The 115,055-nt window shown below is 55.0% G+C and carries 106 protein-coding genes, 1 pseudogene and 1 other annotated feature (2 of these 108 running past the window's edge); of the genes and pseudogenes, 59 read left to right on the top strand and 48 right to left on the bottom strand.

Annotated elements, in window-relative coordinates; translation table 11 throughout:
• From yedE to trpL, 7 genes are all read right to left on the bottom strand, one after another.
• On the bottom strand, positions 1–1,103 hold the 5' portion of the coding sequence (gene yedE, locus ACERY3_RS08920; RefSeq protein WP_058841302.1) for a selenium metabolism membrane protein YedE/FdhT. The gene continues 109 nt to the left of window position 1, outside the view; only the first 1,103 of its 1,212 coding nucleotides appear in the window; it begins with the start codon at positions 1,101–1,103; its stop codon lies off the left edge, out of view.
• A gap of 180 nt (positions 1,104–1,283) precedes the next feature.
• Positions 1,284–2,093: a tryptophan synthase subunit alpha gene (gene trpA, locus ACERY3_RS08915; protein ID WP_373225492.1), complete on the bottom strand. Its 810-nt coding sequence runs from the start codon at positions 2,091–2,093 to the stop codon at positions 1,284–1,286.
• Complete coding sequence (gene trpB, locus ACERY3_RS08910) at positions 2,093–3,286, bottom strand: tryptophan synthase subunit beta (protein WP_373225491.1); 1,194 nt, start codon at positions 3,284–3,286, stop codon at positions 2,093–2,095. Before trpB ends, trpA begins: the two co-directional genes overlap by 1 nt.
• 10 nt (positions 3,287–3,296) lie before the next feature.
• Entirely contained in the window at positions 3,297–4,655 is a 1,359-nt protein-coding gene (gene trpCF / locus ACERY3_RS08905; RefSeq protein WP_373225490.1) for a bifunctional indole-3-glycerol-phosphate synthase TrpC/phosphoribosylanthranilate isomerase TrpF, read from the bottom strand.
• 3 nt (positions 4,656–4,658) lie between these two features.
• Positions 4,659–6,254 carry a bifunctional anthranilate synthase glutamate amidotransferase component TrpG/anthranilate phosphoribosyltransferase TrpD gene (gene trpD, locus ACERY3_RS08900; protein WP_373225489.1) on the bottom strand — a complete coding sequence of 532 codons (1,596 nt, stop codon included), beginning with the start codon at positions 6,252–6,254 and terminating at the stop codon, positions 4,659–4,661.
• Positions 6,254–7,816: an anthranilate synthase component 1 gene (locus tag ACERY3_RS08895; RefSeq protein WP_063441935.1), complete on the bottom strand. Its 1,563-nt coding sequence runs from the start codon at positions 7,814–7,816 to the stop codon at positions 6,254–6,256. The genes trpD and ACERY3_RS08895 overlap by 1 nt, the downstream gene beginning before the upstream one ends.
• A 23-nt stretch (positions 7,817–7,839) precedes the next feature.
• Positions 7,840–7,933, bottom strand: a sequence feature (Trp leader region).
• Positions 7,910–7,954, bottom strand: a complete 45-nt coding sequence (trpL, locus tag ACERY3_RS08890; protein WP_106993556.1) for a trp operon leader peptide — start codon at positions 7,952–7,954, stop codon at positions 7,910–7,912. (Overlaps the previous feature by 24 nt.)
• A gap of 139 nt (positions 7,955–8,093) precedes the next feature.
• Between trpL and rnm the strand changes: the two genes are divergently transcribed.
• From rnm to rluB, 3 genes are all read left to right on the top strand, one after another.
• A complete protein-coding gene (gene rnm, locus ACERY3_RS08885) occupies positions 8,094–8,975 on the top strand; it encodes an RNase AM (protein WP_373225488.1) in 882 nt (293 codons plus the stop codon).
• Positions 8,972–9,592 carry an L-threonylcarbamoyladenylate synthase gene (locus ACERY3_RS08880; protein ID WP_373225487.1) on the top strand — a complete coding sequence of 207 codons (621 nt, stop codon included), beginning with the start codon at positions 8,972–8,974 and terminating at the stop codon, positions 9,590–9,592. The genes rnm and ACERY3_RS08880 overlap by 4 nt, the downstream gene beginning before the upstream one ends.
• Positions 9,593–9,688: 96 nt before the next feature.
• On the top strand, positions 9,689–10,564 hold the full coding sequence (gene rluB, locus ACERY3_RS08875; protein WP_023312076.1) for a 23S rRNA pseudouridine(2605) synthase RluB: 876 nt from the start codon (positions 9,689–9,691) through the stop codon (positions 10,562–10,564).
• A gap of 35 nt (positions 10,565–10,599) precedes the next feature.
• Here the strand turns inward: rluB and cobO are convergent, their stop codons facing one another.
• Both cobO and ACERY3_RS08865 read right to left on the bottom strand, forming a co-directional pair.
• Positions 10,600–11,190 carry a cob(I)yrinic acid a,c-diamide adenosyltransferase gene (gene cobO, locus ACERY3_RS08870; RefSeq protein ID WP_023312075.1) on the bottom strand — a complete coding sequence of 197 codons (591 nt, stop codon included), beginning with the start codon at positions 11,188–11,190 and terminating at the stop codon, positions 10,600–10,602.
• Positions 11,187–11,948, bottom strand: a complete 762-nt coding sequence (locus tag ACERY3_RS08865) for a YciK family oxidoreductase (protein ID WP_058841296.1) — start codon at positions 11,946–11,948, stop codon at positions 11,187–11,189. The genes cobO and ACERY3_RS08865 overlap by 4 nt, the downstream gene beginning before the upstream one ends.
• 251 nt (positions 11,949–12,199) lie before the next feature.
• Between ACERY3_RS08865 and sohB the strand changes: the two genes are divergently transcribed.
• Positions 12,200–13,246 (top strand): protease SohB, encoded by a 1,047-nt coding sequence (gene sohB, locus ACERY3_RS08860; RefSeq protein ID WP_048975113.1) that lies wholly within the window; start codon positions 12,200–12,202, stop codon positions 13,244–13,246.
• Between the two features lie 34 nt (positions 13,247–13,280).
• Here sohB and ACERY3_RS08855 read toward each other — a convergent pair whose 3' ends face one another.
• Positions 13,281–13,532, bottom strand: a complete 252-nt coding sequence (locus ACERY3_RS08855) for a YciN family protein (protein WP_023312072.1) — start codon at positions 13,530–13,532, stop codon at positions 13,281–13,283.
• Positions 13,533–13,931: 399 nt separating this feature from the next.
• Between ACERY3_RS08855 and topA the strand changes: the two genes are divergently transcribed.
• The 6 genes from topA (at position 13,932) to acnA (ending at position 21,417) form a co-directional block, all read left to right on the top strand.
• The gene (topA, locus tag ACERY3_RS08850; protein ID WP_373225486.1) at positions 13,932–16,529 is read left to right on the top strand and encodes a type I DNA topoisomerase; all 2,598 of its coding nucleotides are present in this window, start codon (positions 13,932–13,934) and stop codon (positions 16,527–16,529) included.
• Between the two features lie 187 nt (positions 16,530–16,716).
• On the top strand, positions 16,717–17,691 hold the full coding sequence (cysB, locus tag ACERY3_RS08845; RefSeq protein WP_008502814.1) for an HTH-type transcriptional regulator CysB: 975 nt from the start codon (positions 16,717–16,719) through the stop codon (positions 17,689–17,691).
• A 338-nt stretch (positions 17,692–18,029) separates the two neighbouring features.
• Complete coding sequence (locus ACERY3_RS08840) at positions 18,030–18,170, top strand: YmiA family putative membrane protein (RefSeq protein WP_213327741.1); 141 nt, start codon at positions 18,030–18,032, stop codon at positions 18,168–18,170.
• A 2-nt stretch (positions 18,171–18,172) separates the two neighbouring features.
• Complete coding sequence (locus ACERY3_RS08835) at positions 18,173–18,343, top strand: hypothetical protein (protein WP_032656727.1); 171 nt, start codon at positions 18,173–18,175, stop codon at positions 18,341–18,343.
• 138 nt (positions 18,344–18,481) lie between these two features.
• Positions 18,482–18,580 carry a small membrane protein YmiC gene (gene ymiC, locus ACERY3_RS08830; protein WP_032623144.1) on the top strand — a complete coding sequence of 33 codons (99 nt, stop codon included), beginning with the start codon at positions 18,482–18,484 and terminating at the stop codon, positions 18,578–18,580.
• Positions 18,581–18,741: 161 nt separating this feature from the next.
• A complete protein-coding gene (acnA, locus tag ACERY3_RS08825) occupies positions 18,742–21,417 on the top strand; it encodes an aconitate hydratase AcnA (protein ID WP_373225485.1) in 2,676 nt (891 codons plus the stop codon).
• Positions 21,418–21,454: 37 nt separating this feature from the next.
• On the opposite strand, the gene ribA is transcribed toward acnA, so the two are convergent.
• Entirely contained in the window at positions 21,455–22,045 is a 591-nt protein-coding gene (gene ribA, locus ACERY3_RS08820; protein WP_008501210.1) for a GTP cyclohydrolase II, read from the bottom strand.
• Positions 22,046–22,242: 197 nt separating this feature from the next.
• On the opposite strand from ribA, the gene pgpB reads away from it, so the two are divergent.
• The 5 genes from pgpB to yciH all read left to right on the top strand — a co-directional run bounded on the left by pgpB (position 22,243) and on the right by yciH (position 25,893).
• Positions 22,243–23,010, top strand: coding sequence for a phosphatidylglycerophosphatase B (gene pgpB, locus ACERY3_RS08815; RefSeq protein ID WP_047061013.1), 768 nt, complete (start codon positions 22,243–22,245; stop codon positions 23,008–23,010).
• Positions 23,011–23,158: 148 nt separating this feature from the next.
• Positions 23,159–23,467: a LapA family protein gene (locus ACERY3_RS08810; RefSeq protein WP_023312067.1), complete on the top strand. Its 309-nt coding sequence runs from the start codon at positions 23,159–23,161 to the stop codon at positions 23,465–23,467.
• Positions 23,468–23,473: 6 nt separating this feature from the next.
• Entirely contained in the window at positions 23,474–24,643 is a 1,170-nt protein-coding gene (gene lapB, locus ACERY3_RS08805) for a lipopolysaccharide assembly protein LapB (protein ID WP_023335944.1), read from the top strand.
• A gap of 186 nt (positions 24,644–24,829) precedes the next feature.
• Positions 24,830–25,567 carry an orotidine-5'-phosphate decarboxylase gene (pyrF, locus tag ACERY3_RS08800; RefSeq protein ID WP_045355906.1) on the top strand — a complete coding sequence of 246 codons (738 nt, stop codon included), beginning with the start codon at positions 24,830–24,832 and terminating at the stop codon, positions 25,565–25,567.
• Positions 25,567–25,893, top strand: coding sequence for a stress response translation initiation inhibitor YciH (yciH, locus tag ACERY3_RS08795; RefSeq protein ID WP_058841295.1), 327 nt, complete (start codon positions 25,567–25,569; stop codon positions 25,891–25,893). The genes pyrF and yciH overlap by 1 nt, the downstream gene beginning before the upstream one ends.
• Before the next feature lie 105 nt (positions 25,894–25,998).
• Here yciH and osmB read toward each other — a convergent pair whose 3' ends face one another.
• From osmB to ACERY3_RS08780, 3 genes are all read right to left on the bottom strand, one after another.
• Positions 25,999–26,217 (bottom strand): osmotically-inducible lipoprotein OsmB, encoded by a 219-nt coding sequence (osmB, locus tag ACERY3_RS08790; RefSeq protein ID WP_008501216.1) that lies wholly within the window; start codon positions 26,215–26,217, stop codon positions 25,999–26,001.
• Between the two features lie 263 nt (positions 26,218–26,480).
• A complete protein-coding gene (locus ACERY3_RS08785) occupies positions 26,481–27,233 on the bottom strand; it encodes a DNA-binding transcriptional regulator YciT (RefSeq protein WP_063145057.1) in 753 nt (250 codons plus the stop codon).
• 43 nt (positions 27,234–27,276) lie between these two features.
• The gene (locus ACERY3_RS08780; protein ID WP_024907126.1) at positions 27,277–27,459 is read right to left on the bottom strand and encodes a hypothetical protein; all 183 of its coding nucleotides are present in this window, start codon (positions 27,457–27,459) and stop codon (positions 27,277–27,279) included.
• A 193-nt stretch (positions 27,460–27,652) separates the two neighbouring features.
• On the opposite strand from ACERY3_RS08780, the gene ACERY3_RS08775 reads away from it, so the two are divergent.
• Entirely contained in the window at positions 27,653–28,522 is an 870-nt protein-coding gene (locus ACERY3_RS08775; RefSeq protein WP_058841294.1) for a crotonase/enoyl-CoA hydratase family protein, read from the top strand.
• Here the strand turns inward: ACERY3_RS08775 and pdeR are convergent.
• From pdeR to ACERY3_RS08740, 7 genes are all read right to left on the bottom strand, one after another.
• Positions 28,519–30,510, bottom strand: coding sequence for a cyclic di-GMP phosphodiesterase (gene pdeR / locus ACERY3_RS08770; RefSeq protein ID WP_029740520.1), 1,992 nt, complete (start codon positions 30,508–30,510; stop codon positions 28,519–28,521). The genes ACERY3_RS08775 and pdeR overlap by 4 nt on opposite strands.
• A gap of 322 nt (positions 30,511–30,832) precedes the next feature.
• A complete protein-coding gene (locus ACERY3_RS08765; RefSeq protein WP_096151365.1) occupies positions 30,833–32,767 on the bottom strand; it encodes an exoribonuclease II in 1,935 nt (644 codons plus the stop codon).
• 88 nt (positions 32,768–32,855) lie between these two features.
• Positions 32,856–33,842, bottom strand: coding sequence for a CMD domain-containing protein (locus ACERY3_RS08760; RefSeq protein ID WP_373225484.1), 987 nt, complete (start codon positions 33,840–33,842; stop codon positions 32,856–32,858).
• A 153-nt stretch (positions 33,843–33,995) separates the two neighbouring features.
• The gene (gene fabI / locus ACERY3_RS08755; RefSeq protein ID WP_003856831.1) at positions 33,996–34,784 is read right to left on the bottom strand and encodes an enoyl-ACP reductase FabI; all 789 of its coding nucleotides are present in this window, start codon (positions 34,782–34,784) and stop codon (positions 33,996–33,998) included.
• 270 nt (positions 34,785–35,054) lie between these two features.
• Positions 35,055–38,147 carry a multidrug efflux RND transporter permease subunit gene (locus tag ACERY3_RS08750; RefSeq protein WP_373225483.1) on the bottom strand — a complete coding sequence of 1,031 codons (3,093 nt, stop codon included), beginning with the start codon at positions 38,145–38,147 and terminating at the stop codon, positions 35,055–35,057.
• A 4-nt stretch (positions 38,148–38,151) separates the two neighbouring features.
• A complete protein-coding gene (locus ACERY3_RS08745) occupies positions 38,152–39,060 on the bottom strand; it encodes an ABC transporter six-transmembrane domain-containing protein (protein ID WP_063441951.1) in 909 nt (302 codons plus the stop codon).
• Positions 39,061–39,184: 124 nt separating this feature from the next.
• The gene (locus tag ACERY3_RS08740) at positions 39,185–39,595 is read right to left on the bottom strand and encodes a transporter (protein WP_139153168.1); all 411 of its coding nucleotides are present in this window, start codon (positions 39,593–39,595) and stop codon (positions 39,185–39,187) included.
• 247 nt (positions 39,596–39,842) lie between these two features.
• On the opposite strand from ACERY3_RS08740, the gene ACERY3_RS08735 reads away from it, so the two are divergent.
• Positions 39,843–40,547, top strand: a complete 705-nt coding sequence (locus tag ACERY3_RS08735) for a response regulator (protein WP_373225482.1) — start codon at positions 39,843–39,845, stop codon at positions 40,545–40,547.
• The gene (locus ACERY3_RS08730) at positions 40,544–41,617 is read left to right on the top strand and encodes an ATP-binding protein (protein WP_373225481.1); all 1,074 of its coding nucleotides are present in this window, start codon (positions 40,544–40,546) and stop codon (positions 41,615–41,617) included. The genes ACERY3_RS08735 and ACERY3_RS08730 overlap by 4 nt, the downstream gene beginning before the upstream one ends.
• On the opposite strand, the gene ACERY3_RS08725 is transcribed toward ACERY3_RS08730, so the two are convergent.
• The 7 genes from ACERY3_RS08725 to pspF form a co-directional block, all read right to left on the bottom strand.
• On the bottom strand, positions 41,598–42,539 hold the full coding sequence (locus ACERY3_RS08725) for an ATP-grasp fold amidoligase family protein (protein ID WP_373225480.1): 942 nt from the start codon (positions 42,537–42,539) through the stop codon (positions 41,598–41,600). The genes ACERY3_RS08730 and ACERY3_RS08725 overlap by 20 nt on opposite strands.
• A gap of 160 nt (positions 42,540–42,699) precedes the next feature.
• A complete protein-coding gene (gene sapF / locus ACERY3_RS08720) occupies positions 42,700–43,506 on the bottom strand; it encodes a putrescine export ABC transporter ATP-binding protein SapF (RefSeq protein ID WP_023312051.1) in 807 nt (268 codons plus the stop codon).
• Position 43,507: 1 nt separating this feature from the next.
• The gene (gene sapD, locus ACERY3_RS08715; protein WP_373225479.1) at positions 43,508–44,500 is read right to left on the bottom strand and encodes a putrescine export ABC transporter ATP-binding protein SapD; all 993 of its coding nucleotides are present in this window, start codon (positions 44,498–44,500) and stop codon (positions 43,508–43,510) included.
• Complete coding sequence (gene sapC, locus ACERY3_RS08710; RefSeq protein ID WP_032656751.1) at positions 44,500–45,390, bottom strand: putrescine export ABC transporter permease SapC; 891 nt, start codon at positions 45,388–45,390, stop codon at positions 44,500–44,502. The genes sapD and sapC overlap by 1 nt, the downstream gene beginning before the upstream one ends.
• Positions 45,377–46,342 (bottom strand): putrescine export ABC transporter permease SapB, encoded by a 966-nt coding sequence (gene sapB / locus ACERY3_RS08705; protein WP_023312049.1) that lies wholly within the window; start codon positions 46,340–46,342, stop codon positions 45,377–45,379. The genes sapC and sapB overlap by 14 nt, the downstream gene beginning before the upstream one ends.
• Positions 46,339–47,979, bottom strand: coding sequence for an ABC transporter substrate-binding protein SapA (gene sapA, locus ACERY3_RS08700; protein ID WP_033145731.1), 1,641 nt, complete (start codon positions 47,977–47,979; stop codon positions 46,339–46,341). Before sapA ends, sapB begins: the two co-directional genes overlap by 4 nt.
• An 88-nt stretch (positions 47,980–48,067) precedes the next feature.
• A complete protein-coding gene (pspF, locus tag ACERY3_RS08695; RefSeq protein ID WP_373225478.1) occupies positions 48,068–49,045 on the bottom strand; it encodes a phage shock protein operon transcriptional activator in 978 nt (325 codons plus the stop codon).
• A gap of 166 nt (positions 49,046–49,211) precedes the next feature.
• Between pspF and pspA the strand changes: the two genes are divergently transcribed.
• The 15 genes from pspA to ACERY3_RS08620 all read left to right on the top strand — a co-directional run bounded on the left by pspA (position 49,212) and on the right by ACERY3_RS08620 (position 63,646).
• Positions 49,212–49,880, top strand: coding sequence for a phage shock protein PspA (gene pspA / locus ACERY3_RS08690; protein ID WP_373225477.1), 669 nt, complete (start codon positions 49,212–49,214; stop codon positions 49,878–49,880).
• Positions 49,881–49,929: 49 nt separating this feature from the next.
• The gene (pspB, locus tag ACERY3_RS08685) at positions 49,930–50,154 is read left to right on the top strand and encodes an envelope stress response membrane protein PspB (RefSeq protein ID WP_023312045.1); all 225 of its coding nucleotides are present in this window, start codon (positions 49,930–49,932) and stop codon (positions 50,152–50,154) included.
• Positions 50,154–50,513: an envelope stress response membrane protein PspC gene (gene pspC / locus ACERY3_RS08680; RefSeq protein ID WP_373225476.1), complete on the top strand. Its 360-nt coding sequence runs from the start codon at positions 50,154–50,156 to the stop codon at positions 50,511–50,513. Before pspB ends, pspC begins: the two co-directional genes overlap by 1 nt.
• 12 nt (positions 50,514–50,525) lie before the next feature.
• Entirely contained in the window at positions 50,526–50,750 is a 225-nt protein-coding gene (gene pspD, locus ACERY3_RS08675) for a phage shock protein PspD (RefSeq protein ID WP_023312043.1), read from the top strand.
• A gap of 197 nt (positions 50,751–50,947) precedes the next feature.
• On the top strand, positions 50,948–52,645 hold the full coding sequence (locus ACERY3_RS08670) for a sugar phosphorylase (protein ID WP_373225475.1): 1,698 nt from the start codon (positions 50,948–50,950) through the stop codon (positions 52,643–52,645).
• 14 nt (positions 52,646–52,659) lie between these two features.
• Entirely contained in the window at positions 52,660–53,952 is a 1,293-nt protein-coding gene (locus ACERY3_RS08665) for an ABC transporter substrate-binding protein (protein ID WP_373225474.1), read from the top strand.
• Positions 53,953–53,974: 22 nt separating this feature from the next.
• A complete protein-coding gene (locus ACERY3_RS08660) occupies positions 53,975–54,856 on the top strand; it encodes a carbohydrate ABC transporter permease (protein ID WP_023312040.1) in 882 nt (293 codons plus the stop codon).
• Positions 54,843–55,685: a carbohydrate ABC transporter permease gene (locus ACERY3_RS08655; RefSeq protein ID WP_373225473.1), complete on the top strand. Its 843-nt coding sequence runs from the start codon at positions 54,843–54,845 to the stop codon at positions 55,683–55,685. Before ACERY3_RS08660 ends, ACERY3_RS08655 begins: the two co-directional genes overlap by 14 nt.
• A 27-nt stretch (positions 55,686–55,712) precedes the next feature.
• A complete protein-coding gene (locus tag ACERY3_RS08650) occupies positions 55,713–56,765 on the top strand; it encodes a zinc-binding alcohol dehydrogenase (RefSeq protein ID WP_039262906.1) in 1,053 nt (350 codons plus the stop codon).
• Positions 56,766–56,782: 17 nt separating this feature from the next.
• Entirely contained in the window at positions 56,783–57,571 is a 789-nt protein-coding gene (locus ACERY3_RS08645; protein ID WP_373225472.1) for a sugar phosphate isomerase/epimerase family protein, read from the top strand.
• Between the two features lie 11 nt (positions 57,572–57,582).
• The gene (locus ACERY3_RS08640; RefSeq protein ID WP_373225471.1) at positions 57,583–58,641 is read left to right on the top strand and encodes a Gfo/Idh/MocA family protein; all 1,059 of its coding nucleotides are present in this window, start codon (positions 57,583–57,585) and stop codon (positions 58,639–58,641) included.
• Positions 58,635–60,914 (top strand): glycoside hydrolase family 65 protein, encoded by a 2,280-nt coding sequence (locus ACERY3_RS08635; protein ID WP_373225470.1) that lies wholly within the window; start codon positions 58,635–58,637, stop codon positions 60,912–60,914. Before ACERY3_RS08640 ends, ACERY3_RS08635 begins: the two co-directional genes overlap by 7 nt.
• The gene (gene pgmB, locus ACERY3_RS08630) at positions 60,904–61,569 is read left to right on the top strand and encodes a beta-phosphoglucomutase (protein ID WP_373225469.1); all 666 of its coding nucleotides are present in this window, start codon (positions 60,904–60,906) and stop codon (positions 61,567–61,569) included. Before ACERY3_RS08635 ends, pgmB begins: the two co-directional genes overlap by 11 nt.
• Positions 61,570–61,582: 13 nt before the next feature.
• Positions 61,583–62,665, top strand: a complete 1,083-nt coding sequence (locus ACERY3_RS08625) for an ABC transporter ATP-binding protein (protein WP_039262901.1) — start codon at positions 61,583–61,585, stop codon at positions 62,663–62,665.
• 66 nt (positions 62,666–62,731) lie between these two features.
• Positions 62,732–63,646 carry an OmpG family monomeric porin gene (locus tag ACERY3_RS08620; RefSeq protein ID WP_373225468.1) on the top strand — a complete coding sequence of 305 codons (915 nt, stop codon included), beginning with the start codon at positions 62,732–62,734 and terminating at the stop codon, positions 63,644–63,646.
• Positions 63,647–63,680: 34 nt separating this feature from the next.
• On the opposite strand, the gene ACERY3_RS08615 is transcribed toward ACERY3_RS08620, so the two are convergent.
• Positions 63,681–64,691: a LacI family DNA-binding transcriptional regulator gene (locus ACERY3_RS08615; protein WP_194399373.1), complete on the bottom strand. Its 1,011-nt coding sequence runs from the start codon at positions 64,689–64,691 to the stop codon at positions 63,681–63,683.
• A 155-nt stretch (positions 64,692–64,846) separates the two neighbouring features.
• Between ACERY3_RS08615 and ACERY3_RS08610 the strand changes: the two genes are divergently transcribed.
• From ACERY3_RS08610 to tyrR, 3 genes are all read left to right on the top strand, one after another.
• Positions 64,847–66,244 (top strand): YcjX family protein, encoded by a 1,398-nt coding sequence (locus ACERY3_RS08610; RefSeq protein ID WP_373225467.1) that lies wholly within the window; start codon positions 64,847–64,849, stop codon positions 66,242–66,244.
• Positions 66,241–67,293, top strand: coding sequence for a TIGR01620 family protein (locus tag ACERY3_RS08605; protein ID WP_373225466.1), 1,053 nt, complete (start codon positions 66,241–66,243; stop codon positions 67,291–67,293). Before ACERY3_RS08610 ends, ACERY3_RS08605 begins: the two co-directional genes overlap by 4 nt.
• 112 nt (positions 67,294–67,405) lie before the next feature.
• Complete coding sequence (gene tyrR / locus ACERY3_RS08600; RefSeq protein ID WP_373225465.1) at positions 67,406–68,947, top strand: transcriptional regulator TyrR; 1,542 nt, start codon at positions 67,406–67,408, stop codon at positions 68,945–68,947.
• 36 nt (positions 68,948–68,983) lie between these two features.
• Here the strand turns inward: tyrR and ACERY3_RS08595 are convergent, their stop codons facing one another.
• Both ACERY3_RS08595 and tpx read right to left on the bottom strand, forming a co-directional pair.
• Positions 68,984–70,192 carry an aldose 1-epimerase family protein gene (locus tag ACERY3_RS08595; protein WP_373225464.1) on the bottom strand — a complete coding sequence of 403 codons (1,209 nt, stop codon included), beginning with the start codon at positions 70,190–70,192 and terminating at the stop codon, positions 68,984–68,986.
• Between the two features lie 275 nt (positions 70,193–70,467).
• A complete protein-coding gene (gene tpx / locus ACERY3_RS08590; RefSeq protein ID WP_023335907.1) occupies positions 70,468–70,974 on the bottom strand; it encodes a thiol peroxidase in 507 nt (168 codons plus the stop codon).
• Positions 70,975–71,081: 107 nt separating this feature from the next.
• On the opposite strand from tpx, the gene ycjG reads away from it, so the two are divergent.
• Positions 71,082–72,047, top strand: coding sequence for an L-Ala-D/L-Glu epimerase (gene ycjG, locus ACERY3_RS08585; RefSeq protein ID WP_373225463.1), 966 nt, complete (start codon positions 71,082–71,084; stop codon positions 72,045–72,047).
• Here the strand turns inward: ycjG and mpaA are convergent.
• Positions 72,038–72,751 carry a murein tripeptide amidase MpaA gene (mpaA, locus tag ACERY3_RS08580; protein ID WP_045355868.1) on the bottom strand — a complete coding sequence of 238 codons (714 nt, stop codon included), beginning with the start codon at positions 72,749–72,751 and terminating at the stop codon, positions 72,038–72,040. The two genes, ycjG and mpaA, sit on opposite strands and share 10 nt — an antisense overlap.
• Before the next feature lie 185 nt (positions 72,752–72,936).
• Between mpaA and ACERY3_RS08575 the strand changes: the two genes are divergently transcribed.
• Entirely contained in the window at positions 72,937–74,553 is a 1,617-nt protein-coding gene (locus ACERY3_RS08575) for an ABC transporter substrate-binding protein (RefSeq protein ID WP_373225462.1), read from the top strand.
• 90 nt (positions 74,554–74,643) lie between these two features.
• Here ACERY3_RS08575 and ACERY3_RS08570 read toward each other — a convergent pair whose 3' ends face one another.
• The 4 genes from ACERY3_RS08570 to ACERY3_RS08555 all read right to left on the bottom strand — a co-directional run bounded on the left by ACERY3_RS08570 (position 74,644) and on the right by ACERY3_RS08555 (position 79,094).
• Entirely contained in the window at positions 74,644–75,207 is a 564-nt protein-coding gene (locus ACERY3_RS08570; RefSeq protein WP_033145709.1) for a DJ-1/PfpI family protein, read from the bottom strand.
• Between the two features lie 217 nt (positions 75,208–75,424).
• Positions 75,425–75,565 (bottom strand): Ecr family regulatory small membrane protein, encoded by a 141-nt coding sequence (locus ACERY3_RS08565; RefSeq protein WP_021240268.1) that lies wholly within the window; start codon positions 75,563–75,565, stop codon positions 75,425–75,427.
• Positions 75,566–75,639: 74 nt separating this feature from the next.
• On the bottom strand, positions 75,640–76,872 hold the full coding sequence (locus ACERY3_RS08560) for a diguanylate cyclase domain-containing protein (protein ID WP_373225461.1): 1,233 nt from the start codon (positions 76,870–76,872) through the stop codon (positions 75,640–75,642).
• Between the two features lie 92 nt (positions 76,873–76,964).
• A complete protein-coding gene (locus ACERY3_RS08555) occupies positions 76,965–79,094 on the bottom strand; it encodes a putative bifunctional diguanylate cyclase/phosphodiesterase (protein ID WP_373225459.1) in 2,130 nt (709 codons plus the stop codon).
• 456 nt (positions 79,095–79,550) lie between these two features.
• On the opposite strand from ACERY3_RS08555, the gene ACERY3_RS08550 reads away from it, so the two are divergent.
• The 4 genes from ACERY3_RS08550 (at position 79,551) to dbpA (ending at position 83,688) form a co-directional block, all read left to right on the top strand.
• On the top strand, positions 79,551–80,693 hold the full coding sequence (locus ACERY3_RS08550; protein ID WP_059346848.1) for a methyl-accepting chemotaxis protein: 1,143 nt from the start codon (positions 79,551–79,553) through the stop codon (positions 80,691–80,693).
• 154 nt (positions 80,694–80,847) lie between these two features.
• Complete coding sequence (gene zntB, locus ACERY3_RS08545) at positions 80,848–81,831, top strand: zinc transporter ZntB (protein WP_182383658.1); 984 nt, start codon at positions 80,848–80,850, stop codon at positions 81,829–81,831.
• Between the two features lie 282 nt (positions 81,832–82,113).
• A complete protein-coding gene (locus tag ACERY3_RS08540; RefSeq protein ID WP_305089335.1) occupies positions 82,114–82,287 on the top strand; it encodes a hypothetical protein in 174 nt (57 codons plus the stop codon).
• 27 nt (positions 82,288–82,314) lie between these two features.
• Positions 82,315–83,688, top strand: a complete 1,374-nt coding sequence (gene dbpA / locus ACERY3_RS08535; protein WP_196354303.1) for an ATP-dependent RNA helicase DbpA — start codon at positions 82,315–82,317, stop codon at positions 83,686–83,688.
• Between the two features lie 42 nt (positions 83,689–83,730).
• Here dbpA and ttcA read toward each other — a convergent pair whose 3' ends face one another.
• The 3 genes and pseudogenes from ttcA to ACERY3_RS08520 form a co-directional block, all read right to left on the bottom strand.
• Positions 83,731–84,666: a tRNA 2-thiocytidine(32) synthetase TtcA gene (ttcA, locus tag ACERY3_RS08530; protein WP_033145703.1), complete on the bottom strand. Its 936-nt coding sequence runs from the start codon at positions 84,664–84,666 to the stop codon at positions 83,731–83,733.
• A gap of 35 nt (positions 84,667–84,701) precedes the next feature.
• A pseudogene (locus ACERY3_RS08525) lies at positions 84,702–84,773 on the bottom strand (hypothetical protein); the annotation flags it as partial.
• A 156-nt stretch (positions 84,774–84,929) separates the two neighbouring features.
• Positions 84,930–85,340: an ASCH domain-containing protein gene (locus ACERY3_RS08520; protein ID WP_039262890.1), complete on the bottom strand. Its 411-nt coding sequence runs from the start codon at positions 85,338–85,340 to the stop codon at positions 84,930–84,932.
• A gap of 675 nt (positions 85,341–86,015) precedes the next feature.
• Here ACERY3_RS08520 and ACERY3_RS08515 point away from each other — a divergent pair.
• The 7 genes from ACERY3_RS08515 (at position 86,016) to ACERY3_RS08485 (ending at position 91,128) form a co-directional block, all read left to right on the top strand.
• Positions 86,016–87,539, top strand: coding sequence for an EAL domain-containing protein (locus ACERY3_RS08515; protein WP_373225456.1), 1,524 nt, complete (start codon positions 86,016–86,018; stop codon positions 87,537–87,539).
• A 496-nt stretch (positions 87,540–88,035) separates the two neighbouring features.
• Positions 88,036–88,380 (top strand): DUF1294 domain-containing protein, encoded by a 345-nt coding sequence (locus tag ACERY3_RS08510; protein ID WP_373225454.1) that lies wholly within the window; start codon positions 88,036–88,038, stop codon positions 88,378–88,380.
• 143 nt (positions 88,381–88,523) lie between these two features.
• A complete protein-coding gene (locus tag ACERY3_RS08505) occupies positions 88,524–88,973 on the top strand; it encodes a hypothetical protein (RefSeq protein WP_047060986.1) in 450 nt (149 codons plus the stop codon).
• Positions 88,974–89,236: 263 nt separating this feature from the next.
• Positions 89,237–90,268, top strand: coding sequence for a methyltransferase (locus ACERY3_RS08500; protein WP_048979168.1), 1,032 nt, complete (start codon positions 89,237–89,239; stop codon positions 90,266–90,268).
• A 90-nt stretch (positions 90,269–90,358) separates the two neighbouring features.
• Positions 90,359–90,556 carry a hypothetical protein gene (locus tag ACERY3_RS08495; RefSeq protein WP_023312007.1) on the top strand — a complete coding sequence of 66 codons (198 nt, stop codon included), beginning with the start codon at positions 90,359–90,361 and terminating at the stop codon, positions 90,554–90,556.
• A 3-nt stretch (positions 90,557–90,559) separates the two neighbouring features.
• Entirely contained in the window at positions 90,560–90,982 is a 423-nt protein-coding gene (locus tag ACERY3_RS08490) for a GFA family protein (RefSeq protein ID WP_094934972.1), read from the top strand.
• A 68-nt stretch (positions 90,983–91,050) separates the two neighbouring features.
• Positions 91,051–91,128 (top strand): hypothetical protein, encoded by a 78-nt coding sequence (locus ACERY3_RS08485; RefSeq protein ID WP_223239581.1) that lies wholly within the window; start codon positions 91,051–91,053, stop codon positions 91,126–91,128.
• A gap of 337 nt (positions 91,129–91,465) precedes the next feature.
• Here ACERY3_RS08485 and ompC read toward each other — a convergent pair whose 3' ends face one another.
• The gene (gene ompC, locus ACERY3_RS08480) at positions 91,466–92,575 is read right to left on the bottom strand and encodes a porin OmpC (protein ID WP_373225451.1); all 1,110 of its coding nucleotides are present in this window, start codon (positions 92,573–92,575) and stop codon (positions 91,466–91,468) included.
• A gap of 389 nt (positions 92,576–92,964) precedes the next feature.
• A complete protein-coding gene (gene nifJ, locus ACERY3_RS08475) occupies positions 92,965–96,489 on the bottom strand; it encodes a pyruvate:ferredoxin (flavodoxin) oxidoreductase (RefSeq protein ID WP_373225450.1) in 3,525 nt (1,174 codons plus the stop codon).
• A 272-nt stretch (positions 96,490–96,761) separates the two neighbouring features.
• Between nifJ and ACERY3_RS08470 the strand changes: the two genes are divergently transcribed.
• Positions 96,762–97,028, top strand: coding sequence for a DUF333 domain-containing protein (locus tag ACERY3_RS08470; protein ID WP_023312003.1), 267 nt, complete (start codon positions 96,762–96,764; stop codon positions 97,026–97,028).
• Here the strand turns inward: ACERY3_RS08470 and hslJ are convergent, their stop codons facing one another.
• The 4 genes from hslJ to ACERY3_RS08450 form a co-directional block, all read right to left on the bottom strand.
• Positions 97,029–97,466, bottom strand: a complete 438-nt coding sequence (hslJ, locus tag ACERY3_RS08465) for a heat shock protein HslJ (RefSeq protein WP_033145695.1) — start codon at positions 97,464–97,466, stop codon at positions 97,029–97,031. It abuts the gene before it with no gap.
• A 128-nt stretch (positions 97,467–97,594) separates the two neighbouring features.
• A complete protein-coding gene (locus tag ACERY3_RS08460; RefSeq protein ID WP_008501283.1) occupies positions 97,595–97,723 on the bottom strand; it encodes a DUF2474 domain-containing protein in 129 nt (42 codons plus the stop codon).
• Positions 97,723–98,733: a cytochrome d ubiquinol oxidase subunit II gene (gene cydB, locus ACERY3_RS08455; protein WP_373225449.1), complete on the bottom strand. Its 1,011-nt coding sequence runs from the start codon at positions 98,731–98,733 to the stop codon at positions 97,723–97,725. Before cydB ends, ACERY3_RS08460 begins: the two co-directional genes overlap by 1 nt.
• The gene (locus ACERY3_RS08450; RefSeq protein WP_373225448.1) at positions 98,733–100,133 is read right to left on the bottom strand and encodes a cytochrome ubiquinol oxidase subunit I; all 1,401 of its coding nucleotides are present in this window, start codon (positions 100,131–100,133) and stop codon (positions 98,733–98,735) included. The genes cydB and ACERY3_RS08450 overlap by 1 nt, the downstream gene beginning before the upstream one ends.
• A gap of 391 nt (positions 100,134–100,524) precedes the next feature.
• On the opposite strand from ACERY3_RS08450, the gene ACERY3_RS08445 reads away from it, so the two are divergent.
• The 9 genes from ACERY3_RS08445 to ACERY3_RS08405 all read left to right on the top strand — a co-directional run bounded on the left by ACERY3_RS08445 (position 100,525) and on the right by ACERY3_RS08405 (position 109,043).
• A complete protein-coding gene (locus ACERY3_RS08445) occupies positions 100,525–100,713 on the top strand; it encodes a hypothetical protein (RefSeq protein ID WP_023335881.1) in 189 nt (62 codons plus the stop codon).
• An 82-nt stretch (positions 100,714–100,795) separates the two neighbouring features.
• Positions 100,796–102,205, top strand: coding sequence for a PLP-dependent aminotransferase family protein (locus ACERY3_RS08440; protein WP_039262881.1), 1,410 nt, complete (start codon positions 100,796–100,798; stop codon positions 102,203–102,205).
• 271 nt (positions 102,206–102,476) lie between these two features.
• Positions 102,477–103,622: a putative ABC transporter substrate-binding protein YdcS gene (gene ydcS / locus ACERY3_RS08435; RefSeq protein WP_029741508.1), complete on the top strand. Its 1,146-nt coding sequence runs from the start codon at positions 102,477–102,479 to the stop codon at positions 103,620–103,622.
• Positions 103,623–103,639: 17 nt separating this feature from the next.
• Positions 103,640–104,653, top strand: a complete 1,014-nt coding sequence (locus ACERY3_RS08430) for an ABC transporter ATP-binding protein (RefSeq protein ID WP_319876164.1) — start codon at positions 103,640–103,642, stop codon at positions 104,651–104,653.
• Position 104,654: 1 nt separating this feature from the next.
• The gene (locus ACERY3_RS08425) at positions 104,655–105,599 is read left to right on the top strand and encodes an ABC transporter permease (RefSeq protein WP_193806823.1); all 945 of its coding nucleotides are present in this window, start codon (positions 104,655–104,657) and stop codon (positions 105,597–105,599) included.
• Positions 105,589–106,395 (top strand): ABC transporter permease, encoded by an 807-nt coding sequence (locus ACERY3_RS08420; RefSeq protein ID WP_029741505.1) that lies wholly within the window; start codon positions 105,589–105,591, stop codon positions 106,393–106,395. The genes ACERY3_RS08425 and ACERY3_RS08420 overlap by 11 nt, the downstream gene beginning before the upstream one ends.
• Before the next feature lie 24 nt (positions 106,396–106,419).
• Positions 106,420–107,844: an aminobutyraldehyde dehydrogenase gene (gene patD, locus ACERY3_RS08415; protein WP_032656831.1), complete on the top strand. Its 1,425-nt coding sequence runs from the start codon at positions 106,420–106,422 to the stop codon at positions 107,842–107,844.
• Positions 107,845–108,027: 183 nt separating this feature from the next.
• Complete coding sequence (locus ACERY3_RS08410) at positions 108,028–108,201, top strand: GhoT/OrtT family toxin (RefSeq protein WP_013096478.1); 174 nt, start codon at positions 108,028–108,030, stop codon at positions 108,199–108,201.
• A gap of 86 nt (positions 108,202–108,287) precedes the next feature.
• Positions 108,288–109,043: an alpha/beta fold hydrolase gene (locus ACERY3_RS08405; protein ID WP_058841007.1), complete on the top strand. Its 756-nt coding sequence runs from the start codon at positions 108,288–108,290 to the stop codon at positions 109,041–109,043.
• Positions 109,044–109,165: 122 nt separating this feature from the next.
• Here the strand turns inward: ACERY3_RS08405 and ACERY3_RS08400 are convergent, their stop codons facing one another.
• The 3 genes in view from ACERY3_RS08400 to ACERY3_RS08390 are tightly spaced (at most 4 nt apart) and all read right to left on the bottom strand, a layout consistent with a single transcriptional unit that may run on beyond the window.
• Positions 109,166–111,343, bottom strand: coding sequence for a virulence factor SrfC family protein (locus ACERY3_RS08400; RefSeq protein ID WP_058841006.1), 2,178 nt, complete (start codon positions 111,341–111,343; stop codon positions 109,166–109,168).
• The gene (locus ACERY3_RS08395) at positions 111,340–114,321 is read right to left on the bottom strand and encodes a virulence factor SrfB (RefSeq protein WP_058841005.1); all 2,982 of its coding nucleotides are present in this window, start codon (positions 114,319–114,321) and stop codon (positions 111,340–111,342) included. Before ACERY3_RS08395 ends, ACERY3_RS08400 begins: the two co-directional genes overlap by 4 nt.
• Before the next feature lie 4 nt (positions 114,322–114,325).
• A protein-coding gene (locus ACERY3_RS08390; protein ID WP_058841004.1) for an SrfA family protein crosses the window boundary here: on the bottom strand, positions 114,326–115,055 show its 3' portion. The gene runs 617 nt beyond the window's last position; 730 of the gene's 1,347 nt are visible here — the last part of the coding sequence; its start codon lies beyond the right edge, outside the window; the stop codon is at positions 114,326–114,328.

Here is a 115,055-nt window from a genome sequence, read left to right as displayed (position 1 = left end):
AGCAGGCCGCCGAGAGGGCCGAAGGTGCTCAGCAGGTTGACCTTGTCCCAGCTCGTGGCAAGCGCCGGGGACAGATCGTCCCAGAAGTACGCCAGGATCGTCGAGCCGATAACATTTCCCAGGCCCACCCACCAGTAATGCACCTGACCTTCAACGGCGCGGTACATCCAGCCGGTTTCACACCCGCCAGCCAGCACTATACCGAAGCCGAACAGCAGGCCGCCAATGAACGCGTTAGGACCGGCCCACATGATTTTCGGTTCAACGCCTAGCTGAACATAGCTGAAGATACCGATGGCGCTGACCGCCATCCCGGCGATAATCGCCTTCGCCATCATTGTGCGGCCGGTGATCCACATATCGCGAAACGCAGAGGTAAAGCAGATCTGCGCGCGTTCAATGAGCAGACCAAAACCCACGCCGAACAGCATCGCCAGGCCGAGTTTGGGCTGATTCATCGCAGTGCAAAGCGCCCAGGCGACCATAGCCATAAAGACCAGCATACCGAGGCGGAAACGACGACGCGCCTGGTCCGGCTTCTGGGTTAACGGAGACGCCGCGCTGACTTTTGTCATTTTCACCGGAATGCGGAACAGCGGCAGCAGGGTAAATTTGGCACCGAAGTAAGAGCCGATGGCCGTGGCGACAGCAAAGAACCAGGCGTGAAGCGAAAACTGAGGAATACCCGTAAAGAAAGCGGCCAGGTTACAGCCCATCGCCAGACGGGCGCCAAATCCGGCAATGATACCGCCGACCACCGCCTGCATTATACGAATACGGCTTTTGGGCATCCGCAACTTAACGTTGTTTGCCCACAGCGCAGCCGCGAAACAGCCGCCGAACATGCCGACGATCATCATCCCGTCGATGCGGGTAAGCGGCGTGCCGTCCAGATGGATGAGTTTAAAGTAACCCCACTCTTCGGTATGCACGCCAGCGAGCTGTAGCAATTGACCACCCCAGCGGGTGAACTCGCCGGTCACGGCCCAGAAGGTGCCGGTAATACCGAAATAGTAGGTAGAGAGAATGCCTGCCGCGATAACGGCCGGAACAGGTGACCAGAACTTAACCAGGTAAGCCTGTTTAAAGGATTGCCATGACATGAATAAGCCTCTGAACTCAGAAGGATTAAAGATAAAAAAGAGTCCAGATCATACGCTTGCACGCCAGAATGGAAAGCCATTCACGCCGAAAATATCGACGGGATCAATTTTGAGGTAATCCGTTGTAGAAGGTGGGGAAGGAAGGGTAACCGTCTGGCAGGAAGCCAGACGGTAGAGAGGTTATGCTTTGCGCGTCGCCGCTTTCATTGCGGTCACAAACGCTTTCAGCTCGGCCAGCATCTGCTCTGGCTTGTCCACGTCCTTCTCGATGATCTTCACAATCGCGGAGCCGGAGATGGCACCAGCCGCCTTCGCGTCAATCGCTGCGGTGACCTGATCCGGGGATGAAATCCCGAACCCCTGCAGCGGAGGCGCGGCATGGTACTCGGCCAGCTTCTCCACCAGATGATGCAGAGGCAACGCCGCTTTATTCTCGGCACCGGTCACGCCCGCGCGGGAGAGCAGGTAGGTATACCCGCGTCCGTAAGAGGCAATCTGGCGCAGCAGTACGTCATCAGCGTTCGGCGGGCAGATGAAAATCGGGGCGACGTTATGACGCATCGCCGCCTGACGGAATGGCGCAGACTCCTCAACCGGCACGTCTGCCACCAGAACGGAGTCGACGCCTACGCGCGCGCACTCGGCATAGAACTCATCAATACCGCGGTTAAAGACCAGGTTGGCGTACATCAGCAGGCCGATCGGAATGGTCGGGTGCTTCTGGCGAATCGCCGCCAGCATCTCGAAGCATTGGGTTGGCGTCACGCCGGAGGCAAATGCGCGCAGCGTTGCGTTCTGGATGGTTGGGCCATCCGCCAGCGGATCAGAGAACGGAATACCCAGCTCCAGCGCGTCGGCGCCGGCTTCAATCAGGGTGTCGATAATCTTCAGCGACTGTTCCGGACCCGGATCGCCCAGGGTGACGAAGGGAACGAACGCGCCTTCCTGGCGGGATTTCAGCTCTGCAAATACGTTATCGTAGCGTTCCATCAGATTTCCCCTCGTGCTTTCAGAATATCGTGAACGGTGAAGATATCTTTGTCACCGCGTCCGGAAAGGTTCACCACCAGCAGCTGCTCTTTTTCCGGGGTTTCTTTCATCATTTTCAGCGCGTGCGCCAGGGCGTGGGAAGACTCCAGCGCCGGGATGATCCCTTCGCTGCGGCACAGCGTTTTAAAGGCTTCCAGCGCTTCGTCATCGGTAATGGAGACATAGTCCGCGCGGCCGGTACTGTTCAGGAACGCATGCTGCGGCCCGACGGACGGGAAGTCGAGGCCGGCAGAAATAGAGTAAGACTCTTCAATCTGGCCCTCATCGGTTTGCATCATCGGGGATTTCATCCCGAAGTAGATCCCCACGCGGCCATGCTTCAGCGGCGCGCCGTGTTCACCCGATTCAATGCCGTGCCCGGCTGGCTCGACGCCAATCAGACCGACGCTGGCGTCGTCGATAAAGTCTGCGAACATGCCGATGGCGTTAGATCCGCCGCCAACGCAGGCGATCACCGCATCCGGCAGACGCCCCTCTTTTTCGAGGATCTGCGCTTTGGTCTCTTCACCGATCATGCGCTGGAATTCGCGCACGATAGTCGGGAACGGGTGCGGGCCCGCCGCGGTACCGAGCATATAGTGCGCGGTTTCATAGCTGCCAGACCAGTCGCGAAGCGCTTCGTTACAGGCATCCTTCAGCGTCGCGGAGCCGCTGTGCACCGGGATCACTTCCGCTCCCATCAGACGCATACGGAAGACGTTCGGAGACTGACGCTCAACGTCTTTCGCTCCCATATAGATGCGGCATTTCAGGCCGAGCAGGGCGCTGGCAAGCGCAGAGGCCACGCCGTGCTGACCTGCACCGGTTTCGGCGATGATTTCGGTTTTGCCCATACGTTTCGCGAGCAGCGCCTGGCCCAGCACCTGGTTAGTTTTATGCGCGCCGCCGTGCAGCAGGTCTTCACGCTTCAGATACAGCGTGGTTTTGGTGCCTTCCGTCAGGTTGCGGCATTTGGTCAGCGCGGTCGGACGACCGGCGTAATTTTTCAGCAGGTCGGTAAATTCCGCCTGAAACGCCGGATCTTTCTGCGCGCTGACAAACGCTTCTTCCAGCTGGCGCAGCGCGGGCATCAGGATTTGCGGGACGTACATCCCGCCGAACTCACCAAAATACGGGTTAAGTAATGTCGTCATCTTCTCTTCCTTAATATGCACGCAGAGTTTTAAATACCGAGGCCAGCTTGCTGGCATCTTTGATACCCGGTTGGGACTCTACGCCTGAATTGAAATCGAGGCCTGCGCAGCCGGTTTTAGCGGCTTCTACGCAGTTATCCGGGCTTAATCCGCCCGCCAGCAGGACGTTGTCCAGCTTTTCGGCGTTCAGCAGCGACCAGTCAAAACGCTGGCCGGTACCGCCCTGGCCGTTATCGAGGACGTATTTATCCACATGGTTCAGGTTACGCGAGGGCAAAATATCGCCTACGCTTTGCGCTTTCCAGATTTGCACCTGTGGTGCCAGCGCGGCGCGCAGGGCATCGATGTAGCTCTGGTCTTCATCGCCGTGGAGCTGCACCGCGCTCAGGGATAACGCGTCGGCTTTTGCCGCAACGTCTGCAATATCTGCATTGCGGAAAACGCCCACGTAGCCGAGCGGAGCCGCTGCGATGACCTTACGCGCCTGCTCTTCACTGACCGCGCGAGGAGATGAATCCACAAAGATCAGCCCGCCATAAATCGCCCCGGCTTCATACGCGGCCTGGGCATCCTGTTCGCGGGTTAAGCCGCAGACTTTGTTTTCACCCAGCAGCACGCGACGTACCGCCGCATTGAGATCGTCATGTTCCATCATGGCGGAGCCAATCAGGAATCCGTTGGCGAAGTGGCTCAGCTCGCGCACCTGGGCGTAGCTGTTAATGCCGGATTCGCTGATCACCGTAACGCCAGACCCCAGACGCGGCGCCAGCTGGCGGGTACGGTTAAGGTCAATGGACAGGTCACGCAGATCGCGGTTGTTAATGCCGACCACTTTGGCTTCCAGCGCAATCGCGCGCTCCAGCTCCTCTTCGTTGCTCACTTCGGTCAGCACGCCCATGTTCAGGCTGTGCGCCACGGCGGAAAGCTGGCGATACTGCTCGTCGTCGAGCACCGAGAGCATCAGCAGGCAGGCATCGGCCTGGTAAAAGCGCGCCAGCCAGATCTGATACGGGTCGATAATAAAGTCTTTGCACAGGATCGGCTGCGGCGCGATGCCGCTGACGATCGGCAGAAAGTCGAAGCTGCCCTGAAAATATTTCTCATCCGTCAGCACGGAGATGGCTGACGCGTGATGCTTATAAATGCCGGCAATACGCGCCGGGTCGAAATCGTCACGAATAACGCCTTTGGACGGGGACGCTTTTTTGCACTCAAGAATAAACGCGGTGCGCGTACCCCGCAGGGCGTCATAGAAACGACGGCTGCTCGGGACGACGTCATTCTGGAAACTGGCAAGCGGCTGCTGTTGCTTGCGGGCTTCCACCCAGATGGCCTTATCGGCAACGATTTTCGCTAAAACGGTCTGCATTCTTTACCCTCTTGCCGCAAGTGCGGTAACGCGATCGTAAGCTGCACCGGAGCGCAGTACATCCAGAACTTTTTGAACGTTGGCCTTCAGGTCTTCCTCACCGTGCAAACGCATCAGCATGGCGACGTTGGCAGCAACGGCGGCCTCATGGGCGACCTCTCCTTTACCTTGTAATAAGCGCGTCAGAATGTCACGGTTTTCTTCCGGCGTACCGCCTGCCAGCGCTTCCTGATGGTATGGCGCAAGGCCGAAGTCGGCAGCCTCCAGCTGATAGCTCAGAATTTCGCCGTCGCGCAGTTCGGCCACCAGCGTTGGTGCATGAAGAGAAACCTCATCCATACCGCCGCTGTGCACCACGGCGGCACGCTGATAACCCAGCACGCGCAGCGTCTCGGCAATCGGCAGAACCAGCTCAGGGCTGTAAACGCCAATCAGCGCCAGCGGCGGGTGGGCCGGGTTGATCAGCGGGCCGAGCACGTTAAACAGCGTGCGGGTTTTGAGCTGCTGACGAACCGGCATCGCGTGGCGGAAACCGGTGTGGTACTTCGGCGCAAACAGGAAGCAGACGCCCAGGTCATCCAGCGCTTCACGGGAACGCTCGGCGTTCATATCGAGGTTAATACCGAATGCGGCGAGCAGATCGGAAGAACCTGACCGGCTGGAAACGCTGCGGTTACCGTGCTTCGCGACCTTCAAACCGCACGCCGCCGCCACGAAGGCGCTGGCGGTGGAGATATTGATGCTGTTACTGCCGTCACCGCCGGTACCGACGATATCCGCAAACTGATAGTCCGGGCGCGGGAACGGGGCGGCATTTTCCAGCAGGGCCGTAGCGGCACCGGCGATCTCCTGGGGGCTTTCGCCGCGCACCTTCATGCTCACCAGCGCGGCTGCCAGCTGCTCAGGCTTCAGCTCACCGCGAACCACGGCGGAGAAGAGCTGATGGCTCTCCTGCTGGCTCAGGGTCTGCGCCTGGTACAGTTTTTCCAGAATCGGCTGCAGGGTATTGGTCTGCTCCAGCTTCTGTAACGCCCAGTCGAGCGTCTGCTCCAGCAGGCGGGCGCCATGGGAGGTCAGGATTGATTCCGGGTGGAACTGCAGGCCGCAGACCCGGTCCGCGTCGTGGCGCACTGCCATCACCATGCCTTCATACGAGGCGTTGATCGTCAGCCCGGCGGGAATATTGCTGCCAACCAGCGAGTGATAGCGCGCGACCGGGAGCGGGTTCGGCAGCCCGGCAAACATCGCCTGGCCGTCATGTTCAATGCTGGACGCTTTACCGTGCAGGATCTCACCCGCCTGGCCAACGTAGCCGCCATAGGCTTCAACAATCGCCTGATGGCCGAGGCAGATGCCGACGATCGGCAGTTTGCCGCGCATGCGGGTCAGCAGCTCCGGCATACAGCCCGCTTCGCTCGGCGCGCCTGGCCCTGGGGATAGCATCAGCACCGGGTTTTGCATAGTGGACAGACGGTCAATCAGGGTCTGCGCCGGAACGTGGTTGCGGTAGATAACGACGTTGTGGCCATTCGCACGCAGCTGATCTGCCAGGTTATAGGTAAAGGAGTCGATATTATCGAGCAGCAGAATGTCAGCCATCAGAAAATCTCCTGTGCATGGTGTGCGGTAGCAATGGCGCGAAGGACCGCACGGGCTTTACTGCGCGTTTCGTCAGCTTCAGACTGCGGAACAGAATCAAGAACAATCCCGGCACCCGCCTGAACGGTGGCAATACCGTCTTCAACGTAGGCGGAGCGGATTACGATGCAGGTATCGAGATCGCCGTGGGCGGTGAAGTAACCCACCGCGCCGCCGTAGCTGCCGCGACGGCGTCCTTCGGCGGCGGCAATCAGCTGCATGGCGCGTACTTTCGGCGCGCCGCTCAGGGTGCCCATGTTCATGCAGGCGCGGTAGGCGTGCAGCACGTCGAGATCGTGGCGCAGCTCGCCGACCACGCGGGAGACCAGGTGCATCACGAACGAATAGCGGTCAACTTTGGTCAGGTCCGCCACGTAGCGGCTGCCGGGAGTACAAATGCGTGCCAGATCGTTACGCGCCAGGTCAACCAGCATCAGGTGCTCGGAGAGTTCTTTGTGGTCGGTACGCATCTCCAGCTCGATGCGGCTGTCCAGATCGCGATCCAGCGAGCCATCGGCGCGACGACCTCGCGGACGGGTACCGGCAATCGGGTAGATCTCAATCTGACGGCTGGTGGCGTCGTATTTCAGCGAGCTTTCCGGCGAGGCGCCGAACAGCGTGAATTCGTTGTCCTGCATGAAGAACATGTACGGGCTTGGGTTACTCTTTTTCAGCACGTCGTAGGCTGCGAGCGGCGACGGGCAGGGCAGCGAGAAGCGACGGGACGGCACGACCTGGAAAATTTCCCCGGCGCGAATCGCTTTTTGCATCTGGCGAACCACGGCGCCGTACTGATCGTCAGTCTGGTTAACGTCGCAGGTCATTTTCTCCACGCGCTGCACCGGCAGCGCGGGCGGCGCTTCCGTCATCTGATGCTGCAGCTGAGCGATGCGGTGTTCGAGACGGTTTTTCTCAGCGGCAGACGGCGTGAACAGGCTTGCCTGGATGCGGGTGTATTGCTTCTGGTGGTCGATCACCAGCAGCGTTTCAGCCAGATAGAAGCAATAGTCCGGGCAGCGATTACCCTGCTCGGTTTCCGGCAAATCTTCAAAACCGGCGACCAGGTCGTAGGCAAACAGCCCGCCGAAGAACATCGCCTCACGCTCGTCTTCCGGCACGGTGACCAGATTCTGCAGCAGGCGGAAGGCATCGAAAACGGACAGGGAGCAGAGGCGCGCGTCTTCGTCCAGCAGCTGGCTCACCGGCGGGAAATGCAGAATGCGCATTTCTGGATGGCGTTCATTTTCAATGCCTGACGGCAGGGCGGCATCCAGCAGCGGCAGCAGCGATGCGCCATTGTCTGATAATGCTTTGATGGTGACAGTGTCACCTAAAGCGGTAATGCGCAGCGCGCTATCGACCAGCAGCAGGCTTTTGAGATCGTCCTTGCTGTCGATATCCGCCGATTCCAGCAGCAGCGTCGCCGGACGTGCCCCGCACACCTGATGAAACAGCGCGGTCGGGTTGTGGCGATAGGCCGCCTCGCAGGTCAGCAGTTCGAGATGAGGTTTGGCTGTTTGCATGTTGTTGTTCTCATATTTTGTTCAAAAAAAAGCCCGCTGGGTAGCGGGCGGGTATCTGTTTGCATTTCGCAGACGCGTGACACTGCCCGAAGATCAGGAAGTGCGCCACCAGCCGTGCAGAGTGAAATGTGCGGTCATTTTCAGATACCTTTCTCGTGTGAACTTGCGTACTAGTTAACTAGTTCGATGGCAAGTTGTCAACCCTTGATTTCAGAATTTCGCGTTAAGTCGGTATCATGGTGTTTTCGGATGTCTCCAACCTGTTATGGGAAGTGCTTTGAGCGATACCACCTACGCCATTATTTATGATTTACACAGCCATACTCAGGCCTCTGACGGCCTGCTGACACCCGAAGCCCTGGTTCATCGCGCCGTTGAAATGCGAGTCGGCACGCTGGCGATAACCGATCACGATACCACTGATGCCATTCCGGCGGCGCGCGCCGAGATTGCCCGCAGCGGGCTGGCGCTGAATCTGGTGTCCGGCGTCGAGATCTCGACCGTCTGGGAAAACCATGAGATTCATATTGTTGGCCTGAATATCGATATAGACCATCCGGCACTTACGGTATTTTTGCAAGAACAAAAAACGCGCCGCAATCAGCGCGCAGAGATGATCGGCGAGCGTCTGGAAAAGGCGCATATTCCGGGCGCGCTGGAAGGCGCGCAAAAGATGGCGAACGGCGGGGCGGTCACCCGCGGTCATTTCGCCCGTTTTCTGGTCGACGCGGGCAAAGCGACGACCATGGCGGACGTCTTTAAAAAGTATCTGGCGCGCGGTAAAACCGGATACGTTCCGCCACAGTGGTGTACAATAAAACAAGCTATTGATGTGATTCATCATTCTGGCGGTAAGGCCGTGCTGGCCCATCCTGGGCGGTATAATCTTTCTGCTAAATGGCTGAAAAGGCTGCTGGCACACTTTGCCGAATGCGGTGGCGAGGCGATGGAAGTCGCCCAGTGTCAGCAGGCGCCCAACGAGCGCGCGCAGCTCGCGACCTATGCCCGCCAGTTCGGCCTGCTTGGGTCACAGGGCTCTGATTTCCATCAGCCCTGCGCGTGGATCGAACTGGGGCGCAAGCTCTGGCTGCCCGCTGGCGTTGAGCCGGTCTGGCAGCTCTGGGAACAGCCGCAGCAAATTGAAGAGAGGGAAGTATGAGTCAGTTTTTCTATATCCATCCGGATAACCCGCAGCCACGTCTGATCAACCAGGCCGTGGAGATCGTCCGCAAAGGCGGCGTGATTGTCTACCCGACCGATTCAGGCTACGCGCTGGGCTGCAAAATCGAAGATAAAGGGGCAATGGAACGCATTTGCCGTATTCGCCAGCTGCCGGACGGCCACAACTTTACCCTGATGTGCCGCGATCTCTCTGAGCTGTCGACCTATGCGTATGTTGATAACGTGGCGTTTCGCCTGATTAAGAACAACACGCCGGGCAACTACACCTTCATCCTGAAGGGCACGAAGGAAGTACCGCGTTGTCTGCTGCAGGAGAAACGCAAAACCATCGGCATGCGCGTGCCGTCGAACCCGATTGCCCAGGCGCTGCTGGAAACTCTCGGCGAACCGATGCTTTCTACCTCGCTGATGCTGCCGGGAAGCGAGTTTACCGAGTCCGACCCGGAAGAGATCAAAGATCGTCTGGAGAAGGTGGTCGAGCTGATTATTCACGGCGGCTATCTCGGCCAGCAGCCGACAACCGTGGTCGACCTAACCGAAGATGCACCGGAAGTGATTCGTGAAGGCGTGGGTGACGTAAAGCCTTTCTTGTAAAGGTATAAGCAGATATACTACGCGGCCATCAAAGCAGGGCTCAGCCCTCTTTTGACCTGATTCGACGCCTGTGAAGGCGACACCTGAGGAAGCTCAATGAGCGAGAAGTTACAGAAAGTGCTGGCGCGTGCCGGCCACGGTTCACGCCGTGAAATCGAAGCCATTATTGAAGCGGGCCGCGTGAGTGTGGACGGTAAAATCGCCACGCTGGGTGACCGCGTAGAAATCGTACCGGGGCTGAAGATCCGCATCGACGGTCATCTTATCTCCGTTAAAGAGTCCGCGGAACAGATCTGCCGCGTGCTGGCTTACTACAAGCCGGAAGGCGAGCTGTGCACCCGCAACGACCCGGAAGGTCGTCCGACGGTGTTTGACCGTCTGCCTAAACTGCGTGGCGCTCGCTGGATTGCCGTCGGCCGTCTGGACGTGAACACCTGCGGTCTGCTGCTGTTCACCACCGATGGTGAGCTGGCAAACCGTCTGATGCACCCAAGCCGTGAAGTGGAACGTGAATACGCGGTGCGCGTATTTGGCCAGGTTGACGAAAATAAACTGCGCGATCTGTCGCGTGGCGTTCAGCTGGAAGACGGTCCTGCGGCGTTCAAAACCATCAAGTTTACCGGTGGGGAAGGCATTAACCAGTGGTACAACGTGACCCTGACCGAAGGCCGTAACCGCGAGGTGCGTCGTCTCTGGGAAGCGGTAGGCGTGCAGGTTAGCCGCCTGATCCGCGTCCGTTACGGCGACATTCTGCTGCCGAAAGGTCTGCCGCGCGGTGGGTATACCGAACTGGATCTGACCCAAACCAACTACCTGCGCGAGCTGGTCGGCCTGACGCCGGAAACCACCTCAAAAGTGGCGGTGGAAAAAGATCGTCGTCGCATGAAGGCGAATCAGATCCGTCGCGCGGTGAAGCGACACAGCCAGGTGAGCAGCAGTCGCCGTTCCGGCAGCCGTAACAACAACGGTTAATATAAAAGCCCGGTCAACGAACCGGGCTTTTTTCTTTAGTAATCAATTCCAATTTGCGCTTTGATGCCTGCATCAAACGCATGTTTGACCGGACGCAGCTCGCTGACGGTATCGGCCATCTCCAGAATATCCCGATGACATCCGCGCCCCGTGACGATAACCGTCTGGTGTACAGGACGATTCTTCAGAGCATCCAGCACGGCTTCCAGCGGCAGGTAGTCGTAGGCGACCATATAGGTGATCTCATCCAGCAGAACCATATTCAGCGAGGGATCGGCCAGCATTCTCTTTGCATGCTCCCAGACGGCGAGACAGGCGGCGGTGTCGGTTTCCCGGTTCTGGGTATCCCACGTAAACCCGGTCGCCATCACCTGAAACTCAACGCCGTGAGGCTCAAGTAAATTCCGCTCGCCGTTGGGCCATTCGCCTTTGATAAACTGGATCACGCCCACTTTTTGCCCGTGTCCAACGGCGCGTGTCGCCGTGCCGAATGCGGCGGTGGTTTTCCCTTTTCCGTTGCCGGTAAAAACGATGACGATCCCACGTTCGTCCTGGGCTGCCGCGACGCGCGCATCGACCTGTTCTTTCAGACGCTGCTGGCGCTGCTGATGACGTTCTTCACTCATTGCGAAATTCCTGGTTTACGTCCCGGCTGGGCGTCAAAGGTCATCCCGGTTTTGCGGCGGCTGTCGTCGCCCATCAGCCAGAGATAGAGCGGCATAATGTCTGCCGGGGTTTTCAGCTTCTGCGGATCTTCGCTCGGGAACGCGCTGGCGCGCATTTTGGTGCGCGTACCGCCCGGGTTAATGCAGTTTACGCGCAGATGGCGGCTCTGGTACTCCTCCGCCAGCACCTGCATCATGCCTTCAGTCGCGAATTTTGATACAGCATAGGCTCCCCAGTTTGCGCGTCCTTCACGGCCAACGCTGGACGAGGTAAAGACCAGGGACCCGGACTCGGATTTGAGTAATAAAGGAAGCAATGCCTGTGTGAGGAAAAACGTGCCGTTGACGTTGACCTGCATCACCTGCTGCCAGATATCTGGATCCTGTTCATCCATCGGACGCACTTCACCTAGCAAACCGGCGTTATGCAGCACGCCGTCGAGTCTCGGATAGTGAGCGCTGATGCGCTGGGCTAATTCCTGGCACACCGCAGGCGTGCAGGTCAGTAAATCGAGCGTATACCACGGGGCCGGCGTGCCGCATACGGCCTCAATCTCCTGAGCGACGTTTTTCAGTTTTTCTTCGTTGCGCCCGATCAGAATGACGTGCGCGCCATATTCGGCGTATGTCAGGGCTGCCTCGCGGCCAATCCCGTCGCTGGCACCGGTGACAAGAATAATCCGGTTTTGCAGCAGATTTTTTTGCGGTTGATAATGCACGGTGACTCCTCAGGCGACCGGTGACGCAATGGCGCCTTTATAATGACTTTTCGGCTTTATGCCCGAATTAGCCTAATAATTCAATCAGTCTACAGGACGCATTACTGTAAAATTAACAATTTGCAAATATTTAAACTCCAGCCCGGGGATTCCTGAAGGCGGCTCGCAGAGGTAATGTCACGAGCGAGACGCATGGGCAGGGCTGTTGTACACTGCCGTGAAAGATTCGTGGTTAAATCAAGGTGGAACGCGTGGAATTACTTTCTCAATATGGGTTGTTTTTGGCCAAAATCGCGACGGTGGTGGTTGCCATTGCGGTGGTTGCCGTTCTGATTGCCAACCTGACGCAGCGCAAGCGTCAGCGTGGGGAGTTACGCATCACCCGCCTGAGCGAGCAGTATAAAGAGATGCAGGAAGAGATGTCTCTGGCGCTGCTTGATAGTCATCAACAGAAGCTCTGGCAGAAAGCGCAGAAGAAAAAGCATAAACAGGAAGCCAAAGCGGCAAAGGCAAAAGCAAAGCTCAATGCGCCGCAGGATAAGGCCACGCCACGCGTCTATGTGCTCGATTTTAAAGGCAGTATGGATGCGCATGAAGTGTCTTCTCTGCGGGAAGAAGTGACTGCCGTTCTGGCCGTGGCGACACCGCAGGATCAGGTTGTCGTGCGTCTTGAAAGCCCGGGCGGGGTGGTTCACGGTTACGGACTGGCCGCCTCACAGCTGCAGCGCCTGCGTGAAAAACAGATCCCGCTGACCGTTGCCGTGGATAAAGTGGCCGCGAGCGGTGGCTACATGATGGCCTGCGTGGCGGACAAAATTGTTGCCGCGCCGTTCTCCATTATTGGCTCGATCGGCGTGGTCGCACAAATTCCGAACTTTAACCGCTTCCTGAAAAATAAAGAGATTGATATCGAACTTCACACGGCGGGTCAGTACAAACGTACCCTGACGCTGCTGGGGGAAAACACGGAAGAAGGGCGTCAAAAATTCCGCGAAGATCTCAACGAAACGCATCATCTCTTTAAAGATTTTGTACACCGTATGCGCCCAACGCTCGATATTGAACAGGTCGCGACGGGCGAGCACTGGTACGGCGTCCAGGCGCAGGAGAAAGGGCTGGTGGATGAAGTCGGAACCAGCGACGATCTGCTGCTCAATCTGATGGAAGGCCGGGAACTGGTGGGTGTGCGCTTTACCCAGCGTAAGCGACTCCTTGACCGCTTTACCAACAGTGCGGCAGAAAGCGCGGACCGTCTGCTGCTGCGCTGGCTACAGCGCGGACAGAAACCGCTGCTGTAAACAAAAACGCGAGGCATATGCCTCGCGTTTTGCATTAATCGACCAGGTGATATTTCTCTGAAAGCGTATGCGCCAGGTATTTGAACATGTTAAACACGGCGGTGCTTTTCGGGGTCGGTAAACCCTGTTCGTCAAGGAAGTATTCGCCGCTGAAAATCAGCACGCCATTACGCTGCTCTACGCCGGTGGCTTCAATGCCCGCCAGCGTATCTTCATGGTCACGGATAAGCTTGTTTGCTTCGATAAGCAGAGAGGCTCGGTCAATAGGTTGGGTCGTATTCTGCATAATCCACTCCTTAAACAGTGACAATAGTCTACGCCGAGGGCGCTTTGGGGGCAAATTTTCCCTGTAATGTGAGGGGATAAGGTGCAGGGTCCTGGCTGGCGGGATCTGCTTTTGCATGCTAATAAAGTTGCGTAACGAATTTTATCAGGTAGAGTGTGCGCTTTCGTCATTCTGGCAACAGAATTGCTTGACATTCAACCGGGAATTCGTCACGAATTACACGAGATGTGAGAAAAATACCCGAAAACTCAATCACCTGGGCGTCTTCTCATTAACGTCCGGTAAGTCAAAGGGGTTGATATCTCCTGACGCAGTCGCAATATCATTGGCTCGTCGTCAGCGGAAGGGAAATCAACGTGCGGCGTATTCCTGGAAGAATTAAATTAGGTAAAGGTGAATATGGGTAAAGCTCTCGTCATCGTTGAGTCCCCGGCAAAAGCCAAAACGATCAATAAGTATCTGGGTAATGACTACGTGGTTAAGTCCAGCGTCGGTCATATCCGCGATTTGCCGACCAGTGGCTCAGCCAGCAAAAAGAGCGCAGACTCTACCTCCACCAAAGGGGCTAAAAAGCCTAAAAAGGATGAACGTAGCGCGCTTGTCAACCGCATGGGTGTTAACCCATGGCATAACTGGGATGCACAATATGAAGTGCTGCCCGGGAAAGAAAAAGTCGTTAACGAGCTGAAGCAGCTTGCTGAAAAAGCAGACCACATCTATCTCGCAACCGACCTTGACCGCGAAGGGGAAGCCATTGCGTGGCACCTGCGGGAAGTGATTGGTGGTGATGACGAACGCTACAGCCGTGTAGTGTTTAACGAAATTACGAAGAATGCGATTCGTCAGGCGTTTGAGAAGCCGGGCGAACTGAATATTGACCGCGTAAACGCACAGCAGGCACGTCGCTTTATGGACCGCGTTGTGGGCTACATGGTCTCTCCACTGCTGTGGAAGAAGATTGCCCGTGGCCTGTCCGCAGGGCGTGTGCAATCCGTCGCCGTGCGTCTGGTCGTTGAGCGTGAGCGCGAAATTAAAGCCTTCGTGCCGGAAGAGTTCTGGGAAGTCGATGCCAATGTGACCACGCCGGGCGGTGACGCTCTGCCGCTGCAGGTGAGCCATCACAACGACAAGCCTTTCCGTCCAGAAAACCGCGACCAGACTATGGCCGCCGTAGCGCTGCTGGAAAAAGCACGCTATCAGGTGCTGGAACGTGAAGACAAACCGACCAGCAGCAAGCCGGGGGCACCGTTTATTACCTCCACGCTGCAACAGGCTGCAAGCACGCGTCTGGGCTATGGCGTGAAGAAAACCATGATGATGGCCCAGCGCTTGTACGAAGCGGGTTACATCACCTACATGCGTACCGACTCAACCAACCTGAGCCAGGACGCGGTCAGCATGGTGCGCGGCTACATCAGTGACAATTTCGGTAAGAAATACCTGCCGGAAAGCGCTAACCAGTTCGCCAGCAAAGAGAACTCTCAGGAAGCACACGAAGCGATTCGTCCTTCTGACGTCTCGGTGTTAGCGGAATCGCTGAAAGACATGGAAGCCGACGCGCAGAAGCTGTATCAGCTGATCTGGCGTCAGTTCGTGGCGTGCCAGATGACGCCAGCGCAGTATGACTCCACCACGCTGACCGTTGGCGCGGGCGAGTTCCGCCTCAAAGCGCGCGGTCGTATCCTGCGTTTCGACGGCTGGACGAAAGTGATGCCTGCGCTGCGTAAAGGTGATGAAGACCGGACGCTGCCGGCGGTGAACAAAGGTGACGAGTTGTCGCTTGTCGATCTGGTTCCGGCACAGCACTTTACCAAGCCGCCTGCACGCTTCAGTGAGGCGTCCCTGGTGAAAGAGCTGGAAAAACGCGGTATTGGTCGTCCTTCGACCTACGCGTCCATCATCTCGACGATTCAGGACCGCGGCTATGTGCGCGTTGAAAACCGTCGTTTCTATGCGGAAAAAATGGGTGAGATCGTCACTGACCGTCTGGAAGCAAACTTCCGTGAGTTGATGAACTACGATTTCACCGCGCAAATGGAAGACAGCCTCGACCAGGTTGCCAGCCATCAGGCGGAATGGAAAAAGGTACTCGACAGCTTCTTCAGCGACTTTACCGACCAGCTTGAAAAAGCGGAGAAAGACCCTGAAGAGGGCGGCATGCTGCCTAACCAGATGGTTCTGACCAGCATCGACTGTCCAACCTGCGGCCGCAAGATGGGGATCCGCACCGCAACCACGGGCGTATTCCTTGGCTGCTCCGGCTATGCGCTGTCACCAAAAGAGCGCTGCAAAACCACCATCAACCTGGTGCCTGAGAACGAAGTGCTCAACGTGCTGGAGGGTGATGATGCGGAAACTAACGCTCTGCGTGCCAAACGCCGCTGCAAGAAATGCGGCACGGCAATGGACAGCTATCTGATCGATCCAAAACGTAAGCTGCACGTCTGCGGTAATAACCCAACGTGTGACGGGTATGAGATCGAAGAGGGCGAGTTCCGCATTAAAGGCTATGACGGCCCGATTGTGGAATGCGAGAAGTGCGGCTCTGAAATGCACCTGAAAATGGGGCGTTTCGGTAAGTACATGGCCTGTACCAACGACGAGTGTAAAAACACGCGCAAAATTCTGCGTAACGGCGAAGTGGCTCCTCCGAAGGAAGATCCGGTTCCGCTGCCAGAAGTGCCGTGCGAGAAATCCGACGCGTACTTCGTGCTGCGTGATGGTGCCGCAGGTGTCTTCCTGGCCGCCAACACCTTCCCGAAATCGCGTGAAACGCGCGCGCCGCTGGTGGAAGAGTTGCATCGCTTCCGCGATCGTCTGCCTGAGAAACTGCGTTATCTGGCCGATGCGCCACAGCAGGATCCGGAAGGCAACAAAACCGTGGTACGGTTTAGCCGTAAAACTAAGCAGCAGTATGTTGCGGCCGAGAAAGAGGGTAAAGCGACCGGATGGTCAGCCTTCTTTGTCGATGGCAAATGGGTCGAAGGCAAGAAATAATCTTCCCTTACCGTAACTTACCTGTAAAAGGGCCGGATTTCCGGCCCTTTTTTATTGCCTTGTTATTATTTTTTGTTCCGTACTATACAGTCAGGCTATAAATGATATAGTGGTTATAGTTAACCTGTTTCTTATTATTAAATCGTCTTAAGCGATTGACCGCATGCGCTAAATCGGATGGTCTGGCATGAAATTACAGCAGCTTCGTTATATCGTTGAGGTGGTGAATCATAACCTTAACGTCTCTTCTACCGCCGAGGGGTTGTATACCTCGCAACCGGGCATCAGCAAACAAGTTCGTATGCTGGAGGACGAGTTAGGTATCCAGATATTTGCCCGCAGCGGTAAGCATCTCACCCAGGTGACGCCTGCGGGGCAGGAAATCATCCGCATTGCGCGTGAAGTCCTCTCCAAAGTCGATGCGATTAAGTCTGTGGCGGGAGAACACACCTGGCCGGATAAAGGTTCGCTGTATATTGCCACGACGCATACCCAGGCGCGCTATGCGCTACCCGGCGTTATCAAAGGCTTTATCGAGCGTTATCCTCGCGTCTCTTTGCATATGCATCAGGGTTCGCCAACGCAAATTGCTGAAGCCGTTTCCAAGGGGAATGCAGATTTTGCCATCGCCACCGAAGCGCTTCACCTGTATGACGATCTGGTGATGCTTCCATGCTATCACTGGAACCGTTCTATCGTGGTGACCCCCGATCACCCCCTGGCGGGCAAAGGGTCGGTCACTATCGAAGAGCTGGCGCAATATCCGCTGGTAACGTATACGTTTGGCTTTACCGGACGGTCCGAGCTTGATACGGCCTTTAACCGGGCAGGGTTAACGCCGCGCATTGTCTTTACCGCGACGGACGCCGACGTGATTAAAACCTATGTGCGGCTTGGTCTGGGAGTGGGCGTTATTGCCAGCATGGCGGTGGATCCGGTGTCAGACCCTGACCTGGTGCGTCTTGATGCGCATGATGTTTTCAGTCATAGCACCACAAAGATTGGCTTCCGTCGCAGCACCTTCCTGCGCAGCTATATGTATGATTTTATTCAGCGCTTTGCCCCTCATTTAACGCGTGACGTGGTTGATACCGCCGTTGCATTACGCTCAAATGAAGATATTGAAGAGATGTTTAAAGACATCAAACTCCCCGAAAAATAATCACACCCGGTATCTTTCCCTTAGGGAAAGATACCGAAATAACGCCTCAAAGCTAAATTAGAATTATCATCATCTGCGTATCCCCTGTCATATAATGTCATTATCCATTTAATTCGTAAGGTTATAATGTCGTGAATTGGCGACAAAAGTAGAAACTAATTTACGCCTTCGCAAATTTTTCTTTTCAATTATTTATTTCTGGTCAAAAGATTGAATATTTCATACCTTCCGGTGCGTAAATTCACTGGCTTTTCGGCTAAAGTTTCTTTAGGATTTATCTCAACAGATGATTAATTGTACCAATTGTTTGGTCCTAAATGATAAGCGATGTCGATTGTATGAGGTTAGCAATGCCTTCAGGAAGTGAAGAACCGCAAAGGGATCCTGCGCTCAAGCGTAAAGCCTGGCTGGCGGTCTTTCTCGTCTCTACCCTGTTTTGGGTGGTGGTTGCTCTCCTGGCCTGGAAATATTGGGGTTAAATATGGCAGTGACGGTACGTACAGAAACGGTAAAACAGATGTGTCAGCATCGTGACAACGGCCACAGAGGGCGTAAAGCACCTGCGACTGTTGTACCCGCGTCCTGGAAACTGACGCCGCAGCAGCAAGCGTTTATTGATGTGTTCGCAGAAGACGAACCCAAAAAACAATAATTTAGTTAATTGCGTAATGATGCAAATAGTCTGAATATCGACTCTGCACTTTCGTACTCTTTAATAAATACACATCAGCAATATAGCACTGAGGACTTACCTCGGAACTTTTAATAAATAATGCCTGGTGTCCCTATGATGAATAACATGACGTCTCACAAATACTGGTCATGGATCGGCGTTTTTACCGTGTCGATTCTGTTCTGGAGTCAGCTCATCTGGTTGGCCCTCCACTAAATTGTAAAACCTCGCTAAGGCGGGGTTTTTTGTTTTTCCTTTCTGGACCAATCCTAAATTTATCAATTTGGGTTGTTATCAAAACGTTACGACATCTTTGTGTTATCTTTAATTACGGCCCTGATGATTGTCGGGGCATCTCTGTGATTAAGGAGGAGCTTATGTCGTTAACCCTACGCGAAGCCAGTAAGGATACGTTACAGGCAGAAAATAAAACCTGGCATTACTACAGCCTGCCGCTGGCTGCCAGAACGCTTGGGGACATTTCGCGTTTACCCAAGTCATTGAAAGTTTTACTGGAAAATCTATTGCGCTGGCAGGACGGTGACTCTGTCACCCTCGATGATATCCAGGCGCTGGCAGGGTGGCTGGAAAATGCCCATGCCGACAGAGAAATCGCCTACCGCCCGGCCAGGGTGCTGATGCAGGACTTTACCGGTGTTCCTGCCGTCGTTGATTTAGCCGCGATGCGCGAGGCCGTTAAGCGTCTCGGCGGAGATACGGCAAAAGTGAATCCGCTTTCCCCTGTTGACCTCGTCATTGACCACTCCGTAACCGTTGACCGCTTTGGTGATGACGACGCCTTTGGCGAGAACGTGCGTCTGGAGATGGAGCGCAACCACGAGCGCTACGTATTCCTGAAGTGGGGGCAGCAGGCGTTCAGCCGGTTTAGCGTGGTCCCGCCGGGTACCGGTATTTGTCACCAGGTTAACCTTGAATATCTGGGTAAAGCCGTCTGGAGTGAATTGCAGGATAAAGAGTGGGTCGCCTATCCGGACACGCTGGTGGGCACGGACTCCCATACCACCATGATCAACGGTCTGGGCGTGCTGGGCTGGGGCGTCGGGGGTATCGAAGCGGAAGCGGCCATGCTCGGCCAGCCGGTGTCCATGCTTATCCCTGACGTGGTGGGCTTCAAGCTCACCGGCAAGCTGTCTGAAGGCATTACCGCCACCGATCTGGTGCTCACCGTCACCCAGATGCTGCGTAAGCATGGTGTGGTGGGCAAGTTTGTAGAATTCTACGGGGATGGTCTGGATTCGCTGCCGCTGGCCGACCGCGCCACCATTGCCAATATGGCGCCGGAATACGGTGCAACCTGCGGCTTTTTCCCCATCGATGACGTCACGCTGGAATACATGCGCCTTAGCGGGCGCAGCGAAGAGCAGGTCGCGCTGGTGGAGGCCTATACCAAAGCGCAGGGCATGTGGCGAAACCCGGGCGATGAACCGGTCTTCACCAGCACGCTCGAACTCGATATGGGAAGCGTCGAGGCGAGCCTCGCCGGACCGAAACGTCCACAGGATCGGGTTGCGCTGAGTGACGTGCCAAAAGCCTTTGCCGCCAGCAATGCCCTTGAAGTGAACGTGGCGCAGAAAGATCACCGTCCGGTCGACTATGTTCTGAACGGACATCAGTATCAGCTCCCGGATGGCGCGGTTGTTATTGCGGCCATTACCTCCTGCACCAACACCTCGAACCCCAGCGTCTTAATGGCGGCCGGTCTGCTGGCGAAAAAGGCGGTAGAGCTTGGGCTAAAACCTCAGCCATGGGTCAAAGCCTCGCTGGCACCGGGTTCCAAAGTGGTATCGGATTACCTGGCGCAGGCCAAACTGACGCCGTACCTTGACGAACTGGGCTTTAACCTCGTGGGCTACGGCTGCACGACCTGTATTGGTAACTCCGGTCCGCTGCCTGAACCGATTGAAACGGCGATCAAGCAGGGTGACCTGACGGTAGGCGCGGTCCTGTCCGGTAACCGAAACTTTGAAGGGCGTATTCACCCGCTGGTGAAAACCAACTGGCTTGCCTCGCCGCCGCTGGTCGTGGCGTATGCCCTTGCAGGGAACATGAATATCAACCTGGCGATCGATCCAATTGGTCACGATCGCAAAAACGATCCTGTCTACCTGAAAGATATCTGGCCATCTTCGCGTGAAATCGCGCTGGCCGTTGAAAAGGTCTCAACCGAGATGTTCCGTAAAGAGTATGCGGAGGTCTTTGAAGGCACGCCGGAGTGGAAAACCATCAACGTCGTGGGCTCAGATACCTACGACTGGCAGGATGACTCGACCTATATTCGTCTGTCGCCGTTCTTTGATGAGATGCTGGCCGAGCCGGCACCGCTTAAGGATATCCACGGCGCGCGCATACTGGCGATGCTGGGAGATTCCGTCACGACCGACCATATCTCTCCGGCGGGGAGTATCAAAGCCGATAGCCCGGCAGGCCGTTATCTGCAGAGCCGGGGCGTCGAACGCCGCGATTTTAACTCCTACGGATCGCGTCGCGGCAACCATGAAGTCATGATGCGCGGAACGTTTGCCAACATCCGCATTCGTAACGAAATGGTCCCGGGCGTGGAAGGGGGCATGACGCGCCATCTGCCGGGGACGGAAGTGGTTTCGATTTATGATGCGGCGGTCAAATATCAACAGGAAGGTACGCCGCTGGCGGTGATCGCCGGGAAAGAGTACGGTTCCGGCTCCAGCCGCGACTGGGCGGCGAAAGGTCCGCGCCTGCTTGGCGTTCGCGTGGTCATCGCCGAATCGTTCGAACGTATTCACCGCTCGAATCTGATCGGTATGGGGATCCTGCCGCTTGAGTTTCCGCAGGGCGTGACGCGTAAAACGCTGGGACTGACCGGGGAAGAGCAGATCGAGATTAGCGGTCTGCAAAACCTGCAGCCGGGTAAAACGGTGCCGGTGAAGTTAACGCGGGCAGACGGGAAAATCGAGGTGCTGGATTGCCGGTGCCGTATTGATACGGCAACCGAGCTGACCTATTACCAGAACGACGGCATTTTACATTATGTGATTCGTAAGATGCTGGACTGATGAAACGAGCCCGGCACCCGTGCCGGGCTTTTTAGCCTCACTCTTTCAGCAGATGGCCCATTTTGGCGGCTTTGGTATCCAGGTAGTGGGCGTTTTTCGGGTTTCGGCCGACAATCAGCGGTACGCGCTCGACGATGTTGATCCCCGCTTCGGTCAGGATCTCCACTTTTTTCGGATTATTGGTCAGCAGGCGAACTTCGTCCACGCCCAGCAGCTTGAACATATCGGCGCACAAGGTGAAGTCGCGTTCGTCAGCGGCAAAGCCAAGCTGATGGTTTGCTTCAACCGTATCGTAGCCCTGGTCCTGAAGCGCGTAAGCGCGGATTTTATTCAGCAGACCAATATTACGACCCTCCTGACGGTGATAAAGCAGCACACCGCGACCTTCTTCTGCAATATGAGACAGGGCGGCTTCCAGCTGGAAACCACAATCACAGCGCAGGCTGAACAGCGCGTCGCCGGTAAGACACTCTGAATGGACGCGGGACAGAACCGGCGTCTGCCCTGAAATGTCACCATAAACCAACGCGACATGATCCTGTCCGGTTGCCAGTTCTTCAAAACCCACCATCAGGAAATCGCCCCATGGGGTTGGCAGTTTGGCTTCTGCCACACGTTTAAGCTGCATGTGATTCTCCAGAGTAGGCTGACACGTTTCGTGCCTTTGCCCTGTTTTGCTTTCTGTATCAGTTCATTTTGCCACAAGCTCAGCAGGTTCGCCTAATGGGCACCATGCTATATGAACGTTAAACGCACGATCCGACATATCCACCCGGATGATTAATTTCAGTTATGATTGTGACGCTTAGCGAAAAAGGAGAAGACATGCTTTCAATCGCCAGACGTACGGCAGCAGGTGCGGCCATTTTACTGATTATGCCTCTGGCCGTATGGCTTTCAGGCTGGATGTGGCAGCCCGGGCAGAACGCCACGTGGCTGAAAACGTTATACTGGATAACGGAAACGGTCACCCAGCCGTGGGGGATTATTACCCACGTACTCCTCTGCGCCTGGTTTCTGTGGTGCCTGCGCTTTCGTCTGCGCGCGGCGCTGATGCTCTTTGCGATCCTCGGGGGCGCTATCCTTGTCGGTCAGGGCGTGAAGTCCTGGGTTAAAGATCGCGTTCAGGAGCCGCGTCCTTTTGTCGTCTGGCTGGAAAAAACGCATCATGTTCCGGTAGATGAGTTCTACAATTTAAAGCGTAAAGATCGCGGCGCGCTGGTGAAAGAACAGCTTGCGGAACAGCAGGATATCCCGAAATTCTTGCGTAAACACTGGCAGAAAGAGACCGGGTTCGCGTTTCCTTCCGGTCACACCATGTTTGCGGCCAGCTGGGCGTTGCTGGGAGTTGGGCTGCTTTGGCCAAGGCGTCGAACGATCACTATCGTGATTTTACTGATCTGGGCGACCGGGGTTATGGGAAGCCGCCTGCTGCTGGGGATGCACTGGCCGCGGGACCTGGTCGTCGCCACGCTCATCTCATGGCTGCTGATTATGATGGCGACCTGGCTCACTGAACGATTCTGCGGCCCGCTAACGCCACCGCCAGAAGAGAAAGAAGAAATAGCCGAAAGGGACCAGACAGACGCCTGACGGTTGATATTCCGTATTTTGCCCATAGATCCATGACCTGCGCGACACTTTTTCCGTTTCGCGCTCGTCGCTAAAATGGTAGTTTATAAGGCTGATTGCGGTGAATTGAACACACTTTATTCGCTTGAACCACATAACGGGAAGTAATGTGAAATATTTACTCATTTTCTTACTGGTATTGGCGATTTTTGTCATTTCAGTCACGTTGGGTGCACAAAACGATCAGCAGGTGACGTTTAACTATCTGCTGGCTCAGGGTGAGTATCGCGTCTCGAGCCTGCTGGCGGTCTTATTTGCTGCCGGCTTTGCCATTGGCTGGCTGGTTTGCGGTCTGTTCTGGCTGAAAGTCCGTGTTTCTCTTGCGCGCGCTGAACGTAAAATTAAGCGACTCGAAAATAACATTGCCCCTGCGTCTGACATCCCGGAAAGCTCTGGTGTGCCGGTCGTGAAGGAATAATCGACTATGCTGGAGTTGTTGTTTCTGCTTTTGCCTGTAGCCGCAGCCTATGGCTGGTATATGGGCCGCAGAAGTGCGCAACAAACAAAACAGGATGAGGCCAACCGCCTCTCCCGCGACTACGTTGCGGGGGTGAACTTCCTCCTGAGCAATCAGCAGGACAAAGCGGTAGACCTGTTCCTCGATATGCTGAAAGAGGATACGGGGACGGTTGAAGCGCATCTCACCCTGGGCAACCTGTTCCGCTCGCGCGGCGAGGTCGATCGCGCCATTCGTATTCACCAGACCCTGATGGAAAGCGCCTCGCTGACCTACGATCAACGTCTCCTTGCGGTGCAACAGCTGGGGCGGGATTACATGGCCGCGGGGTTGTACGATCGCGCTGAAGATATGTTCGCGCAGCTGGTGGACGAAACAGATTTCCGCATCGGCGCGCTGCAGCAGCTCCTGCAGATTTATCAGGCCACCAGCGACTGGCAGAAAGCCATTGATACCGCTGAACGTCTGGTGAAGCTGGGTAAAGATAAGCAGCGCGTTGAGATAGCCCATTTCTACTGTGAGCTTGCTCTTCAGCAGATGGGCAACGACGACATGGATAAAGCCATGGCGCTGCTGAAGAAAGGCGCCGCCGCGGACCGCAACAGCGCGCGCATCTCCATCATGATGGGGCGCGTCTTTATGGCGAATGGCGACTACGCCAAAGCCGTTGAAAGCCTGCTGCGGGTTATCGACCAGGACAAAGAGCTGGTCAGTGAAACGCTGGAAATGCTGCAAACCTGCTATCAACAGCTCGACAAGCAGGAAGAGTGGGTAGCATTCCTGCGTCGCTGCGTGGAAGAGAATACCGGCGCCACCGCTGAACTGATGCTCTCAGACGTCGTTGAGCAGTATGAGGGAAGCGACACCGCGCAGGTTTATATTACGCGTCAGCTGCAGCGTCATCCGACCATGCGGGTGTTCCACAAGCTGATGGATTACCATCTGAACGATGCTGAAGAAGGGCGCGCCAAAGAGAGCCTGATGGTGCTGCGCGACATGGTTGGCGAACAGGTGCGCAGCAAGCCGCGCTATCGTTGCCAGAAGTGTGGTTTTACCGCGTATACGCTCTACTGGCACTGTCCTTCCTGCCGCGCCTGGTCCACCATCAAGCCAATCCGCGGTCTGGACGGGCAGTAATTTTTTTAAAACACTCCACTTTAGTTACAACATACTGATCGTTTTTCCCATATCCTGAACTCCGTGCGGTTTGTCGGCCTGGCAGGCGCGTAAATGGATCCTGTCAATTTGCGGCGTCGGCAGGTAGAATGCTGGCCGTTTATCTGTTCCGCGCCGCTGCGCGCCCATAGACGAAAAGGGCTGGTCATGACGTCTGTTACATCCTCCACTTCCCGCGTAATTACGGATTCTCCTGTTGTTGTTGCGCTTGATTACAATAAGCGTGACGCTGCACTGGCGTTTGTCGACGGCATCGACCCTCGCGACTGCCGTCTGAAAGTTGGCAAAGAGATGTTCACGCTGTTTGGACCGCAAATCGTTCGCGATCTGCAGCAGCGCGGCTTTGACGTTTTCCTCGACCTGAAATTCCACGATATCCCGAATACCACGGCGCACGCCGTTGCCGCAGCCGCAGAGCTGGGCGTATGGATGGTCAACGTCCACGCATCGGGTGGGGCAAGAATGATGACGGCCGCCCGTGAGGCGCTCCTGCCGTTCGGTAAAGATGCACCGTTGCTGATTGCGGTCACGGTGCTGACCAGTATGGACGAAAACGATCTTCGCGACCTGGGCGTGACGTTGTCACCCGCCGAGCATGCCGAACGTCTCGCGCGTCTGACGCAGCATTGCGGCCTGGATGGCGTCGTCTGCTCCGCGCAGGAAGCGGTACGTTTCAAATCAGCGCTGGGCCAGGATTTTAAACTGGTTACGCCGGGGATCCGTCCTGCAGGCAGCGAAGTGGGCGATCAGCGCCGTATTATGACGCCTGAGCAGGCGCTGGCTGCTGGCGTTGACTACATGGTCATCGGACGTCCGGTAACGCAGTCTGCCAACCCGGCTGAGACGCTTAAGGCTATCAACGCATCGCTGAAAAAGGGGGCGTAATGACCGATTCCAACAGCCGACTGGTCTATTCAACCGACAGTGGGCGTATAGACGAGCCGAAAGCGAAAGTGGAACGTCCAAAGGGGGACGGCATTGTTCGGATCCAGCGCCAGATCAGTGGACGAAAAGGGAAAGGGGTTTGCCTTATCTCCGGTATTGACCTGGATGATGCTGAACTGGCAAAGCTGGCGGCCGAGTTGAAAAAGAAATGTGGCTGCGGCGGCGCCGTGAAAGACGGCATTATTGAAATCCAGGGAGATAAGCGCGATTTAATAAAATCTCTGCTGGAAGCCAAAGGTATGAAAGTCAAACTGGCAGGCGGTTAAAATAAATGAGCCACGGCAAATGCCGTGGCTCGTGTTATATACGTGCGTATGTCAGACCTGAAATGCGTTCAAATATCGCAATACCGGGGAAGGCTTAGAGAATAATTATTTGCCAACCTGGTGACCGATAATACCACCGACAGCAGCGCCACCTAATGTACCCAGCGTACTACCATCCGTTAATACTGCACCACCGAGAGCACCGGCACCGGCACCAATAGCGGTGTTACGGTCACGTTTAGACCAGTTAGAGCACGCGCTCAGGGACATTGCTACAGTGATTGCCAGAACAGCGGCGGCTAATTTTTTGCTGGTTAAGGTCATAATACTTTCTCCTGAATTATCGATTCACGGAAAGATGTACACGTTAAGTATAGACGAATCGAATACTTAATTCTGTTCTCCGTGAAAGCTGGTCGCGCAGGCGTTACGTAATCACGCAGGTGATAGTCACTTCCTGTTATATCGCTAACATTAATTTTACGACTTTAATGCAGGTTAAACAGGTAAAAACTCTTAAAGAAGTACCAGGAATCATCTCAGAGAAAGAAGGGCATATGCGCCCGAAATTCGGGCGCGGAGGGGACTCAGGCGGTCGTTTTAATAATATTGACGATCAGTCCGTCATCTTCCAGCTTATTACGGTGAACGTCGCTCAATCTTTCGTCGGTAATCACGCGGCTAAAGCGTGAAACGGGGCCCATCGTATAAGGGTGAACGGCGCCAAATTTAGAACTGTCGGTGAGCACAATGGCTTCACACTCTTTTTCCAGCACGGCATTCACGACGTCAGAGCGCATCATATCCCGTCCGGTAAAACCCGTCTCCGGCTGCCAGCCGTCAATTCCGATGAAGGCCTTGCTGAAATGAACCTGCTGGACATACTGACGGGTCAGCGGGCCTACCATGCTTTCACTTTTTTTCTGGTAAATACCGCCGAGCAGAATCACCTCGCAGCGCGTCTCTTTGAGCAAATGCGCGATATAGCTGCTGACGGTGATGATAGTAACGTCTTTTTGATCGGCAAGCGTGCGCGCCAGAAGGGCATTGCTGCTGCCGTTTTCAATAAAGACGGTCTCGCCGTTGTTCACCAGGGACGCGGCAAATTCCGCCAGTTCACGTTTGAGCGCGTAGTTATTCATCATGCGCGTCTCAACGTCGTCACTGTCCAGCGGGACAGCATATCCGTGCGCGCGACGCAGGTAGCTCTGTTTTTCCAGCAGATTAAGATCCTGGCGGATGGTGACTTCAGACACGCCAGTGGTTTTAGCGAGATCGACTACGCTTACGCGTCCCTGATCGATGACCATCTGCAAAATGAGTTGTTGTCGGGAATTCATAGCATCCATTTAATAAAGCGAAACGAGGTCGGAGACGGTGGGGTTAAACTTCCCACGGCGCTTTTGGCTGTCTGTTTTCAGGCGCGTTGTCAGCACCATTCTGAGCAAGAAGTTCAGACTTCAGGATCTCGAGATTACGGATAGCAGAGTGATAATCGCCCGCCACCAGGATATCCAGCACGGTATCAATTCGTTGTGCTACAGCTTGTGCGTCAATAGTCGACATAATCTCACCCCAGGCGCGAAAAGTTAATATTTTCAATGATGCAGAAAATAGGATCAAAAGAGAAGGGAAAAAATGCAATAACTAAATTACATAAACGTAAGTGATAAATTTATTCCCCCTCATGCAGCAGGCTTAATGACTGGATTAGTCTAAAACTGCGCGCAAGGCGCTTTTTTATAAGAGGAATTAGACTATGACAGTTATCAATCAGCCTACCTGCACACTGTTTACCGATACTGAACGGTTCACGCAGCTGTCAGGATATTACGAGGCGGAGCGTCACACGGTCTGGATGATGCTGCGGGCTCAGCCACGTCCTTGCTTTAACCATGCGTTAATAGAGGAGATCATGAACTTTTCATGGCTGGTTCGCCAGTCTGGGTTTGCGGTTGATTTTTGGGTAACCGGATCGCTGGTTCCCGAGATGTACAATACGGGCGGAGATTTACAGTTCTTCGTCGAGTGCATTCAGAACGGACGTCGGGAAGCGTTACGGGCGTACGCTCGCGCCTGCGTTGATTGCGTCCATGCGGCCTCACGGGGGTTTGATACGGGAGCCATCACTCTGGCAATGGTAGAAGGCAGTGCGTTAGGGGGCGGGTTTGAGGCCGCTCTGGCGCACCATTTCGTCCTGGCTCAGCGCGATGCCCGTTTAGGTTTCCCGGAGATTGCCTTCAACCTGTTTCCGGGTATGGGAGGATATTCCCTGGTTGCACGCCGTTCAGGCATGAAGCTGGCGGAGGAACTCATCTACAAAGGGGAATCCCATACGGCTGAATGGTACGAACAGCACGGGCTGGTGGATGTCCTGTTTGAACCGGGACAAAGCTATGTCTCTACACGAACCTTCATCGATACGCTGCGGCCAAAACTGAATGGCGTAAGGGCGATGCTGCGCGCCCGTACTCGCGTTCTGCAATTGCCTCGCAGTGAACTGATGGACATCACGGAAGACTGGGTTGATGCCGCTTTCTGCCTGGAGCCGAAAGATATCGCCTACATGGAGCGTCTGGTCACGCTGCAAAACCGCCATCACGCGGCGGGCCTGCGTAAAGCCAGTTAACGTTGATTTCGCGCTTGATATCGTTTTAGCCATCGCTCGAATGCGGCAGCGGGCATCGGCTTAGCAAACAGAAAACCCTGCCGTTCGTTGACGCCGTTCTTGGTCAGAAAGGCGTCTTCTTTTGCATTCTCCACACCCTCGGCAATCACCTGCAGATTTAACGCCTGCGCCACCGCGACGATAGCGCGCACCAGTGACTGGGAAATAGACTGCTTATGAATATCCCTGACGAAAGATTGATCGAGCTTAATGGCGTCGATAGGGAAGCGGGCCAGCTGAGAAAGGGAAGAGTAGCCGGTGCCAAAATCATCCAGATGAATTTGCGCCCCGAGTCGGCTGAACTGCTGGATCACGGACAGCGCCAGCTCTTCATTTTCGATAAGACAGCTTTCGGTCAACTCAACGTCGACCGGGCAGTATTCAAAATTCAGATCCTTCAGCGCCTGCTTTAAGTCGCTGAAGATGGTCTGGTCGGCCAGCTGGCGTGCAGAGACGTTCACCGCCACGCGCAGGTTTATTCCCTTATCGCGCCATTTTGCCACCTGGCGAACCACATCGAGCATCACCCAGCGGCCCAGCGGCACAATCAACCCCGACTCTTCGGCATAAGAGATAAACTCCAGCGGCGGGATCAGGCCGCGTTCTGGCGATTGCCAGCGTACCAGCGCTTCAAGGCTTCTGACTTCTCCACGCCAGGTTATTTTCGGCTGATAGTGGATCAGAAGCTGATCGTTATCCAGGGCCTTGCGCAGGTTGGTATCCAGCCAGAGATACTCAAACACGCGCTGGTTCATCTCGGGTGAGAAGACGCAGAACTTGCCCCGGCCGTTCTCTTTGGCGGTGTACATGGCGGTATCGGCGTTGCGAATAACGCTTTCCCGGTCGTTCCCGTGCTGCGGGGCGAGGGCGATACCCAGAGAGCAGCCGGTATAAATCTCAATCAGACCAATTCGGAACGGCTGGCGCAGACGGGTTAAAATGCGCGACGCCATCGCCTCCAGAGAGCCCTGAGAGGTATTGGTGGCCATGACGATAAACTCATCGCCGCCAAGACGCGCCAGCACCTGTTCTTCATCCAGACAGCTCAAAATGGCGAGGGCGACAGCCTGCAACAGCTGATCGCCAAACATATGCCCGTAAGCGTCATTGACCTTTTTAAAGTTATCCAGATCGAGATACACCACGCCCACCTGCGTGTCGCCGCGGTTGTCGATAGCGTCAGAAATCAGATCGTGGATCGCATTGCGGTTGGGCAGGCCGGTGATGGTATCGGTATTGGCCAGCACGCGCAGCCGCTCCTGAGCGCGGCGCTCCTCGGTAATATCGGTCCCGGAACAGATAAGGAAAATTTCATTTTTACCGCTGCCGCTGTGCACGAATTTATTTCTGAACAGAAACAGGCGCTGCCCTTTACGCGTTTTGATCCAGCGTTCGACTTCGTAGGAACTGCCGTTGCGAAAAAAACCGGTAATATTGCGCTTTGAGGCTGCCGCTTCGCTGCGGCTCATAAACAGCTTAAACACGTTCTGCCCAATCACTTCTTGCTCTTTCAGGCCGGTGTACTCTTCGCTAAGCCGGTTAAAACGCTGAATATTGCCGTGCTGATCGAGAATAACAATGACGGAGTTAGCCTCTGAGACAACCTGTTCCGCGAAAGAGAGCCCCTGAGCCAGATCGCGCGCCACGGAGGGCGTATCGTTCCAGGCGGAAGCGGTGCCTGCCCACTCGTTGCGGGTAATTTTACGGCCCACAAGATGAACCGGGACATCTTCTCCGTACAGGGAGAGCGACATGGAAATGCTGGAGGTAATAACGGTTAAATGACGGATGAGATCGGCCTGTTCATCATCCAGCGCCACGACCTGAGTGACATCGGCATTTTCGCTGGTGGAAAGGTGCAGAGCGTTGCTGTCAGCTGACAGGCGCCACCACGGGCTGTGAGTCCCCATGTAGCGAAACAGCAAATTCTGCTCCAGATCGTCCATCATGTTTTCTCCCGCAGCTGTTCATTAGCGCACAAATTATTCATTTGCTGTCGACTTTTCCGTTGAGAAACAGCGGCAAAACCGAAGTGAACCTGTTGTTTTCCCTGCTTTCTTATAATAAAACGAGTCAGGTTAAAAAGGATACCGAGCGTATAGAAATTCACGTAACCGAATATAACAACACTCTTTTACTGTAGATAATTATGGCGGTTTTGGGCGAAGGGATACTGAAAATAGTAAGGAAAAATAATGATTTTGTGGCGGGGATAAAAAGAAAAATTGTCGGCCCTTCCGGAGAGGAAATAGCCGACAATTGAACCGGTTATCAGGCGACAGGGCGCGCGATAATACTGCGGGTTTCCATGCGAACTTCGGCGATAGTAACGTCTATCACGTCGGTGACTTTGTAAACTGTTTCACCTTTAATTTGCACGGTACCGTTTTCCTGGCTACAGACCATTTCGTCACGAACCGCATGCAGGAACGGCGCAGGAATAAACGCGACAGCACCGTTATCGACCAGGCGGACGCGCATACCCCCGCGGCTGATATCGATGATCTCTGCGGCGAAACGGGTGTCCGTACCGGCTTTATCCTGCAGGAAGCGTGCGTACAGCCAGTCACCAACGTCACGCTCGGCCATGCGGTTCAGACGGCGACGATCGGCCATCTGCAGCGTGGTGTCCTCCTGAGGACGGGCAATGGTTTCACCTTTGATAATCGCTTTCAGCAGGCGGTGGTTAACCATATCGCCATACTTACGGATCGGCGATGTCCAGGTGGCGTAAGCTTCGAGGCCAAGGCCAAAGTGCGGGCCAGGCTCGGTGCTGATTTCAGCGAAGGACTGGAAGCGACGAATGCGGCTGTCCAGGAAGCCCGACGGCTGCGCGTCCAGCTCGCGGCGAAGCTTGCAGAAGCCCGGCAGCGTCAGCACTTCTTCCGGATCAACGTGCACATCGTGATTTTTCAGCAGGGCCGCCAGCGCTTCGGTATTCGCCGGATCAAACCCGGTGTGGACGTTGTAAATGCCAAAGCCCAGCCTGTCGCGCAGCACGCGTGCGGCACAGATGTTGGCGGAAATCATCGCCTCTTCAACGATGCGGTTCGCAATGCGTCGCGGTTCGGCCACGATGTCCAGCACTTCGCCTTTCTCGCCCAGAACAAAGCGATAATCCGGGCGGTCTTTGAACACCAGCGCGTGGGTTTTACGCCACTCGCCGCGGTTCAGGCAGATGCGATGCAGCAGACGGATTTGCGCGGCAATGGCGTCTGATTCAGGTTTCCAGCTACCGGTATTTTCAAGCCAGTCGGAGACGTTATCGTAGGCCAGCTTGGCTTTCGATTCGATGGTAGCGGCAAAGAACTCGATATCGTCTTCAATCGCGCCATCTGCGGCGATAGTCATGCGGCAGGCAAGGACCGGGCGCACTTCATTTGGACGCAGCGAGCAGAGATCGTCTGACAATTCGCGCGGCAGCATCGGAATGTTGAAGCCCGGCAGGTAGTTGGTGAACGCACGGATTTTCGCCGCGTCATCAAGCTTGCTGCCTTCGGCAATCCAGGCGGTTGGATCGGCAATGGCGACGGTCAGATGCAGTTTGCCATCGGCGCTCTCTTCGGCGTACAGCGCGTCATCCATATCTTCCGTGCTGGCGCTGTCGATGGTGACAAACTCCAGCGCGGTGAGATCGCGGCGCGTCAGACCTTCGTCCTGCATCTCGGTCGCTACGCCGTTCGGCGCTTCTTTTTCAAGATTGTGGCGTGCCAGCGTGACCCACCATGGCACAAAGTGGTCGGCGCCAAAGGTGATGAACTGGGTCAGCTCAGCATAAAAACCGCGATCGCCTTTCAGAGGATGACGGCGCATTTCTGCTACAGCCCAGTCACCTTCTTTAAAATCATGCTCAACGCCACGGGCGGCGCGGCAGGGAATAGCATCTTTCAGCAGGGGATGATCCGGCACGATAGCAAGACGATCGTCTTTTTTCTGCACCTTGCCCACAAAGCGGGTCAGGAACGGTTCGATCAGTTCTTCCGGCTCGGCAGACTCGCGATCCTTCTCGGTATGAATGACGGCCATGACGCGATCGCCATGCATCACTTTCTTCATCTGCGGAGGCGGAATGAAGTAGCTTTTCTGCGCGTCAACCTCAAGGAAGCCAAAGCCCTTTTCCGTGGCTTTTACGACCCCTTCTGCACGCGGCGTCTGGGAATGCAGTTGCTGTTTAAGCTGCGCTAGCAGCGGGTTGTCCTGAAACATAATGTTCTATTTTCGTAGCCATTGAGCGGCTGACAGTTTTACGCGATTCTCACTGTCTCAGCAAGCGCTCTTTGGGTAATTAGTATGGTTATTCCTCTTTACCAAACGCGACTTTCAGACGATTGAGCCAGCCATCAAACGCGCTCCGGGTAAGCAGCGTGATGGCATGTTCGCCGGGGAGTCCCTGATCCGTGAGCGGGGTAAACTGCGCGGCGCTGAAGCGGTCCGGAGAGCGCGTCAGCAGTTCGACCGCCGCCGAAAGTGCGGGGGACGTCAGCGGGATCGCTTCGCGGGTGTTTAACAGGATTTCTCCGGTCAGGTCGAGCAGCGAAGTCTCATGGCAAAGGACCGGCGTCAGCGCCTCCAGCGCGGGTTCTGCCTGCCAGCGGGACAGCGACTCAAGCTGATGCGCACTCGCATAGCGCAGCTCGACGACGGGCAACAGCGGCACCCAGGCGGCGTGGCTCGCGGGCAGCGTGTGCGGCTGAATATGATGGCCTGGCAACCAGCGAACGGGGTGTCCTAACAGGGCCTGAAAAACCGCGACCACGCGCGCCTGAAAACCGATAAAGCCGATAATCTGGTTAATCACCACAATGTCATATATTGACAGGCCAACCTCATCAAGCTGGTTCTGCGCTTTATCATCAATCACATCAGGAGAGCTGGCGAGCTGGCGGGCATACTGCGTGATTTGCGCCAGACGTCGGTTGCTTTCGCGCGAGGAGTCCGGGCCGGGAAGCGGGGCGAGGAGGGCGGCGTAATGGTTACAGAGCCGCTGAACGCCACAGGCCTGGGCGACCGTTAGCGCGGTGCTGAGCCGATCGTAGGCGCTGAGCGTATGCAGGCGGTTCACGGGAATCGAGAGCGGAAACAGCTGGTGGCACAGGGCTCTGGCAGGGGTAAGCCAGCCAGAACAGGCGGCGACAATCTCATCAGGCAGGGCTAAATCGAGCAAAAAACGATCGTCGACGTTAGCGGCTTCGGGCACCAGAGGCAGAACATCTGTCTGCGCGTGGTTCGACTGGGTCTCGTGATACCAGTGGCCTTTGCCGGAAAAACGGCGTTGTTCCATGTGCGTTCCTTGATCTCAAAATGGCGATCAATATCCTGGCGTAAGGCAGATAAAGGGAAAAATATTGTTAGGTGATAACAAATAGCAGAACGGAATAACGAAGGGGTGGTGCGGGGGGAAAACTCTCTTCCCGTGCGGGAAGAGAGTCACAGCTTATTTAATTTCCAGCTCGTTCATTGCAGCGATGTTGAAGCCGCCGTCAACGTGAACCACTTCACCGGAGATACCAGCGGAAAGGTCAGAGCACAGGAATGCTGCAGAGTTACCCACATCTTCAATGGTAACGGTACGACGAATCGGGGTAACCGCTTCGCAGTGTGCCAGCATTTTACGGAAATCTTTAATACCGGAAGCTGCCAGGGTGCGGATAGGACCTGCAGAGATGGCGTTAACGCGCACGCCTTCAGGACCCATTGCGTTCGCCATGTAGCGTACGTTGGCTTCCAGAGAGGCTTTCGCCAGGCCCATAACGTTGTAGTTAGGGATAGCACGCTCAGCGCCCAGATAGGACAGGGTCAGCAGGGCTGCGCCCGGGTTCAGCATCGCGCGGCAGGATTTCGCCATCGCAACGAAGCTGTAGGAGCTGATGTCGTGAGCGATTTTGAAGCCATCACGGGTAACCGCGTTCACGTAGTCGCCGTCCAGCTGGTCGCCAGGAGCGAAGCCAATGGAGTGAACGAAACCGTCGAATTTCGGCCATGCTTTTGCCAGTTCAGCAAACATGCCGTCGATGCTTTCGTCTTGTGCAACGTCACATTCCAGAACAATGCTGGAACCCAGCTGCGCGGCAAACTCTTCAACACGGCCTTTCAGCTTGTCGTTCTGGTAGGTGAACGCCAGCTCAGCGCCTTCGCGATGCATTGCCTGTGCGATGCCGTATGCGATGGACAGTTTGCTGGCAACGCCAGTCACCAGAATGCGCTTACCGGAAAGAAAACCCATAGCTTTAATCCTTATATTCATTGCTAATTTTGCCTTGTAATTCATAGCGTTACAGGCAGTATTTCAAAATCATTCGAAATTAGCTCGAAATTATAGCCCACTCACAGCCCCTTGTGTCACGATATTTCTCGCTGTTCTCCGTAGACGCCTGTCCCGAAGAATGCGCCGCGGACTCGCGGGGGCTCAAAATTTCAGCATTCGTCCAGTATATCACCCGGCAACAGGTTCACCTCATCCAACCAGCGAGGAAGCGCGATCCCGCGAGGGTATTCACGCTTTCCTGAGGTTGTCGATGAAGCGCGCGATGACGATAAAGAAAACCGGTACGAAGAAAATGGCGAGAAGCGTACCGCTAATCATGCCGCCAAATACGCCGGTACCGATGGCATGCTGCGTACTGTCGCTCGCACCACGGGCCAGCATCAACGGAACAACCCCTAAGGTGAAGGCTAACGACGTCATCAGAATAGGGCGCAGACGCTGGCCGGCGGCATGAATGGTTGCCGCCAGCAGGGGCTGCCCCTGGCGATGGAGTTGCCTCGCAAATTCAACAATCAGAATGGCGTTCTTGGCCGACAGGCCGATAAGCGTAATCAGGCCGACCTTGAAGAAAACGTCATTCGTCATCCCGGCAACTGACACCCCGATCACCGCGCCAATAAGACCCAGCGGAACGACCAGCATGACCGCAAATGGAATAGACCAGCTCTCATACAGGGCGGCCAGCACCATAAACACGACCAGTATCGACAGGACGATAAGGCCCGGAAGCTGAGATTCCGATTTTCTCTCCTGCAATGAACTGCCGGCCCACTCGCCAGCCATGCCCTGAGGCAGACTCCTGGACACGTCCTCCATAACCTTCATTGCGGTGCCGCTGGACTCTCCCGGCGCCGCATTTCCGGTAATGCGAATAGCCGAATATCCCTGATAACGCGTCAACTGCTGGGGCGCAACGTTCCAGGAAAGCGTGGCAAACGTCGATACCGGCACCATCTGTCCCATCCGGTTTTTCACTGATAATGTCAGTATCTGCTCAGGCTGCATTCGGTAGGGCGCATCGGCCTGAATGATCACCTGCTTAACGCGGCCGTTGTTCGTATAGTCGTTGACGTAATTTGAGCCCAGGGTGACGGAGAGCGTCTGGTTGATTTCATCAAATGAGACGCCCATTGCTTCCGCCTTTTCTCTGTCCACCTGGAGCGCAAGGCTTGTTCCTTCCGGCAGACCGTCTATATACACGTCACCCAGTTCAGGACGCTGATTGGCCTGCAGGACCAGAGCGTCGGCAGCGCGCTTTAACGCCTCGTAGCCCAGTCCCGCTCTGTCCTGCACGTACCAGGTGAAGCCCGACGAGGTGCCCATATCCGAAATGGCCGGCGGGAGCAGGCTCATCGTGACGGCATCAGAGACGTTCGCCATGCTGGCCTGTATATGGTCGGCTTCACCCTGAGCCGTCGAACCCTGCCGATTTTTCCAGTCCTTCAGCGTGGTGAAGGCCATAGCCGAGTTTGGTCCTGAACCTGAAAATCCAAACCCCAGGATCATAATGTTGCTTTCAATATCCGGCCGGGCCGCGATTTCCTCTTCAAATTTTTTAACCACGTTGAGGGTACGCTGCATCGTGGCATCAGAAGGCAGCTGGATTGAGGACATAAAGTAGCCCTGATCTTCATCCGGCAGAAAGGACGACGGTAACGAAGACAATCCCAGAAACAGCGCAGCACAAAGCGCAGCGTACAGGAGCAGCATACGCCCGGTTCGCTTCAGAACGGCACCCAGCCCGGCTTCGTAACTGGCGGTGAGCGAACGAAAGCGCGCGTTAAACCCGACCGCGAACCTTCCGCCTCTCTTTCCTGGCTTATGCGGCTTGAGTAACGTTGCGCACAGGGCAGGCGTCAGCGTCAGGGCAAGAAACGCGGACAGCAGTATGGAAACCGCCATGGAAATACAAAATTGTCGGTAGATAATCCCGACGGATCCTTCCGCAAATCCCATGGGGATAAAGACGGCGGTCAGCACCAGCGTGATGCCAATAATCGCCGGGGTGATTTCCTGCATGGCTTGCCGCGTGGCGTCACGCGGGGACAGGCTTTTTTCCTCCATCAGTCGTTCAACGTTCTCCACGACCACAATGGCATCATCAACGATAATGCCTATCGCCAGCACCATGCCGAACATCGTCAGAATATTGATGGAGTAGCCGCTCAATAGCATCACGGTGAAGGTGCCAAGAAGGGCGACGGGAGCAACAATCGCCGGGATAAGCGTACAGCGTATCTTGTGCAGAAACAGCAGCATAACCAGGAAGACCAGGACCATCGCTTCCACAAATGTCTGAACAACCTTCATGATAGAAAGTTTCACGAACGGCGCGGTGTCGAAGGGTACCGTAAACGCCATTCCTTCGGGTAACACCCGGGAAAGTTCGTCGATGCGCGCCCGTACGCCGGAAGCCGTGCTCATCGCATTCGCGCCAGGCGAGAGCTGGATTGCTGCCGCCGTTGCGGGCACGCCATTTTCACGGATACCAAAGGCGTAGCTTTGCAGGCCAGATTCAATCCGCGCAATGTCGGACAGTTTCAGGCGGGCACCGGATGCGTCAGATTTCAGGGTGATATTTCTGAACGCCTCTACCGAGGAGAGCTGTCCCTTCACGGTGATGGGATACGTCACCCCTTGTCCTGCAGAGGCTGGCTCATCTCCCGTTTTGCCGGGCGAAACCAGGGCATTTTGCTGGCCAACGGCGGTAAGAACATCGCTTACCGAAAGCCCGTAGCCGTGGAGCTTCATGGGATCCAACCAGATGCGCAGCGCTTTTTCGCCGCCAAACAGCTGAACTTTCCCTACGCCGGGCACGCGACGAAGCTCGTCACTGACGTTTCTGGCAAAATAGTCGCTTAAATCGGCTTCCTCAAATTGACCCGTCGCCGACTTCAGCCCCACCATCATTAAAAAGCCAGAGTTAGCGGCCTCGACGTTGATGCCGTTTTGCCTTACCGCCTGAGGCAGACGAGGCTCGACGATCTTAATCTGATTCTGCAGATCCATCTGCGCCAGCTTGATGTCCGTGCCCGGTTTAAAGGTGACGGTAATCGATGCCGAACCGGTTGTGTCACTGGATGATTCAAAGTAGAGCAAATTATCTACGCCGGAGATTTCGCGCTCGATTAACGATACCACCGACGTGTTCATGATATCGGGGCTGGCCCCCGGGTAACTGACGGAAATAATGATTCCAGGCGGCGCCACCGCCGGATACTGCGCAACCGGCAAACGGGGAATAGACAGGAGCCCTGCCAGAACGATAAAAAGCGCCACTACCCAGGCGAAAACGGGGCGTTCGATAAAAAAATGCGGCATTAAATTAACGTCCGGTTACGTGAATTTCATCATCAGTGGATACGCGCTTGCCGATATCCCTGAGCTGTGAAAATTTCTCAAGAAGCTGCGGCGCGTCATCGAGGCTCGTCGCGAACATCCACATGTAGGTCATCACCGAGTAAATATGTCCGGCAGTGATGCCGGTTGAGCGCGTCATCCAGACGATGGTCAGCGTAAAAAGCGCGGCAACAAGCACGCCGACCCACAAATAACCCCACGCCTCGCGGTCAGATAATGCGATACGCAAACGCGCCAGCGTGGAGTAATGGCGGTGAAGGGTAGCCGTGCCCGCCTTATGAACATAATCCACTTCTTTTTCCAGCCGATTATTCAGGCGCATGAACAGCCATTCATTTTTACGGGCATATCCTGAGACAAATCCGAGCAGGATAAATACAATCGCAAAGCACATGACGCCGGCCCAAAACTCAATAAACAGCAACATGATTGCGGCACCAAAAAGTGAGCTCAGCGAGGTAATAAGCAGGGGAAGGTGCATTTCAAAGAAATCCACATATTCGCGCGAGAGCGTTACCCTGGCGGCGATCGCCGAATGGTTGAGCTGGTATTTGCGCTGTGCCAGGACGACGGAAACCGCGAGTCCGGCATAAATGCGTGCAAAGGTGCGCGTATCTACGCTTCGTCTGGCCGCACCGATGAACCACATGCAAAGCACCATCAGGCCATACAGCGCGGCGTTAAGCGTTTCACCGGCGAGGATGGCATTTATCGCGATGCCAGCCAGAACGGGATAAAGTAAAAACGTCACGTTTTCGGCCACCACCAGGAAAAAAGTGACAACCAGTTTTTTCCGGTGCCGTATCGCGAGTTTTTTTAGCGAGTGCATCACTCCGGCAGGTTCAGAAGAACGAAGATTATTACGGTTCATCATTATGGATAAGTTTTATCAGATTTTTTAGGTGAGTTATTTTTGTGCAAAATAGCGTGAGGGAGAGTCTACCGCGCGCCTGTTTAGCGGAAATGGGCGGTTTGTGGAGGCTATGTGGAGCAACGGCTCAAATCATTCTCATAATAAGGTACAGCGGGGCTCCGCCAAAAAAAATGATCAAATAACACTCGTAGTAAAAGATCAGATCCTCGATATCGGGCATCGCGTTTAACAGCACGGTGAACGTAATAATGAGATAAACAAAAATCACCAACAGCCAGAAGGCGACGACGAGTAGCTCAGTCAACGCGCCGGCTTTATTCTGGATTATCAGAGAGACAACCGACAATGCGATGCAGCCATAGATAATGGGTGAAGAGAGCAGCGTAGAGGCGACTTTTTCATCCATTTTGTGTACCAGCATCAGCCAGGTGTAAAGTAATCCCCAGGACAGCAGCAGGAACAGGGAATATATGCCCAGCTTTTTAGGAGAGAAATATTTAGAAAGTTCCATGTTCGTTATTTCAGCCAACTTCATAAAGTCTTTAAGTAACAGGGATAATGTGCAACGCTAAATGTAAAAAGAGTTTTGTCTCAATAGCGATTTTGAACGGGCATTGTCGAGTCATTATTGACGGAATGTGTAGGCTGTATGGAGAAATAACCGGGCAGGTAAATCAGCCGGGAAATTTTCTTAGCTACGGCACTTTTTCCCGTAGGCTGTGTCTTATTGTGCTAAAGATATCTGATAGCGAGCTCAAAGGGATTTCACCCGCGGAGATAAAATGCACAAAAATACGCTGATCCTTGTTGTTGAAGATGAAGACGAAATTGCCGATATACTGATGAGCTACCTGGATCGTTCGGGAATGAAAACGCTCCGAGCCAGGCAGGGCGAACAGGCCATAGCGCTCAATCGCCTCCATAAACCGGATCTCATATTGCTGGACATTCACCTGCCCGTATGTGACGGCTGGAGCGTACTTACCACGCTTCGTCAGGAAAGCGCTGTCCCCGTCATTATGGTTTCCGCTCTCGATCAGGATGTCGATAAGCTCATGGGGCTGAGGCTGGGCGCGGATGATTACGTGATCAAACCCTTCAACCCTTCTGAAGTTGTCGCCCGGGTTGAAGCGGTGCTGCGCAGGACAAAACCCGCGCTTCAGCAGGCAGGTTCCCAGCCGCTCAGAACGCCATTTATTACGGTCTACCCGGATGACTTCTACGTGGAAGTCACCGTGGACACAGAGGTTGTCTCACCGGTATTAACGACGACCGAATTTAAATTGCTCACATACCTGGTGAGATATCCGCGAAAGGTCTGCTCACGCGAAGAGCTGCTCAACGCGTGTCTGCCGGAAGGGGATACGCTCGACAGAACGGTCGACAGCCACATGAGCAAGTTGCGTAAAAAACTGGAGCTTGCCGGCCTCTATGGTGTTCCCGAGAGCATCAGAGGTATGGGCTACCGGCTTGGGGAAAAGAAATGAACAAAGAGTCTGTCCTGAGCCGTCAGATCTTAACGTATATGCTGTTGCTGACGTTTACGATCATTGCCATCGCCATACTCGGCTCCTGGTTTTTTTACTCCTTTATTCTGGATCACCTCCCGGGCGGCCCTGCTGCGGGCGATGACGAGCAGATGACGATGTGGGACTGGGTATGGATTGGGACCGCGACAACGATCAGTATGATTATTGCCCTCTTTTTCACGGTCAAACTTTCATCGCGGATCCTCACCCCGCTAAACGCGGTAGCGTCCAGCCTGAAAAAGATTTCTCAGGGCGATCTGGACGCACGGGCATTCTGCGGCAGTTCCCGGCTGGGTGAGATCAATCACCTGGTGACGGATTTCAATGAAATGGCGGAAAAATTACAGACGCTGGATATTCAGAGGAAATCCTGGAATGCCGCTATCGCGCATGAGCTGAGAACCCCGGTCACGATCTTACGCGGACGGCTTCAGGGGTTGGTAGATGGCGTTTTTACCCCGGATCCGGTGCTGTTTAATAATCTTCTCAAACAGACGGAAGGGTTAACCCGCCTGATTGAAGATCTCCGGGTTATCAGTTCGGATGGCGGGGCGGGATATACGTTATGCCAGTCCAGAACCGATCTAAAAGGGACAATACAGAACGCACTCGATACGTTCATGCCCGAGTTCAGCCATAAGGCGTTTACCGTCAATACAGACCTGAGGGAGCAGCAGTGCGTATTCGATCCATTACGCATCAATCAGTGTTTGACCGTTTTATTTGATAATGCCTTACACTATTCAACCTCGCGCACGCTCATCGTGAAAAATGGCGTTTCTGATAAAGGCAATTATATCCTTATTCAGGACGGGGGACCGGGCATCCCCAAAGAGTTTCATGATTTCCTGTTTCAGCCCTTTCAGCCCTTTCAGCGCGATAATGGCGCCAGACATGTGAACCCGGAAGGCTGTGGTTTGGGCTTGTCGGTGGTAAAAGCCATCATGCTGGCTCATGGTGGCGATGTTACCTATACCTTATCGACGCAAAACCACTCGATATTTAAACTCACCTGGCCCGACTCGTGAGCTTCAGCGGCAGGTCAAATGTGCCTGCCGGCGATAAATGCCATATTTTTCCTAACTTAGCATCCCATTCCTGGGGGGTAATCGTCAGTTTACCGCGTCTCGGGCTTAAGGTTATTTCGCTGAAATAGATTTCATCTTTTTTTAGCATAAGGTCAACGCGACAGTAGTCAATTCCATGCGCCAGCTCCTGGGAGGCCAACAAAGCCTGGCGGAACAAGAGCGGTTCGCCTGGTTCTGCTGAAGTATTTGGATATTCCATCCGGAAGGGTTGTAAGTTCCAGTACCTGTCATAAACGTTGATAAACCCTTTGCCGTTATCATCCGTAAAATCCGCTTCTACATAGTGGGCAACGCCGTGAAAACAATGGATCCTCAGCATTTCGGGCGTTGTATTCCTGTCAGCGTCGTCGAAGAGATCGACAAACGGCTCGCAAAGTATACTCGGCGTAATGTTTTTGTACTGCCATTCGCGCGTGGTGTAGTAAAGATTTTTCTTTAACGCGAGGCTCAGCTTTTTACACGCTTCTTTTTCATTAAATTGCGCTTTGTTTGTACATATTATTGTGCTGCCGCTGTCATGGTTGCACTTAAGGACGAATTTGTCAGGAAGAACTGAAAAATCAATCTGCGACGGCCTGGTATAAACGCCGATTAATGGCACCGTTTTCACGCGCGTTGTTCTGGAGGAAACGTATGCCCGAACGGCGAGTTTATCGGCAAGCATCGTGTAGAAGTTATTATGGTCATAGACCAGACGATGACATATTTTTTCACTCAACGTCGTGGGCGAGTTAATGTCAGGGGTTTCCCCGGTTGTTTTCTTAAGCCTCACGGTATGAAAGTGCAGATCCGTCATTAAAAATGAGCGGCATTTTCTGATGAGATACTCTGTGTATTTTAAAACGTAAGTGGCGGTGTTCATTTCTTCTCCTCCGTAATGTCCGGATATTCTGGAGAAGAACTGTTGATTAATATTGCTTAAAATATGGAGCAGGGATGGAGACGAAAATTAAAGGATTAAATAGCGTACTCAGACTATTTAATCCTTAATTTAATGGGGTGATTTTTGCTGAGCGTCGCGCTTAGCGGTCTTTTCTCCACGCATCGGCGGTTAATGCTTCACCAAAATGACCGGCAATCAGTCGTTTTGTCAGCTCATGAAGCGGGGAGGCCATCACATCCGCCGTGCTGCCGCGCTCGACAACTTCGCCCTGGTGCATGACCATCACCTGATCGCTGATGTGCTTCATCATTCCCAGATGTTGGGTGACGTAGATATACGAGATCCCCTGTTTTTCCTGTAATTCCAGCATCAGGTTAATCAGCTGCGAGCGCATCGACATATCCAGCGAGGCAAGCGCTTCATCCGCAATGATCACTTTTGGCCGCAAAATCAACGCACGCGCCAGGCCCAGACGCTGTTTCTGGCCGGGGGCCAGCATATGCGGGTAGTAGCTTTCGTGATCCGGCAACAGCCCAACCATACGCAGGGTTTCAAATACGCGCTTACGGCGCGCCTCTGGCTCCAGGTCGGTGTTCAGACGCAGCGGAAAATCGAGGATCTGCGAAATGCGCTGGCGCGGGTTAAGCGAGGTCGAGGGATCCTGGAAAATCATGCGGATGCGCTGGCTGCGGAAAGAGTAATCGCCGAACGTCAGAGGATGATCGTCAATCAACACTTCGCCTGCAGTCGGTTCAACCATGCCGGCGAGCATTTTCGCCAGGGTGGATTTCCCGGAACCGTTCTCGCCGATGATCGCCAGGGTCTGTTTTTCACGCAGCGTAAAGCTCAGCGGCTTCACCGCGTCGACAGTTTGACGATGAAACAGCCCCGTGCGGTAGCGAAAGGTCTTACTCAGGTTGCGAACTTCCAGTAAGGTTTCGACCATTTCACACTCTCTCCATGTTCAGCGGGAAATGACAGGCGTACAGATGATTCTTGGCCCCGGTCAGGCGTGGTGTTTCGATACATTTACGCTGAGCATAGGGGCACCTTGGCCCCAGACGACAGCCTATCGGCAGGGATTCCAGCAGCGGAATCGCCCCCGGCAGGGTATTCAGGCGGCTCTTATGCGGCATCGCGCTGCCAAAATCCGGAATGGCGCGGATAAGCGCCTGCGTATACGGATGATGCGGCGCGCCGATCAGATCTTCACTCGGCGCGGTTTCGACCGTTTGCCCGCAGTACATGACGTCAATTTTATCCGCCCATTTGCTGAGCATTTGCAGGTCATGGCTGATCAGCAAAATGGTGGTGTTGTTATTCTGGTTGAGACGCGACAGCAGGCGGAAAATTTGCGCCTGCGTGGTGGGTTCCATCGCGTTGGTGGGCTCATCCGCAATCAGCAAACGCGGCTGATTTGCCAGCGCGATGGCAATCATCACTTTCTGACATTCGCCGTCGGTCAGCTCATAGGGGAAGCTGCGCATCGCATCTTTGTGATCTTTAATCCCAACGCGGTGTAAAAGCTCGATGGCGCGGCGCTTGCGCCAGCCAACGCGTTGCCACCAGCGGCCTTTATAGGTCCAGCCGGGAATGTTCTGCATGAGCTGTTTACCCACGCGTTCGGACGGGTCGAGACAGGACTGCGGCTCCTGGAAAATCATCGAGACGTTATGCCCGACCAGCTTTCTCCGCTCGCGGGGGGAGAGGCGCAGCAGATCGATATCATCAAAACGCATACGGTCTGCCGTCACGCGCCAGTTGTCTTTCGCCACGCCGCAGATAGCCTTGGCAATCAGGCTTTTTCCCGAGCCGGATTCCCCCACCAGCCCGCGAATTTCACCCTCCGCGAGGGTGATGCTGATGCGATCGACGGCTTTAACCCAGCCTTCACCGGTTTTGAATTCGATGGTGAGATTGCGAATATCAAGAAGCGGCATTATTGCACCCCCGCGTTAATGGCACGGCGAATACCGTCGCCCAGCAGGTTGATAAGCAGCACGCTCACCATAATGGCCGCACCCGGCAGCATGACCGTCCAGGGTGCCACGTAGATCAACTCCAGCGCGTCGCCGAGCATCGCACCCCATTCGGGCGACGGCAGCTGTGCACCGAGGTCGAGGAAACCGAGCGCCGCGATGTCCAGGATCGCCATCGACAGGGCGCGGGTGATCTCAGTGACCAGCCCGGCGGCGATGTTGGGCAGTACGGCAAACCACAGAATGTTAAAGGTCGTCGCGCCGTCCAGACGCGCGGCAACGACGTACTCTTTTTCCAGCTCATCATGCACCATGCTGTAAACCGAGCGCACGATGCGGGGCAGGATAGCCAGCCAGACGGCGAACATGGCATGCGACAGGTGCGGACCGGCAAAGGCAACAACAATGATTGCCAGCAGCAGGGACGGGATCGACAGCAGCGTATCCAGAATGTGGTTAAGGACCGCCGAACGCAGGCCATGGGTGGATCCCGCAAAAATACCGAGCGCCAGCCCGCAGATCGTAGCCGCGAGCGTCACCACAAATGCGCCGCCGACCGTCGGGGCTGCACCGCTCAGCAGGCGGCTCAACACGTCACGTCCGAGGTCGTCCGTTCCCAGGAAGAAAGAGACTTCGCCGTAGCGCGACCAGGACGGCGGCAGCAGCTGATAGCCAAGGAACTGCTGGTCGATGCCGTACGGCGCAAACCACGAGCCAAAGACGCAAAGCAACACCAGGCCGGCACAGCCGTAAAGGCCGATCATTGCCGTGGTGTCACCATAGAATTTACGCCACACGGTACGCAGCACGCCGGGCGTGCGCTTTTCACTGTATACGCTATCGTAAGGCATACCATTCCTTATGCTTCAATGGGTTAGCCATGGCACCCAGAATATCGGACAACACGTTAACAATAATCACCAGCGAACCAATCACCATCACGCCCGCAGAAATAGCGGCGTAGTCCTGCTGGCGGATGGCGTTAATCAGCCATCGCCCCAGGCCCGGCCAGCTAAAGACCATCTCGGTGATCATGGCCAGCGTCAGCATGGTGGAAAACTGTAATCCCAGACGCGGAATAACCGGCGGCAGCGCGTTGTGCAGGACGTTGCGGCGCAGTATGGTCAGGCGGGACAACCCGCGCGTTGCGGCGGCTTTGACGTAGTTCTGGTCAAACACCTCGATAGTGCTCAGGCGCATCAGGCGGATCACTTCGGTTGTTGGCGCAACCGCCAGCGTCAGCACCGGCAATACCATATGGCGCACGGCGCTAACGATCATCTCATGGCGCCACACCGAATCGGACAGCCACGCGTCAATGATGGCAAAACCCGTCACCGTTTTAACCGTATAGAGCAGGTCAAAGCGACCTGAAACCGGCAGCCAGCCCATCGTCAGCGAGAAGAACAGCGTCAGCAGCAGCGCCAGCCAGAATACCGGGATGGAGAAGCCGAACAGGGCGAGGGCGCTGATAAACTTATCCTGCCATTTATTGCGATAGATCCCGGCCAGCATGCCCACGGGAATGCCGACCATCAGGGCAAAGCCGAAGGCCAGAATACACAGCTCCATCGTGGCCGGGAAAACCTCTTTCAGCTGCTGGGAAATCAGCTGTCCGTTAATGCTGGACACGCCGAAATCCCAGTGCAGCAGCCCGTTAAACCAGAACAGCCAGGCATCCCACAGCGACGACCCCTGGAGCGGGGCGTGGGGCGTGAAATAGCTCAGGCTGAAGCCGACAAAGTTCAGGAAAAAGAGCGTCACCAGCAGCAAAAGGAGCCGACGTAAGGTAAAAATAATCATGGTTTTTTCACCTCTTGTTCTTTTTCACGCGACACGCCGGCGAACGAGGCGTTGCCGAACGGACTCAGCACCAGGCCTTTAATATCGTAACGATAGGCCTGAAGACGCAGGGAAGAGGCCAGCGGCAGCACCGGCAGCTCCTGGGCAAGGATCTTCTGCGCTTCATCATAGGCGTCGATGCGTGAGGCCAGCTGCTGGGAAGCCAGCGCTTTTTGCAGCACGGCGTCAAACTCCCGGTTACACCAGTGGGCGTAGTTGGTCTGCGAGTTTATCGCCGCACAGCTCAGGAGCGGCCGGAAGAAACTGTCCGGATCGTTACTGTCGGTCGCCCAGCCGGTCAGGGTTAAATCATGATTCATGTCCATCAGGCGCGCCTCCTGAAAACGGCCCTCAACCGGTACGATGATCACTTTGACGCCCACCTGCGCCATATCTGCCTGCAGCAGTTCGGCGGTCTTGAGCGGGCTCGGGTTCCACGCCTGGGAGCTGGTTGGCACCCAAAGCTGCAAAGTGAGGTTTTCCGCCCCCAGCGCCTTCAGCTGTTCACGCGCTTTTGCCGGATTGTATTCCGTAATTTTAGCTTCACCGTCATAGGCCCACGAGGCGCGCGGTAAAATTGAGGCGGCGGTTTCCGCCGTGCCGTAGTAGATCGACTGCATCAAACGCTGGTTGTTAATCGCCAGCGCCAGAGCGTGACGAACGGCAGGGTTATTCAACGGCGGCTTATCCGTGTTAAAGGCCAGATAAGCGATATTCATGCCGGGGCGTAACGTCAGGCGCAGGCGCGGATCGTCACGCAAAATGGTGAGCTGGCTGGCCGCGGGCCAGGCGAGCACGTCGCACTCCCCGGTGAGCAGTTTCGACAGACGTCCCGTTCCGCCTGAACCGAGATCGACCACCACCTGCGGCATCAGCGGGGTGCCGCGCCAGAAATGCTCATGACGCTGCAGACGAATATACTGCCCGGCGCGGTATTCAGCGAGCTGGAACGGACCGGTGCCGACTGGCTGACGATCGAGCAACTCCTGACGATCTTTTTTCGTCAGGTTCGCCGCGTATTCAGCGGACATGACTGACGCATAGTGGGTCGCCAGATGCCAGAGGAAGGAGGCATCCGGGCGCGTCAGCGTAAATTCAACCGTCCGGTTGTCCAGCTTGCGCACGCTCTTGACGGTATCAGCAAACTGCAGGCTGTCGAAATAGGGGAAATTATCCCCGTTAACGTTATGCCACGGGTGGTTGCGGTTAAAGATGCGCTGGAAGGTAAAGACCACGTCATCTGCGTTCAGCCTGCGCGTGGGGGTAAACCACGGCGTGCGCTGAAACGCGACGTCATCGCGCAGGTGAAAACGGTACGTTGCGCCGTTATCCAGCACTTCCCAGCTTTCCGCCAGCTCAGGCACCAGACGGTAGGTGTATGGGTCAACATCAAGCAGACGGTCGTAAAGCTGCGCGGCCAGGGTATCCACGATCAGGCCGCTGCCCGCTTTTTGCGGGTTGAAGGTATCCACCTGGCCGCTTACGCAATAGACAAAGCCGCTGTCACGAATGTCAGGCTGGGGAGTTTGCCCGGGCGCGGCAAAGGCCAGGCTGCTAAACAGACCGAGTGCTAAAAAGGACGATAAAACCAGACGCATAATTTTTAAGGTTTTTAGGTTCGATCTGCAAAGTGTATCGCACTTACGCCTGCTTCGTAAAAATGTCTGCAGGTAAGTGCTGATATTGTCAGCGCATTTGATGCTTTTTGAGCAATGCCCTTAACTGATGGTAGGTCAGACCCAGCAGTTCAGCCGCCCGTTTCTGGTTATATTTCGCCGTCTTCAGGCTTTGCTCCAGCAGCTGTTTCTCCTGGTCGTTCTGGAAGTGGCGTAAATCAAGGGGGAGAGTAGGGAAATCGCCTGAAGGCGCTGGTGCGGACAGTGGCGCTGTGCTGCGCTGAAAAGGATCGATAATGATATTGTCCAGCTCCGTCTCGCTGCTGCCGTGACGATAGACGGAGCGCTCCACGACGTTTTTCAGTTCACGGATATTTCCCGGCCAGTGGTAAGCCAGCAGCGTCTCCTGCGCATAATCGCTGAAGCCGGGGAACAGCGGCAGTCCGAGCTCTCGGCACATCTGAATCGCAAACTGGTCTGCCAGCAGCATGATGTCGCTTCTGCGCTCGCGCAGGGGTGGAAGCTGAACGACGTCAAAGGCCAGGCGGTCAAGCAGGTCGGCACGGAATTTCTCCTCCGCCACCATCTCCGGCAGGTTGGCGTTCGTGGCGCACACCAGGCGTACGTTAACCTGCAGCGGCTGGCTGCCGCCGACGCGCTCCAGCTCGCCGTACTCAATCACGCGCAGCAGTTTTTCCTGCACCAGCATGGGCGCGGTGGCCAGCTCATCCAGAAACAGCGTACCGCCGTCGGCGCGCTCAAAGCGTCCGGGATGGCGTTTCTGGGCACCGGTAAACGCCCCCGCTTCATGGCCGAAGAGCTCGGTGTCGAGCAGGTTTTCATTCAGCGCAGCGCAGTTAAGGGAAATGAAGGGGCCATCCCAGCGCCCGGAGAGGTAATGCAGACGGTTGGCTATCAGTTCTTTCCCCGTTCCGCGCTCACCGATAATCAGCACCGGTTTATTGAGCGGCGCCAGGCGAGAGACCTGTTCCAGCACTTCGAGAAAGCTGTTTGCTTCGCCGAGTAAATTGTCTTTGTATCCGGGCATGATGAAATTAACCACTCCTTAGCGATATTCACCAGGGAAGAATAGTCTGTTGCTGCGCAAAAATCAATCAGACTCTGTAAAATCAATAAGATAAAAACCTGGCATGATGTTTGTATTATCCGTACAGCAGGGCATAGCCCGATAACAGAACTATGAGGATTTGATTATGGGTATTTTTTCTCGTTTTGCCGACATCGTGAACGCCAACATCAACTCACTGCTTGAGAAAGCGGAAGATCCGCAGAAGCTGGTACGTCTGATGATTCAGGAGATGGAAGACACGCTGGTTGAAGTGCGTTCAACCTCTGCCCGCGCGCTGGCGGAGAAAAAACAGCTTACGCGTCGTATTGAACAGGCAACCGCTCAGCTGAACGAATGGCAGGAAAAAGCGGAGCTGGCGCTGCGTAAAGACAAAGAGGATCTGGCCCGTGCGGCGCTGATCGAAAAACAGAAGCTGGCTGATATGGTCGCGACGCTCGAGCATGAAGTCACGCTGGTGGACGACACGCTCACCCGTATGAAGAAAGAGATTGGTGAGCTTGAAAATAAACTTAACGAAACCCGCGTGCGTCAGCAGGCGCTGACCCTGCGTCACCAGGCGGCAAGCTCTTCCCGCGACGTGCGTCGTCAGCTGGACAGCGGTAAGCTTGATGAAGCGATGGCGCGTTTTGAATCGTTTGAACGTCGTATCGACCACATGGAAGCGGAAGCCGAAAGCCACGGCATCGGCAAGCAGAAGTCGCTGGATCAACAGTTCGCCGATCTGAAGGCTGATGATGAAATCAGCGAGCAGCTGGCGGCACTGAAAGCCAAAATGAAGCAAGACAACCAATAATAATTCCTGCGGCACCTGAGCGTGCCGCATCATAAGACAAGGAGTACACATGAGCGCGCTTTTTCTGGCCATTCCCCTGACAATTTTCGTGCTGTTCGTTTTGCCGATTTGGCTATGGCTGCACTACAGCAACCGTTCTTCTCGGGGCGAACTCTCCCAGAGTGAACAACAGCGTCTGGTACAGCTCTCCGACGAGGCGAACAAAATGCGCGAACGCATTCAGGCGCTGGAAGCCATCCTGGATGCTGAGCATCCAAACTGGAGGGACCGTTAATGTCTGGACTGAATCTGAACAAAAAGTTGTGGCGAATTCCACAGCAGGGCATGGTGTGCGGCGTTTGTGCCGGGCTGGCTCACTATCTTGATGTCCCGGTAAAACTGGTCCGCGTGGTCGCGGTGCTATCGATCTTCTTTGGCCTGGCGTTTATTACCCTGGTGGCATATATCGTCCTGTCGTTTGTTCTTGACCCGATGCCCGAAGGAGAACTGGCTGCGGAGGGAGCCCCGACCAGCAGCGATCTTCTCAATGCCGTTGATGAGCAACTCGCCGCCGGTGAGAAGCGGCTACGGGAAATGGAACGCTATGTCACGTCGGATACCTTTACGCTGAGAAGTCGCTTTCGTCAGCTTTAAGAGAGAGATGAGATGAAACAACACTGGCAACAGGCCGGTCAGAAGGTAAAACCCGGCCTGAAAATCGCAGGTAAACTGGTCCTGCTGACCGCGTTACGGTTCGGCCCGGCAGGTGTGGCGGGTTGGGCGATCAAATCCGTTGCCCGCAAACCGGTCAGAATGGTGCTGGCCGTGGCGCTCGAACCGCTGCTGCAAAAGGTGGCAAAACGGCTATCTCGCCGCTACTTATCCCAATAATTCCTGCTGGCGTTAGCCCTTTCCCTGACGGGGGAGGGACTGGCGACGGTTAACCGCATTTCCTCTTTTCCCGGTTCTTTCTTTGCGGCAGCTCACAATATTGCGCTGAGCTGCTTTGCAATCACCTTTTTCTCCTTTCTGGTCCGTTGACAGATATTTTTCATGGGAGTAGATTGCCACTTCGTGGGACCGCTACCATGGAAAATGAAATGAATACAAAAATTAAAGAACTCATTAATCTTGTTTACGGGGAAACGTTTTCTGATGCCCATCTTAATGTGCTGCTGGAAAATATTGGAAATGCCGCTTCTGTTATTACGGAAAAACGTAAAACGGGTTGGGATGAAAAAGACGTTGTCCTGATTACCTATGCCGATCAGTTTTCAGCGAAAGGGGAGAAGGCGCTACCGGTGTTTACACGTTTTTATAACAGGTGGCTTTCTCGTTCTTTTTCTCATGTTCATCTCTTGCCTTTTTATCCATGGTCTTCGGACGACGGGTTTTCTGTTATTGATTATCACGAGGTTGCACCGGAAACCGGAACGTGGCGAGACGTTGCCGAATTAAAAAAGTCAGCCAGTTTAATGTTCGATTTCGTATGCAACCATATGTCAGCCAAAAGCAAATGGTTCGCTAATTACCTGAAGCAAATGCCAGGATATGAAGATTTCTTTATTTCTGTCGATCCTGAAACAGACTTATCCGCGGTGACGCGTCCGCGTGCCTTACCGCTTCTTACGCCTTTCACGCTGCATGACGGCAGCGTGCGACACCTGTGGACCACCTTCAGCGAGGACCAGGTCGATCTCAATTTCGCCTCTCCGCATGTGCTGATCGCGATGGTCGACGTGCTGCTGCATTACCTGATTGAAGGGGCGCGATACATTCGTCTGGATGCGGTGGGATTCATGTGGAAAATACCCGGAACAAACTGCATCCACCTTGAGCAAACTCACCAGCTCATCCAGCTTTTCCGCGCGATTACCCAGGCTGTCGCCCCTGGAACGGTGATTATTACCGAGACGAACGTTCCGCATAAAGATAACGTTGCTTACTTCGGTGACGGCGAAAATGAAGCGCAGATGGTTTATCAGTTCTCTTTGCCCCCGCTGGTGCTGCATGCGGTGCATTCTCAGGACGTCGGGACGCTGAGCCAGTGGGCAGCGTCGCTGACGTTGCCTTCCACGAAAACCACCTGGTTTAACTTCCTGGCCTCGCATGACGGGATTGGTCTAAATCCGTTACGCGGAATTTTACCCGAGTCGGAAATCCTCACGCTTGTGGAAAAACTTCAGGCTGAAGGGGCGTTGGTTAACTGGAAAAATAACCCGGATGGTACACGTAGTCCTTATGAAATTAATGTGACCTATCTGGATGCTTTAAGTACGCGTGACGGTCTTGATAGCGATCGGATTGCCCGGTTTATTCTGGCGCATGCCGTACTTTTAAGCTTCCCCGGCGTGCCTGCGGTTTATATCCAGAGCATTCTCGGTTCCCGTAATGATTATGCTGGTGTTGAACGCCTGGGATATAACCGTGCGATTAATCGTGAGAAATACACGGCAGGACAAATTGATGGCCTCCTTGAAGATAAAAATAGCCTGCGCTCTCAGGTCTATCTCTCGTTAAGCCAGTTAATCGCGCTGCGTCGGGCGGAGAAAGCATTCCATCCTGACAGTGAAGCTTATTTCAGTGCGTCAGGTAAACATGTTTTAAAAATCGTTCGCGTGGCGGATTGTGGTGAGAAAGTAACGGCGCTGTTTAATTTCAGTGATGGCATTCAAACGGTAGAATCCGATATTCATTCCGGAACGGAATTGATTTCCGGGAAAGATATTACAGATAAAACGCTGACCCTATATCCATGGCAGGTGTTGTGGATTAAAGAAAACTAAAAAGGACCTTAAAAATGAAAATGCCCAGAATTGTGCTGATTTCAGCACTGGTTTCGTGCGCCTTGTTATCAGGGTGCAAGGACGACAAAAAGTCTGCTGTCACCATTGAGTTTATGCACTCGTCAGTCGAGCAGGAGCGCCAGGCGGTTATCACGAAGCTTATCGAAAAGTTCGAGAAAGAGAACCCCGGCATCACGGTGAAACAGGTGCCGGTAGAAGAGGATGCTTACAACACCAAGGTTATTACGCTCGCCAGAACGGGCGCGCTGCCAGAGGTGATTGAAGTCAGCCATGACTACGCGAAAGTCATGGACAAGGAACAGCTGCTGGATCGCAAAGCTATCGTCGAAGCCATTAAAGCGGTAGGCGAGGACACCTTCTATGACGGTATCTTGCGTGTTGTTCGTACGGAAGACGGTTCTGCCTGGACGGGTGTGCCAGTCAGCGCCTGGCTATCCGGCGTCTGGTATCACAAAGATGCGCTGGCTGCGGCGGGTATCCAGGAGCCGCATAATTGGGCGCAGCTGCTGAAAGCCAGCCAGAGCCTTAACGACCCGGCCAAAAAACATTACGGCATTGCGCTGCCCACCGCGGAAAGCGTGATGACGGAGCAGGCATTCTCCCAGTTTGCGCTTTCTGGCGGCGCGAACGTTTTTGATGCCAAAGGGAACGTCAACATCGATACCCCTGAAATGGCAAAAGCCCTGGCGTTTTATAAAGATCTGGCCGCGACCACCATGCCGGGTTCAAACGACGTCATGGAGATCAAAGATGCCTTCATGAACGGTTCTGCGCCGATGGCGGTTTACTCCACCTACATCCTTCCGGCGGTATTCCAGGACGGAAACCCTGCCAACCTGGGCTTCGTCGTCCCAACAGAAACCTCTTCTGCCGTTTACGGCATGGTCACGTCGCTGACGATTACCACCGGTCAAACCGAAGATGAGACTCAGGCGGCTGAAAAGTTTGTGACCTGGATGGAGCAGGCTCAAAACGCAACCGACTGGGTCATGATGTCGCCCGGCGCGGCACTGCCGGTGAACAAGCTGGTGGTGGGCACCGATACATGGAAAAACAACGATGTGATTAAAGCGTTTGGGCAACTGCCTTACGAACTGATTGCGCAGTTCCCTAATGTGCAGGTGTTTGGCGCCGTGGGCGACAAAAACTTCACTCGCATGGGCGACGTTACCGGGTCCGGCATCATCAGTTCCATGGTGCATAACGTCACGGTGGGGAAAAAAGATCTCAGCAACACGCTTAGTAACAGCCAGAAGCGTTTGACCGATCTGATTTCACAACGATAGGAGCGCTCTGCGGAAGGAAATTATGAAGACGTTGTTTTCTGGTCGTTCAGATATGCCTTTCGCCATGCTGCTGTTGGCCCCCAGCCTGATTTTGCTGGGGGGCCTGGTGGCCTGGCCAATGATTTCCAATATTGAAATCAGTTTCTTACGTCTGCCGCTTAACCCGCGCATTAGCGCTGTGTTTGTCGGGCTGGATAATTACATTCGCATTCTCAGTGATGCAGCATTCTGGCACTCGCTGTGGATGACGTTCTGGTACACCGCACTGGTGGTGATCGGCAGCACGGGGTTGGGGCTGGCGGTGGCGATCTTCTTTAACCGTGAATTCCGTCTGCGGAAAACGGCACGTTCACTGGTGATTTTGTCCTACGTCACCCCGTCCATTTCGCTGGTGTTTGCATGGAAATACATGTTCAACAACGGCTACGGCATTGTGAACTATCTGGGCGTTGACCTGCTGCATCTGTATGACCAGGCGCCGCTGTGGTTCGACAATCCTGGCAGCAGCTTTGTACTGGTGGTGCTGTTCGCCATCTGGCGCTACTTCCCGTACGCGTTCATTTCGTTCCTCGCGATTTTGCAGACCATTGATAAGTCGCTGTATGAAGCGGCGGAAATGGACGGCGCGAATGCCTGGCAGCGTTTTCGAATCGTTACGCTGCCCGCGATTATGCCGGTGCTGGCAACGGTGGTGACGCTCCGCACTATCTGGATGTTCTACATGTTTGCGGATGTCTACCTGTTGACGACCAAGGTCGATATTTTGGGCGTCTACCTCTACAAAACCGCATTCGCTTTCAACGATTTGGGTAAGGCTGCGGCGATCTCTGTCGTGCTGTTCGTGATCATCTTCGCGGTGATTCTGCTGACCAGAAAAAGGGTAAACCTCAATGGCAACAAATAAACGCGTACTGAGCCGTATTGGTTTTTATCTCGGGCTGGCGGTGTTTCTGGTCATCACGCTGTTCCCGCTCTTCGTGATGCTGATGACGTCATTTAAGAGCGCGAAAGAGGCGATATCGCTTAACCCGACCATTTTGCCGCAGGCGTGGACGCTTCAGCATTACGTCGACATCTTTAATCCGCTGATTTTCCCGTTCGTGGACTATTTCAAAAACAGCATGGTGGTGTCGCTGATCTCCTCGGTAATTGCCGTATTTCTCGGCACGCTGGGGGCTTACGCCCTGTCCAAACTGCGTTTTAAGGGCCGCACGACGATCAATGCGAGTTTCTACACCGTCTACATGTTCTCCGGGATATTGCTGGTGGTGCCGCTGTTCAAAATCATCACTGCCCTTGGGATCTACGACACCGAGCTGGCGCTGATTATCACCATGGTGACCCAAACGTTACCGACAGCGGTGTTCATGCTGCGCAGCTATTTCGACACCATCCCGGACGAAATCGAAGAAGCCGCGATGATGGACGGCCTTAACCGCCTGCAAATCATCTTTCGCATCACCGTGCCGCTGGCGATTTCCGGGCTCGTGTCGGTGTTTGTCTACTGCTTCATGGTGGCGTGGAACGACTATCTGTTTGCGTCCATTTTCCTGTCCAGCGCCAGCCATTTCACCTTGCCGGTTGGGCTGAACACGCTCTTTAGCACGCCAGATTATATCTGGGGTCGCATGATGGCGGCATCGCTGGTGACGGCGCTTCCGGTTGTCATCATGTACGCCCTGTCTGAACGTTTTATTAAAAGTGGTTTGACCGCCGGTGGCGTGAAGGGCTGAGGCGGCCAATTTAACAAGGAGTCAGTCATGAAAAAATTAGTTGCGACAGCGCCTCGTGTAGCGGCGCTGGTGGAATATGAAGATCGTCCGGTTGCCGTCCATGAAGTGAAAATTCGCGCCCGCTTTGGCGCGCCGAAACACGGTACCGAAGTGGTGGATTTCCGCGCCGCCAGTCCGTTTATCGATGAAGAGTTCAATGCGGAGTGGCAGATGTTTACCCCGCGTGAAGAGGGGGCGGCCCGCGGGATCGAATTCGGTAAGTTCCAGCTGGGCAATATGATTGTTGGCGAGATTATCGAATGCGGTGCTGACGTCACGGAATACCAGATCGGCGACAGCGTCTGCTGCTACGCACCGCTGCAGGAAACGGTGATCGTTAACGCGGTGAATAACTATAAGCTGCGCAAAATGCCGCAGGGCGCCTCCTGGAAAAACGCCGTTTGCTACGATCCGGCGCAGTTCGCCATGAGCGGCGTGCGTGATGCCAACGTCCGCGTGGGCGACTTTGTTGTCGTGGTCGGTCTGGGAGCCATTGGGCAAATTGCGATCCAGCTGGCGAAAAAAGCCGGTGCGTCAATCGTCATCGGCGTCGACCCTATCGAACACCGCTGTGAGATTGCCCGCCGTCATGGGGCAGACCACTGTCTGAACCCAATCGGCACCGATGTCGGTCTGGAAATCAAAAAGCTGACCGGGAAGCAGGGCGCGGACGTGATCATCGAAACCAGCGGCTTTGCAGATGCACTGCAGTCCGCGCTGCGCGGGCTCGCCTATGGCGGCACTATCTCCTACGTAGCCTTCGCGAAACCGTTCGCGGAAGGCTTTAACCTTGGCCGCGAAGCGCATTTCAATAACGCGAAGATTGTCTTCTCCCGCGCCTGTAGCGAACCCAACCCGGATTACCCGCGCTGGAACCGTAAACGTATTGAAGAGACCTGCTGGGAACTGCTGATGAACGGCTATCTAAATTGTGAAGATCTCATCGACCCGGTCGTCACCTTCACCACCACCCCGGAAAGCTACATGAAGTATGTCGATCAGCACCCGGAACTGAGCATCAAAATGGGCGTCACTTTTTAAGCTAAGGACAGCAAATCATGAAGATCGCAACACAAAACCAGGCCTTTTTCCCGGTCAGTATCATGGAGAAATTCCAGTACATCAAAGCGATGGGTTTTGATGGCTACGAAATTGACGGCAAGCTGCTGGTGGAAAACCTCTCCGAGGTAAAAGCGGCGATTAAAGCCACCGGTCTGCCGGTGACGACGGCCTGCGGCGGATACGATGGCTGGATTGGCGACTTCATCGAAGAACGTCGTCTGAACGGGTTACAGCAGATTGAACGTATCCTGGAAGCGCTGGCGGAAGTGGGCGGCAAGGGCATTATCGTGCCTGCTGCCTGGGGGATGTTTACCTTCCGTCTGCCGCCAATGACCTCCCCGCGCAGCCTGGACGGTGACCGCAAAGCCGTAAGCTCCTCCCTGCGCTTTCTGGATGAGGTGGCTGCGCGCACCGGAACGACCGTCTATCTGGAGCCGCTGAACCGCTATCAGGATCACATGATCAACACCCTGGCTGACGCGCGTCGCTATATCGAAGAGAACGGCCTGAAGCACGTGCAGATCATCGGCGATTTCTATCATATGAACATCGAAGAAGACTCGCTGACGGATGCGTTGCATCAGCACCGCGATCTGCTGGGCCATGTGCACATCGCAGATAACCACCGCTACCAGCCGGGCAGCGGCAGCCTCGATTTTGCCAGCCTGTTCGATCGGCTGCGTGCTGATAACTACCGGGGTTACGTGGTGTATGAGTGCCGTGTTCGCGCCGAGGATCCGGCTCGGGCATACCGGGACTCGCTCACTTATCTGCGTAAATGCTGAGGATGACGAGCGTGATGAGTGCTTCTACACCTTCGCCTCTGCGCGTCGCCATCATTGGCGCCGGACAGGTCGCGGATAAAGTACATGCCTCGTATTACGCCACGCGCAGTGATGTTCAGATGGTGGCTGTCATGGACAGCCATCCTGAACAGGCTCGGGCGTTTGCGGAACGTCATGGTATTTCCTCGGCATGGCAGGATGCGCGAGAGATGCTCGAGGCGGTTAAGCCGGATGTGGTGAGCGTCTGTTCGCCTAACCGGTTCCATTTCGGGCACGTCATGGCAGCGCTGGAAGCAGGCTGCCACGTGATGTGTGAAAAACCGCCTGCTATGACGCCGCAGGAGGCCGATCGGATGCGCATGGCCGCGCGCAAGGCGGGAAAAGTGCTGGCGTATGATTTTCACCATCGTTTTGCTCTCGATACGCAACTGCTGCGTGAAGCTGTGATAAAGGGGGAAATGGGCGAAATTTATTACACCACGGCGCAGGCGCTACGCCGCTGCGGGGTTCCCGGCTGGGGCGTCTTTACCAACAAAACGCTTCAGGGCGGTGGGCCGCTGATTGATATCGGCATCCATATGCTCGATGCCGCGATGTACGTGCTGGGGTTCCCGGCGGTAAAAAAGGTGACGGCACACAGCTTCCAGAGGCTGGGAAATCGTAAAAGCAGCGGCCAGTTTGGCGAGTGGGATCCCACGCAGTTTACCGTTGAAGATGCTCTGTTTGGCACCATTGAATTTTGTAACGGCGGCATTCTGCGTCTGGACACGTCGTTTGCGCTCAATATCCGCGAACAATCCATCATGAACGTCGCATTTTGCGGTGAAAAGGCGGGCGCCATGCTGTTCCCGGCGCACATCTACAACGACGAAGCCGGTACTTTAGTCACCCTCACGCAGCGTGAAGAGGCTGACGATCGGCGTCATATGCGCAGTATGGATGCCTTCGTACGGCATGTGCAGGGAGAGCCCGTCATGATCGCTGATGCGGAGCAGGGGCTGGTTATCCAGCAGCTCGTCGCCGCGCTGTATGAATCAGCAGAAACAGGGGAAAGCGTGACGTTATGCTAAACGTGTCTGTATTAACCGATCCGGGCTTTTGTCCACACAGCCTGAATAAATACGCCTCCATCATGGCCTGCGGTAATGGCTACATGGGGATCCGCGCTGCGCACGAAGAAGATTACACCCAGCAAACCAGAGGCATGTATCTTGCGGGCCTCTATCATCGTGCTGGTCGCAACGAGACCACTGAGCTGATCAATCTGCCGGATATCATCGGTATCGATGTTGAGCTGGATGGCTTCAATTTCACGCTCCTGTCAGGCGAAATCCTCGAGTGGCAGCGCGAGCTGGCGTTTGCTAATGGGGAGCTTCGTCGCAGCGTCGTCTGGCGCTCGCCTGACGGGAAACGCTATCGTCTGGAGAGCCGTCGTTTTGTGTCGCTAGACCAGTTGCCCTTAGTGGCCATGCAGCTTTCGATTACACCGCTCGATGCCGCCACGCAGGCCGTGCTGCAAACCGGCATTGACGCAACGCAAACGAACAGCGGCAGACAGCATCTGGATGAAATGTCGGTCAGAGTGTTCGACCAGCAATATATGCAGGGCGTGTATGAAACGCAGGACCGCGCGTCTGAGATTGTTGTTTCAGCATATTGTCAGCTCTCCGCGAAGAGCGATAGCTGTTTCACCGCCAAAAATCGTCGTCTCAGCGTTCATCATTCGCTGACGATTGCTAAGGGTGACACTGTCACGCTTGAAAAAATCGTCTGGGTGGCACATCGCAGTGATAAAGCACTGTCGCAGGCCTCGTTCGCCCGAAACGCGCTGGCCGATCTTAAGGTCTGTGCGGCAAGAGGCTACGACGCCTTGCTTGAGAGTTCGGCGTGTGCCTGGCAAGAGGTCTGGCGTAACGCTCGGGTGGAGGTGGACTCTACGGAACATCAGGATCAGATGGCGCTGGATTACGCCGTCTGGCATTTGACGACCATGACGCCAGCCCATGATGAGCGAAGCAGTATCGCCGCCAAAGGGCTGACGGGAGAGGGGTATAAAGGCCACGTCTTCTGGGATACCGAAATTTTCCTGCTGCCTTTCCATCTCTTCACGCGACCTCAAATCGCTCGTAGTCTGCTGCGCTATCGTTGGCTCAACCTGGCCGGGGCGCGGGAAAAAGCCCGTCGCAACGGCTGGCCCGGCGCGTTGTTCCCATGGGAAAGCGCCGCCAGCGGGCTGGAAGAGACGCCGGAGTTCGCGGCTATCAACATCCGAACCGGCACGCGCCAGAAGGTGGCCTCCGCGCTGGCGGAACACCACATCGTGGCGGACATTGCCTGGGCCGTCGTCGCTTACTGGCAGGCGACGCAGGATGAGACCTTTATGCGAAACGAAGGCCTGACGCTGCTGATGGAAACCGCCGCGTTCTGGATGGGCCGCGCGACGGAAATTAATGGTCGTCTCGAAATCCATGACGTTATCGGACCGGACGAATACACCGAGCATGTGAACAACAACGCGTATACCAACTATCTGGCCTGGCACAACGTCGCCTGCGCTCGCCAGTTTATGGCGATGTTTGGGCGCGAGGATGAAGGTTTTACGCAGAAAGCGACACGGTTCCTGACGTGCTTATGGCTGCCGGAGGCCAATCCAGACGGTGTGATCCCGCAGGATGATACCTTCATGGCCAAACCGGCCATTGATCTCAGCCGCTACAAAGCCAAAGCGGGGAAGCAGACCATTCTGCTCGATTATTCCCGCGCGGAAGTCAACGACATGCAGATCCTTAAGCAGGCCGATGTGGTGATGCTTACCTACCTGTTGCCGGAGCGGTTTACCCCGCAGCAGTGCGCCGCCAATCTGGCGTTCTACGAGCCCCGCACGATCCATGACTCTTCGCTGAGCAAGGCCATTCACGGCATTGTGACTGCCCGCTGTGGTGACACCGAAGGTGCCTACGCCTTCTGGCGCGATGGCGTCGCCATCGATCTTGGTGACGACCCGCACAGCTGCGATGACGGAATTCACGCCGCTGCGACCGGCGCTATCTGGTCCGGCGTCATTCAGGGCTTTGCCGGTATGCAGATAGTGGATGGGGAGCTACATCTTTCGCCCAGGTTGCCGGCTCACTGGCGAAGACTGGCATTCCCGCTGCGCTGGCGGAACGCAACGCTGCACTTTACCTGTGAAAACGAGGTGTTAACCATTGAAGCTTCGGCACCTTCCATGCTGACGCTGTGGGGCAAGACGTTACACGTATCGGGGCGGACAGTTTGCGCTTATAAGGATTTTCTTGCACCTGTTAATGGGACCGCTACCACGGAGGGGCACCATGACGCTTAAGGCGGTTGTATTCGATCTGGACGGTGTGATCACCGATACCGCACACCTCCATTTTCTGGCCTGGCGTGCAGTGGCGGACGAAATCGGCATCACCTTCGACGAAGCGTTTAACGAACAGCTGAAGGGCATTAGCCGCATGGATTCCCTGCAGCGCATCCTGAAGCATGGCGGGAAAGAGGGGATGTTCAGCCATGAGCAGTGCCTCGCGCTGGCGACGAAAAAGAACGCGCTCTATGTCCAGTCTCTGGCGTCGCTGACGGAGGATTCACTGCTTCCGGGTATTCGCGACGTCCTGGCGGATATCCGTGCGGCGAAGGTCAAAATTGGGCTCGCCTCCGTATCCCTGAATGCCCCGGGGATCCTGCACGCGCTGGGCATTCATCAGGCCTTCGATTTTTGCGCCGATGCTTCCCGTATTCGCCGCTCAAAGCCAGACCCGGAGATCTTCCTTGCTGCCTGTGCAGGCCTGAATGTGCGTCCTGACGAGGCTATAGGTATCGAAGATGCACCTGCAGGCGTTGAGGCGATCAACGCGGCGGGAATGCTATCGGTTGGGATTGGATCTGGCCTGAACCATGCGGGTTTACAACTTCATTCAACGCGGGAACTGACCTGGAAATGCCTGGCCGAGTTTTGGGCATCCCGGACGTATTGATAAGGAATTAACAATGGCTCAACTGTCCCTGAAACACATTCAGAAAATCTATGATAACCAGGTCCACGTGGTTAAGGATTTCAGTCTCGAAATAGAAGACAAGGAGTTCATCGTCTTCGTCGGGCCTTCGGGCTGCGGGAAATCCACGACGCTGCGCATGATTGCCGGTCTGGAGGAGATCAGCGCGGGTGAACTGATTATTGACGGGGTGTGCATGAATGACGTGCCCGCCAAGTCACGCGATATCGCGATGGTGTTCCAGAACTATGCGCTTTATCCGCATATGACGGTCTACGACAACATGGCGTTCGGCCTGAAGATGCAAAAAATTGCGCCTGTGGTTATCGACGAGCGCGTTAACTGGGCGGCACAGATCCTCGGATTACGCGAGTACCTCAAGCGTAAACCGGGCGCGCTGTCCGGCGGCCAGCGACAGCGCGTGGCGTTGGGCAGGGCGATCGTGCGCGAAGCGGGCGTGTTCCTGATGGATGAACCGCTCTCCAACCTTGATGCCAAGCTTCGCGTGCAGATGCGGGCTGAAATCAGCAAGTTGCACCAGAAGCTCAACACCACGATGATTTACGTGACCCACGACCAGACGGAAGCCATGACGATGGCGACCCGCATCGTGATCTTAAAAGACGGCATTATTCAGCAGGTCGGCGCTCCGAAGCAGGTATACAACGAACCGGCAAACATGTTTGTTGCTGGGTTTATTGGATCGCCAGCCATGAACTTTATTCGCGGTGCTATCGACGATCGCTATTTCGTCACGGAAACGCTGCGTCTGGCGATCCCGGAAGACAAGCTCGCTTCACTGAATGCCGCAGGGTATCAGCGCAAAGCGGTGGTGTTTGGGATCCGCCCGGAAGATATTCTCACTCTGCAGAGCAGTGGTAAAAATATCGCGGCGAAAGTCAGCGTAGCCGAACTGACCGGCGCGGAATTCATGCTTTACGCCACCGTTGGCGGTCATGAGCTGGTGGTTCGCGCTGGCGCGGCGAATGATTATGCCGCAGGGGATAATATCAACATCCAGTTCGATATGAATAAGTGCCATTTCTTCGACGCTGAAACCGAAGCGGCTATTAGATAAGAAAGGTGTTCGCCGGAAATGCAAATTTCCGGTTTTTTTGTTTGTTACTTATAAAGGGAAAATTAAATGAGTACTCTACTAAGAAGTGCTGCGCTCGTTCTGTGCGCAGGAGTTAGCTGTGCACAAGCATCAGAAGCAGCTAAACAGTGGGAATTTAATATTGGCGCAATGTATGAAATCGAAAACGTCGAGGGGCAGGGCGACGATAAAGATGGATTATATGAACCTTCCGTGTGGTTTAATGCAACCTGGGATGCGTGGACTATTTCGCTGGCGATGTATCAGGAGGGGCCGGTTGATTACAGCAGTATGACCCGTGGAACCTATTTCGATCGTCCTGAATTTCAATTACGCTATCGCTTTATCGGAACCGAAAATTTCACCTTCGGTCTGACCGGCGGTTTCCGTAATTATGGTTATCACTTTAAAGATGAGCACGGTGCCAAAGACGGCAGCGCTAATATGCAGCGCTACAAAGTTCAACCTGACTGGGATATTAAATTAACCGACGACTGGCGTTTTGGCGGCTGGTTTGCCATGTATCAGTTTGCTAACGATCTGCAAAAAACCGGCTATGCTGACAGCCGCGTTGAAACCGAAACGGGCTTTACCTGGACCATTAACGAAACCTTTGCGGCTAAAGTGAATTATTATTTAGAGCGCGGCTTCAATATGGACAGTTCCCGTAATAACGGCGAGTTTTCTACTCAGGAAATTCGTGCCTATCTGCCCATTTCGTTAGGCCAGACCACCTTAACGCCTTATACCCGCCTGGGGCTCGATCGCTGGTCGAACTGGGACTGGCAGGACGATCCTGAGCGTGAAGGACACGATTTCAACCGACTCGGTCTCCTCTACGCTTACGATTTCAACAATGGTTTATCCATGACGCTGGAATACGCGTATGAGTGGGAAAACCACGATGAAGGCGAGAGCGACCGCTTCCACTACGCGGGGGTTGGCGTAAACTACGCGTTCTGACCGACTGCACGCCAGGGGCACTTCGCCCCTGGTTTTAGCGAAGGGAAGCAGCCAACAAAAAGTGGGTATCAACCAGCACTTTTTGCGGTGCGGGCTGACCCGCAATACGCCTGAAAAGAAGATCGCAGCTCTCTTCGCCCAGTTTTCGGGTCGGGATATCGAAGCCGCCAGGTGCGGGCGTTAAAATGAGAGACAGCATCGGGTCACTGTATCCGGCGATGACCACCTGCTCCGGGATCATCAGGTTCAACTCATCCGCCGCGCGATAGAGGCTAAGTAACTTCATGCTGTCGGTAGCGAATACTGCATCAGGCGGCGTGGGTGAAGACAACAATTCCAGCGCCGCCGTAAGCGCACTCTCATGGGTATAACCGCCATCCCTGATCCAGTCCGGGTTAAGGGCAATATGGTGCTTTTCCAGACTGGCTTTATAGCCCGCAAGACGATCGATCGAAACATGATAATCAAGCGGGGCATGCAGACAGGCAATTTTACGGCGTCCGTTTTTAATAAAGGTTTCGGTCAGCGTGGCGCTGTCATGGAAATTATCCGTGTCGACGGAATAGATATTTTGATACTCACCTTCGACTTTGCCGATAACCACTACCGGTACGCCATACGCATCCAGCGTGGTGAAAAAGGATTCATTTGCCGGTGAACTCAGCATAATGATCCCTTTGATCATCTTCTGTTTTATTTTACTCACGCATTTCAGCAAATCATCTTCACTGCTTTTTGACGTTTGTAAAATAACGTCAAATCCTTCTTCTTCCGCTTTTGCCGTAATGGCATGCAGGACATCGGAGAAAAAAGGATTACCGGCAGTGGTTTTGGTTGAACGGGTCGAAATAACCATAATGGCATCGAAACCTGAAGAGGTCAGGGCGCGGGCCAGTTTGTTGGGCTGATAATTTAATTCGTCAATCGCCTTCAGCACTTTTTCACGCGCTTCGGGAGAGATATTCGTTTGTTTATTCAGAACGCGGGAAACGGTTGATTTCGATACGCCCGCAACCCGTGCGATATCATAGATGGTGGGTGACATACACCTTACTCACTCCGGACTGACAGCAATGCTGTTCATCTTACTGGAGAGAAAACGGCAATAGCAATAAATAAGAATTGATAATCAACGATCTGCCCCCATTTATTGTATTCTGAAGCCATGCATTCAAGGCTTCCAGGCAACGAAGGACGGCGATGAAGCGACTTAAAAACGAAATCAATTCACTGGTGAACCGTGGCGTTGACCGTCATCTGCGTCTGGCCGTGACGGGGCTAAGCCGCAGCGGTAAGACGGCGTTTATCACCGCGATGGTGAACCAGCTCCTGAACCTGCACGCCGGGGCGCGTCTGCCGCTGCTCAGCGCGGTGCGGGAAGAACGCCTGCTGGGCGTGAAGCGCGTTCCTCAGCGTGATTTTGGGATTCCACGTTTTACCTATGACGAAGGGCTGGCGCAGCTCTACGGCGATCCGCCCACGTGGCCGACGCCGACGCGAGGGGTGAGTGAAATTCGCCTCGCGCTGCGCTTTCGCTCGAATGAATCCCTGATGCGCCACTTCAAGGATACCTCTACGCTGTACCTTGAAATCGTCGATTACCCCGGTGAATGGTTGCTCGACCTGCCGATGCTGGCGCAGGATTACCTCAGCTGGTCCCGCCAGATGACGGGGCTGTTGCAGGGGCAGCGCGCCGGGTGGTCGGCCAAATGGCGACAGCTGTGCGAAGGCCTGGACCCGCTTGCACCGGCCGATGAAAACCGTCTGGCGGCCATTGCCGAAGCCTGGACGGCGTATCTGCACCAGTGCAAGCAGGAAGGGTTGCACTTCATTCAGCCGGGTCGCTTTGTTCTGCCGGGTGATTTAGCGGGCGCCCCTGCGCTTCAGTTCTTCCCCTGGCCGGACGTGGATAGGGTGGGCGAGTCGAAGCTGGCGCAGGCCGACAGGCACACTAACGCCGGGATGCTGCGCGAGCGTTACAATTACTACTGTGAAAAAGTAGTCAAGGGATTCTATAAAAACCACTTTTTGCGATTTGACCGTCAGATTGTGCTGGTGGATTGTCTGCAGCCGCTCAACAGCGGGCCGCAGGCCTTCAACGATATGCGCCTGGCGCTGACGCAGCTGATGCAAAGTTTTCACTACGGGCAGCGGACGCTGTTTCGCCGTCTGTTCTCCCCGGTGATCGACAAACTGCTCTTTGCGGCCACCAAGGCCGATCACGTCACTGTCGACCAGCATGCCAATATGGTATCGCTGCTGCAGCAGCTGGTGCAGGACGCCTGGCAAAACGCCGCCTTCGAAGGGATCGGCATGGATTGCCTTGGGCTTGCGTCCGTGCAGGCAACGCAAAGCGGGCTGATCGATCTTAACGGCGAGAAAATACCGGCATTACGCGGGAACCGGCTCAGCGACGGTGAACCGCTTACCGTCTATCCGGGCGAAGTGCCTGCGCGGCTGCCGGGTCAGGCCTTCTGGCAGAACCAGGGCTTCCAGTTTGAAGCCTTCCGCCCGCAGGCAATGAGCGTCGATCGGCCATTACCACACATCCGTCTGGATGCGGCGCTGGAGTTTTTGATTGGAGATAAATTGCGATGACGGAACCGTTAAAACCGCGCATAGACTTTACCGGAACGCTTGAGCAGCCTCCTCAGGAGGCGTTTAAAACCGCGCAGACGTTCAGCGGCACGCAGGCTGATAACTTTGCTCCGGCCCTGACAGAGGAGCCCGGCGTCGAGGAAGGTCCGGCAGAGGCGGTTGTGGAAGCCGCTCTGCGTCCAAAACGCAGCCTGTGGCGCAGGATGGTCACCGCCGGTCTGGCGCTGTTTGGCGTAAGCGTGGTTGGGCAGGGTGTGCAGTGGACGATGAATGCCTGGCAAACTCAGGACTGGGTCGCGCTGGGCGGATGTGCCGCGGGCGCGCTGATTGTGGGAGCGGGTATCGGGTCGGTTGCCACCGAGTGGCGGCGGCTCTGGCGTTTACGCCAGCGCGCGCACGAGCGTGATGAAGCGCGGGATCTGCTCCACAGTCACGGCACCGGTAAAGGCCGCGCGTTCTGTGAAAAGCTGGCCAGCCAGGCGGGAATCGATCAGTCGCATCCGGCGCTTCAGCGCTGGTATGCCGCCATCCATGAAACCCAGAATGACCGGGAAGTGGTGACGCTCTACTCCCATATGGTTCAGCCGGTACTGGATGCTCAGGCGCGGCGCGAGATCAGCCGCTCTGCGGCAGAATCCACCCTGATGATTGCCGTCAGCCCGCTGGCGCTGGTCGATATGGCCTTTATCGCCTGGCGTAACCTGCGCCTGATCAACCGTATCGCGAACCTTTACGGCATAGAGCTGGGTTACTACAGTCGACTCCGCCTGTTCAAGCTGGTCCTGCTCAATATCGCGTTTGCCGGGGCGAGTGAACTGGTGCGCGAAGTCGGAATGGACTGGATGTCGCAGGATCTGGCGGCGCGTCTTTCCGCTCGTGCCGCGCAGGGTATCGGTGCGGGATTATTGACCGCGCGTTTGGGGATTAAAGCGATGGAAGTCTGCCGTCCGCTGCCGTGGATTGATGGCGATAAGCCCCGGCTGGGGGATTTCAGGCGCGAGCTGATCGGCCAGCTCAAAGAGACGCTCAATAAAAAACCGGCTCCGTGAGGTTTTGTTCACTTATCGTGCTGGCTGTCAATATTTGTTGACAGCCATCTTCCCGATCACCGTGTTCTGGCATATCATTTTACTGTTATTGGCTTAAAACGGTGAATTTCCCATGCGTCTTGAAGTCTTCTGTGAAGACCGTCTCGGTCTGACCCGCGAGTTACTCGATCTTCTTGTTTTACGTAGCATTGATTTACGTGGCATTGAGATCGATCCTGTCGGGCGAATTTACCTCAATTTTGCCGAAATTGAATTTAATACCTTCAGCAGCCTGATGGCGGAAATCCGCCGTATCGCTGGCGTTACGGATGTACGCACCATTCCCTGGATGCCCTCTGAGCGTGAGCATCTGGCGCTGAGCGCGCTGCTGGAAGCGATGCCTGAGCCGTTCCTCTCCCTGGATTTGAAAAGCAAAGTTGAGCGCGTTAACCACGCGAGCTGCCAGCTTTTCGCGCAGAGTCAGGAGAAGCTCAGCAATCATAACGCCGCGCAGCTGATCCCCGGCTTTAACTTCCAGCGCTGGCTGGACAGCAATCCGCAGAACACGCTTAGCGAGCATGTGGTGATTAACGGGCAGAATTTCCTGATGGAGATCACGCCGGTCTATCTGAAAGGGGAAGGGAATACCCGCGTGTTGACCGGGGCGGTGATCATGCTGCGCTCGACGCTACGCATGGGGCGCCAGCTGCAAAACCTCTCCAGTCAGGACGTTGGCGCATTCAGCCAGATTATTGCCGTCAGCCCGAAAATGCGCCATGTGGTTGACCAGGCGCGCAAGCTCGCAAGCCTGACCGCGCCGCTGCTGATTACCGGGGATACCGGCACCGGGAAAGACCTGCTGGCTCATGCGGTGCATCTGGCGAGCCCGCGTGCGGCTAAGCCTTATCTGGCACTTAACTGCGCCTCTATTCCGGAAGACGCCGTTGAAAGCGAGCTGTTTGGTCACGCGCCGGAAGGCAAGAAAGGGTTCTTCGAGCAGGCTAACGGTGGCTCCGTGCTGCTGGACGAAATCGGCGAAATGTCGCCGCGCATGCAGGCTAAGCTGCTGCGTTTCCTGAACGACGGAACCTTCCGCCGCGTCGGTGAGGATCAAGAAGTGCATGTGGACGTGCGCGTCATTTGCGCCACCCAGAAAAACCTGGTGGAACTGGTGCAAAAGGGGATCTTCCGCGAAGATCTCTATTACCGCCTCAACGTCCTGACGCTGAATATTCCCCCGCTGCGCGATTGCCCGCAGGACATCATGCCGCTAACGGAGCTGTTCGTCGCCCGCTTTGCCGACGAGCAGGGGGTGCCGCGTCCGAAGCTGTCTGCCGATCTCGGCACGGTGCTGATGCGCTACGGCTGGCCGGGCAACATTCGCCAGCTTAAAAACGCCGTTTATCGTGCGCTGACCCAGCTGGAAGGCTATGAACTGCGTCCGCAGGATATTCTGTTGCCTGATTACGACGCGGGGACGGTATCGGTTGGCGAAGAGGCGATGGAAGGTTCTCTGGACGATATCACCAGCCGTTTTGAGCGTTCAGTGCTGACGCAGCTGTACCGCAGCTATCCCAGCACCCGCAAGCTGGCAAAACGCCTTGGCGTCTCGCATACCGCGATCGCGAACAAGCTGCGTGAGTACGGTTTGAATCATAAGAAAGGCGACGAATAACAAAAAGCCTCTGCAAAGAGGCTTTTTACTTTGCGTTTATTCCTTCGCCATCGGCGTGTTAACGATTTCTGTTTTTGTCTCTCCCTGAATCGATGCAATCCTGTTTTCGACCTCTTTCACCTGCTGCGGGCTGTGCAGCAGGGTATAGGTCAGGTCAAACTGCGCGCTGGCACCGGGCTGCAGCTGCTTAACCCGCTTCTGCTCGCGTTCAATCGTAACGGGGTAGGCGTAGCTGGTGCCCGGCTCAATGCCCGTGACGTAGCCCTGCTTCAGCGTATCGGTGTTCTTCCATAAGGTCAGCACGGGCAGCTGGCGGGTATCAAACTGGATTGACGCACCTTTATCTCCGGCTTTATTGACCACCGCCGCAAGCGTTTCGTGGTTATTGTCCGAGAGTGGTTTAATGTTAAAGACCATCTCATCAAAGCCTTTTGTCGGCCCGGCATAGGTTTGCCAGTCGTTAACGCCCGCCTTGGCGTAGTCATTGAACGGGCTCACGCTCGCCGCCGGCGCAAGGAAGCGGGCGCCTTCTTCGAGGATCGGCGTGCCGAAGTTGCTGTGATAGATGATTTGGTAATCATGAGGGTAATCCGCATGGTTGGTCAGAACATCATGCAGACTGAACTGGTTGGTTCCGGGAACGTAGCGCAGTTCGGTCATGGTTTGCAGATCCGATTCTTTAAACGTGCTCTCTTTGATCAAACCCCGAACGCGGATCTCATGCGGGGCGGCATCGGCGATTTCAACCTCGACCTGCGAAACGGGGGTATTACCGGCCCTGCCGTGCAGGGTGTAAATTTGCCCGTCAGCGGTGACCGGATGTCCTGTCCACTCATAGCCACAGCGCACCATCATCTCGTTGAAACCATCCAGCCAGCCGAGACCGTTGCGGCTCTCAAGATTGATATATGCCGGATTAACGACCTCTTTAACGGGCGAATTCCACCCCAGTCGGGTGCCAAAGCCTTCTACGTGCAGAAGGTTCATGCCGCGGGTCGGGCTCAGGGTGATGGTGAGGCCATCTTTGCTGCTAATAATGATGACTTTGCTGCCTTCCTGTTTACCACCGTGTAAGACTTTTTGCTCAATGCTGAACGTTTGATCTTTAACTTTCAGCTCATCACTGGAAATCTTCCAGTTTCCTTTCTCTACGCTGCTTTCAGCACTTGTCAGCACCCAGGTTTTGGCCGCTGCATGGCCAGAAATCAGTACCGCAAGGAGCGTAAAAGCGAATTTAATCTTCATATTTTATCCTTATTGCTGAAACGATTATTTTCTTTCGTAAGCAAATCTAATGTTTAGGCAGAAAGGGAAATGTGATGTGCTTCACTGGGGATGAAAATAGGGAAATTTAACGATTATTATGCGTTATTGATCACGCTCATGTTACATATTGTCTAAGTTATTACATGATTAATGTGATTTGTGTTCATTTAAGCTTTAACGATTCAGCTTTAATATAATAAAAAACCCCGCCGCGGCGAGGTTGAGAATAAGTTGTATAGAATGCTAAGTACTTATTATGCTTTCAGCACGTCCAGCGCGGCAGTGTAGTCCGGCTCGGTGGTGATTTCGTTAACCAGTTCGCTGAAGACAACGGTGTCGTTTTCATCCAGAACCAGTACGGCACGTGCCGCCAGACCTTTCAGTGGGCCTTCCGCGATGCTGACGCCGTATTTCTCGAGGAAATCTGCGCTGCGCAGGGTGGAGAGGGTGATAACGTTGCTCAGGCCTTCAGCACCGCAGAAACGGGACTGGGCAAACGGCAGGTCAGCGGAAATGCACAGCACAACGGTGTTGTCCATTTCAGTCGCCAGCTGGTTGAATTTACGCACGGACGCGGCACAAACGCCGGTATCAATGCTTGGGAAAATGTTCAGTACTTTGCGTTTGCCCGCAAACTGAGCCAGTGTGACGTCAGACAGATCTTTAGCCACCAGAGTAAAAGCCTGCGCTTTGCTGCCAGCCTGCGGAATGGAACCTGCAACAGCAACCGGGTTGCCCTGGAAATGAACGAGTTGTGACATAGATATCTTCCTGTTTACATATAGTTAACGTCGGGGCTAGTGTATGCCATCAGCGGATAACACGGCAAACCAAATTTTTCGCCTTTCCGGGCCGCAAGGAGTCAGTGATGAGAAGCGTTAAGGTCTATGAAGAAGCCTGGCCATTGCATACCCCGTTTGTGATCTCCCGCGGCAGTCGAAGTGAAGCCAGCGTGGTCGTAGTCGAAATCGAAGAAGAGGGGGTTAAAGGCGTTGGGGAATGTACGCCATACCCGCGCTATGGAGAAAGTCCTGCGTCGGTGATGGCGCATATCATGACCCTGGTGCCAGAGCTGCAAAAAGGGCTCACGCGCGAGGCGTTACAGCAGCGTTTACCCGCCGGGGCTGCGCGCAACGCCATCGACTGTGCGCTCTGGAGCCTTGAGGCCGCCAGGCAGCAACAATCGCTGACGTCCTTGCTGGGGGTGACGCTGCCGGAGTCCGTCGTGACGGCGCAAACGGTCGTGATTGGTGAGCCGGAGCAGATGGCTGCCAGCGCAAAAGCGCTCTATGACGCAGGGGCCACGCTGTTAAAAGTGAAGCTCGACGATCGCCTGATCAGCGAGCGGATGGTCGCCATTCGCTCGGCGGTTCCCTCGGCCACGCTGATTGTTGACGCCAACGAGTCGTGGCATCCCGAGGGGCTTGCCGCGCGATGCCAGCTGCTGGCTGACCTGGGCGTGGCGATGCTGGAACAGCCTCTGCCAGCGAAGGATGATGCGGCGCTGAAGAATTTTATCCATCCGCTGCCCGTCTGTGCGGATGAAAGCTGTCATACCCGCGAGAATTTGAGCGCGCTTAAGGGCAGCTATGAGATGGTCAATATCAAGCTCGACAAGACCGGCGGGCTGACAGAAGCGCTGGCCCTGGCGGCGGAAGCGCAGGCGCAGGGCTTTTCCCTGATGCTCGGATGCATGCTCTGCACATCCCGGGCGATCGGCGCGGCGCTACCGCTGGTCAATCAGGTCCGTTTCGCCGATCTGGACGGCCCGACGTGGCTGGCGGTTGACGTTTCACCGGCGCTTAATTTTACCAGCGGCGTGCTTCATCTTTGAGGCTGCCAGCGCAGTAGCTCCATCATCGCGTTTAAGTATTTTTCGCTGGCTTCGTCGGAGGAAATTGGCGGAAATTCAGCGGTGATGCAGGGCAGGCTCAAATCGGCGCACCAGCTACCGAACGATCCGGGTGTTTCATAGCCGACGCTGGTGACGAGCGGCAGGGCGAAAGCCTGCGCCAGCCACGCGCCCAGGTCTGAGTGACGCGGATCTTCAATGCAGGCCAGCGGATCGTGGAAGGAGACAACCCAGGCGGGGTGGATCTTATGGATAAGCTGGCATAGCGCCTGCGTTTCCGGCTCCGAGCCGGGCTTGTCTCCCGTCAGCAGCACCACGTCCCGCTCCTCGGCGGAGCTGTTCCAGCGATAAACCGTTTCTCCGGCGCGCCAGTTTGCCGCCGGGAAATTACGGTTCAGGTCAACGCCCCTCGCATTCGCCCGTAATCCAAGCTGACAGCCGTCCGGATTGACGGCAAGAATCACGTGGTGACGGCGCAATGAAGGCGTCAGCGTCCGCAGCGCGCAGGAAAGCGTGACGATGGACGAGTTCTCGTCTCCGTGCGTGCCGGCAATGATCAAACCGCTGCTGCGATCGGCATCGGGCGCCGGGAACCAGATCAGCGATGCGCCTAAAAATGAGCGGCCATATTGCTCAGCGCCCGGCGGAAAGGCCCCGCGCTCCGCTCGTGGTCGGGTGATTGCCATACGAAATCCTGATAAAGAAGTCTCTACTGGCAGTGTTGTGCAAAACCCGCTGTTAATCAAATAGTTTCCGTAACGCTTGAGAATTGCCTTAAATCACTATTCAGGCGTAAGGTATTTGCATTTCTCTGTTTCGAAACAAATAATTACGCATCTGCTTGTTACCTGAATTCATCAAAGGGGATCTTATGAAGCATCCTGTTTCGCGTCTCTGCGCTGCACTGTACCTGTGCGGACTCTCTACACTCTCGTACGCTGCTGATGTGCCCCAGGGCACGGTACTGGCGCAAAAACAGGAGCTGGTCAGGCATATTAAAGACGAGCCGGCTTCGCTCGATCCGGCAAAAGCGGTGGGATTACCCGAGATTCAGGTAATTCGCGATCTTTTCGAAGGGCTGGTGAATCAGAACGAGAAAGGGGAGCTGACCCCCGGCGTGGCGACGCGCTGGCAGAGCAACGATAACCGTATCTGGACGTTCACCCTGCGCGATAACGCGAAATGGTCTGACGGTACGCCCGTCACCGCGCAGGATTTTGTCTACAGCTGGCAGCGTCTGGTTGACCCGAAAACCACGTCTCCGTTTGCCTGGTTTGCGGCGCTGGCGGGCATCAATAACGCGCAGGCCATTATCGATGGCAAAGCGGCGCCAGATACCCTGGGCGTGACGGCGGTGGATGCCAGAACCTTACGCGTCCAGCTGGACAAACCGCTCCCGTGGTTTAGCAACCTGACGGCAAACTTCGCCTTCTATCCGGTGCAAAAAGCGAACGTTGAAAGCGGGAAAGAGTGGACGCGTCCGGGCGCCCTGGTGGGTAACGGCGCGTACGTCCTGAACGACCGGGTGGTGAATGAAAAACTGGTTGTCGTGCCGAATACGCACTACTGGGACAACGCGAAAACTGTCCTGCAAAAAGTGACCTTCATTCCGATTAATCAGGAATCGTCCGCCACTAAGCGCTATCTGGCGGGGGATATTGATATCACCGAATCGTTCCCGAAAAACATGTATCAGAAGCTCCTGAAGGACATTCCGGGACAGGTGTATACGCCGCCTCAGCTCGGGACATATTACTATGCGTTTAACACGCAAAAGGGCCCGACGGCCGATGCCCGGGTGCGTCTTGCGCTGAGCATGACTATCGATCGCCGCATTATGGCGGAAAAGGTATTAGGTACAGGCGAGAAGCCGGCCTGGCATTTCACCCCTGACGTGACGGCGGGCTTCACCCCTGAGCCTTCACCGTTCGAGGAGATGTCCCAGCAGGAGCTGAACGCTCAGGCGAAAACGTTGCTCCAGGCCGCAGGTTACGGTCCTCAGCGTCCGCTGAAGTTGACCCTGCTGTACAACACCTCGGAAAACCACCAGAAAATCGCCATTGCGGTGGCGTCCATGTGGAAGAAAAATCTCGGTGTGGACGTCAAACTGCAAAACCAGGAGTGGAAAACCTATATCGACAGCCGCAATACCGGCAATTTTGATGTGATCCGCGCGTCATGGGTAGGCGATTACAACGAGCCGTCAACATTCCTGTCTCTGCTGACCTCAACCCACAGCGGCAATATCTCGCGTTTCAATGAGCCGGCCTACGATAAAATTATCCACCAGGCGACGCTGGAAACCACGGCGAAAGCGCGTAATACCGACTACAACATGGCGGAGAAAATCCTCATGGAGAAAGCGCCCATCGCGCCCATTTACCAGTACACCAATGGACGCCTGATTAAGCCCTGGGTGAAAGGCTACCCCATCAATAACCCGGAAGACGTGGCGTATAGCCGGACGATGTTTATCGAGAAGCACTGATGTTTTATGAGGCCTGGCGCATTCTCGCGCCAGGTCTGCAAAACGCGGTACCGCTTCATTCGCTATGCGTGGCCCGATGCCGGGTCTCTGTTATTCTAATAGCGCATTAAACTTCGCCAGCCACTGCGGATGCGCGGGCCAGGCGGGAGCCGTCACCAGGTTACCGTCTACATGGGCCTGATCGATGCCGATAGCGGCGTAGTGTCCGCCGCTGAGACGGACTTCAGGCGCGCAGGCCGGGTAGGCGCTACAGGTTCGTCCTTTCAGGATCCCCGCGGCAGCAAGCAGCTGTGGGCCGTGGCACACTGCGGCAATCGGCTTACGCGCGGCGTCAAATGCCTGTACCAGCTTTAAGACGTCCTCATTTAACCGCAGATACTCGGGCGCTCTCCCGCCGGGGATGAGCAGCGCGTCGTAGTCCTGCTCCTTTACGGCTGAAAAATCGGCGTTGAGGGTAAAGCGGTGACCGGGCTTTTCGCTGTAGGTCTGGGCGCCGTCAAAGTCATGGATTGCCGTCATGATGTAATCGCCCTTCGGTTTGTCGGGGCAGACCGCATCTACCTGATGGCCAATCATCTGCAAAGCCTGAAAAGGCACCATGGTTTCGTAATCTTCGGCGTAATCGCCAACCAGCATCAGGATCTTCTTGCTCATCTTTCCTCACCTCTATCAATAAAGATGATTAAGATATAGCCTGGCGTGGCTGAATTGCCGGAAATAAAAAAGCCCGTCAGAGCACGGGCAACATAAGCAAATGAATAAGTGATTCGTTATCAACGTTGTTGGAGGATAACGCCGCGTATTTTACGCGGCTGTAAGGGAAGCAGATACCTGACATATTCGGTAGGTGAAACAAGCGATTAAACGTGCGTTACGGTGCGTCGAAGGTCGGGTAAAGGCTATTTTCCAGAAACTCGACGAGATACCAGATCTCACCGCTAAAAATAAACCAGAAGCCAAATATAATAAGGAGTAAAATAATTAAGGTGAGTATTATTTCTGTTTTTCCCATTGCGGCTTTTACCCACCTGACGCTAATTGTTTCGAGGTGGGCATTGTAGCGGGGCTTTTCCGGATACTCCAGTTTCATGCTGCAAGGACTTTATTTCGTCCGTCATTTTTAGCGCGATACAGCGCATCGTCCACACGCTTAAACAGCTCGTCAATACTTTCACCCTGATTGTGCCGCGCCACGCCAATACTGACGGTAAACCGCGGCAAGCCCGGAATCGTAATGCGGGCAACGGCTGCACGGACTGACTCGGCAATCTGCATCGCAGTGTCGAGAGAGGTGCGCGGCAGCAGGATAACGAACTCTTCGCCACCCCAGCGGAACACCATATCGCCCTCCCGACTACAGGCTTCCAGCGTCCGGGAAAGGGCGATAAGTACCTCATCGCCTTTCAGATGGCCGAACAGGTCATTAATGTTTTTGAAATGGTCGGTATCCACCAGCAGCAGGCTAAATTGCTGCTGCGCAGGAAGTTTATTCAGATTGCTTTGATCGGTAATCGCGTAGAACTGGCGCCGGTTGAGTAACCCCGTCATGGAGTCACGTAACGCCGCATGTTCCAGCTCCTGCTCCAGCCTTTTTTGCTCGGTGATATCGTGGATGATGCACAGCATCAGCTTGTCACCGTAGATCTCAATGGGCCCGGCATACGTCTGAACGTGGCGGGTGGATCCATCGGCAAGGCGGTGAACAAAATTGAGCGGCTTGTGACCACCGGGCAGCGCGGCAATCGCAGTCATAATGGGCATCACATCTCGCCCCAGCGTATTGATTTCCCAGGTATGCTTACTGCACATGTCATCATGTGAATAACCATAAAAATTGAGCGCGGCCAGATTTGCATCGACGATTTGGCCGTCGCGGGCCGGATCGATTAGCAGCATCGGGGCGCTGTTGGTCAGAAAAAAGCGCGCATAAAAACCCTGTTTTTTCCGACGGTAGGTAGCGGAACGGCTGGCCTTCAATCCTGAGAGTATTTGTTGGGAGATGCCCTCGAAAACAATCACATCGCCCCAGGGCGCGTAGTGGGCAAGCGAGAGGCGACAGCTTAACGGCGTATCCTGTCCATCCCGGTTCGTTGTCCAGATTTCGACGATCTCCTGCTCTGTTTTCAGTTCAGATACATACATCGCCAGGACGGTTTGCGCACTGGCTGAATAGATCCCTTTGCGCAGGTCATCGAGCGTTTTATCCCCCATGACGTGCGTTGCGGCCACATTTGCAAAAACGATCTTTTCCGACACGGGTGAAACGAGCCACACGGGTGTTTTAATTACATTCAACGCATCAAAACAAGGTTGCGACATAGGCGTTTCCTGTTCATCGACAACATGTGCCTGACAATCATGACAGAATTGACTCGCGTGTACTCCCTTGAAACATACTCCACTTAACCCCGTCAGGCATGATTTTTTTGAGAAATAAATGCGGGGTCCGTTTGAATTTTATTAATGGGTATAATCTGTTTGTCTGAGTTTATCTGCAGCAGTAGCCACGGTACCTGTTCGGCAGGTAAGGGGCGGGAGAAAAGATATCCCTGCAGGTAATCGCAGCCGAGTCGGGTGAGAACCGCCTGCTGTTCTTCCGTCTCGATCCCTTCTGCCACCACATTCATCTCCATGGTCCGGGCGATACTGATAATGGTTTCAACCAGCTTGTAGCTTTTTTCATTTTCCAGCATCGACGTGACAAAGCTTCTGTCGATCTTGAGCTCTTTTGCCGGAAGCACGCTCAGCATCAAAAGGTTGGAATAGCCCGTCCCAAAATCATCAATCGAGACAACGATCCCCGCGTGATTAAACGCATTGAGCAACTCAATGCTGCGGTCGAGATTTTTAAGCGCGGTGCTTTCCGTTACCTCCAGGATCAGCCGGGACGGAGAAAGGCTATATTTTTCCAGCATCGACGAGATGATCTGGAAAATATCCGGCTGTTCAAACTGGATGGGGGATAGGTTGAGCGAGAGCGTCCACTGGCTGAAACCTTGCTCTGTCCAGAAATGAAGCTGTCGGCATGCCGCTTCAATGGCCCAGTTACCTACCGGAATAATTAAGCCCGTTTGCTCCAGTGAGGGGATAAACAGATTAGGCAGTACAACCCCTTGCTCAGGATGTCGCCAGCGCAGAAGGGCTTCAAAACCGTGAATGGTTTTCTCTCCTGCATGCCAGGTTGGCTGGTACCACAGTTCAAACTGATCGCGCTCAAGCGCCTGCGAAAGCTCCTGCAGGAAACCGGGTTTCGCCGGGATCGCTGTTGACATCTCGGTCCGGTAAATCGCCCAGCCGTTGCGGCCATCTTCCTTGACGCGATGTAATGCTGCATCCGCCTTGAGCTTCAGCTCGTGCAGCGTTTCGCCGTCCTGAGGATAGAGGCTGACGCCCGCGCTGATCGTCGTGCTTAACGTATGTCCGCAGACGGACAGAGGGCGTCGCACATCTTCAAGCAGCGCGGTGATCAGGGCGTTGAGCCTGTCGTCGTCACATTCCGGCACCAGCAGGATAAAGGCGTCGCCTCCCAGCCTTGCCAGGGTCATCTCGCGCGTGAGCCGGGCCGTGATGCGCTGCGCGACCGTGATCAATAGCTCATCACCAACGCTGTGACCCCACGTATCGTTAACGCGTTTGAAGTGATCGACGTTCAGGAAAATAACCGCAAATGGCTTCTTGCTCAGCAGCGCGCTGCGCAGACAATCCTGCATGCGGAGATCCATCTGGTGGCGGTTTGCGAGCCCGGTGAGCGCGTCAAAACGCGCCTGTAGCTCAAGCTGGCGGTTGAGCTGATGCAGATTATCCGTCAGCCGGTTGGTGCGCCGGTGGGAATCGATCAGTGAAATGATTAACATCACGCCGAGCAGGCAGAGCGTGGTGACCGACACCCAGATGGATAACCCCAGCTCGCCAATCCCGCCCGGGCGGGTATGCGCCATTTCCTGAAACCGCGCGGCACTCATGCCGGTATAGTGCATCGCACAAATGGCGGCACCCATGATGAAGGCCGCGAGAATGCGATTGATAAAGACGCCTTTGTGTTTATCCCGCAGGCGGAAAGCCAGCCACAGCGCCGTGCCGGAGGCAACAACCGCAATAACCACGGACAACCCCACGAGGCGGCGATCCCAGATGATGCTGCCATCCAGCATCAGGGCCGCCATACCGATGTAGTGCATCGACACCACGCCAGCGCTCAGGATTGTCGTGGCAAAGATCAGTCGAAAGGGAGAAAGTTTTTTGCCCGCGACGGCAATATTAAGTGCTGTGGTCGATGCAACCACCGCGACGCCCAGTGACGCAAGGGTTAACCAGAGGTCGTAGCTCATCATCATGGGCATTTGCATCGACAGCATGCCGATAAAGTGCATCGACCAAATGCCAATGCCCAGCGTGACCCCACCGGCAATGCGCCAGAACAGGGCAGCCTTTCGGCTGGAGAGGGGGATCTTTCCGGCGCTGTCCAGCGCCACAAAGGAGGCGATAAACGCCACCAGATAAGAGATAGCGATTAACACAGGGTCCCACGATATATTGAGCATTATGCAATCCCACGCCTGAGAGGGTTACCGATTTCGCCTGCCGGGTACATCTTTATTGGGCAACGAACATGCGCATTCAAACCATATTAGTTATTTATCGTGAAAAATGACCAGTCATATTAATACTCTAAAACTTATTAAGAATATAAAATATATTCTCTCGTTAATATATTAAGCATTGCTAAACAAGAACGAATAACAGTAGCAAAGCTCCTTAAATATGAAGGCGATCGTATCGTCTCACCGCGGGCGATACTATCGCTTAAGATGGCGGGAAACCAGTATCACAGCATGCTGAGCAGAACATTTTCACTAATACGCTTTTTTTATCTGACTTAAGACAAATCTCAGGATGCTAACGGCGAAACAAAAAACAAGCGTTCTTTGCGATGAAAAACTTCCGGGCCAATGCTATAAGTCTAAGTGCCGACCAAAATATAAAACGTGGGTATTATCATGCTAAAAAATATTAGTGTCAGGACCTTTATTATCGGGTTCCTTTTCTCTCTTTTTTTGGTAAGTGCAGGTGTCGTTGTTCTATTTTCCAGCAATACGTCTCTCTTTATTTCGCTTAATGTCATCAATTTCGTGGCGCTATTTTTGCTCTGGGTCTATATGACGAAGTATCTTGTGACGCCGATCAATACGGTGAAGAGAAGTATCGAGGAGGTGACCGCAGGTAACCTTGGCGTATCTATCCCTGAATTTGGCAATAACTGCGCGGGCCGACTCATCCCCGGGATCAATAGTCTTTCCGGCAATATTGCGACGCTGGTGCGTGAGATCAGGGCGTCATCGCAAACCGCCATGACCTTATCGGATCAACTCTCGGCACGTAGCGCTCAGCTTTCGGTGAAAACCGAACAGCAGTCTGCGTCTTTGGTGCAAACCGCAGCCAGCATGGAGCAAATGGCCGCGAGCACCAAAAACAATGCCGATAACACCCGCCTGGCGAGCGAGCAGGCAAATGTGGCGACGTTACAGGCGCGCAAGGGCGGCGAGCTGATGGGGCAGGTCGCCAGCAATATGCAGTCCATTACCGAATGCGCGCAGCAGATGACGGAGATTATTTCGCTCATTGACGGCATTGCATTCCAGACAAATATCCTGGCGCTCAACGCGGCCGTGGAGGCGGCAAGGGCGGGCGATCATGGCAAGGGTTTTTCTGTCGTCGCGGAAGAGGTAAGAAACCTGGCACACCGCAGCGCGGAGGCCGCGAAGAATATCAAAACGCTGATTGAAGTCACCAGCAGTAACGTCACGCAGGGAGCCAGCGTTGTGTCACAGGCAGAGAAAAACATGCATGAAATCGTGACGGGTTCGGGGAATGTCAGCCGCTTAATGGACGACATTTCCGCGTCAACCTCAGAGCAGGAGAAAGGCATTTCTCAGATTACCCTGGCGCTATCGGAGCTGGAGCGGGTCACACAAAGTAACGTGGCAATGGCAGAGGAACTCAACGGTTCGTCTGATGTACTGCGTAATCAGGTGATTGAGCTGCAAACCCGGACGCGTAATTTCAGGCTCGATCAGTCATCCTTGTCCTCATCACCTGGCGGTTCGCCATCCTTCCTCCAGCGGCCAGAGCACTCTCTCTGACAGCACCTCAAAGCCTGGCATGCCAGGCTTTTTTCATGCCTCCGCCTGGTATGTACAATTCCTGAGCGATTTCAGCGCGATGGGATACATAGTTGTTGCTTAACACCTGATGAAAGCTAGACTGACACCGAAGAGCTAAAAAGGTGGAGGCGCTGTGGAAAGCATTAAAGGATCTGAACTAAACGTTCCAGACGCAGTTTTTGCGTGGGTGCTGGATGGTCGCGGCGGTGCGCGACCGCTGGAAGATAATGATGCGATCGATAGTGCGCATCCCTGCTGGCTACATCTGAACTACACCCACCCGGACAGCGCTGACTGGCTGGCCTCGACGCCGCTCTTGCCCAATAACGTGCGCGATGCGCTGGCGGGTGAAAGCCTGCGGCCCCGCGTGAGTCGAATGGGTGACGGGACGCTGATCACCCTGCGCTGCATTAACGGCAGCACGGATGAACGCCCGGATCAGCTGGTTGCGATGCGTGTCTACATGGACGATGGGCTCATTGTGTCGACCCGCCAGCGAAAAGTTCTGGCGCTGGATGACATCGTCAACGATCTGAAAGAGGGCACCGGGCCGGTCGACTGCGGCAGCTGGCTGGTGGACGTCTGCGACGCCCTTACCGATCATGCGAGTGAATTTATTGAAGAGCTGCACGACAAAATCATCGACCTGGAAGATAACCTGCTCGATCAGCAAATCCCGCCCCGCGGTTTTCTGGCCTTATTGCGTAAGCAGTTGATTGTGATGCGCCGCTACATGACGCCGCAGCGCGACGTGTATGCGCGTCTTGCCAGCGAAAGGCTCGCCTGGATGAATGACGATCAGCGACGCAGAATGCAGGATATTGCCGACAGGCTGGGGCGCGGGCTGGACGAGATTGATTCCTGTATTGCCAGAACGGCGGTGATGGCGGACGAAATCGCGCAGGTGATGCAGGAGTCGCTGTCGAGAAGAACCTATACGATGTCTCTGATGGCGATGGTGTTTTTACCCAGCACGTTTCTTACCGGGCTGTTTGGCGTGAACCTTGGGGGAATTCCTGGTGGCGCTTATCGCTACGGTTTTACCGCATTTTGCGTGATGTTAGTTGTTTTGATTGGTGGTGTTGCATGGTGGTTGCATCGTAGTAAATGGCTGTAAATTTACGCTTTTTTCAGCTTTCAACGGGATCAAAACGCTCTTTTAATTGAGCGAAGTCAATAAACATCTACCCCGTAAGGTGCAATATTACTCCCGCAGGTGAATGCAACGTCAAGCGATGGGCGTTGCGCTCCATATTGTCTTACTTCCTTTTTTGAATTACTGCATAGCACAATTGATTCGTACGACGCCGACTTCATAGTCGGCTTTTTTTTGCCTCCTGATTCTCAGCGTCTACCCTAAAAGGGACGACAGCAAATTCTGGAGGGAATGATGAGCATCCTGAACGCTCTGCTACTGCAACAATCGCGTCAATCCGATCCCGTCCCCACCGATCCGGTGCCAATGCCCGATCCCATCCCGCGTCCGCAGCCGATGCCCGACCCGCCGCCAGATCAAGAACCGATTAAATTGTCGCATCGAACCGCGAGATCTGCGAGGATACGCGCCATCTGACCGCAAAGATGACCACGAGAGACTACTGTGACCGCTTTTTCTACCCTGAATGTTCTGCCCGCCGCCCAACTCGATAACCTCAACGAGTTGGGTTACCTCACGATGACGCCTGTTCAGGCGGCCGCGTTGCCCGCCATCCTCGAGGGCCGTGACGTGCGCGTGCAGGCGAAAACGGGCAGCGGGAAAACGGCGGCATTTGGCCTTGGCCTGTTGCAGCATATCGATGCGGCACTTTTTCAGACCCAGTCTCTGGTGCTGTGCCCGACCCGCGAACTGGCAGACCAGGTTGCGGGTGAACTGCGTCGTCTGGCGCGTTTCCTGCCCAACACCAAAATTTTAACCCTCTGCGGCGGACAGCCGTTCGGCGCGCAGCGTGATTCACTCCAGCATGCGCCGCACATCATTGTCGCAACGCCCGGTCGCCTGCTGGATCACCTGCAAAAAGGCACCGTCTCGCTGGATGCGTTACAAACGCTGGTGATGGATGAGGCAGACAGGATGCTGGATATGGGCTTCAGCGATGCGATTGACGAGGTGATCCGTTTCGCCCCGGCCGATCGTCAGACGCTGCTGTTCTCCGCGACCTGGCCGGAGGCCATCGCCGCCATCAGCGGGCGCGTGCAGAAAAATCCGCTTACCATTGAAATCGACAGCGTAGATGCGCTGCCCGCTATCGAGCAGCAGTTCTTTGAAACCTCGCAGCAGGGGAAAATTTCGCTCCTGCAGAAATTGCTGAGCCAGCATCAGCCTGCGTCCTGCGTGGTGTTCTGTAATACCAAAAAAGACTGTCAGTCGGTCTGTGATGCCCTGAATGCCGCCGGCCAGAGCGCATTGTCGCTGCATGGCGATCTGGAACAGCGCGATCGCGATCAGACGCTGGTCCGCTTCGCTAACGGCAGCGCCCGCGTTCTTGTCGCAACCGACGTCGCTGCGCGCGGTCTGGATATTAAATCCCTGGAGCTGGTGGTGAACTTTGAGCTGGCGTGGGATCCTGAAGTGCACGTGCACCGTATTGGCCGTACCGCGCGCGCGGGAAACAGCGGTCTGGCGATCAGCTTCTGCGCGCCGGAAGAGGCGCAGCGCGCCAACATTCTCTCTGAGATGCTGCAGATTAAGCTGAACTGGATGAATGCCCCTGCTGGCGTCAGCCTGGTGCCGCTGGAGGCTGAAATGGCGACGCTGTGCATTGATGGCGGTAAAAAAGCCAAGATGCGTCCAGGTGACGTATTAGGGGCGCTGACCGGGGATGTGGGTCTGGACGGGGCGGATATCGGCAAGATTGCGGTCCATCCGGCGCATGTCTACGTAGCGGTTCGCCAGGCGGTAGCCAATAAGGCATGGAAGCAGCTGCAAAACGGGAAAATTAAGGGTAAAACCTGTCGCGTACGTCTGCTGAAATAAAGAATGAAGCGTCTCAGAAGGTGTTTCTGAGACGCTAATCGCTTACTTCACTTCAAGCACGTTGAGACGCAGCTCTTCAAACTGATTGTCATCTTCTTCCGGCTGCCAGCCCGCTGGCTGCATGGGAATATCTTCCCGATCAAACGCCAGGTCCCCGCCGTTCACAACTTCTGACTCGTGGTTGATGCCTTTAAAGTCGAACAGCTCCACATCCGCGAGATGTGAAGGGACAACGTTTTGCATCGCGCTGAACATGGTTTCGATACGACCCGGATAACGCTTATCCCAGTCGCGCAGCATGTCGCCAATCACCTGACGCTGCAGGTTCGGCTGAGAGCCGCACAGGTTACATGGAATGATCGGGAAACCTTTAGCCTGAGAAAAACGCTCAATGTCTTTTTCGCGGCAGTAGGCGAGAGGGCGGATCACAATGTGCTTGCCGTCATCGCTCATCAGCTTAGGCGGCATGCCTTTCATCTTGCCGCCGTAGAACATATTGAGGAACAGCGTTTGCAGGATATCGTCGCGGTGATGGCCCAGCGCAATTTTGGTCGCGCCCAGCTCCGTCGCGGTACGATACAAAATGCCGCGGCGCAGGCGAGAGCAGAGTGAGCAGGTGGTTTTCCCTTCCGGGATTTTCTCTTTCACAATGCCATAGGTATTTTCTTCGACGATTTTGTACTCAACGCCCAGCTTCTCGAGGTATTCCGGCAGAATGTGCTCCGGAAAGCCCGGCTGTTTCTGGTCAAGGTTGACCGCCACCAGGGAAAATTTCACCGGTGCGCTTTGCTGAAGATTACGCAGGATCTCCAGCATGGTATAGCTGTCTTTACCCCCTGACAGGCAAACCATGATGCGGTCACCTTCTTCAATCATGTTGAAGTCTGCAATGGCTTCGCCCACGTTACGGCGCAGTCGCTTTTGCAGTTTATTCAGGTTGTATTGCTCTTTTTTGTTAATTTCTTGATTCTGTTGCATTTAGTACTACCTTCGGAGCCAGCAGGGGCAAACATTGTATGCCGCGTATGGTACGGATTCCGGCGACGAATACCAGCACGTTTTACAGCGGGGTTAAATCTGGAGCCCTATAATGATTCACATCATGCAGGCTTAAGGGTAATGGCTAGTGATGCCGGGGTGATGCGTTATATCGACAAGGGTAGCTTTAAAAAGCCTGACAAACCTGGGAGGGCATCAGAAGGGTGCAGGCTCGCTGGGATAAGTATCACTTTTATCTCAGCTTACAGCACCTCAACCAATTCAAATTCTTCCGCGATCAGTTCCATATCTTCAGAAAAATGGCCTTCGCGGAAGAAAAATCGCTGATGCTCTTTCTGCCAGTATTCAAGGCTTAAATCGCCTTCACCCTCTTTGCGAGCGAATTCTTCATTTACATCGCAAAAACGCACCAGCCGCATTGAAACCAGCCGGATCACACAGACCGGGACATTCTGGCCATCAAGAATTATGTTGTAGCTCCCCATCCGCGGAGCAGACACATCCTGCGCGTACGAGGCAAAAGATCCGCAGGTGGCCGTTTTGATTCCTTTTTTAATCAGGTCCGCAAGCACGCTCGCCAGTTCCGGGCCGTCACCCATTTGCCAGGCCACTGCGCCTGGGTACTTCATTTTTAATTCTTCAACCTGAACCATTCAAATCCCTTCTTAACTCTTAACCAAAAGAATCGGAATAGCGGTTTTAGCATAAACCCCCTCGACTGTAGAAGCATAGTCGCCTTTCCTTGCATTTTTAGTTCGGGTGGGAAGGAAAACAAAGCGTTGCGCGTATTGCCCTGGTAAATATATCCTTACGAGGTTATCTGTGTGGTGAATCTGCTGTCTGCAGCCAGGCGCGTGGCTTTGAATATCAGTAACGAGTCACCTGGATGCAACCAGCACCACGCTTTTTCTTAAAATTTTATCCCATTGGAAGGGTTTAACGTGTTCAAGCTTAGTTCATCTCTACTGGCCATTTTCCTGCTGTCAGGCTGTAGCTCCGATCTGGTTCTCAGTCCACCTAAGCAACCCGAATACAAGTCAATGCCTGAAATAACCCAGTCTGTGACGCCAACGCAACAGCGTGCCATCATGGCCGGCGAGCGGCCAGACTGGTCAGAAAGAACCCCGATCAATACAATAAAGCGATATTAATAGACACTTATCCACCAGGGCTGCCGTTCGGCGGCCTTTTGTTTCCCCTGAATCTGGTTTACGAGAGCTTTTCTGACGCCTGGCATTTATTACGTTATCGACCATGCTTAAGACAATGACAATTCAATCACTTCAGCATCGTTGAAGCGGCTACTTCACTTAAATCGAGAACCCTAAATGCGCCATGCATCTATCCCCGTAGCTGCAGCCACGACAATGTTTTTGCTCGGCGTTTTTATCATCAATTTACAGGTTTGGTATTCTGCACGGGCCGATAGCCTGGCAGAGGCGCACTACGTCGTGCGGAACATGAATGTTATTCTTAAAGAAGCTCGTCATGCGACTGAGATGGCAAAGCAACTTGCCGAGAATGAGTGTGATGCTGAAGGGCAATATCGGCTGGGCACCGAGGCGGCATTACAGCCTCACCTGAGAACGATCGTTATTCTGAAAAATGATGCGGTCTGGTGCTCCTCGTTACCGGGAAACCGCGTATTGTTGGTCAACAGCTCAGTGCTGCCTGAGTCATCACTGCTCCTCGTCCCTTCGGCCAGTACCGTCAACGGTCTTCCGGTTCTCTTATACCAGACAATTCACGCCGGAAGCCGGATCATCGTTAGCATCAGCGATAGCCATATCCGGGATGCGCTGGATATGCCATTAAATGGCGTTGAATATTCCCTGAGAGTAGGCAATACCCTTTTAGCCCTGACAGGCGATGTGACGGCGGCAGACCATACGAAGAAAGAGATATTAACGGTAAAAGCCTCTGGTTATCCTTTCTCGGTACAATTCAACTCTCCACCTCTTTTTAGTCTTAAGAGATTATTCAATCGAGCCGGAGGCGTAGTGTTATTCCTGCTGATAATATCGTCTCTCTCTGCTTATATTCTTCAACGATATATTTCTAAGGATGTTTCACCCGAAGAGTCACTGCGCATCGCCATTTACAGAAATGAAATTATTCCCTATTACCAACCCGTTGTGAGCGGCAAAGAGGGAAGCTTACGGGGTGTGGAAGTGCTGGCCAGATGGAAACATCCACAATCAGGGTTTATTTCTCCCGCATCCTTCATTCCTCTTGCGGAGAAATCCGGTTTAATTATTCCTTTGACTCAGAGCTTAATGAGGCAGGTTGCAATACACATGAATGCTATTGCGACATTGCTGCCGGAAGGGTTTCACGTAGGGATTAACTGCAGCGCTTCTCATATCGTTGCGCCCACCTTTGTTGAAGAGTGTCTCCACTACAAGCGCAGCTTCACTCAACAGGATCTCAACCTCGTCGTTGAGGTGACGGAGCGTGAACCGCTCGACATTGATGAACATCTCGTTAATACATTGAATGAGCTACATAATAACGGATTTGCCATTGCGCTGGATGACTTTGGTACGGGTTATTCCGGCCTGTCCTATCTGCAGGATCTGCACATTGACTACATTAAAATCGACCAGAGCTTTGTTGCCAGGGTTAACGCGAATGAGGACTCAACGCTAATCCTTGATTCGGTACTGGAGTTGGCCAAAAAACTCTCAATTAGCATCGTGGCGGAAGGCGTTGAAACTGAAGAGCAGCTCGATTACCTCACACGCAATCATATCCGGTTTTTACAGGGTTTTTTCTTTTACAAACCTCTTCCTTTCAAGGAACTGGTCAAAGTTCTCTTGTCGAAGCCAAAAGTTAAGGTCAGGGTGGAATAATGTTTATTTGGTTGTTTCTGAGAAAATAAAAAGGGGGGACATCACCCCCCAAAAAATGCAGACCATTATTGCTTTAACCACGGTGATATTTTGTTATGCATTGACCGGATGGTCAAATTAATTCTTTTCAACATTGTTTTTGGCATTCTGAAACGAATGGATGACTTTGAATATTAGCTGCCTAACGTTTAATTTGATTCTAATCAATATTGCCGCGCCCCTCTTTAGATTAATGGATGCAATGATTATTGTTTTGTTAAAACAATGCGCTTACGCTGTGTTTTCGACGTAAGGCGCTTCAGGTTAATTTTTTAAGAAAAAAATGCTGACCGCTAAAGCATAATGAAATAATGCTTACTTATTACGGCAGTTTAAATGTTGACCAGTGATGCCAGGGGCGCAGTTTGCTTTTAGAATAGCCGTCTCACTCTGAGATTTTCGTCAGTTAGCGTATAATGCGTCATCCAAAACCGCTAAACACCCCGTGACTCGTGCTATGACCCTTAATCGCTTTTGTTATTTACTCCTGATTATCGCTGCGATCGGCAGCCTTCTTGCTACCCATCCTCTGGTCATATGGTTTCTGACGATCAACGTGATGACGTTGGTCATGTATGGCGCCGATAAAATGGCGGCGCGGAAGGGGATGCGCAGGGTTCCGGAAGCGACATTGCTGGTATTTGGCGTGACAGGTGGCTGGCCTGGCGCCATTGTCGGCCAACAACTCTTTCGCCATAAAACCCAAAAGCAGCCCTTCAAAAGCTACTTTTTCATCAGCGTCGTCGTCAGCATCGCCATGATGGCGGCCGTTTATCATTTTTCTTCTTATTCTCTTTTATGAGCGTTGGCAGGGACTGCTGACGGTAAGGCATATCTTTAATTCATTCCTCCGTCACTGCCAATAGTAGTAGGACTATTCTTAAGTGGTTGCTGTTTTTTGCACAATCTGAATAATACGTGCAACAACACGGACGACAACATCCCATGAAAATAGAATCTCTTATCCTGGCAGTGCTGGTGCTCTTTTCTGCGCCTTCCTGGTCTGCTTTTCAGGAGCGGGAATATAATACCTGGTATATCAAAAATGCGGTTCTTTACGATATGACGCAAACCTCGGAAGGTTTCCCGGTCATGGTGAGCGTCTCCCAGCCTGGTAGAAAATCCGCTAATTTGCTGGTGTCGTATATTACTGAAGGCCGTTGCGGTGAGAATAACCTGCCGTTAAATGTGAACGGTAAAGTGCTGCCCGCAAAATATTATTGTGTTCAGGTAGGACAGAACAGAATTGAACATTTTTCAGTGGTTGATGCGGACAGCGTCAATGGCATGGTGACGCATTTAAAATCCGATTTCACGATCCTCCTGCAAAACGATATCAAGATTTGGGCTGCAAACATCAAAACGCCAAAATATGGACTGGCGCCGAGATTCTAACTATGAAATGCCTGTATTACGACAAGCATTTTTTTTTGGGGATGTAACGCAATCATTTTTAAGTTAATAGTTTTAATGCATTACTATTAAACATTAAAGGTAGTGGCCTTGGTTTTTTACGTATTTAAACGGACTGTATGCTAAACGGTACAAAACCTCATAAATAATCCTTTCTGACGTTATGGATAAAGCTCATTACCAGACTTACGCTTGCTAGCGGCGTTTTAGTTGTTCAACACATCTTTACTGGTAAGGAGCAGAAAATGTCGCAACGTAATAGTCTGGATTTACTAAGCCGTAAAGAAGGAATGTGTCTGTTAGAGCAAAGCATGGGTTTTGTCTGGCAGGCAGCGCTTCGGGCGGTCGCGGTCTTAGGCGTCGCAGATCGTCTGGTTGAAGGAAAAAAATCCGTCAAACAACTGGCGAAAGAGTTGAATGTCGACGCTGAATATCTTCATCGAATCATGCGCTTAGTGTCTTCTCGTGGAGTTTTCAACGAATTATCCGAAGCTGAATACAGTCTTAGCCATTCAGCACAATTCCTCTGTTCTGAGCATGAATTTTCCTTGCGTGCGGCGGTGCTCATGCTGACTGACCAAACATTCTGGCAGCCAGCGGCTAAAATGGATGAGATATTGCAAGGTAAACCTGTTTTTAATGAATTGTTTGGTAAGCCTTTTTACGACTACTGGCAGCATGACGATAGGGGATCTGAAAGCAACGTTTTTCATGCCGGTATGGCCTCTATGTCATCCGTAGAGAATGAGGTCATTGCAGATAGCTATTCGTTCCCTCAAAACGCTGTCGTTGCCGATATCGCCGGTGGGTTGGGTAACTTATTGCTGACCGTTTTACGTCGAAATCCGACCTTAACGGGGATCCTTTTCGATCAAAAAGACGTGCTTGAGCGAAATCGACTGCACCTGTTAAAGGATAATCGTCGATGGGAGACCATTGAGGGCAGCTTTTTTGAAGCCTGTCCTGTAGCGGACATTTACCTGCTTAAATACATTTTGATGGACTGGCCTGATGAGAAGGCCATTCAGATCCTTCAATGCTGCAGAACGGCTATGAAAGAAAACGCCCGACTATTAATTTTTGAGCCGCTTATTAAAAAAGAAAATAATGAGCTGGGACGATTTGAAATTGACCTTCTTCTGTTAACAAGCTTTGATGGCGGACGTACACGAACAGAGTCTGAGTATCAGCACTTGTTTGAGCAGACCAATCTGAAGTTGAACAAAATAATAGACACCCGTTCGTATCTGTCGATTTTAGAAGTCGTACCTGTCTGAACTGTTTAAATAACATTCACAGAGCATGCGTCCCGCATTCCGTTTTACCGTATTCCTGCTACGCTTGTTTGTTGTACCAGGAGCATGAATATGAAAAACAAAGATGAACAAACCGGATTAGTGGGGCTGGCGATTGGGGCCGCCGTTATTGGACTGGTTTCAGCGCAGAAACCGATCCATCGCAACAGCATTGTTGATGAACTGGTCAGGCTCGGCAGGCAAAAAGGCGATGGCGTAGAAGATGAGGTTTTCGTTAAGGCTGCCGAGCTGGTGAGAAAAGGGGTATAGCCGATGGCTGAAAGACGAAACGCGAAGTGCCATTGCGGCGCGGTGTCGTTCACCGTTGAGCTTACCGATGGCCTGAACACCGCGCGGCGCTGCAGCTGTTCCTTTTGTCGTATGCGGGGCGCGGTCGTCGTTTCAGCGCCGTTGTCAGGCATTAAGGTGACCAAAGGTGAAGATAAGCTCACCGAGTACCGCTTTAACACGGGAACGGCACGGCATTTCTTCTGCTCGGTGTGCGGGATCTACACGTTCCATCAGCGACGTTCTAACCCAAACGAATATGGCGTTAATGTCGCCTGTTTTGAAAACGTTTCACCTTTTGATTTTCCAGAGGTGAAGGTGATGGACGGCGTTAACCATCCCATGGATGGGGATAGTGGGGTATTAGGTTATCTCTCTTTTCGCGAGAAAGGGGAAGATCAGGCATGATTGCCGCCTGGCCACTCTTTTACTCCTCCGGCTATAGTAGGCAGTGGGTAACTGAAACAGGAGAAACTATGCTCTGTGTTGAAAAAGACGATCCGCGTGAGGCCCCTGAATCAGGTGATAAAAAGCCTCAACCTGTGAAAAAATAACGCGACATACGCGTTTACCCGCCACCGGCACTGCTGGTGGCTTTTTATTTCCAGGGACAATAGTTAACTGCCATCCAGATGGTTTAATAGCGCCCCGAGATGCCCGACGATATCACCAAAATCAAAAATTAACGCCATCCACAGCAATGCTAAAAGGGTAAGTAAGGCAAGGGATACACGACCAAACAACGCTGTTATCCTTAGTGAAGAAAGGGCTATCACCGCAGTTTAACCAGCTTACTTTCAACTTTCCCTCAACCAACCCCTTTCTTAAACTGTCTTATGTGACGAACTTCAAAAAACAAGCGAGCCCGCATGATTATGCGGGCTCTGACAATCAGAACTGGTAAACCAGGCCTAACGCTACAACATCACCGGTGCTGATGCCGTTGTCTTTGTAGAAGCTGTCATCTTCATCCAGCAGGTTGATTTTGTAATCAACGTAGGTGGACATGTTTTTGTTGAAGTAATAGGTGACCCCTACGTCAGCGTATTTAACCAGATCCTGGTCGCCCTGGCCGTTGCCCAGATCCTTACCTTTCGACTGCAGGTAGGAAAGGGACGGACGCAGGCCGAACTCAAACTGGTACTGCGCGGTCACTTCGAAGTTCTGGGTTTTGTTCGCCACGGCGTCGGTGTTATCACCATACGGTGTCATATTGCGGGTTTCAGAATACATCGCCGCCAGATAGATGTTATTGGCGTCATACTTCAGGCCCGCCGTCCAGGCATCCGCTTTGTCTCCACCCGCAGTGGTGTTCATGACCTGCTCGTTGGTTCGGTCAGAAGAGGTATACGCGGCACCCGCAGTAATCCCCATGCCGAAGTCATAGGTGGTAGAGATACCGAAGCCGTCACCGTTCTCGTGACGCGTGTCGCGACCGTTGTTGGTACCTTCCTGGTTGTTGCTGGCGTCTTCATTTTTGCCCTGGTACTGCAGCGCAAAGTTCAGGCCCTGTACCAGACCGTAGAAGTCGGTGTTACGGTAGGTTGCCACGCCGTTTGCGCGGCCGGTCATGAAGTTGTCGGCTTTGGTGTAGGAGTCGCCACCGAACTCAGGCAGCATATCGGTCCAGCCTTCCACGTCGTACAGGACACCGTAGTTACGACCGTAATCGAAGGAGCCGTAGTCACCCACTTTTACACCGGCGAAGGCCAGACGCGTCCAGGACTGATTATCAGACCCTTCCGTGTTATTAGCCTGAATGTTGTATTCCCACTGCGCATAGCCGGTCATGGTGTTGTTAATCTGGGTTTCACCTTTGAAACCCAGACGCATATAGGTTTGATCGCCGTCAGCACCTTTGTTATCGGAAAAGTAGTGCAGACCATCTACTTTTCCGTACAGATCTAATTTGTTACCGTCTTTATTATAAATTTCTGCTGCTTGAGCAGAACCAGCCATTAACAGAGCCGGAATCATCAGAGCCAGTACTTTTCTTTGCATTGTGATATTCCTTTGCAGTTGTTTTTATTTAATTACCTGTTGAACTTTCAGAATGAGAAAGTTGTCTCATGCTAAATCACTCCTGTGTAAGAGTAATAAAATATAATTGTTACGAACTAAGTAAAATCTAAACCGAATAAATCGGCGGAAATGATCATTGGTTTGATGAATAATTTAAAAGTAACTATATTAAATTGAAATTATTAATCAGGCGTTAATTAAGGTAATCTGCCCGGCGTTATATGCCTGTAAGATGATTCATCCATAATTAACGTGAATGCTATTAAGGAAACTAAATAGATATTCAATGATTATCTGGATTCGCCCGGTGTGAATACGCCGGGCTTTTTTTATGGCAAAAAAATGCCCGGATAAGCCGGGCAGGGGAACTAGTCGCTGGTCGGTTTTTCGGCTTTACCCGCCATCTGCGCCAGGAAGTCATAGCGTTTTTGCAGGTCAGCAGCGGCATCTTTCCAGAGCTGCTCGGCCACTTCCGGCTGCTGGGCGTTAAGGCGACGGAAGCGCTGTTCCTGCATTAACGTCTCGGCTAGGGCATCCGACGGCGGACGCGAATCCAGCGCCAGCGGTAATTTACCCTCGTCTGCACGACGCGGGTCGAACCGGTACAGCGGCCAGAAGCCGGTCGCGGTCAGCTGACGCATCTGGTCGTGGCTGAGCGCCAGGTCGTAGCCATGCTCTTCGCAAGGGCTGTAGGCAACGATCAGCGACGGGCCTGGATACGCTTCCGCTTCCTGAATCGCTTTCACCGTCTGGTTAAGCTGGGCACCCAGCGAGATTTGCGCGACGTAAACGTGACCGTACATCATCATGCTCACGCCGAGATCTTTGCGCGCCTTGCGTTTACCGTGTTCGCCGAATTTCGTTACCGCGCCTAACGGCGTGGCTTTCGACGCCTGGCCGCCGGTATTGGAATAACATTGCGTATCCAGAACCAGGATGTTGACGTTTTCGGTCAGGCTTAGCACGTGATCCAGCCCGCCAAAGCCGATATCGTAAGCCCAGCCGTCGCCGCCGATCAGCCAGATTGATTTTTCGACCAGAGCGTCAGCGTCGGTCAGCAGCTGTTCAGCCCCCGCAACGCCCTGTAGCGCGCGGCGCAGCTCAGCAACCTGCTCACGACGTTCTTCTGGCATCGCGTCCGCATGAAGCGCGTCATTGAGCTCAGCGGGGATCTGCCCGGCAAACTGCTCCAGCAGGCGCATCACGCGCGCGCGGTGCTGGTCGACGGTCAGGCGGAAGCCCAGGCCGAATTCGGCGTTGTCCTCGAATAGCGAGTTTGCCCACGCCGGACCGCGCCCATTCGCGTCGGTGGTGTACGGCGTAGAAGGCAAATTGCCCCCGTAGATAGATGAACAGCCGGTTGCGTTGGCAATCAGCATCCGGTCACCGTACAGCTGTGTAAGCAGCTTGATATACGGCGTCTCACCGCAGCCGGAACAGGCCCCGGAGTACTCAAACAGCGGCGTAATCAGCTGTGACGTACGAATATCAATACGTTCCAGTTTGCTGCGATCGATTTCCGGCAGATTCAGGAAGAAGTCATAGTTGACCTTCTCCTCTTCGACGTGCTCCAGACGCGACATCATATTGATGGCTTTGATCTCCGGATCCTGCCTGTCTTTCGCCGGACAGACCTCGACGCACAGGTTACAGCCGGTGCAATCTTCCGGCGCGACCTGCAGAACGTATTTCTGTCCGCGCATATCGCGAGATTTCACATCCAGCGAATGCAGGCTGGCAGGCGCGGCTTCCATCTCTTCCGGTGAAACCACTTTGGCACGAATGGCAGAGTGCGGGCAGGCCGCAACGCAGTGGTTGCACTGGGTACACAGCTCTTCTTTCCAGATGGGGATCGCTTCGGCAATGTTACGTTTTTCCCAGCGCGTGGTGCCCATCGGCCAGGTGCCATCCGGCGGTAGCGCGGAGACGGGCAGGGCATCGCCCAGGCCGGCCAGCATCGCCGCCGTCACGGTCTTCACGAAATCGGGCGCCGCATCGGACACCACCGGAGGGCGGTTCGGGCTTGCGGCATTCACCGGCTGCAGCGGTACCTCAAACAGCGATTCGCGTGCCAGCGCCAGCGCCTGCCAGTTTCGCTCGACCAGCTCCTGGCCCTTGCTGCTGTAGCTTTTGGCAATCGCACCCTGCAGCTCCACCAGCGCGCTGTCGCCTGGCAGAATATTGGTCAGATGGAAGAAGGCCATCTGCATAACGGTATTAATACGCGCAGCCAGGCCACATTCGCGGGCAATTTTCGCGGCGTTGACCACGTAGAAACGGGCTTTTTTCTGGTTCAGCACCGCCTGAACTTCCTGCGGCAGCCGCGCCCAGACTTCTTCTGCGCTGTACGGCGTATTGAGGAGGAAAATGCCGCCGGGCTTCAGGCGCTCGGCCATCTGGTATTTATCGATAAACTGCAGCTGGTGGCAGCCAACAAAATCGGCCTGAGAGATAAGATACGCGGAGCGGATGGGCTGTTCGCTCACGCGCAGGTGGGAAACGGTCAGGCCGCCTGCTTTTTTGGAGTCGTAGACGAAGTACCCCTGGGCGTACCACGGCGTTGAGTTGCCGATAATTTTGATGTTGTTTTTGGTCGCGGAGACGCTGCCGTCGCTGCCCAGACCATAGAACAGCGCCTCAAGTTTGGCGGTCGAGGGCAGGGTGTTTTCCGGCAGAGACAGGGAAAGATTCGTCACATCATCATAAATGCCGACGGTAAAGCGCGGTTTGGGTTTCGCCTCGCTTAACTCGTTGAATACCGCCAGCACGCAGTCCGGCCCAAACTCCTTGGAGGACAAGCCATAGCGACCCCCGATTACGCGCGGCAGCGTTTCACGTTCGCCCTGATTAAAGGCTTCTGCCAGGGCGGTCATCACATCCAGATAGAGGGGTTCCGCCTGCGCGCCCGGCTCTTTGGTACGGTCGAGCACCGCCACTGCGCGCGCGCTTTCAGGGAGTGCCGAAAGCAGATGTTTGGCCGAGAAGGGACGATAGAGACGCACCTTAAGTACGCCAACTTTTTCGCCGCGCGTCAGCAGCTCGTCAACCACCTCTTCACAGGTCCCAATGGCTGACCCCATCAGCACGATCACCCGTTCCGCCTGCGGATGACCGTAGTACTCAAACGGTTTGTACTCCCGGCCGGTCGCGGCGGCAAAGTCATTCATTGCCTGTTCAACATGGTCGTAAACCGCGTTGTACCAGGGGTTAGTGGCCTCGCGGGACTGGAAATAGGTATCCGGGTTCGCCGATGTCCCGCGAATAACCGGGTGTTCAGGATTCAGCGCCCGGGCGCGATGCGCGTCGATTTCCGCCTGCGGCAGCAGATTCAGGATAGTATCGTCGGCCAGCGGGACGATTTTATTTATTTCGTGAGAGGTGCGGAAACCATCAAAGAAGTGAATAAACGGCACGCGGCTTTTGAGCGTGGCGATATGCGAAATTAATGCAAAGTCCTGCGCTTCCTGAACGCTGCTGGCACATAGCATCGCACAGCCGGTCTGGCGCACGGCCATCACGTCGGAGTGATCGCCAAAGATAGAGAGCGCGTGGGTGGCAACGGTGCGCGCGGCAACGTGCAGAACGAAGGGGGTCAGCTGACCGGCGAGTTTGTAAAGCGTAGGGATCATTAACAGCAATCCCTGTGAGGAGGTAAACGACGTGGAAAGCGCGCCGGTCTGAAGCGCACCGTGTACCGTGGCAATCGCACCGGCTTCAGACTGCATCTCAACCACTCTCGGGACATCGCCCCAGACGTTTTTTAACCCGTTACCCGCCCAGGCATCCGCCTGCTCGGCCATGGTAGAACTTGGCGTAATCGGGTAGATGGCGATAACTTCACTGGTGCGAAACGCGACTGAGGCAACTGCACCATTACCGTCAATAGTTTGCATAGGACAACACCCTTACATTGCGCAAAAAAATAGGGGTCTGTATTACGGCAACAAACCCTGAATATTATCTGTGTATTCTAGCAAACGAGGGATTTTACGATTTTCGCTTTTGTGTCCTTGGTATTCCTGCCATCAATGAGTAGATCAAACTTTTGGCGAAAAAATTGCGAGAAATTGTTTCCGGAGCGCATAAATACGCACTTCCACTCTCGACGACAAGGGATGTGATGCCTATTATGCATAGGTTTCGCATTATTCATGGGGGAGAGAGCATGCGCTCAGCATTTTGGGTAGGGTGTGCCGCGTTATTGTTGTCGGCATGTAGCAGTGAGCCAGTCCAGCAGGCAACGGCAGCCCACGTGGCGCCGGGAATGAAAGCGGCGATGTCCAGTTCAGGTCAGGCCAACTGCGCGATGATTGGCGGTTCGCTGTCTGTCGCCCGCCAGCTTGATGGTTCTGCTATTGGGATGTGCGCCTTGCCAAACGGCAAACGCTGTAGCGAACAGTCGCTTGCCGTTGGAAGCTGCGGTAACTACTGATTATTCTACACGCTTAAACATCAGTGTTTTATCGGCTGTCGCCAGGGTTAACTGGTCCTCAGTCAGGTCGACCTGCGCCCCTTGGCGCAGCATGTCGCCGATGGTCTGATCCAGCTCATTCAGCTGCGGCTCAGTACAGAGCTTGCGCGTCATGGCCAGCGTTTTAACCTTCAGCTCGCCTTCGGACAATTTCCCCTGTCCGTTGAAGCGGTTACACATCTGGCCAGAAACGCTGATGTTATTCACCAGGCTGATATCTGGCAGCGCGCCAAAGCTGAGCTCAGGTTGCGTTGTCGCGGTCTTCACGGCCTTACCGTTGACATTTTCCAGCACAAAGCGATGGTTTTTAAGTTGCTCCGGCTGTACGGAGGCTTTGCCCGGATTAACGCACCCGGAAAGGACAAGACTAATAACGCTTAACGCAATGAGCTTTTTCATTTTTCTTCTCAAACTATAAATACCGTGAATCTTTTTCCAGTGTAACGATACTCTGCCGTGCGTTAATGGGGTTTATCTGAAAGTGCGGGGAGAAGTACCGGGCAACGCAGCGGTTGCCCGGAATAACGTTAATGCGATTTAAATCCTGCCGCCGTCATCAGCATGCGGAAGAGCATACTGACAGCAGCCAGCGCCAGTACGCTGCCGCCCCAGATAATGGCCAGCCACAGCAATCTTTTCCAGACCGGTTGTTGCATCAGTGATAACCCTCCCCATGCTGAACTTTGCCGCGAAACACGTAGTAGCTCCAGAAGGTGTAGACCAGAATAACGGGAATGATCAACAGCGCGCCCACCAGCATAAAGCCCTGGCTTTGCGTCGGGGCGGCGGCCTGCCACAGGGTGATCGACGGTGGAATAATATGCGGCCAGATGCTGATCCCAAGCCCGCTAAAGCCGAGGAATATCAGCCCCAGCGTCAGAATAAACGGACGGCTATGGCTCGCGGGATTATTCAGGCAGCGCCACTGGTACAGGCTAAAAATCACCACCAGAGCAGGGACAGGCAGCAGATAAAACAGATTCGGCAGCGTAAACCAGCGCGCAGCGATGGCCGGTTGCGCCAGCGGCGTCCAGAGGCTGATCGCCGCAATAAACGCCAGCAGCACGATTAACAGCGTTTTCGACACCTCACGCATCCGCTCCTGCAGCGCGTTTTCGCTTTTCATCACCAGCCAGGTAGAGCCTAACAGCGCATAAGCAACCACCAGCCCCGCGCCGCAAAACAGGTTAAACGCGGTAAACCAGTCAAAGGGGCCGCCGGTATAGGCCCGGCCGGTGACGGTAAAGCCGTTAATGACGGCGCCTACCGTCACGCCCTGGGTGAACGTTGCCAGAATTGAACCGCCAATAAACGCCTTATCCCAGAAGGGGCGGTGGGCAGGCTTGGCTTTAAAGCGAAACTCAAATGCCACTCCGCGGAAAATAAGCCCGATCAGCATTAACGTCAGCGGAATGGTCAGGGCATCAACGATCACCGCATAGGCCAGCGGGAATGCGCCGAACAGGGCGGCACCGCCAAGCACCAGCCAGGTTTCGTTTCCGTCCCAGACCGGCGCGACGCTGTTGACCATCACGTCGCGATCGTCGGCGTTCTGCGTGGCCGGGAACAGAATGCCAATCCCCAGATCAAAACCGTCCATCACGATATACATCAGCGTGGCGAAGACGATGATCACAAACCAGATAATGGAAAGATCGATACCCATTATGGCTGCTCCTTATGTTCAGCTGTGACGGCAGAAAGCGGGCGCGCCGGACGTCCGTCGGACTCGGTGGCGAAAGTTTCATGCGGCTGCGGGCCTTTTCGGATGAGGCGTACCATATAGCTGTAACCCACGCCGAATACCGAGGTATAGACGACGAAGAAGGCCAGCAGGCTCACGCTCATATGCAGGTCACCGTGGGCAGAAACCGCATCCTTCGTTCGCTGGAGTCCGTAGACCACCCACGGCTGGCGGCCCACTTCGGTGGTGATCCACCCAGCCAGGATGGCAATCAGCCCGGTTGGCCCCATCAGCAGCGCAAACCACAGGAAAGGGCGCGACGAATACACGCGGTTTTTGTAGCGCAGCCAGAGAGCCATCACCCCGAGCAGCAGCATCAGCATGCCCAGGCCCGCCATGATGCGGAATGACCAGAACACGATGGTGGAATTCGGACGGTCTTCCTTCGGGAACTCTTTGAGGGCCGGAACCTGTTTATCCAGGCTGTGCGTCAGGATAAGACTCCCCAGCGCTGGGATCTCCAGCCCAAAGCGGGTGCGCTCCTGCTCCATATCCGGCCAGCCAAACAGCAGCAGCGGGGTAGGCTCACCCGGCGGATTTTCCCAGTGGCCTTCAATGGCGGCAATCTTGGCGGGCTGGTGCTTTAAGGTGTTCAGACCGTGCATATCGCCAACCATGGCCTGGATGGGGGCGACAATCAGCGTCATCCACAGCGCCATCGAAAACATTGCCCGTATGGCAGGGGTATTATTGCCGCGCAGCAGATGCCATGCCGCGGATGCGGCCACAAACAGGGCGCTGCTTAGGAATGCGGCTATCGACATATGCAGCAGGCGGTAAGGGAAGGAGGGGTTAAACACCACGGCGAACCAGTCCACCGGCACGACCTGACCGTTGACGATCTCATAGCCCTGCGGGGTCTGCATCCAGCTGTTCGACGAGAGGATCCAGAAGGTAGAAATAATAGTGCCCAACGCCACCATGCAGGTGGAGAAGAAGTGCAGACCCGGCCCGACTTTGTTCCAGCCGAACAGCATCACGCCGAGGAATCCGGCTTCGAGGAAGAAGGCGGTCAGCACTTCATAGGTCAGCAGCGGGCCGGTAATGCTGCCCGCAAACTGTGAAAATCCGCTCCAGTTGGTGCCGAACTGGTAGGCCATCACCAGCCCGGAGACCACGCCCATGCCAAAGTTGACGGCAAAAATCTTCGACCAGAAATGGTACAGCGAGCGCCAGACCGGATTTTTGGTTTTCAGCCACAGCCCTTCGAGTACGGCAAGATAGCTTGCCAGGCCGATGGTGATCGCCGGGAAAATAATGTGAAAGGATACGGTAAAGGCAAACTGTATCCGTGCAAGGTGAAAAGCATCTAAACCAAACATGCACAGCCTCAATGTCAAACGGTGTGCTGTTATGGTATAGGGGTAAAGTTCGGACTATCAGACGCAGAAAAGTGATTTTTAACCATAACAGTTGGCTTAAAGCTCATGCTTTAGACATCTGATATACCTCGCGTGAGGAATAAAAACCGTCTTTTTATGAATTTTACGCATAAAACTGCTTGCCTTGTCGTCTGCGCCGTGCGTTAATGGCCTTCTGGTTTTGAGTCCAAATAAATATCTGACGTAGTTTTATAAAGCAGTTCTCATCACGTTGTGCCTCTCCGCAGCCTCTCTTGGGTCTTTATCTACTTTCCGATTCGTTTTGTTTAAAACCATTATTGCCCAATCGGCCCATTAGTAATTTACGTTTTTACGTTCACAGGAGAATCCTATGACTTCTTATATTCATTTCCGCTGCCCGTGCTGTCATGGCTCGCAGTACCGAACCTCAGTCTTTGATATGTCTGAGAAAAACCCACTCGGCGCGAAATGCATCTTTTGCAAATCGTCGATGATTACGCTCGATCACCTGGCCGCCGCGCGTCAGGCGCAAAGCCACGTTACCGAGTACCGTAAGTAATTCGTTTCACGAACTATAACAGTTAGCTAAATCTTCTCTTTTTCTCCTGCTGATATACACTGTCGGTCACAAGGAGAATTTGATGAAAAAATACCAGCGTCTGGCGCAACAAATTATCTCGCAGATTGAGCTTGGCGTATGGCTGCCGGGCGATAAGCTGCCTTCGCTGCGAGAGCAGGTGGCGAGCAGCGGCATGAGTTTTATGACCGTTGGCCACGCGTATCAGATGCTGGAAAGTCAGGGGCGCATTGTCGCCAGACCGCAGTCGGGCTATTACGTTGCCTCGCGCCCGACCGCACATCAGCCTGCTCCACCTGCCCAGGTGATGCGTGACGAAGTGGTGGATATTAATACCTACATCTTCGACGTCTTACAGGCCAGCCGCGACCCGTCCGTTGTTCCTTTTGCCTCCGCGTTTCCCGATCCCCGACTTTTCCCGCTGCAGCAGCTCAACCGCTCGCTGGCGAACGTCAGCAAAACCGCGACGGCGATGAGCGTGATTGAGAACCTGCCACCGGGTAACGTCGATCTCCGCCACGCCATTGCCCGTCGCTATGCGCAGCAGGGAATGAACATCTCCCCGGAAGAGATTGTGATCACCGCAGGCGCGCTTGAAGCGCTCAATCTCAGCCTGCAGGCGGTAACCGAGCCGGGCGACTGGGTGATAGTCGAAAACCCGTGTTTCTACGGCGCGCTGCAGGCGCTGGAACGCCTGAAGCTCAAAGCGTTGTCGATTGCGACGGATGTCCGCGAGGGGATTGATCTGAATGCCCTTGAACAGGCGCTGAAGGAGTACCCGGTTAAAGCCTGCTGGATCATGACCAACAGTCAGAACCCGCTTGGCTTCACGCTGAGCGCGGAGAAAAAAGCGCAGCTTGTCGCGCTGTTAACGCAGCACAACGTCACCCTGATTGAAGACGATGTCTACAGCGAGCTCTATTTTGGCCGCGAAAAGCCGCTCCCGGCGAAAGCATGGGATCGTCAGGACATGACGCTGCACTGCTCGTCTTTTTCAAAATGTCTGGTGGCCGGTTTTCGCATCGGCTGGGTTGCGGCAGGAAAACACGCGAGACGCATTCAGCAGCTGCAGCTGATGAGCACGCTCTCCACCAGCTCACCCGTGCAGCTGGCGCTGGTGGATTACCTGGCGACGAAACGCTACGACGCCCATCTGCGCCGGCTGCGGCGTACCCTCGCCGAGCGAAAACAGCAGGCCTGGCAGTCTCTTTTGCGCCATATGCCTGCCGGCGTCAAAATTCACCATAACGACAGCGGCTACTTTTTATGGCTGGAGCTTCCGGCGCAGCTGGATGCGGGTCTGCTCAGCGAAAAAGCCTTAACGCACCACATCAGCATTGCGCCCGGAAAGATGTTTTCCACCTCCGACGCGTGGACACCGTTCTTCCGGTTTAATACCTCCTGGGCCTGGGGAGAGCGAGAAGAGCAGGCGGTCATTCAGTTAGGAAAATTAATTAGCACGATGCTGGAATAAACTTTTCTCCGTTATTTAAATAATCAATTCTTATCCTGATGACGGCGCTGCGAATATTTCGCGGTGCCCTGTCATAGTAAATCTGCATACCGTCTCTCGCGGCTAACTCCTTGTCTATAATCCAGTTAACGGGGAATGCGCCCTCGGTCACACCTTGATGAAATTTCCTGAAGCCGTACGGTGCGGCGCATTTGCGCGGTCTACGTTTAATAAGGGAGATATTTTTACGGCACGGCTGCCGCTAAATTTCATTGCGACAGGAGTAACTCTTATGAGCAAACATTTTGCCCGCAGCAGCCTGTGCGCGCTCGGCATGACTATCATGACAGCGCAAGCCGCAGAACCACCAAAGGCCATCGGCGACGGGGAAGGTCGGCTGGATATTATCGCCTGGCCGGGATACATCGAACGCGGACAGACGGATAAAAATTATGACTGGGTCACCCAGTTTGAAAAAGAGACCGGGTGTGCGGTCAACGTCAAGACGGCGGCCACGTCGGATGAAATGGTCAGCCTGATGGCGAAAGGGGGATATGACCTGGTCACCGCCTCGGGTGACGCCTCCCTGCGCCTGATCATGGGTAAACGCGTTCAGCCCATTAACCCGGACCTCATCCCCAACTGGAAAACGCTCGACGCGCGGATTGTAAAAGGGGAATGGTTTAACGTCGGCGGGAAAGTTTACGGCACGCCGTATCAGTGGGGGCCAAACCTGCTGATGTACAACACCAAAACCTTCCCGACGCCGCCGGACAGCTGGAGCGTGGTCTTTACCAAACAGGATCTGCCGGACGGTAAAACCAATCAGGGACGCGTGCAGGCGTATGACGGCCCGATTTATATCGCCGATGCCGCGCTGTTCGTCAAAGCCACTCAGCCGCAGCTGGGTATCAAAGACCCGTACCAGCTCACCGAAAAACAGTATGCCGCCGTGCTCAAGGTGCTTCGCGACCAGCACGCGCTGATCCACCGCTACTGGCATGACACCACCGTTCAGATGAGCGACTTTAAAAATGAAGGCGTCGTGGCCTCCAGCGCCTGGCCGTATCAGGCGAATGCCCTGAAGGCTGAGAACCAGCCCGTTGCTACCGTCTTCCCGAAAGAGGGGGTGACCGGCTGGGCGGATACCACCATGCTGCATGCGCAGGCAAAACACCCGATGTGCGCCTATAAGTGGATGAACTGGTCGCTGACGCCGAAAGTTCAGGGCGATCTGGCGGCCTGGTTTGGCTCCCTGCCCGTGGTTGCAGAAGGGTGTAAGGCCAGCACGCTGCTGGGTGATAAAGGCTGCGAAACAAACGGTTATAACGAGTTCGACAAAATCATGTTCTGGAAAACCCCCATCGCAGAAGGCGGCAAATTTGTCCCTTACAGCCGCTGGACGCAGGATTACATCGCCATCATGGGCGGTCGTTAATTGCCCGGGAGCAGAACATGACGTACGCGGTAGAGTTTAACAACGTTTCCCGTCTGTACGGCGACGTACGGGCGGTGGATGGGGTCACCATTGCTATTCGTGACGGAGAATTTTTCTCCATGCTGGGGCCTTCGGGCTCCGGCAAAACCACCTGTCTGCGTCTGATCGCGGGTTTTGAGCAGCTGTCAGGCGGCACGATTTCTATCTTCGGCAAAGAGGCGAGCGAACTGCCTCCCTGGGAGCGGGATGTGAACACCGTCTTTCAGGACTACGCGCTGTTCCCGCATATGTCGATTCTCGACAATGTTGCCTACGGGCTGATGGTCAAAGGCATCGACAAGAAAAAACGCCATGCGCAGGCCCGTGATGCCCTGGAAAAAGTGGGCCTGAGCTTTGCCGTTGCCCGCAAACCTTCGCAACTTTCCGGCGGCCAGCGGCAGCGTGTCGCCATCGCCCGGGCGCTGGTCAATGAGCCGCGCGTCCTGCTGCTGGATGAGCCCTTAGGTGCGCTCGATCTCAAACTGCGTGAACAGATGCAGTTCGAGCTGAAGAAGCTTCAGCAGGAACTCGGCATCACCTTTATTTTTGTCACCCACGATCAGGGCGAGGCCCTTTCCATGTCAGACCGGGTGGCGGTGTTCAATAACGGGCGCATCGAGCAGGTGGATACCCCGCGCGATCTCTACATGCGTCCGCGCACGCCGTTTGTCGCCGGTTTTGTCGGCACGTCCAACGTCTTTGACGCAGGCCTTGCGCAGAAAATTTGCGGTATGGAAGGTAGCTATTCCCTGCGCCCGGAACATATTCGCCTTAATGAGGTGGGAGAGGTTCAGGTTCAGGGCATCGTGCAGGCCGTTCAGTATCAGGGAGCGGCCACGCGGCTGGAGCTGAAGCTCGCCGACGGCGCCAAACTGCTGGTGAGCCAGGCCAATCTCAGTGAAACCTCGCCGCTGAGCGGCATTGCGCCGGGGCAGGCGGTGATGGCGTCGTGGTCACGCGAGGCGATGATTCGCCTGCACGAGGAGAGGTGAAATGGCTATGAGCGTTGCGCATCCTCCCGCCTCGCACGGCCGCTTAAGCCGCATGACGGCGCTGTTCTGGCGTAAACCGTCGCTAGGCCTGTTCCTGCTTCTGCTCGCGCCGCTGATGTGGTTTGGCATCGTCTATTTAGGATCGCTTCTGACCCTGCTGTGGCAAGGTTTTTACACCTTTGACGATTTCACTATGGCCGTCACGCCGGATCTGACCCTGGCGAACATTCGGGCGCTTTTCAACCCGGCAAACTACGACATCATCCTGCGCACGTTAACCATGGCGATTGCGGTGACGATAGCCAGCGCCATCCTGGCCTTCCCGATGGCCTGGTACATGGCGCGATACACCCGAGGCAAGTGGAAAGCATTTTTCTATATTGCTGTGATGCTGCCAATGTGGGCGAGCTACATCGTCAAAGCCTACGCCTGGACGCTGCTGCTGGCCAAGGACGGGGTGGCGCAGTGGTTTCTCAACCACATGGGGCTGGAGCCGATCCTGACCTCACTCCTTACGCTCCCGGCGATTGGCGGCAACACCTTGTCCACCTCCGGGCTGGGACGGTTTCTGGTCTTCGTCTACATCTGGCTGCCGTTTATGATCCTGCCCGTCCAGGCGGCGCTGGAACGCCTGCCTGCCTCGCTACTGCAGGCCTCAGCCGACCTCGGCGCGCGCCCTCGTCAGACCTTTCGCTACGTCGTTCTGCCGCTGGCGATCCCGGGTATTGCCGCGGGCTCAATATTCACCTTTTCCCTGACGCTGGGGGATTTCATCGTTCCACAGCTGGTGGGGCCGCCGGGTTACTTCATCGGTAACATGGTCTACTCGCAGCAGGGTGCCATTGGCAATATGCCCATGGCCGCCGCGTTCACGCTGGTGCCCATCGTGCTGATTTCACTCTATCTGGCGTTCGTGAAACGTCTGGGAGCATTCGATGCACTCTGAACGCGCACCGCTGTTCCTGAAAGTGGCAGCGTGGGGAGGCGTCATCTTCCTGCACTTCCCGCTGCTGATTATCGCGACCTATGCCTTTAATACCGAAGACGCGGCCTTCAGCTTTCCGCCGCAGGGGCTGACGCTGAAGTGGTTCAGCGTGGCGGCGGGGCGCGGCGATATTATTGAATCCGTGACGTTGTCACTTCAGATTGCCGCGCTCTCCACCGCGATTGCCCTTGTGCTTGGCACGCTTGCTGCAGCGGCGCTGTGGCGAAGCGAGTTTTTTGGCAAGAATGCGATCTCGCTGTTGCTGCTGTTGCCGATTGCGTTACCGGGGATCATCACCGGTCTGGCGCTGCTGACGGCATTCAAAACGATTGACCTTGAGCCGGGGTTTTTCACCATCGTGGTGGGACACGCCACCTTTTGCGTGGTGGTGGTGTTTAACAACGTGATTGCCCGGTTCAGACGCACCTCCTGGAGCCTGGTGGAAGCGTCGATGGATCTCGGGGCCGACGGATGGCAAACCTTCCGCTATGTGGTGCTGCCCAATCTGGGTTCCGCGCTGCTGGCCGGGGGAATGTTGGCGTTTGCCCTGTCGTTTGACGAGATAATCGTCACAACGTTTACGGCGGGACACGAGCGCACGTTACCGCTGTGGTTGCTCAATCAGCTCGGTCGTCCGCGCGACGTGCCGGTCACCAACGTCGTAGCACTGCTGGTGATGCTGGTGACAACTATCCCCATTCTGGGAGCCTGGTGGCTAACCCGCGACGGCGAGAATATCGCCGGCAGCGGGAAATAACAGTGAATTCAACAGGAAAATGCTATGCAAACACAACTGCTGATAGAGGGAAAACTGGTAACCGGAGAGGGAGAAAAACAGCCGGTCTATAACCCGGCCACTGGAGAACTCCTGCTGGAGATTGCCGAGGCGTCAGCGGCTCAGGTCGACGCGGCGGTTCAGGCGGCCGACCGTGCTTTTGCGGAGTGGGGACAAACCACGCCGAAAACCCGTGCCGAGTGCCTGCTGAAGCTGGCGGATGCGATTGAAGCGCATGGGGAGGACTTTGCCCGGCTCGAATCCCTCAACTGCGGCAAGCCGCTGCACTGTGCTCTGGGAGATGAAATTCCGGCGGTGGTCGACGTTTTCCGTTTCTTTGCCGGGGCCGCCCGCTGTCTGAACGGGCTGGCCGCCGGGGAGTACCTTGACGGTCACACGTCGATGATCCGCCGCGATCCGGTGGGCGTGGTTGCCTCTATTGCCCCCTGGAACTATCCGCTGATGATGGCGGCCTGGAAGCTGGCACCCGCGCTGGCGGCTGGGAACTGCGTGGTGATTAAGCCCTCAGAGATCACGCCCCTGACCGCGCTGAAGCTGGGGGAGCTGGCAAAAGATATCTTCCCGGCAGGCGTTCTGAACGTCCTGTTTGGCCGGGGTAAAACGGTCGGTGACCCGCTTACCGGGCATGAAAAGGTCCGTATGGTCTCGCTGACCGGTTCGATTGCTACCGGGGAACATATCATCGGCCATACCGCGTCATCCATTAAACGCACCCACATGGAGCTGGGCGGTAAAGCGCCGGTTATCGTCTTTGATGATGCTGACCTGGATGCGGTTGTCGAAGGGGTGCGGACGTTTGGTTTCTACAATGCCGGACAGGACTGTACGGCGGCGTGCCGGATTTATGCCCAGAAGGGTATTTATGCCGCGCTGGTGGAAAAGCTGGGCGCAGCGGTCGCCAGCCTTAAAATGGGGGCGCCGGAGGATGCCTCGACCGAACTGGGACCGCTCAGCTCGGCGGCCCATCTTTCACGCGTCTGTCAGGCCGTCGATGAGGCGAAAGCGCTCGGTCATATCCGCGTTGTCACCGGCGGGAGCAAAAAAGAGGGGGCGGGCTACTACTTCCAGCCAACCCTGCTGGCGGGGGCAAAGCAGGACGACGCCATCGTTCAGCGCGAGGTGTTTGGCCCGGTGGTGAGCGTCACCGAGTTTGATGACGAGGCGCAGGTGCTGGCCTGGGCGAACGATTCGCAGTATGGCCTGGCGTCATCGGTCTGGACCAAAGACGTGGGCCGCGCCCATCGCCTGAGCGCGCGGCTGCAGTACGGCTGCACCTGGGTGAATACCCATTTTATGCTGGTGAGCGAAATGCCGCACGGCGGCATGAAATTATCCGGCTACGGCAAAGATATGTCGGTCTACGGGCTTGAGGATTATACGGTCGTGCGGCATGTCATGATCAAACACTAAGTCCGTCGCGCCTGGTCGCATGCGCGGCCAGGCGTTTACCACGCCCGCCATGAGTGTTACGCAAGATACTCAATTGTTATTATCCGTAATATTTAAGTGGTTATTCTGTAACGAAAAAACTTGATCTGTATCAACATATGACGCATATTGCGTGCGGTTATTTTTTCGGCTCTGGTATACAGAATGACGTTGTATCAAAAGATGTTGGTTTTTTACGCAATCATGGCTTCCATCTGCGCATTAATTACCTGGTTCCTCTCTAAAGACCGCAAACGTATCCGCCTGCTCAGCGCTTTTCTGGTGGGGTCAACCTGGCCAATGAGCTTTCCCGTTGCGCTGCTGGTCTCGCTTTTCTGAAGCACGCTTCCATTTTTAAAAGATGAATATGGCATTTCCGATACGCTAACTGTATAAATACACAGTGCATCGTAAAAGGAGTGCTTATGAACAGTTTTTACTCGCAGCAGGCCGGCTGTACCGTGCGCTGGCATGACCTGCCCGGCACCGGCGATCCCGTGGTGTTCATTCACGGGCTGGGCTGCGCCTCTTCCTATGAATATCCCCGTGTCGTTCATGACCCGCTGTTTGGCGCGCGCAGAGCGATTCTCATCGACTTGCCCGGCAGCGGCTACAGCGACAAGCCTGAACACTACAGCTACAAAACCACCGACCAGGCGCACGTTGTGGCGGAAGTGATTGACCACCTTAAGCTGAATGCCTTCTGGTTATACGGCCACAGCATGGGCGGCAGCATTGCTATCGAAACGGCGGGGCTGCTGGCGTCGCGCGTGAAAGGGCTGATGGTGTCAGAGCCCAATTTTCATGCGGGTGGGGGGATGTTCAGCCGGTCTATTGCAGCGCAAACCGAGCAGCAGTTTCTGACGCAGGGCTATGACGCCATGCTCAGCGCGGAAAAAACGGCGTGGGCAGGGGGTCTGCAGAGCAATGCGCCATATGCCGTCTGGCGGGGCGCATCGAGCCTGGTGGCGGGCGTTGAGCCCGAATGGGAAGCGCAGTTCCTGTCACTTCCTTGCCCGGTAACGTTGATTTTCGGCGAGCTGTCTCTGCCGGATGACGATGTGGACAATCTGAAGCAAAAGGGCGTTGAGGTAAAAATTATCCCTGCGGCGGGGCATTCGATGTCGTGGGAAAACCCGTCTGCCCTGGCACAGACGTTAGCCGGGTGTATGACGGAGTGATGCGCGCAAAAAGTTTCGCCCGGCGGCGCTACGCTTGCACGGGCCTACAACGATGAAGAATGTAGGCCGGGTAAGCGGCAGCGCCACCCGGCAAGAAATGCGGCTACATTGTTAATCAACGTTCAGCGCAATAACGCGTGCAAGGCCTGACGTGCATCAGGCTGAACATCATGCGGATGCTGGTAATCAATGTTCTCTATCGCGCGGCTATAGAGTGCGACCAGCCAGTCGTAAACGTACGCGGTGGCCGCATGCACAGGCTGTTCCCCCAGGCGCGTCAATCGAGTCTCCGCGCTGCTGACCACCGGCGTAACGAAGATTGCCTGACCCTTGCGGATGCGGCTTGCCGGACGTGTAGCCACGGGCGTCTGGTCATAACCCAGCCAGCCAATGAAATTGCCCATCACGGCATGCAGTTGCGCAGCGCTGCTTTTATCCGCTTCGACAATTCGCTGAAGCTGTTGAGGCAGATCAAGCCGGTAACTGGTGACCACCAGCACATCCGCGATTTGCTGTAATACCGAAGGCTCCAGCCCGAGGCGCGCGGCCGTGGCCTCATTGCGGCTCCACTGACGCAGATGATTTATCCAGACTCTGTGCGCCAGACGCGCTTTGTCTTTTGTCTGGAACAGGCCGGTGCTTTCCTGCGCGTTCTCGGCAAACAGGTCAATAGTGTCCGTAAACAGCCCGTTCACCTGCTCCTCGCGCGGCTGCTGAACGGCGAGCAGCGTTTCATAGGCTTTCAGCGGCGGCAGGAGGCCTTCAAGCAGTTCGCCGTGGCGAGCAGCGCTGTTTTGCAGCGTGCGCACCATGCTTTCGGCCTGAGCGCGTCTTTTCCCCGGCTCTTCAACCAGCGGTGCCAGATAGCTCTGCATCAGCGATGAGAGCTCCTGTCGCAGCAAGCCTTGCAACGTGCCGAGACGCTTCTGTCGCTGGGCGGGCAGCGTGGCCTGAGACAGCCATTCGATGACGCGCTGCATGCTGTGGCTGTCCAGCGCCTGAAGCGTGCCCCAGCGTAAACCCGGCTTTCCGAGCAGATGCTGTACGGCTTCATCGAGATTCTGTCGGGTGGTAAAGCGGGCGTCGTGTGGCGTAATCGCCCATACCAGCCCCGGCAGGGCAGATTCTTCAGCAGGCTGCGTCTCCTTGACCCAGTTCATCAGCACTTTTGCTTTTTTGGCCGTCTGTTCGTGCTGCGCCGTCGCATTGCAAATCACCAGCACATCCGGCTGAAGCTGTTGACGGTAATGCTCGAGCAGCCACTGGGACTTCGCCTGGCGTAGCGGGTCGGCACGGTTATCTTCAAAAACAGGAATATCAATAATATCGACGTTATCCAGCGCGCCGTTCTCAACCGGCAGCACCAGCTCGCGGGTCAGGAAGGCCAGCACGTCGACGGGGATGCTGATGGCGTTAAGCATTTCACCGCTATTTAGCGGATGAAGCAGCGTCTCCTGCGCGTCCTGAAGATCTAACGTGCCGTCGTGCGTCAGGAACCCTTCACCCGGCAGGCCAAAGCTGTCCACCAGCAGGCTAAGCGGGGCAGCAAGCTCGCCGGCATGGCTGGTCTGGTGCAGCACATGGGCCAGTTTTAACCACTGCTGGGTCAACTCCTGCTGCTCGCCCCACAGCAGCGACCAGACGCTGGCCCGCGTGCTGAGATCGAGAGAAGGCACCAGCCGGGCGAACTCATGCCACAGAGCATCATCGATTTGCTGCTTAGCGGCGGGTACGGTGCTTTGCCAGAAGCGGGCAATCGCACCCACTTCCTGAGCCGTTATGCCGGGCACGCCCTGCGGCTGGCGCAGCCCGCGCCATTTCTCCAGACGTGTCTCAATGACCGCCTTATCCACCGCGCGCATCTGCGGATGCAGCGTCGTGCGGGCAATAAACAGCTGTACCAGCTCGGCCTCGGTGACCAGGCTCAGACGCAGCGGGAACGCCTCATCCGCCACCTCCGGGCTTTCCGGCGTGAAGCGGACGGCCATGTTGGTCAGGGCATGTCCCGGATTGATATGCGAAAAATAGTCAAAGGTGCGCTGGCCCGGCGTCACGTTCAGGCGTCCATTACCGCTGCCGCACAGGGATAACAGCAGATGGGATTTCGCGCTCTGTGAATGACCGTAAAGCCCAATGCTGCTCTGGCGGGTCATGGCGCGTTCAATGGCCTGCTCCCGCGCCTGCGCCGCGTTGATGCGAGCAAGCAGGGCGTCAGCATCGTTATCCAGCACAGGGGCGTTCAGGCGCGTCTCATTAATCCACCCGATTAAGGCCTGAGTGGTGGTCGTCGTCGCTGTCATTTCAGGTATACGCTCCCGCTGTCGATCCAGTAGTGGCTACCGCTGTGTCGGCGATCGGCCAAGGTATTCAGTTTGAAGGTTAATGCGTCAGGGGCAACCGGCGTGCCGTCCTGCAGCCAGGCATCGCTCAGCTCGAAGGCCTCAGGACCTTCCTGCTTGCTGCCGCCGCAGAGCTTCAGCCGCACGTTCAGCACGCCGTCACCGGCAATGGCTTTCGCCAGTTCAGCCGAGTTGATGCTGAGCGTGTAGAGCGGCGTGGCGGGCCAGCGCGCGTTCGCCAGCTGGCGGAAGCCGAGGGTAACGTTACCGCGCAGCGGGAAGTGCAGACGCGCGTCGAGCTTCGTGCCCGGCTTATCGAGGTCGATATCCTGATACCAGACGTTTTCCTCGCGCAGGGTATTAACGGTGTTATCCAGCACGCCGAGATAGCGCACGGTGGAATACGCGCCAATGTCCGCGGCTTTAAAGTTGAAGCGCGGCAGACGCAGGTCGAGCGCCAGGCTGCAGAGCATTGCCCCCACGGCGGCCGTCGATTTCGGGTTGCCAATGCGCCCCTGCTGGCTGAACGGATACCACTCGTGCACCTGGTATTTATCCAGCCAGACGATGCGGTTGACCGGCACCGGCTGCAGATGACGAATCAGCGCCTGAACGCCAGGCAGGCAGCCGGGGCGTCCGGTGATCAGCAGAATATCGCAGCTGTAATGGGATATCGCCTCGCACACCGCGTGGAGCGGCGAGGCCAGCGTAAACTGCCCGGCCAGCATCGCATCCTGCATTTCGCGGAAATTCACGTGCAGCGGCACCGCGAACAGGTCAAAAGCGTCTGAACCCGCAGGCAGGGCATGGTCGATCGCCTGCTGCAGGTAATTCATGACGTTGCGGGTCGGTTTCTGCGGCAGGAGATCGCCAAAGGTGGCATGCAGACCGGCCAGCGGATCGTCAACGTCGCTCGATTCCCACGCGGCAAGAATAGCGTGGCCAATCGGCATAAACAGCTGAAGCGCCGTCTGCTGGCGGAGTACGGCCTGGGTATCGATGCGCCCGGAGTCACCGAACAGCGACGCCATCAGCAGCGAGGCGTCCGCGATACCGGATTTTTGCAGCTGCGTTTGCAGCGCGGGCAACACGTAGCGCTGAATCACGTCCAGAAGCGTGTCGTCGCCCGCGACCTTAAAGCCTTCACGGAACAGCAGCTGCGGGGTGATTTTGACGTTATTGCCGGAACCGTCATCCAGCTGATAATGGGTGATCGCCATATCCGTTGTGCCGCCGCCGATGTCGATGGACGCGACGCGCAGCGCGCGGCCCGGCTGGCTACCCGGCTCAGGCTCACGGTCCGGGCGGGCCAGGGAGGCGAAGAAGGCTTCGGTCTGACCGCCAAAGCGGGAGATCGCTTCGTTATACAGCCAGACCAGCTGACCGCAGCTGGCTTCATCCCACTCCATCTGGATTTCAGGAACCGGCACCACGCTTTTATCCTGCTGTTTGCGGGTGACAAAATCCTCATCCTGCGGGTGCCAGCCCATCGCTTTCCAGACGATGGCGATGGCTTCAAACATGCGGCGACGGAAAATCTCGCGCTCCTGCTTTGGCATGGCCGAGGGCAGGGTCAGGATCAGGGTGCGCAGCTGGCGCGGTGACGCGGGGAAGCCCAGACGCAGGCGCGTGGCGACGCTGTTGATCTGCCCCAGCGCCTGCGCCAGCAGCTCGCACAGCATGTGCGTCATCAGCGTGCTGCGGCTGTACTGCGGCGAGAAGACCGGCAGCCGCTCGTCCTGCGGCAGCGTGAAGAGCGGTTCGCCGTCATCGTTCATCAGGTTCATCAGCGGAAACGCGGTGGCAAGCGGCTCACGCTGGGTTTTGCTGTTCATCTGGCTAAAGCGCCAGTCCTGCACGACCGGCGTTTCATCCCACAGGTAGCGACGCGGGCTGGAAATGCCGCTGTTGCCTTCAGTCCCAAGACGCTGCATCGCCAGCTTGCGGGCTTCATCGCCCACGCGAACAATCGACGGCCAGACAAAGGCATCTTCGCGACCGCTTTCAACCGAGAAGTGCTGCTTGCCAAAACGCGCTTCCGAAAACTCAAGACGGCTGGTGAACAGCGGCGCATTCAGGAACTGCGGCTCGCTTAATGAGCGTACCTGCAGCTCGGCGGTCTGGCGCAGGCCATCGTTCGCGTCGCCGTGGTCTTCGATAATGACGCCGCAGGTGTGGGTATTGCCCACGTCGAGGATCAGGTCGACCGGAATGGCAGGCGTGCTGAGCGTATGGGTAACAAATTTCACTTCCGGCACGGTGAGCTGTTCACCGAGCATGGTCAGCAGGTTAAGCCAGTGGGCCTGATATTCAAACCCGCGCATCGCCTGCTGGAGATCGCGTTCTGAGCGGTTTTCAACGCCGTCGGCATACTGGGTAAAGGCCTCGCGCAGCCAACCGTCAATCCAGGTCTGGTCGAGGAAACTTTCAACTTCGTTGTCTCGCCAGGCCAGCGCGAATCGGGTCCCGTTCAGAATATCGTTTTCAACCGGGGACAGGGCGGACGTGGCGTGTTCTGCAATCTGGCTGTCAAGGGCGAGCGTGACGCGGTGCGTATTGCCTGCCGTATCGGGTGTATCCAGCCTGCGCACCTGAACGCGGGCCCAGTTATCCGGCCCCTCAACAAAGGTTCGCGGCGGGTTGAAGCGCAGGAACGGAACCGGAAGCCAGACGCCGTCCAGCACCGCCAGGGACTGATGCAGCGGGATGGTGGTTTCCGGCTTAACCACTTCAGGCTGCCCGCCGTTCGTTCCCGGCACGGTATAGCGCCCGTTAACCAGGTCGAAATCGAGCCGCAGCAGCGGGCCGTTCGCGGTTTTACGTACGAAGCGCCCGTTGCTGGCGGTGTCCTGCGGCGTCAGACCGAAATCAAGGAACTGCACGCCGCTGTTGGCAATAAGCGTGACGCTTTGTTTATAGTCGCAAAGATTAACCAGCATAGGATCAGGCACCTGCTTTCTTGAACGTCAGGGGAACGACGGTATTGGCATCATAACGGGCGCGACATTCTGCGATATCGCTGGCGCCTGCTTTACAGGCAACCTCCGGCATCGGGTAGCGGGAGCCGTCGGTGCAGCGGGCAGTACCGCGACTTTTAATCATCAGCTCGCCGTTGCTGTGCAGGCCGGAGAAGACCTCCGCGCGGCAGACAACGTTGTCGCCATGGACAACCCGGGCGAAGCCCTTATTGTTCTGGATCTGATAGCGCATTGACGGCGGCTTGCCGGTGACCGGATCTTTCACGTCGAGAACCGCACGCCAGGTACCGTTCAGGAAACGCGTCGAACCCGCTTTTACCTGGTTCGCTTCCATTACCATGGCATCTTTCGGGATGGCGACAATCACCACCGGGGCGGGCTGTGGCGCAGGAACGGGAGCAGGCTCTTTTTCTTTGCTTGCCAGGACCTCTGCCTGATGCAGCGGTAATTTCATGGCCAGCGGCTCAACCGCTTTGATCGGCTTAGGCGCAATCTCTACGGGCTGAGGTGCGGGCGCCGGTGCGGGCTCAGCGGAAGGGGACTGTTTTGGCCACAGCAGCGGTGCGGCAACGGCGGCAACGATCGCGACGGCAACCGGCAGGGTCCACAGGGGAACGCGGCGCTTTTTCGCGACGATCGGCACAGCCGGTTCCTGAACGGGTTGCGCAACGGCCGGGGCCGGCTCTGGCTCATAC

Source organism: Enterobacter cloacae complex sp. ESBL7 (assembly GCF_041679625.1).
Taxonomy (GTDB): domain Bacteria; phylum Pseudomonadota; class Gammaproteobacteria; order Enterobacterales; family Enterobacteriaceae; genus Enterobacter; species Enterobacter asburiae_B.
Note: the sequence above shows the minus strand (reverse complement) of the source record. Positions and strands in the feature narration are given on the sequence as shown.

What these genes read in the sequence shown, in the direction of transcription:
- ACERY3_RS08615 (WP_194399373.1), bottom strand. Translation starts at nt 64,691, where the DNA reads ATGTCACCCACCATCTATGATATCGCACGGGTTGCGGGCGTATCGAAA.
- ACERY3_RS08840 (WP_213327741.1), top strand. Translation starts at nt 18,030, where the DNA reads ATGAGGTTAGCAATGCCTTCAGGAAGTGAAGAACCGCAAAGGGATCCT.
- ACERY3_RS08760 (WP_373225484.1), bottom strand. Translation starts at nt 33,842, where the DNA reads ATGGAACAACGCCGTTTTTCCGGCAAAGGCCACTGGTATCACGAGACC.
- ACERY3_RS08405 (WP_058841007.1), top strand. Translation starts at nt 108,288, where the DNA reads ATGAACAGTTTTTACTCGCAGCAGGCCGGCTGTACCGTGCGCTGGCAT.
- pspF (WP_373225478.1), bottom strand. Translation starts at nt 49,045, where the DNA reads ATGCCCGGATACAAAGACAATTTACTCGGCGAAGCAAACAGCTTTCTC.
- sapA (WP_033145731.1), bottom strand. Translation starts at nt 47,979, where the DNA reads ATGCGTCTGGTTTTATCGTCCTTTTTAGCACTCGGTCTGTTTAGCAGC.
- ACERY3_RS08635 (WP_373225470.1), top strand. Translation starts at nt 58,635, where the DNA reads ATGCTAAACGTGTCTGTATTAACCGATCCGGGCTTTTGTCCACACAGC.
- ACERY3_RS08605 (WP_373225466.1), top strand. Translation starts at nt 66,241, where the DNA reads ATGACGGAACCGTTAAAACCGCGCATAGACTTTACCGGAACGCTTGAG.
- ACERY3_RS08735 (WP_373225482.1), top strand. Translation starts at nt 39,843, where the DNA reads ATGCACAAAAATACGCTGATCCTTGTTGTTGAAGATGAAGACGAAATT.
- ACERY3_RS08500 (WP_048979168.1), top strand. Translation starts at nt 89,237, where the DNA reads ATGTCGCAACGTAATAGTCTGGATTTACTAAGCCGTAAAGAAGGAATG.
- ACERY3_RS08620 (WP_373225468.1), top strand. Translation starts at nt 62,732, where the DNA reads ATGAGTACTCTACTAAGAAGTGCTGCGCTCGTTCTGTGCGCAGGAGTT.
- ACERY3_RS08395 (WP_058841005.1), bottom strand. Translation starts at nt 114,321, where the DNA reads ATGCTGGTTAATCTTTGCGACTATAAACAAAGCGTCACGCTTATTGCC.
- sapB (WP_023312049.1), bottom strand. Translation starts at nt 46,342, where the DNA reads ATGATTATTTTTACCTTACGTCGGCTCCTTTTGCTGCTGGTGACGCTC.
- pgmB (WP_373225469.1), top strand. Translation starts at nt 60,904, where the DNA reads ATGACGCTTAAGGCGGTTGTATTCGATCTGGACGGTGTGATCACCGAT.
- ACERY3_RS08410 (WP_013096478.1), top strand. Translation starts at nt 108,028, where the DNA reads ATGACGTTGTATCAAAAGATGTTGGTTTTTTACGCAATCATGGCTTCC.
- ACERY3_RS08655 (WP_373225473.1), top strand. Translation starts at nt 54,843, where the DNA reads ATGGCAACAAATAAACGCGTACTGAGCCGTATTGGTTTTTATCTCGGG.
- tpx (WP_023335907.1), bottom strand. Translation starts at nt 70,974, where the DNA reads ATGTCACAACTCGTTCATTTCCAGGGCAACCCGGTTGCTGTTGCAGGT.
- ACERY3_RS08665 (WP_373225474.1), top strand. Translation starts at nt 52,660, where the DNA reads ATGAAAATGCCCAGAATTGTGCTGATTTCAGCACTGGTTTCGTGCGCC.
- ACERY3_RS08855 (WP_023312072.1), bottom strand. Translation starts at nt 13,532, where the DNA reads ATGCAGAATACGACCCAACCTATTGACCGAGCCTCTCTGCTTATCGAA.
- ACERY3_RS08485 (WP_223239581.1), top strand. Translation starts at nt 91,051, where the DNA reads ATGCTCTGTGTTGAAAAAGACGATCCGCGTGAGGCCCCTGAATCAGGT.
- ACERY3_RS08775 (WP_058841294.1), top strand. Translation starts at nt 27,653, where the DNA reads ATGACAGTTATCAATCAGCCTACCTGCACACTGTTTACCGATACTGAA.
- ACERY3_RS08420 (WP_029741505.1), top strand. Translation starts at nt 105,589, where the DNA reads ATGCACTCTGAACGCGCACCGCTGTTCCTGAAAGTGGCAGCGTGGGGA.
- rluB (WP_023312076.1), top strand. Translation starts at nt 9,689, where the DNA reads ATGAGCGAGAAGTTACAGAAAGTGCTGGCGCGTGCCGGCCACGGTTCA.
- yciH (WP_058841295.1), top strand. Translation starts at nt 25,567, where the DNA reads ATGACCGATTCCAACAGCCGACTGGTCTATTCAACCGACAGTGGGCGT.
- tyrR (WP_373225465.1), top strand. Translation starts at nt 67,406, where the DNA reads ATGCGTCTTGAAGTCTTCTGTGAAGACCGTCTCGGTCTGACCCGCGAG.
- ACERY3_RS08730 (WP_373225481.1), top strand. Translation starts at nt 40,544, where the DNA reads ATGAACAAAGAGTCTGTCCTGAGCCGTCAGATCTTAACGTATATGCTG.
- cysB (WP_008502814.1), top strand. Translation starts at nt 16,717, where the DNA reads ATGAAATTACAGCAGCTTCGTTATATCGTTGAGGTGGTGAATCATAAC.
- patD (WP_032656831.1), top strand. Translation starts at nt 106,420, where the DNA reads ATGCAAACACAACTGCTGATAGAGGGAAAACTGGTAACCGGAGAGGGA.
- ACERY3_RS08575 (WP_373225462.1), top strand. Translation starts at nt 72,937, where the DNA reads ATGAAGCATCCTGTTTCGCGTCTCTGCGCTGCACTGTACCTGTGCGGA.
- pspD (WP_023312043.1), top strand. Translation starts at nt 50,526, where the DNA reads ATGAAACAACACTGGCAACAGGCCGGTCAGAAGGTAAAACCCGGCCTG.
- ACERY3_RS08780 (WP_024907126.1), bottom strand. Translation starts at nt 27,459, where the DNA reads ATGTCGACTATTGACGCACAAGCTGTAGCACAACGAATTGATACCGTG.
- hslJ (WP_033145695.1), bottom strand. Translation starts at nt 97,466, where the DNA reads ATGAAAAAGCTCATTGCGTTAAGCGTTATTAGTCTTGTCCTTTCCGGG.
- ACERY3_RS08560 (WP_373225461.1), bottom strand. Translation starts at nt 76,872, where the DNA reads ATGTCGCAACCTTGTTTTGATGCGTTGAATGTAATTAAAACACCCGTG.
- trpB (WP_373225491.1), bottom strand. Translation starts at nt 3,286, where the DNA reads ATGACGACATTACTTAACCCGTATTTTGGTGAGTTCGGCGGGATGTAC.
- ribA (WP_008501210.1), bottom strand. Translation starts at nt 22,045, where the DNA reads ATGCAGCTTAAACGTGTGGCAGAAGCCAAACTGCCAACCCCATGGGGC.
- nifJ (WP_373225450.1), bottom strand. Translation starts at nt 96,489, where the DNA reads ATGCAAACTATTGACGGTAATGGTGCAGTTGCCTCAGTCGCGTTTCGC.
- ACERY3_RS08570 (WP_033145709.1), bottom strand. Translation starts at nt 75,207, where the DNA reads ATGAGCAAGAAGATCCTGATGCTGGTTGGCGATTACGCCGAAGATTAC.
- ACERY3_RS08595 (WP_373225464.1), bottom strand. Translation starts at nt 70,192, where the DNA reads ATGAAGATTAAATTCGCTTTTACGCTCCTTGCGGTACTGATTTCTGGC.
- ACERY3_RS08505 (WP_047060986.1), top strand. Translation starts at nt 88,524, where the DNA reads ATGAAAATAGAATCTCTTATCCTGGCAGTGCTGGTGCTCTTTTCTGCG.
- topA (WP_373225486.1), top strand. Translation starts at nt 13,932, where the DNA reads ATGGGTAAAGCTCTCGTCATCGTTGAGTCCCCGGCAAAAGCCAAAACG.
- ACERY3_RS08645 (WP_373225472.1), top strand. Translation starts at nt 56,783, where the DNA reads ATGAAGATCGCAACACAAAACCAGGCCTTTTTCCCGGTCAGTATCATG.
- ymiC (WP_032623144.1), top strand. Translation starts at nt 18,482, where the DNA reads ATGAATAACATGACGTCTCACAAATACTGGTCATGGATCGGCGTTTTT.
- ACERY3_RS08660 (WP_023312040.1), top strand. Translation starts at nt 53,975, where the DNA reads ATGAAGACGTTGTTTTCTGGTCGTTCAGATATGCCTTTCGCCATGCTG.
- sapD (WP_373225479.1), bottom strand. Translation starts at nt 44,500, where the DNA reads ATGCCGCTTCTTGATATTCGCAATCTCACCATCGAATTCAAAACCGGT.
- sapF (WP_023312051.1), bottom strand. Translation starts at nt 43,506, where the DNA reads ATGGTCGAAACCTTACTGGAAGTTCGCAACCTGAGTAAGACCTTTCGC.
- osmB (WP_008501216.1), bottom strand. Translation starts at nt 26,217, where the DNA reads ATGACCTTAACCAGCAAAAAATTAGCCGCCGCTGTTCTGGCAATCACT.
- ACERY3_RS08470 (WP_023312003.1), top strand. Translation starts at nt 96,762, where the DNA reads ATGCGCTCAGCATTTTGGGTAGGGTGTGCCGCGTTATTGTTGTCGGCA.
- ACERY3_RS08670 (WP_373225475.1), top strand. Translation starts at nt 50,948, where the DNA reads ATGGAAAATGAAATGAATACAAAAATTAAAGAACTCATTAATCTTGTT.
- pgpB (WP_047061013.1), top strand. Translation starts at nt 22,243, where the DNA reads ATGCTTTCAATCGCCAGACGTACGGCAGCAGGTGCGGCCATTTTACTG.
- ACERY3_RS08610 (WP_373225467.1), top strand. Translation starts at nt 64,847, where the DNA reads ATGAAGCGACTTAAAAACGAAATCAATTCACTGGTGAACCGTGGCGTT.
- fabI (WP_003856831.1), bottom strand. Translation starts at nt 34,784, where the DNA reads ATGGGTTTTCTTTCCGGTAAGCGCATTCTGGTGACTGGCGTTGCCAGC.
- ACERY3_RS08450 (WP_373225448.1), bottom strand. Translation starts at nt 100,133, where the DNA reads ATGTTTGGTTTAGATGCTTTTCACCTTGCACGGATACAGTTTGCCTTT.
- ACERY3_RS08400 (WP_058841006.1), bottom strand. Translation starts at nt 111,343, where the DNA reads ATGACAGCGACGACGACCACCACTCAGGCCTTAATCGGGTGGATTAAT.
- ACERY3_RS08740 (WP_139153168.1), bottom strand. Translation starts at nt 39,595, where the DNA reads ATGAAGTTGGCTGAAATAACGAACATGGAACTTTCTAAATATTTCTCT.
- ACERY3_RS08425 (WP_193806823.1), top strand. Translation starts at nt 104,655, where the DNA reads ATGGCTATGAGCGTTGCGCATCCTCCCGCCTCGCACGGCCGCTTAAGC.
- lapB (WP_023335944.1), top strand. Translation starts at nt 23,474, where the DNA reads ATGCTGGAGTTGTTGTTTCTGCTTTTGCCTGTAGCCGCAGCCTATGGC.
- ACERY3_RS08765 (WP_096151365.1), bottom strand. Translation starts at nt 32,767, where the DNA reads ATGTTTCAGGACAACCCGCTGCTAGCGCAGCTTAAACAGCAACTGCAT.
- pspA (WP_373225477.1), top strand. Translation starts at nt 49,212, where the DNA reads ATGGGTATTTTTTCTCGTTTTGCCGACATCGTGAACGCCAACATCAAC.
- ACERY3_RS08565 (WP_021240268.1), bottom strand. Translation starts at nt 75,565, where the DNA reads ATGGGAAAAACAGAAATAATACTCACCTTAATTATTTTACTCCTTATT.
- trpCF (WP_373225490.1), bottom strand. Translation starts at nt 4,655, where the DNA reads ATGCAGACCGTTTTAGCGAAAATCGTTGCCGATAAGGCCATCTGGGTG.
- ACERY3_RS08880 (WP_373225487.1), top strand. Translation starts at nt 8,972, where the DNA reads ATGAGTCAGTTTTTCTATATCCATCCGGATAACCCGCAGCCACGTCTG.
- ACERY3_RS08625 (WP_039262901.1), top strand. Translation starts at nt 61,583, where the DNA reads ATGGCTCAACTGTCCCTGAAACACATTCAGAAAATCTATGATAACCAG.
- cydB (WP_373225449.1), bottom strand. Translation starts at nt 98,733, where the DNA reads ATGGGTATCGATCTTTCCATTATCTGGTTTGTGATCATCGTCTTCGCC.
- pspC (WP_373225476.1), top strand. Translation starts at nt 50,154, where the DNA reads ATGTCTGGACTGAATCTGAACAAAAAGTTGTGGCGAATTCCACAGCAG.
- trpD (WP_373225489.1), bottom strand. Translation starts at nt 6,254, where the DNA reads ATGGCTGACATTCTGCTGCTCGATAATATCGACTCCTTTACCTATAAC.
- ACERY3_RS08895 (WP_063441935.1), bottom strand. Translation starts at nt 7,816, where the DNA reads ATGCAAACAGCCAAACCTCATCTCGAACTGCTGACCTGCGAGGCGGCC.
- ompC (WP_373225451.1), bottom strand. Translation starts at nt 92,575, where the DNA reads ATGCAAAGAAAAGTACTGGCTCTGATGATTCCGGCTCTGTTAATGGCT.
- ACERY3_RS08490 (WP_094934972.1), top strand. Translation starts at nt 90,560, where the DNA reads ATGGCTGAAAGACGAAACGCGAAGTGCCATTGCGGCGCGGTGTCGTTC.
- ACERY3_RS08445 (WP_023335881.1), top strand. Translation starts at nt 100,525, where the DNA reads ATGACTTCTTATATTCATTTCCGCTGCCCGTGCTGTCATGGCTCGCAG.
- ACERY3_RS08835 (WP_032656727.1), top strand. Translation starts at nt 18,173, where the DNA reads ATGGCAGTGACGGTACGTACAGAAACGGTAAAACAGATGTGTCAGCAT.
- pyrF (WP_045355906.1), top strand. Translation starts at nt 24,830, where the DNA reads ATGACGTCTGTTACATCCTCCACTTCCCGCGTAATTACGGATTCTCCT.
- ACERY3_RS08515 (WP_373225456.1), top strand. Translation starts at nt 86,016, where the DNA reads ATGCGCCATGCATCTATCCCCGTAGCTGCAGCCACGACAATGTTTTTG.
- ACERY3_RS08440 (WP_039262881.1), top strand. Translation starts at nt 100,796, where the DNA reads ATGAAAAAATACCAGCGTCTGGCGCAACAAATTATCTCGCAGATTGAG.
- ACERY3_RS08520 (WP_039262890.1), bottom strand. Translation starts at nt 85,340, where the DNA reads ATGGTTCAGGTTGAAGAATTAAAAATGAAGTACCCAGGCGCAGTGGCC.
- mpaA (WP_045355868.1), bottom strand. Translation starts at nt 72,751, where the DNA reads ATGGCAATCACCCGACCACGAGCGGAGCGCGGGGCCTTTCCGCCGGGC.
- ACERY3_RS08430 (WP_319876164.1), top strand. Translation starts at nt 103,640, where the DNA reads ATGACGTACGCGGTAGAGTTTAACAACGTTTCCCGTCTGTACGGCGAC.
- ACERY3_RS08785 (WP_063145057.1), bottom strand. Translation starts at nt 27,233, where the DNA reads ATGAATTCCCGACAACAACTCATTTTGCAGATGGTCATCGATCAGGGA.
- trpA (WP_373225492.1), bottom strand. Translation starts at nt 2,093, where the DNA reads ATGGAACGCTACGATAACGTATTTGCAGAGCTGAAATCCCGCCAGGAA.
- ydcS (WP_029741508.1), top strand. Translation starts at nt 102,477, where the DNA reads ATGAGCAAACATTTTGCCCGCAGCAGCCTGTGCGCGCTCGGCATGACT.
- pdeR (WP_029740520.1), bottom strand. Translation starts at nt 30,510, where the DNA reads ATGATGGACGATCTGGAGCAGAATTTGCTGTTTCGCTACATGGGGACT.
- ACERY3_RS08555 (WP_373225459.1), bottom strand. Translation starts at nt 79,094, where the DNA reads ATGCTCAATATATCGTGGGACCCTGTGTTAATCGCTATCTCTTATCTG.
- pspB (WP_023312045.1), top strand. Translation starts at nt 49,930, where the DNA reads ATGAGCGCGCTTTTTCTGGCCATTCCCCTGACAATTTTCGTGCTGTTC.
- ACERY3_RS08460 (WP_008501283.1), bottom strand. Translation starts at nt 97,723, where the DNA reads ATGCAACAACCGGTCTGGAAAAGATTGCTGTGGCTGGCCATTATCTGG.
- acnA (WP_373225485.1), top strand. Translation starts at nt 18,742, where the DNA reads ATGTCGTTAACCCTACGCGAAGCCAGTAAGGATACGTTACAGGCAGAA.
- ACERY3_RS08725 (WP_373225480.1), bottom strand. Translation starts at nt 42,539, where the DNA reads ATGAACACCGCCACTTACGTTTTAAAATACACAGAGTATCTCATCAGA.
- ACERY3_RS08750 (WP_373225483.1), bottom strand. Translation starts at nt 38,147, where the DNA reads ATGCCGCATTTTTTTATCGAACGCCCCGTTTTCGCCTGGGTAGTGGCG.
- ACERY3_RS08650 (WP_039262906.1), top strand. Translation starts at nt 55,713, where the DNA reads ATGAAAAAATTAGTTGCGACAGCGCCTCGTGTAGCGGCGCTGGTGGAA.
- sapC (WP_032656751.1), bottom strand. Translation starts at nt 45,390, where the DNA reads ATGCCTTACGATAGCGTATACAGTGAAAAGCGCACGCCCGGCGTGCTG.
- ACERY3_RS08495 (WP_023312007.1), top strand. Translation starts at nt 90,359, where the DNA reads ATGAAAAACAAAGATGAACAAACCGGATTAGTGGGGCTGGCGATTGGG.
- ACERY3_RS08510 (WP_373225454.1), top strand. Translation starts at nt 88,036, where the DNA reads ATGACCCTTAATCGCTTTTGTTATTTACTCCTGATTATCGCTGCGATC.
- ycjG (WP_373225463.1), top strand. Translation starts at nt 71,082, where the DNA reads ATGAGAAGCGTTAAGGTCTATGAAGAAGCCTGGCCATTGCATACCCCG.
- ACERY3_RS08745 (WP_063441951.1), bottom strand. Translation starts at nt 39,060, where the DNA reads ATGATGAACCGTAATAATCTTCGTTCTTCTGAACCTGCCGGAGTGATG.
- cobO (WP_023312075.1), bottom strand. Translation starts at nt 11,190, where the DNA reads ATGAGTGAAGAACGTCATCAGCAGCGCCAGCAGCGTCTGAAAGAACAG.
- ACERY3_RS08550 (WP_059346848.1), top strand. Translation starts at nt 79,551, where the DNA reads ATGCTAAAAAATATTAGTGTCAGGACCTTTATTATCGGGTTCCTTTTC.
- ttcA (WP_033145703.1), bottom strand. Translation starts at nt 84,666, where the DNA reads ATGCAACAGAATCAAGAAATTAACAAAAAAGAGCAATACAACCTGAAT.